The following is a 113,606-nucleotide window of genomic DNA, read 5'->3' as shown; positions in this document are numbered from 1 at the left end:
TCTGCCGCCCCTTCGGCGGAAAAGTCGCCGGCTCGGGTCTCGACGCTGAAACCGGCCCCGGCCGGGGCCGTGGGCTCGACCACATCGTAGAGCGTCATGGTCGAAATGGACTGACCGTTCAGTGTTCCGTCGGCAACCAGGCGCTCCACCAGCTTGCGGCCCACCATGCCGGCAGCGCCGATGACCAGGACGTGCATTGGGCTTTCCCTTCCCTTCAGGTGAATTCTTGCTGCGGGATCCGATACCGGAACGCCCTCGGGGTCAAGCTCAAGCCACGCGCAGCACGCCGCTCATGCCGCCCAGCTGATGCTCCAGGATGTGACAGTGCAACATCCAGTCGCCGGGGTTGTCGGCCACGAAGGCGATCTCCACCTCCTCCTGCGGCATCAGCAGCACCGTATCCTGCCACTCTCCATGCGGCGTGGGCCTGCCATTGCGGCTCAGCACCCGGAAGACATGGCCGTGCAGGTGGATGGGGTGTGGCCAGGCGGTGTCATTGCGCAGGGTGAGGACGTAACTGCGGCCCAGATCCAGGGAGAGCATGGGACGGTGATCATGATCGTGCGCGGCCACGCCATTCACGGTCCAGGCCAAGCCATGCTGCATCAACTCGCGCGGCGAGACCTGACGACCGTCCAATTCGGCCCCGGTCATGCCGCCCATCATGCCGCCGGCGAAGATCAGATCGTGCCGCTCCGCGGCTTCCAGATCCGGCTCCGCCACGGGATTGGCCGGCAGGCTTGGCACCGCGCCCAGGGACTCCTCGCGTACCACCTCCGCCTCATAGGCGATGTCCACCAGCCGGTAGGTCTGGTTCGGGTAGAAGGAATCGGTGACCGCAAAGGTCTCGTTCGGACCGCCGGTCATGTCGATGATCAGGTCGGCGCGCATGCCGGGGCCCAGCATCAGCCGACCGTCCGGCAGACCGTGCGGCGCCACCGGCTGTCCGTCCCAGGCAATGATGCTTGGCGCATGGCCCTCGAAGTTGAGGCCGAAAACACGGGCATTGGCTACATTGACGAGCCGCAGGCGCAGCCGCTCGCCGGGGCGAACCGCCAGGGGCTCCGGGCTGCGGCCATTGATGGTCGCGCTGTTGCCGAGCCGGCCGGCATGGCTGATGTCGTGGAAGGCACCGAAATCCTCGGCGATGGCGGCCTCCTCGGTCAGGCGCCAGTCGTCGAGCACCCAGAGCAGATCCCGGTCCACTTGCGGCGGCTCCGCCTCCTCGACGATCAGCGCTCCGGCCAGTCCGCGCTCCACCTGCTCGAAGCTGCGAAAGTGCGGGTGGTACCAGAAGGTGCCGGCATCGGGGCAGTCGAAGCTGTAATGAAAGCTCTCGCCCGGCTGGATCGGCGCCTGGGTCAGATGCGCGACGCCGTCCATTTCATTGGGCAAGCGGATGCCGTGCCAATGGATGGTGGTGGGCTCCTCCAGGCGGTTTTCCACCACCAGGTCGAGGCGTTCGCCCTGCCGCAGCCGCAGGGTCGGGCCCGGCACCACGCCGTCGTAGGCCCAGACTTCCGTTTGCGGATAGCCGGCCGGCGCCACTTGCGCCCGGCCTGGACTGGCGATCAGGCGCTGCGCTTCGGCCTGCGCCCGCGCGGTGCGCGGCAGCACCCCCGCCACCACGAGGCCGACACCGGTCAACAGCAGGCGACGGCGGGAAAGGCCAGCGCCAAAGGTCGTGTGCTTCGAATGGTCTGCCCGCATGGTCGCCTTGCTTCCTGTCTTGCCGACCGCCCCCACTCACAGATGCCGCAAGCGGCCATCCGGCGCCACCCAAAGATGATGGGACGGGTCACCGGGTCAGGGCGGCCGGCCCTGTTACACGTTTTCAGAGGGGGCTTGCGGGCGCGGTTCGTGATGCTTCACGTCGCCGCGCACCTTGCGGGCATGGTCTTCCAGTTGGCGCTCGGCCGCATCGAAGGAATCGCGCAGTGCCACCTTGATGTCTTCGTGGGCGTGGTCCTTGGGTCCGGCACGATTGACCACAAGCTGCTGCCCGGGCACCCCGATCACGATGTTCACGGCAAACAGGTCGCCCTTGCGGTGGCGGTGCTGGCTGCGCTCGATCACCACGCGGCAGGACACGATGCCATCGAAGAGTCGGTCCAGCTTCTCCAGGCGTTCCCGCACCAGGGTCTCGACGGCCGGCGAGTGGTCCAGGTTGTGGAAGACGATTTCAGGTTCGGTCTGCATCTTGTTTCCTGTGCATTGAGGGGAACACGAGAGATAGCGGCCGGGGCAGGTTGCCCCGACCGGTCAGGCAGTTTCTGCCTAGCGCGTCGCTCAGTAGCGGTGATGGCGTCCGCGATACTGCCAGGGTGATACCGAGCCTTCGCTCGCCATGCTTTCGAAGCGCTCCTGGTGGAAGGTCATGAACTCTTCCTTCGAGATCTCACCGTCGCCATCGGCATCCATCTCGCCGAAACGTTCCTCCAGGCGCTGCTGGCGCCGTTCCGCCCGGGGGCCGTCCGCGTCACCGCGCGACCGCTGACGGGCCTGCAGTTCTTCGAGCACCAGCGCACCGTCGCCGTCCTGGTCCAGGAACTCGAAAATGCCTTCGGCGTGGGCGGCGGCCTCGTCGGCAGAAATGCTGCCGTCATTGTCGCGGTCGATCATGCCACGCTGCGGATCGCGCGCCTCGCGCCGGTCGCGGCGATCGCCCCGCTTCCCGTCGCCTGCACCCTCCTGCCAGCCAGCCCCGGGGCCGCCGCCCCACTGCTGGCCGTACTGCGGCCCATGGCCCGGCCACGGACAGGGGTGTGCGGCACCATAGCCTTGGCCCCACCCCATCATGCCTGGGCCCATCATACCCTGGCCCATCATTCCGGGGCCCATCATTCCGGGGCCCATCATTCCGGGGCCCATGCCCGGCTGACCGCCACCAGGGTAGCCGGGTCCATAGCCGCCCATGCCGTGACCACCCATGCCGTAGCCACCCATGCCTGGGGCATGCCCGTAGCCCGGACCCATCTGCGGACCCATCTGATAACCATAGCCGGGGCCCATTTGATAGCCATAGCCCTGACCCTGACTTTGGCCCGCTCCCCGGCTCTCGCCACGCTCGCGACGATCACGCGACCGGGGCGACCAGTCGCCATCCTCGTCCTGCTGCGCGCCGCGCTGGCTGCCGGGACCGCTGCCGTGCATGCCCATGGGACTGCCATCGTGATACTGCCCCTGGCCGCGGGTTTCCTCCTGCAGTCCGGAGGATTGCGCCATAGCCGTGCCTGCCGTCAGGACACCGCCCAGTGCGGCGAACATCAGTAGACGTAGCTTCCGTGTCATGATCGGACTCCTTCCAAAGGTGAGAAACCGATGCGACTGGATGTGCTCTCAGTGCGGCCCGCCGCTGCCGCCCGGGTTGAAGCCCGGCGGGTCGCTGGCGGGAAAGGAATCCCGCCCGGCCTCGTCGACCAGATCGGACATACGCGCGCGCATCTGCAACGTCTCCCCCTCACCGGCCGGCAGGTCGTGCACATGCACATCTTCGCCGCCGTTTCGTGTCAGTATGTCCGCCGCCCGGCGCTCGTGCGCTTCATCGCGGGTGTGCACCCAGAGCAGCAAGCCGCCACGGGCAATCTGGTCGGCGATGGGGTTCAGATAGCGCTTCTCCACAGTGCGATCGAGGAGGTAGCCGAGCAGCCCGCCTCCGCCACCAGCCGCTGCAGCCGCGGCAATGGCGGCAGCAAATGCGCCGCCAGAAGCGACCACGGCACCTGCGGCCGCCACCGCTCCGACATAGATCAGCGTCCCCGCGATGGCGCCCTCGATCTCACCCACCGATTCGCGCGCCATGTAGGCCACGGTCGGCACATCGGGGTCGTCTTCCAACTCCCGCACCGTGCGGTAACTGTGCCCGAGCTTCTCTTCCACGGCCTCCCGGCTTGCCAGCAGGCTCAGATCGGCACGGTCGAAACCGGAACTCAGCAACTCGTCGATCGCCGCTTCCAGGTCGGGACGATCGTGAAACACACCCACCGCCTCGCGCACCGCGCCACCTTCGGTCATGGCCGTCTCCTCGCATGGGACAGGAACTGGCGATTACCGGCAGGCTGCCACCGCCCCGGCGCACCCGCCTTGATCTGGCGCAACCTTTGCAGACCATTGCGGAGACACGAAGCACACGAAGGGCTTCACAAAGTTCATCAAGAGCGATTCAAGCCGCCGCTCACCCTTTTCGAATGAAATCCCTTGTGCACTTCGTGCGATTCTTCGTGCACTTCGTGTCAACCAACACCACCCCCCCTCAAAGCCGGGTCATGCGCAGCCGCAGGGCGTTGCCAATGACGCTGACCGAAGACAGCGACATGGCGGCGGCGGCCACGATGGGGGAGAGCAGGAGGCCGAAGACCGGGTAGAGGATGCCGGCAGCGATCGGCACGCCCGCCGAGTTATAGGCGAAGGCGAAGAAGAGGTTCTGACGGATGTTGCGCATGGTGGCCTGGGACAGGCTCCGGGCCTGCACCAGCCCGGTGAGGTCGCCGCGCAGCAGCGTCACGCCAGCGCTTTCAATGGCGACATCGGTGCCACCGCCCATGGCAACGCCCACGTCCGCCGCGGCCAGGGCCGGCGCATCGTTCACGCCATCTCCGACCATGGCCACCACCCGGCCTTCCTCGCGCAGTCGTGCCACCACCCGGCCCTTATCCTCGGGCAGCACCTCGGCCTCGACCTCGTCGATGTCGAGCTGGCGGGCAACGGCCTCCGCAGTGGTGCGGTTGTCGCCGGTCAGCATCACCAGGCGCAGCCCCTGTTCATGCAGGGCACGGATGGCCTCGGGCGTGGTTTCTTTGATCGGATCGGCAACGGCCAACGCTCCGGCCGCCACACCCTCCACGGCGGCGAAGATGGCGGTGGCACCCTCGCGGCGCCAGGCCTCCGCCTGGCCCTCCAGGCCGCTCACGTCCACACCGAGATCCATCAGGAAACCGCGGTTGCCCAGGGCAACGCGCCGGCCTTCCACCAGCCCGGTGACGCCCTTGCCGCCGGGTGCGTCGAAGTCCTCGACGCTGGCCAGCGGCAGGTCGCGTGCTTCGGCCGCCTGCACCACCGCCGCGCCCAGGGGATGCTCGCTGGCCCGTTCAAGACTCGCGGCCAGTCGCAGCAGCTCATCCTCCGACAGTCCGGCCGCCGCATGCAGCCCGGTGAGCTTCGGCTTGCCTTCGGTCAGTGTCCCGGTCTTGTCCACCACGATGGTGTCGACCTTCTCGAAGCGCTCCAGGGCCTCGGCATCGCGAATGAGTATTCCCATGCCCGCACCGCGCCCGACGCCGACCATGATCGACATGGGCGTCGCCAGTCCCAAGGCGCAGGGGCAGGCGATGATCAGCACCGCCACGGCATTGACCAGCGCGTAGGCCAAGGAGGGCGAAGGGCCCCAAATTGCCCAGATCACGAAAGCAAGTACGGCGGTACCCACTACAGCCGGCACGAACCAGGAAGCCACAACGTCGGCCAGGCGCTGGATCGGCGCGCGGCTGCGCTGGGCGCTGGCCACCAGCTGGACGATCTGTGCCAGCATGGTCTCCTTGCCCACCTTCTGGGCCCGCATCACGAAGCCGCCCTGACCGTTCAGGGTGCCGCCGATAACCGTGGCGCCCGCTTCCTTGCGCTGGGGCATGGGCTCGCCGGTGACCATGGATTCATCAACGTTTGAGGCGCCCTCGATTACCTCGCCATCCAGCGGCACCTTCTCTCCCGGGCGCACGCGCAGCCGATCGCCGACCTGGATCTCCTCCAGGGAGACATCCTCTTCGCGATCGTCGGTGCCCAGGCGCCGCGCGGTCTTGGGCGCCAGGTCCAGCAGGGCACGGATGGCGCCGGAGGTGCGCTCGCGCGCCCGCAGTTCCAGCACCTGGCCCAGCAGCACCAGCACGACGATCACCGCCGCCGCCTCGAAATAGACCGGCACGGCGCCTTCGGCATCGCGGAACGCGTCAGGGAAGATGCCGGGCAGGAAGGTCGCGACGATGCCGTGCAGCCAGGCCACGCCGACGCCCATGGCAATCAGGGTGAACATGTTGAGGCTGCGGGTCACCAGCGACTGCCAGCCGCGCTCGAAGAAGGGCCAGCCGGCCCAGAGCACCACCGGCGTTGCGAAGAGAAACTGAAGCCAATTGGAGGTCTGCTGACCGATGGCGTGGGTGATGCCGAAGAGGTGGCCACCCATCTCCAGGATGAAGACCGGCAGCGCCAGCGCAGCACCGATCCAGAATCGCCGTGTCATGTCCTGCAGTTCCGGGTTCGGGCCCTGCTCGAGGGTCACATCCTCCGGCTCCAGCGCCATGCCGCACTTTGGACAGCTTCCGGGACCGACCTGGCGCACCTCCGGGTGCATGGGGCAGGTGTAGATGGCATCCGGCGGGCCCTCGGCCGCAGGCTTCTTGCCTGACAGGTAGCCCTCGGGGGCGCCCAGGAACTTGCGGCGGCAGCCGGCCGAGCAGAAGTAATAGTCCTTGCCGGCGTGCTGCGTGTGATGCTGGGCCGTCGCCGGATCGACGCTCATGCCGCAGACGGGATCGACGACCTGCCCGTCCTGCGCCGCAGCCTCACCGCTGTGCTGATGCTTCGCGTCGGCGCTGTGTCCGCAGCAGCCGTGGTGCTGTTCCTGGGCCATGCCCCTTCTCCTTCTGGTACAGAAGTAGGTTATGGGGCTTCCCACCATGGGAAGGTCAAGAGGAGAAGAGATCCGGCTGCTCGTCCGGCAACGCGCCCTCGATCTCCAGCAGACGCCACTTGGTGATGATGCCGCCGGGCGCGGAAAAGCCACCGGGGCGGCCGCCGGCTGCCAGCACGCGGTGGCAGGGCACGACGATGGGCAGGGGATTGCGGCCCAGGGCCTGGCCAACCGCCCGGGAGGCACCGGGCTGACCCAGGGCACGGGCGATCTCGCCGTAGCTCTTGGTCTGCCCCGGCGGAATCCGGCGCGCCTCGTCATAGACCCGCCGATAGAAGGGCCCGATGCCCTCAAGGTCCAGGGGGAACTGCAGCAGCGAGGGCTTCTCACCGTCAAGCAGCGCCGTGATCTGCGCCACGGCTACGCCCACCCAGGTGTCCGATGCCAGTTCCTCGGGCAAAGCAGCCTCTGCCCCTGGACAGGCGCGCAGGAGCACCCTCAGGGTTTCGCCGGCGCTGGCCTCCGGCAGTGCGAGCGCACGCAGGCCCGCATCGCTCCAGGCCAAGCCGCAGCGACCGATGGCCGTATCGAAAAGGCAATAGCGCGGTTCGGGCATGATGGGGTCAGGATAGCACGTCTTACACGCGGGCGCCGCCTCTGCTTTTCGCTGCCTTGCCCTTTCGCCGGGCGGAAGGGGCGATGTAAGCTTGGATGAATGTGATTTACAGGGAGACGAAGACTTGTCGGAAGTGAAGAAAGCGGCGCCGCAGACGCGTCTGGCCCACGCGGGCCGCAGACTGGCATGCAAGGGCGGACGCCCGGTCAATCCGCCGGTGGTGCGCGCCTCAACCATCCTCTTCGACAGCGTCGAGGACCTGCTGGCGGTACACAGCCATCGCCTCGACCCGGAATTCGTCTCCTACGGCCGCAACGGCACGGAAACCAGCTTCTCCCTGGAGCACGCCGTGGCCGAACTGGAGGGCGGCGCCGGCTGCGTGGCCGTGGGCTCCGGTCTGGCGGCGATCACGGTTGCCGTGCTCTCGCAGATCAAGCAGGGCGATCATCTGCTGGTGGCTGACAGCGTCTATGCACCCACCCGCAAGCTCTGTGACGGCCTGCTGACGCGCTTCGGTGTCGAAACCACCTACTACGATCCCCTGATCGGCGCCGGTATCGCCGACCTCGTCCGAGCGAACACCCGGGTGATCTTCCTCGAGGCGCCAGGCTCGCTCACTTTCGAGATCCAGGACGTGCCGGCCATCACCAAGGTCGCCCGCGAGGCCGGCGTGACCACGATCATGGACAACACCTGGGCCACGCCGCTCTTCTTCCAGCCGCTGGCCCATGGCGTCGACATCTCGGTGCACGCCGGTACCAAGTATGTCGTCGGCCATTCCGACGCCATGCTGGGCCTGGTCATCGCCAACGAGGCACAGCATGACGCGGTGCGCCAACAGGCCCAGGATCTGGGTCACGGCGCCAGCCCCGACGATGCCTGGCTCGGCCTGCGCGGCCTGCGCACCATGGCTGTGCGCCTGGCACAGCATCAGACCAATGCGCTCCAGGTCGCGCAATGGCTGCAGGGGCGCCCGGAAGTGGCCCGCGTGCTCTACCCGGCACTGCCGAGCGATCCCGGGCACGCCATCTGGAAGCGCGACTTCCACGGCGCCAGCGGGCTTATGGGCGTGGAGTTGCATCCGGTGGGCATGGAAAGCGTGGCTGACCTCCTGGAAGGCCTGGACTACTTCGGCATGGGCTACTCCTGGGGTGGCTACGAGAGCCTTGCTATTCCGACCTTCCCGGCAAAGCTACGCTCGGCCGTCCCCTGGGACGCCGCAGGCCCGCTGCTGCGACTGCACATCGGCCTGGAGGATCCGGCCGACCTGATCGCCGACCTGGAGGCCGGCTTCCACCGCTTGCGCCAGCGCGCCGCGGCGGAGTGATCCCATGCCGCCCCGCCCTCGCCTGCGGGTGCTTCTCGGCGAGGCAACCGCCATGGGACCGGGCAAGGCGGCGCTGCTGGAAGCCATCGACGCCAGCGGCTCCATCAGCCGGGCCGCCCGCTCCATGGGCATGTCCTACCGCCGCGCCTGGCTGTTGGTGGAGACCATGAACTCTGCCTTTCGCGGCCCACTGGTGGAGGCCGCGCGCGGCGGCAGCGGCGGCGGCGGCGCACACGTCACCGCCCTGGGCCATGAAGTGCTGGCGCAGTACCGCGAGATGGAAAAGCATGCCGCCGAGACGCTGGCCGGAGACATGGAGCGCTTCGCCCGCCTGCTCGGCGAGCCCGACTCACAAGAAGACAGATAAGGAAATCCCATGCCCTTCGGTCGCTTCGGTTCCGAAGACAGCGAACTGTTGGAAAAGGAAGAGCTGCACCGCGGCTTCCTCACGGTGGAACGTCACAGCGCGCGCTATCGCCGCTTCGCCGGCGGCTGGATCGAACAGCTGCGCGAGATCATCGACCAGCACCAGTCCGCCGCTGTCCTGCCCTACGATCCCGAGCGGGACTGCGTTGTCCTGATCGAGCAATTTCGCTTGCCGGCGCTGCTGGCCGGAAAGCCGCCCTGGCAGATCGAAGTGGTCGCCGGCCTGCTCGACCAGGAAGGCGAGGCCGCTGAAGCGGTGATCCGGCGTGAGGCGGAGGAAGAGGCCGGCGTGACCATCACCGACCTGGAGCCCGTGGCAGCGCTCATGTCCTCTCCCGGGTCGAGCACCGAAGTGATCCACCACTTCATCGGCCGCACCGACGCCAGCGATGTCGGAGGACTTCACGGCCTGGAGATCGAACAAGAAGATATACGCGCTGAAGCCCTGCCCTTCGAAGAGGCCTGGGCGCTGCTGGAAGCCGGCCGGATCACCAACGCGCCGGCCTGGACCTGCCTGACCGGCCTAAAGCTCAAACGCGACGGCCTGCGCGAGCGTTGGCGCCGCGACTGAGCACTGCAAACTTGTGGGCTTCAGCCGCCGGCCGGCTCCAACTCGTCGAGCATGGGCAGGCGGGAGAGATGCAGTTCCAACAACAGCCGAATGGTCGGCCGGATCGCGAAAAAGATCGAGCCGATCAGGAACAGCCAGGTCCCGGTATAGACCATGTCAGGATAGAAGAAGAGCAGGCTGCCAATGATGAAGGCCAGCGCGGCCAGGACCTCGATCGCGGTGCGGGCGATCTCGTAGCGTCGCGTCAGCGCCTCGTGTCGAGGCGTACACACCCGCAGCCCCTGTTCAAACGGTTTCATCGTCGTGCGCCCCCAAGCTTCAGCCCCTTGATGGGCCTGAAGCAGGCTCCCCCCCCCCGTTATCGAAAGTGTCAAGTTGCGCCGGCTTGCCCGGGACGGGGCGGCGGCGCTACTCTCCACGTTCCGCTCATCAAAGACTTTCGGCAAGGCTGGCCCTATGGACGTGCGCGACGGATTCATCGGTACCATCGGCAACACTCCGCTGATCCGGCTGCGCCGGGCATCGGAAGAGACCGGCTGCGAGATCCTGGGCAAGGCGGAATTCCTCAATCCCGGCGGCTCGGTGAAGGACCGCGCCGCCTGGGCCATCGTGAAGGATGCGGAGGAGCGCGGGCTGCTGCGTCCCGGCGGCGTGATCGTCGAGGGAACGGCAGGCAACACCGGGATCGGCCTGGCACTGGTGGGGGGCGCCCGCGGCTATCGCACCGTGATCGTCATTCCGGAAACTCAGAGCCAGGAAAAGAAGGACATGTTGCGCCTGTGCGGCGCAGACCTGCGCGAAGTGCCGGCGGTGCCCTACAAGAACCCCGGCAACTACGTGCATGTCTCGGCGCGCCTGGCGGAAGAGCTGGCCGCCAGCGAGCCCAACGGCGCGATCTGGGCCAACCAGTTCGACAATGTCGCCAACCGCCGCGGCCACTATGAGACCACCGGTCCGGAGATCTGGGAGCAGACCGAGGGCAAGGTAGACGGCTTCGTCTGCGCGGTCGGCACCGGCGGCACCTTGGCCGGCATCGGCCAGGCGCTGAAGGAGCGCAGCTCCAAGGTGACCATCGCGCTCTCCGATCCCAGCGGCTCGGCACTTTGGCACTACTACGCCCACGGCAGTCTCAAGGCGGAAGGCACCTCCATCACCGAAGGCATCGGCCAGGGGCGGATCACCGCCAACCTGGAGGATGCACCGGTCGACCGCGCCTACAGCATTCCCGATAGCGAATCCCTGCCGGTCGCCTTTTCCTTGCTTGAGGAGGAAGGCCTGTGCCTGGGCGGCTCCAGCGGCGTCAATGTGGCCGGAGCGATCCGGCTGGCGCGCGAGCTCGGGCCGGGCCACACCATCGTCACCGTGCTCTGCGATTCAGGCGCGCGCTACCAGAGCAAGATGTTCAATCCCGCCTTCCTGCGGGACAAGGGCCTGCCGGTTCCGGGCTGGCTGTAAGCAAAAAGAGGGGGAAGCGCTTCATGGAGCTGCTGTTCCGCGAAGATGCCTATTTAAGAGAGGGCGAGGCCCAGGCCGTGAGCGTGGGGCCCGAAGGCATCCGCCTGGACCGCACCATTTTCTATCCCGAAGGCGGCGGACAGCCAGGGGACAGCGGCCGTCTGCTGCTGGCCGACGGCACTACGATCAACATCGTCGACACCCGCAAGGGCGAGGCGAGCGATGAGGTGCTGCACATTCCGGCCGAGGAGGCTCCGACGCTCGCCCCCGGCACGCCGGTGACCATGGAACTGGACTGGGAACGGCGCCACCGCCACATGCGCGTGCACACCAGCCTACACCTGCTCTGCTCGCTCATCGAGGGCGAGGTGACCGGCGGCCAGGTGGGCGACGGCAAGGGACGCCTGGATTTCAATCTGGAAAGCGCCCCCGACAAGGTCTGGCTGCAGGAGGCACTCAACCGCCTGGTCGAGGAGGACCGCCCGGTGCGCCCGCGCTGGATCGACGATGCGGAGCTCGCTGCGCAGCCGGAGCTCGTGCGCACCATGTCGGTGAAGCCGCCCAGCGGCAGCGGCAAGGTGCGCCTGCTCGAGATCGAAGGCGTGGACCTGCAGCCCTGCGGCGGCACCCACGTGCGTTCCACCGGCGAGATCGGCCGGCTCGAGGTCGGCAAGATCGAGAACAAGGGCCGGCAGAACCGGCGCATCAACCTGCGGCTCGCCTGACCGGCAGAAGGACGCCCCATGACCCAGCACCCGGACCACTGCCTGGTCACCACCGACTGGCTGGCAGCCCACCTTGAAGATCCAGACCTGCGGGTGGTGGATGCCACCTACTACCTGCCGAACGAGGAAGGCAACGCCCGGGCCGAGTACGAGGCCGAGCACATTCCCGGCGCCGTCTTCTTCGACATCGATGCGATCAAGGACCCCAAGAGTCCCCTGCCCCACATGCTGCCACCGCCGGAGATCTTCTCCAGCAAGGTGCGTCACCTCGGCCTGGGGGACGGCAACCGCATCGTAGTGTACGACCGCAAGGGGCTGTTTTCCGCCGCGCGGGTCTGGTGGAGCTTCCGGGTTTTCGGCCACAAGGAGATCGCGGTGCTCGACGGCGGCCTGCCGAAGTGGAAAGCTGAGGGCCGCCCGCTGGACGACCGGCCGGTCGCGCCCATGGAGCGCCACTTCACCGCCCGCTTGGACAGCACACAGGTGCGCGACCGCAGCCAAATGCAACGCAATCTGGAAAGCGGCAAGGAGCAGGTGCTCGACGCCCGCGCCCGGGCCCGCTTCGAGGGCGAGGCGCCGGAGCCGCGGCCGGAACTGCGCTCCGGGCACATTCCGGGCAGCCTCAACCTGCCCTTCACCGAACTGCTCGACCCCGCTGATGGCACGCTGCTGCCGCCCGAAGCGCTGCGCGCACGCCTGGAGGCCGCCGGTGTCAACAATGACCGCCCCGTGGTCACCACCTGCGGCTCAGGGGTTACCGCCGCCGTGCTCAGCCTGGCGCTCACCTGCCTCGGACGGCGCGACCACGCGCTCTACGACGGCTCCTGGGCCGATTGGGGCCAGGCGGGCGAGACACCGGTTGAGAGCGGGCCGGCCACAGTCGGATAGAATCAAGGGGCGTAGAACAAAGGAGCGGAGCGAGATCCATGAGCAACAAAAAAATCGCCCCGCTCTATCGCCTGCGCCCGGCCCAAGGGAATGACACGCCAGCGCTCTCTGCGCTCTGGCAACGCTGCGGCCTCACCGTGCCGCACAACGATCCCGAGGCGGACATCGCCCTCTTTCAGGCCAGCGCCGACGCGGAAATCCTGCTGGCCGAGCGCGAGGGCGAGATCGTCGGTTCCCTGTGTGTCGGACACGACGGCCATCGCGGCTGGTACTACTATCTCGCCGTCGACCCGGCCCTGCAGCGGCGGGGCCTGGGGCGGCATCTGGTCCAGGAGGGTGAGCGGTGGCTGAAGCAGCGCGGACTGCGCAAGGTGCAGCTCATGATCCGCCCGACCAACGCGCGGGTTCGCGCCTTCTACAAAAGCTGCGGCTACGATCTTACGCCGCGGCTGGTGATGGCCCGCTGGCTGGACGGCGAGGAAACGCCGGCCCCGGAAAGCGGCGCCGACGTCGAAGTCGTCGTCACCCACCTGGAAATGGACGGCAAACCTGCGCTGCAGCGTCCTCACCCCTCCGGCGGGCACAAGCTCGCCTTGCTGCGGGCCGAACAGCCGCCGCTGGACTTCTATCGCTTTCTCTACCGCAGCGTTGGCAGCGACTGTCTCTGGTGGGAGCGACTGGCGCTGGATGACGCCGCGCTGGCTGCGACGATCCACGACCACGACGTGGCGATCTACGTGCTCTATGTGGACGGCGTACCGGCCGGCTTCTCCGAACTCGACTCCCGCCCCCAGGCCGAAACGCCCCGCACCGGCGAGCGCGGCACGCGGGCGTGCCGCCTCACCCACCTGGGTCTCGCGCCCGCCTTTCGCGGCCGCGGTCTGGGGGCTTTTCTGCTGCACGAGACCCTGGAACTGGCCTGGGACCAGCCCTGCAGCCGCCTGCTGCTTTCGGTCACCACGCTGGATTCGCCGAGTGCGCTGACATTGTGCCAGCGCATGGGCTTCGCGCTGACCGGTCGAGAGCAACACCGCTTCCCCGACCCGCGTGGCAGCGGATTGTTGCCCCCCAACGCTGGCATTTGACGCAGATTCTGCCCCAATCAGCCGCATTCCCGACCTGGTTACTCGCAAAACGCGAAGGCCTTATCACGCAGGGCTTCATTTTATCACCCGTTTGCTGCTACAAAGCGGTTTCGGGATTCCCAATCCGGGATCTTCGAGGGATTCACTAAAGAGAACAGGTGAGGGACAAATGAAGCTGAAATCAATTCTTGCTGCCGGAGCCGTGGTCGCCGTTGCCGGCGCCGCCCTTCCGGCTGCCGCACAGAGCATGGTGGAAACCATCACCGATCGCGGCGAACTGAACTGCGGCGTCAGCACCGGCCTCGCCGGCTTCAGCAACCCCGACAGCGAAGGCAACTGGACCGGCCTGGACGTCGACGTCTGTAAGGCGATTGCCGCGGCGATCCTGGGCGATGCCGATGCTGTCTCCTACACGCCGGCCACCGCCCAGCAGCGCTTCACCATCCTGCAGTCCGGTGAGGTCGACCTGCTGTCGCGCAACACCACCTGGACGCTGACCCGCGACACCTCGCTGGGCCTCCACTTTGCGCCGATCACGTTCTATGACGGCCAGGGCTTCATGGTGCCGCGCGAGCTGGGTGTGACCAGCGCCCTCGAGCTGGATGGTGCGGCCGTCTGCGTGCAGCCGGGCACCACCACGGAGCTGAATCTGGCCGACTACTTCCGTGCCAATGGCATGGAGTTCGAGCCGGTGGTCATCGAGCAGCTTGACGAGGTCAATGCGGCCTACTTCTCCGGCCGTTGCGACGTCTACACCACGGACGCCTCGGGCTTGGCCTCGATCCGCTCCACGGTGGCCGAGAACCCGGAGGATCACATGATCCTGCCGGAGCTCATCTCCAAGGAGCCGCTCGGCCCGGCCGTGCGCCAGGGTGACGACGAATTCTTCAACATCGTGAAGTGGGTGGTCTACGCCCTGATCGAGGCTGAAGAGTACGGCATCACCTCCGAGAACGTCGACGACATGCGTGAGAACAGCGACAACCCGGGCGTTCAGCGCCTGCTCGGCGCTTCCGCCGGCATGGGTGAGAACCTGGGTCTCTCCGAAGACTGGGCCTACAATGCGATCAAGCAGGTGGGCAACTACGGCGAGATCTTCGAGCGCAATGTGGGTGTCGACACCCCGCTTGGCCTCGAGCGCGGCTACAACGACCTCTGGACCCGCGGCGGCCTGATGTACGCCATGCCGGTCCGGTAAGGACGGATTATCCGCATGAACCGGCCGTCGTCGCCTTCGGGTGGCGGCGGCCGCTGCGGCCTCCGGGAGGGGTCGCAGATCTGGTGACGAGCTGACGCGCGACCGGAGCGGACAGACCCTCAAAGGGCAAAAGTCCGGCGCGCGGCCAAGCAGGGAGGCCGGCTCGTGGCAGTAGACAGCGATCGAGGCGCAAGCGCTTCATCGAAAACGCCATTCTGGTATGATCCGCGCTTTCGCGCGATCTTCTTTCAAATTCTCACAGTCGTTCTGGTGGTGGCCGGCATCGGCTACCTCGTCTCCAACGTGATGACGAACCTGGAACGGCAGAACATCGCCAGCGGCTTCGGCTTCCTGCAACGGGAAGCGGGCTTCGCCATCGCGGAATCGATGGTCAGCTACAGCGCGGCGGACACCTATGGCCGCGCCTTCATTGTTGGCATTCTCAACACCTTCCGGGTGGCCCTGCTGGGAATTGTGCTGGCGACGATCATCGGCGTGCTGGTGGGTGTCGCGCGGCTCTCCACGAACTGGCTGATCGCCAAGCTGGCCTCGGTCTACATCGAGGTGCTGCGCAACATACCGCTGCTGCTGCAGCTTTTCATCTGGTATGGCGTGATCACGGTGAGCCTGCCCGGTCCCCGTCAGGCCATGAGCCCGGTCGAGGGCATTTACCTCAGCAACCGCGGCTTCATGATCCCAGCCCCGGTGGCCGACCCGATCCACGCCTACATGGGCATCGCCGCCCTTTTGGCGCTGGCGGCGGGCTATCTCATCCGTCGCTGGGCCAAGCAGCGCCAGATCGACACGGGTAAGCAGTTCCCGGTCTACAAGACCAGCCTGGGTCTGCTGATCCTCTTCCCGGCCATTGCCTGGGTGCTCGGCGGCGCGCCGACGGTCATGGAATTGCCGACGCTGCAGGGCTTCAACTTCCGCGGTGGTCTGACGCTCACGCCCGAGTTCGCAGCACTGCTCTTCGGTCTGACTTTCTACACCGCCGCCTTCATCGCCGAGATCGTGCGCGGCGGCATCCTCGCGGTCAGCCACGGGCAGAGCGAAGCGGCCTTCGCGCTCGGCCTGCGCAAGGGCATGGTGCTGCGCTTCATCGTGCTGCCCCAGGCGCTGCGCATCATCATTCCGCCGACCACCAGTCAGTACCTGAACCTGACCAAGAACTCGTCGCTGGCAGTGGCCATCGGCTATCCCGATCTCGTCTCGGTGGGCAACACCACCTTGAACCAGACCGGACAGGCCATCGAGGCGATCACCATCTTCATGGCGGTCTACCTGACGCTCAGCCTGACGATCTCCCTGATCATGAACTGGTATAACAGGGCAATCGCCCTGGTGGAGCGCTGAGCCATGACAGATCAGACGCTTCACCGCACCGTACAGCACGCCGCCCGCACCGGCGGCGATTCCCCGGTGGTGCAGCCGCCGTCCACCAAGACCGGTGTCATCGGCTGGCTGCGCGCCAATCTCTTCAGCACCTGGTACAACTCGCTGGCCACGCTGATCCTGCTCTACATCCTGGCGAAGCTCGTTCCCGGGATCATCGACTGGCTGTTCATCAGTGCCGTCTGGTCCCATACGGAACCGGAGGTCTGTCGCGCCGCGGATGGTGCCTGCTGGGCTTTCATCCACGAGAAGTATCGCCTGATCCTTTTCGGCACCTACCCCTTCGACGAGCAGTGGCGTCCCACCCTGGCCGTGCTGCTCTACCTGGTCCTGCTTCTTGCCAGCTGTAATCGCGCTTTCTGGAAGCCCTGGCTGGGCGTCGCCTGGGTCGTCTTGCTGGCTGTTATCGGGACCTTGATGTATGGCGGCATCTTCGGTCTGACCCAAGTGCCGACCACCCGCTGGGGCGGCCTGCCGCTGACCTTGATGCTGGCGTCCTTCGCGCTGGCCATCGGCTTTCCGCTGGGCATCCTCATGGCGCTCGGGCGGCGATCCGATCTGCCGATCGTCCGAATGCTGTCCGTGGCCTACATCGAGCTGATCCGCGGCGTGCCGCTGATCACCGTGCTCTTCATGGCCTCGGTGATGCTGCCGCTCTTCCTGCCGCAGGGGGTATCGATCAACAACCTGCTGCGCGCCCAGATCGGCATCATCCTCTTTGCCTCGGCCTATCTGGCGGAAGTGGTGCGTGGCGGATTGCAGGCCATTCCCAAGGGCCAGTACGAGGCCGCCGACAGCATCGGCCTCGGTTATTGGCAGAAGACGCGCCTCATCATCCTGCCCCAGGCCTTGCGGATCTCGATCCCGCCGCTGGTGAACACCTTCATCGGCCTGTTCAAGGATACCTCACTGGTGATCATCGTCGGGCTGTTCGATCTGGTGGGTGCCGCCAAGGCGGCGCTGACCGATCCCTCCTGGCGCGGCTTCTACCGTGAATCCTACTTTTTCATCGCCATGATCTATTTCGTCTTCTGCTTCTCCATGTCGAAGTACTCGCAGCACCTCGAAAAGAAGCTGAATGTCGGAACCCGTCGCTGAGGATGACCCTGTCATGAGCCTAGCAAGCGAACGCCAGTCCCCCACCGCCCACGCCGCCAGCGGCAGCCCGATCATCGAGATGACCGGGGTCAACAAGTGGTTCGGTGAATTTCACGTCCTGAAAGAAATCCATCTCGCCGTGGAGCGGAAGGAGCGCATCGTGATCTGCGGTCCCTCCGGCTCGGGAAAATCAACCATGATCCGCTGCATCAACGCCCTGGAGGAACACCAGCGCGGCAAGATCGTGGTGGACGGCATCGAACTGACCTCGAACCTGAAGAACATCGATGCCATCCGGCGCGAGGTCGGCATGGTGTTCCAGCAGTTCAATCTCTTCCCGCATCTCACGGTGATGGAGAACCTGACCCTGGCGCCGATCTGGGTGCGCAAGGTGCCCAAGAAGGAGGCCGAGGAAACGGCCATGTACTACCTGGAGCGGGTGCGCATCCCGGAGCAGGCCCAGAAGTACCCGGGTCAGCTTTCCGGCGGCCAGCAGCAGCGCGTGGCCATCGCGCGCTCGCTTTGCATGAAGCCCAAGATCATGCTGTTCGACGAACCCACATCCGCCCTCGACCCCGAAATGGTCAAGGAGGTGCTGGACACCATGGTCTCGCTTGCCGAGGAAGGCATGACCATGCTCTGCGTCACCCACGAAATGGGCTTTGCGCGCACGGTTGCCGACCGGGTGATCTTCATGGACTTCGGCGAGATCGTCGAACAGAACCGCCCGGACGACTTCTTCGGCAACCCGCAGTCCGACCGCCTCAAGCTCTTCCTCAGCCAGATCCTGCATTAGAGACAGAACCGCAAGGCAGCTCGCTACTTAGAGCCGGGGGCTCGCAACCTTCGGCCGGCGGCGGTACTCTGCGCCCCTGTCGCAGGAGGAGACTTGCATGTTCTTCGAGCCCGGCCAGCACAAGCAGCACGGCCTGCCCTACAACCCCTTCAAGGCGTTGGTGGTGCCGCGTCCCATCGGCTGGATCACGACGATCGGGTCGGACGGCGTGGTCAACCTGGCGCCCTACAGCTTCTTCAACGGGCTCTCCGACGCGCCGCCCATGGTCTTCTTCGCCAGCAACGGCAAGCCACGCAGCCAGGACGGCGGCAAGGACAGCCTGCGCAACGCCGAGGAGAGCGGCGAGTTCGTCGTCAATCTCGTGACCTGGGATCTGCGCGAGGCGATGAACGCGACCGCCGCGCCCCTGCCTCCGGGTGAAAGCGAGCTGGAGCGCACCAAGCTCACGCTGGCGTCCTCGGAGAAGGTGAGCGTGCCGCGGATTGCGGACTCACCAGCGCACCTGGAATGCCGCTGGATCAAAACGGTGGACCTGCCCTGCACCCTGCCCGACACCGGCAACCACATGGTGATCGGTGAGGTGGTGGGCATCCACATCGAGGAGTCGCTGCTGACCGACAAGGGTTTGGTCGACCTGGCCCGCGCGCGGCCCGTCGGCCGCCTGGGCTATATGGACTACACCGTGGTCGACACCATTTTCGCCATGGAGCGCCCGAAGCGCTGAGCCTGCCGCCCTTTGGAGCGAATCACGCGTCGCGATCCAAGGCCTTTACTTTCAGGCAAAGGGTCAACCGCGCGCCGCGCAGGGCAAGCCGGCGCCAGGGCGCGTCGAACTCCAGCACCGCGAGGGCGGCGGTGGGAAACTTGGCCTGGATCTGCGCCACTGCCTGCACGTCGGAGCCGCGGCCGGCGAGACTGAGCGCCAGGCTCTCGAGCTGCGGGTTGTGCCCGATCAGCAGCACGCTGGAGTGATCCTCCGGCAGGTGGCGCAGCGTTCGCAAGACGGCGTCCTGGCTGGCACCATAGAGCTGCGGCGTCTCCTCCACCTCGGGCCGGTCCGGCAGTTCCGGCGCGACGAGGTTCCAGGTCTCCTGCGCCCGCCGGGCCGGGGAGACCAATACGCGTTGCGGCCGCCAGCCGCGCTGGGCGATTTCCCGGCCCATGCGCGGCGCAGCCTGCCGCCCCCGAGGTGCCAAGGGGCGCTGCCAATCCTCCAGGGTGAGGTCGTCCCAACCCGACTTGGCGTGGCGGAGCAACAGCAGCCGTTTCATGGTCTTTGAATGTCCCCTCCTGCCGCGAGGAGCACCCCTTGCCTTTTTGGGTAGCGCGGCAAATCTGGTGTAGACTATAGCAGCTCGTAATCGATTGGCTTTGCGGCCGATCCTGTCAGAAAGGATTCACTTGAGTAAGGCGGCACGCCAGACGGAAGCCCGGGAGCGCACCGGGGCGGTGATCCAGGCGCCGATGAGCCCCTGGCCCACCGCCGACTCGCCCGAGCGCTTCATCAACCGCGAGCTGTCCTGGCTGACATTCAATGAGCGGGTGCTGGACGAAGCCTTCAACACCCGGCATCCGCTGCTGGAACGGGTGCGCTTCCTTTCGATCTCGGCCAGCAATCTCGACGAGTTCTACATGGTGCGCGTGGCCGGCCTGCGCGGGCAGGTGGGCGCCGGTGTGAAGGACATCAGCCAGGAGGGCATGACGCCGGCCGAACAGCTGAGGGCGATCCATTCCCGCGCCCAGCGGCTGATGCAGCGCCAGCAGCTCTGCTGGACCACCCTGCGCGAACAGTTGGCCGACAACGGCATCGACGTGCTGGCCCGCGAGGAGTTGAGCGAAGCCGACCGGCGCTGGCTGGCCGACTACTTCGAAGAGCAGCTCTTTCCCATGCTCACGCCAATTGCCATCGACCCGGCGCACCCCTTCCCCTTCGTGCCGAACCTGGGCTTTGCGCTGGTGATGCGGCTGGTGCGCGCGGCGGACGAGGAGCCGCTCAACGGCCTGGTCCTGCTGCCGCAGCAATCCGAGCGCTTCGTGCGCCTGCCGGGCGAGCGGCCGCGCTTCGTGCGCAGCGAGCAGATCATCCGCCTGAACCTGAACCGTCTTTTCCCCGGCATGGAGGTCTCGGAGTTTGGCGTCTTCCGGGTCATCCGAGACAGCGATGTCGAGGTGGAGGAAGAGGCCGAGGATCTGGTGCGCGTCTTCGAAAGCGCGCTCAAGCGCCGGCGGCGCGGTTCGGTGATCCGTCTGGCGGTCAATGCCGACATGTCCGCCGATATGCACGATTTCATCCTTGCCGAACTGGGCGCCTCACCCGACGATGCCTTCCGGCTTGGGGGCATGATCGGCTTGGTCGACGTGCAGCAACTCATCATCGACAATCGCCGCGATCTGCTCTTCCCGCCCTATGTACCGCGCTTTCCCGAGCGCATACGCGATTATGACGGAGATTGCTTCAAGGCCATCCACGCCAAGGACATCATCGTTCACCACCCCTATGAATCCTTCGACGTGGTGGTGCAGTTCGTGCGCCAGGCCGCCGCCGACCCGCAGGTGGTGGCGATCAAGCAGACGCTCTACCGTACGAGTGAGGATTCCCCTATTCTGCGCGCGCTGACCGAGGCGGCGGAGGCCGGCAAGTCGGTGACCGCACTGGTGGAGCTCAAGGCCCGCTTCGACGAGGAACGCAACATCCGCTGGGCGCGCAATCTGGAGCGCGCCGGGGTGCAGGTGGTCTACGGCTTCATCCGCCTGAAGACCCACGCCAAGGTGGCTTTGGTGGTGCGGCGCGAGGGCGGCGCCCTGCGCTCCTACGTGCACTACGGCACCGGCAACTATCACCCGATCACCGCCAAGATCTACACCGACCTCAGCTTCTTCACCACGGACCGCGTGCTCTGCCGTGACGCGGCGCGGCTGTTCAACTACATGACCGGCTATGCCAATCCCGGCAAGCTGGAGAAGCTGGCCATTGCCCCGATTAACCTCCGCGAAACCCTGATGGAGAACATCGAGGCGGAGATCGCCCACGCCCGCACCGGCCGACCGGGCGCAATCTGGGCCAAGCTAAACGCCCTGGTGGACGGCGACATCATCGACGCGCTCTATCGCGCCTCCCAGGCCGGCGTCGAGATCGACCTGATCGTGCGCGGCATCTGCTGCCTGCGCCCCGGGGTGCCGGGCTTGAGCGAGAACATCCGGGTGAAGTCCATTGTCGGTCGCTTCCTGGAGCACGGACGCATCGTCTGCTTCGGCAATGGTCAGCCCCTGCCCTCGCCCGACGCCAAGGTCTTCATCTCCTCGGCCGACTGGATGCCACGCAACCTGAACCGCCGCGTAGAGATTCTGGTGCCGATCGAGAACCCCACCGTGCACGAGCAGGTGCTGGAGCAGGTCATGGTCGCCAATCTGCGGGACGAGGCCCAATCCTGGATCATGCAGCCCGACGGCGACTTCGAGCGGGTCGACGGCGGCGAGAGCCCCTTCAGCGCCCAGTCCTTCTTCATGACAAATCCCAGCCTCTCCGGCCGCGGCTCGGCGCTGAAACGCGAACCCAGAGGCGAATGGGCCGGCCCTGGCGCCAAACAATCGAGGACAGCGGACGCGTGAGCGCAGCGGACGTGACCTGTACCCCCATCCGTCCCGTCGCACCGGTGGGAGTGGTCGATATCGGCTCCAACTCCGTGCGCCTGGTGGTCTTCGACGGCCTGCGCCGGGTGGCGGTACCGCTGTTCAACGAGAAGGTGCTCTGCGGCCTGGGTGCCGGGCTGCACCACAGCGGAAAACTCAACCCGGAAGGCCGCGCCCTGGCCCTGGAGACCCTGGTTCGCTTTGCCGGCCTGGCCCGGGCCATGAAGGTAAGCGAATTGGACCTGCTGGCCACCGCGGCGGTGCGCGATGCAGCCGACGGCCCGGACTTCGTACGACAGGTAGAAGAGCGCACCGGCCACCCCGTGCGCGTTCTTTCCGGGCAGGATGAGGCACAGCTCTCTGCGCTCGGCCTGCTGTCCGGCCAGCCGGACAGCGCCGGTGTCATGGGCGATCTCGGTGGCGGCAGCCTCGAACTGGTGGCCGTGGAGCAGGGGCGCACCAATGGCTGGGTTTCACTCAAGCTCGGGCCGCTGCGGCTGCAGGACGAGGTGGGCAGTGACCTGCGCGCAGCCCGGCGCCTGATCGATGCCGAACTGGCGAAGCTTGATTGGCTGGACGGCCTGGAGGGCCGTGACTTCTATGCCGTGGGCGGCGCCTGGCGCGCACTGGCACGCCTGCACATGGAGCAGAGCCGCTACCCGCTGCACATGGTACAGGGCTACGCCATCGACCGCAGCGAAGCCGAGGAGGTGGCCAAACTGGTCGCCAGCATGGGCCGGCGCTCGCTCGATCGCCTGGTGGACCTGCCGGCGCGCCGCCTGGAAACCCTGCCCTATGCGGGAATGCTGCTGTACCGCATCCTGCGGAAGGGGCGCCCCCGGCGGCTGGTCTTCTCCTCGCGCGGCCTGCGCGAAGGCTGGATCCTGGACCGGCTCAGCGAGGAGGAGCGCAGCCGCGACCCCCTGCTCGTGGCCGTGCGCGACTGGGCCACCTCCGACGGGCGCTTTGGCGACCTGGGGCAGGAGATCACGGCTTGGGCCGCGCCGCTCTTTCCCGAGGAAAGCGAGGCGCAAGCCCGGCTGCGGCTGGCCACCAGCCACCTCTCCGACATCGGCTGGCGCTACCACCCGGACTACCGGGCGGAACAGACACTGCTGCGCATCCTGCGCGCCCAGGAGTTCTGCGTGGAACATGATGAGCGCGCCTTCATCGGCCTGGCGCTCTATCACCGCTACGGCGGAGAGAAGAGCAAGCGAGTCCTCAAGGGGCCGCAATCGCTGCTGGGCTCGGCGCGCAGCAAGGAAGCCGAGATCCTTGGTCGGACCCTGCGCATCGCTTACCTGCTGTGCGGCGGCGCGGCGGAAATGCTGCTTCGCTGCCGACTTGAGCGCTCTGCCGAACACCTCATCCTGCGGGTGCCCGAAGACGCGCCGGTGCCCCCCGGCGCCACCATCGAAAAGCGGCTTTCCTCCCTCGCCTCCAGTCTGAAACTCTCCGAAGCGCGGGTGGTGAGCGACCCCGTTGCTTGACATAATGACTGGCGGGCGGCGGAACAGTGGGAACGAAGCGCCGGGCTGACGTGTCTTACTCCTGTCCGGGACCGTACATCTGTGTGCGGCCTCCAGCCCGGTGATCCAATCAAGGAGTGGCCATGCAGCCCAGAAAACCCGCCGCCATCGCCATTGCACTTCTCCTGAGCCTCGCGGTGCCGCAAGGTGCGCTGGCGCAGTTGGAGGAACCGGAAGGCTCCTGCTTCGAACCGGTGAAGCCGGCCTGCGCCGAGGTCACGGTCGAGTCCGAGGACGAGGGCTGGGCCCTGCGCTGCCAGGAGGAACTGACCCAGTTCCTGGAAGAGGTGGACGGCTATCGCCAGTGCGTGGTCAATCGCATCGACCGCATGCGCGAACAGGCAAGCGAAGAGCGCGAGCACATGAATTGCCTGGTGGAAAGCGAAGGGAGCGGCGACTGTTGAGCGAAGAGAACAAGGACGAGATCCGCTGGTTCGGCCACACACCGAGCCTGGACCGGGACAGCCGCAGCCTGCGCTTTCACGGCGAGGTCGGCCGCGGCGAGGAGGCACGCACCATCAACGTGGCCGTGCGCTGGGAAGCACTTGAAGCACTGGAAGGCCAACAAAGCGAGGTGCGCGACCGGGCGCGCTACAGCGCGATCTTCGAGGAGCACCGCGACCGCTTCGAAGCCATTGCCGCGAAGCTCCATCGGCACGACACTCCCCTGCAGGACGGTTATCTCGTGATCGGGCCAGAGCACCTGGGCAGCGGCGCCTGAGCGCGTCTCAACCTGTTGAAGAGACCGGAATGCGTTCGGTGAGTTCCAGATAGCGCACCGTCGCCTCGGTCCGGTTGCGCACCTTCAGCTTTTTGAAGATCGACCGGCAGTGCAGCTTGACCGTGACCGGATTGAGCTCGAGCCGCGCCGCAATCTCCTTGTTCGAGCAGCCCTGTAAGAGATGCTGCATCACGTCCTTTTCCCGGCGGGTGAGGGCGAGATTTTCGACGGCGGGCCTATCCCTGGCATCGCCTGTGCGCGCAAAGGTTTGTGATCCCGGGTAATGGGTGCTGCGCCCGCGGGAGGACACAAAGATTTCTCCCGCCAGCATGAGGTCCACGGCGGGAGGAATGGCGGTGATCGCCAGGGCCTTGGAGATAAAGCCGACCCCGCCTTGGTCCAGCACCCGGTCCGGCAGGCTTTCGTCTTCCAGGCCACTCCAGATCGCAACCGACACCTCCGGCCGGCGCTCCTTCACGCGCTGCACGATGGCGTCGCCCGGGATATCGGGCAGTGTGTAGTCTATGATGCAGAGATCCAGCGCTTCCTCCTGGTCGAGCCATTGGAGGAAGTCCGTAAAGCGCGTGAACTCGAGGGTTCTGTGGCCACGCGCGGCAATGAGTTCGCGCAAGGCTTTAGCAATCAGCGGGTGATCATCCACTATGGCAATCACCCTATCTGGCAAGGCCATCCCGTTCTCTCCGTCCGGCGGGGCAGACAGAAAACCCACCCTTTCCATAACCGGAACCTATCGTCTGGATTTGCTTTTGGGAAGTCAGTAATCTCCTCACAGTAGAATATAACGAGGCAACAGACCGACCTCAGGTCTTCCCCAGAAAGTCTCGGCTTGCCGCCAAGCGAGGTACCATAGCAACCGGGAGCCCTGGTTCAGAGCGGATCGCGTTCAGCGCAGACTGTCCAACTGGCCGATCCAGCCATCGATGGGCGTCGCCCCCGCCGCACCGCGTGCGCCGCTGCCATCACGTGCCGTGAGCAGCGGCCACCATCCGTTGAACGCCCCGGTGGCGCTGCTGCGCAGGGCGTAGACCCAGAAGCCAGCCGTCGGCCGCGTCATCGCACCGCCGATGCCATAGCCCAAACCACCGCCGCCATAGCCGAATCCGCTGAGATTGGAGACCCGCCCAGTGCGCACGCTCGGCAGTCCGTCGGCGCCGATGATGAAGGCCTGATCACGATCCTGCGCCACATCGGCCAGCGCACCGCTCGGCAGGCGATAAAGGTTGTTGCGAGACATCCTGTCCGACAGGCGGTCCTGGATGATCACCTGACGATAGCCCGGGCTCATTCCCACGCCGCCGGCCGCGCCACGAAAGGCGGGCTGATAGGGTCTGTTATTCCACTGTGCCGTTGCTTCGGCCAGGGGCAGGACAAGGACAAGTGCCAGTCCGGCCGCCAGGGAAAGGATCTGCTGTTTCATACCGACCTCCTTCCGTTCTGAAATGGAGCCCCGGACGTCCCCTCCCCGTCGTCTCGTCGCTTCGTCACGTTTCGCTTGGCCCCTCCTCGGAGTCCTCGCCTGAGCCTTCTTCCTCGCCACCCTCCGGGCCAAGATAGCGGTAGGCGAGGATCGCAGCCGCGGTTCGGCTGCGACAGCCCAGCTTCGCCAACAGGCTGCGCACCATGTTGCGGATCCGACCGAGCGGCATACCAAGCCTGTCGGCAATTTCAGCATTGCTTGCCCCGGTCATGAGGAGGGCAAGCAACCGGCGCTCCTCCTCCTCCAGTTCCGCCAGGGCCGCCCCGTGACGCTGGCGGTCGATGAGCAGCTGCACTCCCGGTGGCGGCAGGCTGGTTACACCCTGCACCGCGTCGAGCAGGACATCCGCGCCCACCTCACGCAGCCGGGCCGGCTCGATCCAGCCGGCCAGGGATTGCAGCAATTGTTCGCGCTCCAGACGGTACAGGACCGTGGAGAGCTCTTCCAAGGGGGATATCACTATTATGCGAAGCGCTGGGGGAAAGGTGCGCCGCCGCTGACGAAGCAGGCGCAAGAGACCCCGGCCGCTGGTGATGAGCACGCCGATCTGCCGCCCCACCGGGACCGGTAAGGGCGTGGCGATCACCGCAGGGAAGTCGTAGCGCCCCAGCACCGCCATGCGTGTTGGCTGCACCATGGCTTCCAGCACCTCGCGCTGGAAGCTGTCGCTGCCGACAAGGATGACGCCCCCTGCCGCGCCGAACGGGCCGGTGGCTGGCTCAGGCATTCTGCGTCCCTTTCTGTTTTTTATTCTTCACGGCCTGCCTCGCTGAACAGAGGTCACAGGATACAATGCCCAGTGACAGTGCGTTGTGCGGCCGCTCGGAGTGTCCAGCAGCAATTGTGAGGCGAATACCCCTTTCGCTTTACCGGAATAGGCGCAAAACGGTCCGCCCTACTCCTCCCGCCACAACGCCCTCAACCCGTATTGATCGAACCAGATCTTAACTGAGACTTTACCAAACCCCCTTTTCTCTCACTTTATACTTTTGCTCCTCTGCCTCTGTACGCTTGTTGCGGGTAGGCTTGTGTCAAATGGCGGGCGTTACTGAGACGCGAACAGGGCACCCCCGCCGGGGCAAGCAGCAAGGAACGGGAGTTGAGAAGAATGGGCCTGAACCGGATCGTGATCGGACTGGGATTATCGCTCGCCCTGGCGGGCTGCCAGACCGCAGCCGTGGTCGCCGAAGGCAAGGCGCCGGCGGTGCGGCCGGCCTACAGCTTCCCGGTCACCACCAACACCACGCCCTATACACGCTGCCTGCAGACGCTCGCGAGCTATCCCGGCAGCCACCTCCCCTCCTTCGCCGTCGGCGAGGTCTCTGACAAGACCGGCCAGATGGACACCCTGACCGAGAGCACCGTGCTCACCCAGGGCCTGTCGGAAATGGTGATGAGCGCACTTTGGCGCAGCGGCAAGGTGCGCATGGTGGAGCGCTATGACCTGCGCATCCCCCTGGCCGAACTGAAGATGATCGAGCAGGGGCTGACCAGCCGCTCGGCCAACGAACTACAGCAGTCGGTGCCGGCCAGCGACTTCGTCGTCCTCGGGGCGCTCACCGAGCTCAACTACAACATCGTCAGCGAGGGCGCCGGCCTGTGGGTCGGCGGCATCGGCGCCGGCGGGCGCACCGTCATCATCAACGTGGGCCTCGATCTGCGCCTGGTCAACGGCCGCACCTTCGAGGTGGTCCACGTTAGCACGCTGCAAAAACAGGTTTTTGGCTACGAAGTCGAAGCGAACGTCTTTCGTTTCTTCGGCTCCCAGCTCGTCGAGTTCGACGCGGGTCGCATTCAGAACGAACCGCTTCAACTCGGCGTGAGGTCCGTCATCGAGATGGCTGTCTACCAGATCATGACGGACTACTTCCGCCTCCCGAGTGAAGAACACTGTCAGGTCCGGGAGACGAACTTCTTCGAAGAAACCCTGACAGGCAAAACCAAAGAAATGGAGAGCTAGTGATGAGTACAGTAAAGCGCACTCTTATGTTGGCCGGCGCCTCGGCCGTCGCTATGGGCCTGCTTGCACCGTCCGGCGCAGAGGCTTTCGACAAGATCCACTGGCACTGGAACAATCACGTCAATGGCTTCGTGAGCAAGTATATCAATATCCACGCCAACTTCGATCCGAAGGGTCTGGTGATGGTTGAAGGCTTGCAGACGCAGCTCGGCGATGTGACCTCCAAGTCGGTCGTCTTCAATGTCGACAACAATTCTCCGAACGGCGAGTCCGTGACCCAAGAAGTCGACCTCGGGAAGGTAAACCTGGAAGCCGCCGGATACGGCAAGGTCACATGGAACAACGAAGGTGAACTTGTCGCCGAGAATGGCGACGTTCTTCAGAATCAGAACTGCTCGGTTACCGGGTTGGGAGGTTGTTACCTTGATCTCGGCACCGCCACCATCACCCTCGAAGGCATGGGCGGTCCGCTCAATGCAGTTACGGAGCTCCCCGAGGTCGTGAGCACGGCGGCGGCGATCGGCAACAGCTTCTCGATCGAGAGCCCGACCATGACCGAGTTCCACGTCGAGCAGACCCTGAAGGGCGATCAGCTCTTCCAGCCGGCGAGCATCGACGCGGATTCCTTTGTCTGGGACATCAAGAACGCGACGGTCGACAGCTCGGCCACCGCGGTGGGCAACAGCTTCAGCCTCGACCTGGAGACGGTGAAGGAGAGCGGCGGCTTCGGCTTCCCATACGGCGGCTTTGGCGGTGGATCGGATGACCTGATCGTCATCGGCGACGTCACGCAGTTCAGCCACGCCAACATGAATGCCACCTCCTTCGTCGCGGATGTGAGCATCTCCAACTACAACAAGCTGGGCAAGATCGACCGTCCGATCGTGAGCTCGGTGGCCACGGCCGTGGGTAACGCTGCCAACGTGTCCGTCAACGTCGGCGGTGCCGGCGGCCTCTGATCCAGGACGCGCGAATGGGCTGAACAACAGCCCTAGAGCGTAACTCTCTCTGACTTGCGGGGTGGGCCCGCGGCTCACCCCGCCCCTTTTCCGGCTCACAGACAACAAGGAGCCTCGCCATGAAAGCACACAGCCTCATTCTCGCCACCGCCCTGGGCGGCCTCGTGGCCCTGATGGGAGAGAACCTGCCGTCGCTCTCAGGAGAGACCGTCGTGCAACAGGCTGCTGCCCAACAGATGGGACGCCAGGGCTGGGGCTACTCCCGCAACAAGTCCATGGCCGCACAGTTCCAGCACGTCGAGCGGGAAAACAAGAAGAACCGCGCAGCCGGCGGCGGAGGCGGCGGTGGTGGTGGCTCGGTCACCCAGTACGTGACGAACTACAACACCAGTTCGACCGCCATCGGCAACTACACCCAGATCGAGCAGATCCTCAGCGACGGCGCTCAAGGCTCGCTGGACTACCTGGCCGATCAGGACAGCAGCGGCAATCAGGGTGCCGATTCCTTGACCGATCTGAATATCGACAACTCGGTGGGCAAAAACAGCCGCGGCAAACGCAAGAAAAACAAGTCCGAGGCAAAAAATTGATCAAGACAGAGTACTAAACACCACCGGGGTCCACTTGCCGCAGCCGGCCTGGCCGGCTGCCAGGGATGGGGTATCGTCCAATGCAGACTTTCAGCCATAAGGCCCGCGCCCTCAGCGGCCGGGCCGCCCTTGTCATAGCCGCACTCGCGCTCCCGCTTGCAGCAGCGCAAATGGTTTCCGCCGAGACATTCAAGGTTCCAGCGACAGCCGAAGAGCGCGACGCGCTCGCACGCTCGGCGGAGGCGGGGGATCCGGATGCACTCTACCTGGTGGGCGCCCTCGGTATCGAAGGCCGCGTGCGCGACCTTTCACGCGAAGATGCCTTGTCCGCCCTGTTCCAGGCCGCCGAGGCGGGACAGGTCGAGGCGAATCACCTCCTGGGGGTGATGTTCGCCACCGGCCAACTGGTGCGCCAGGATCGCGCCCGCGCGGCAAGCCACCTGGAAGTCGCTGCCACAGCCGGTCATGCAGAGGCTCAGGAAGCCCTTGCCCAGGCCTATCTGGCCGGTGCCGGTGTACCGCAGGACAGCGCACAAGCGCTCCACTGGCTGGAGCAGGCCGCTGCGCAGCACAGCACCGCGGCTCGGGTCAATCTCGCCGTGCTCCTCCTCAACGGCGACGCAAGCGTCCGCGCCCCCGAACGTGGCCTGGCGATGTTGAGCAAAGCGGCGGAGGAAGGCTTGCCCGCCGCACAGCACAATCTCGCCTGGGCCTATCAACAAGGCGAGAGTGTCGTGCCGGACGCCGCCCTGGCGCTCGCTTGGTACCGGCGCGCCGCGGAGCGCGGCTATCAACGCTCGCAGTACAATCTTGGCGGCATGCTGCTGGACCCGGAGTTTGCCGGTTTTGACCCGGTGGAGGGCCTGTCCTGGCTCATGCTTGCAGCCGCCGGCGGCAATTCAGAGCTCAAGGCGCAGGCCACAAATCTGCTGCACGAGCTGGCGGCGGAAACGCCCCCGAACCTGCTCAACGAGGCGGGAGAAAGAGCCCGGATCACAGCCATGCGCGCCGGCATGAGCAGCGGGCAGTGACGAGGCGCTTCCTGCCGGCCCCGGTCAGACGTCTGGCCGGGGCCGGTGGCCTGATTCTGGTGGCCTGCGCGTTGAGCGGCTGCCTCTACGCTGGCGGCATGGCCGCAGCCGCGCTTGTCAGCGGCGTGAGCGGCTCCGATACGGCAGCAACCCCGGCCCCTGGCACCGGCGTGCAGAACGGTCGCAATTTCGATCCCTCCATCGGCCAGGCCCTGGCCGCCTCGCAAAGCTCGCCCCTGAATGCCTGCCGCGCCCGTCTGCCGGAAAGTGAGCCTCTGGCGGCCGGACAATGCGCCGTCCGGCCCGTCTGCCTGCCGGGCGCAGTACAGCCCAGCGAACTCCTCGTCTGCCACGCCCCGCAGTAGCCGGGCCGCCACACCCGATTTTGAGCACCTGACCCTAAACAGGTGCAAGCAAGCCTCCCGTGGGCCAGCGGCCCGTATCGCACCGTGCCATCAGCCATGCGCGGGCGTTCATTTGGCTGTGGGCGGGAAAGTGGAGCCCCGGCGTTGGGGCTTCGGGAGTGGGGCACGCCGGGGCTCCTGCAAGGCCGAATAACCGTTCGGCCTGACAATACTAGGAGAAACGCGAGCGAGACGGGAGTGCTATATCGGAAATCTCTCTACCCAAATGGTTGATTTTATTTATCCGCTATTACCCGCGCACAAGATATTGGCGCTGATCAATCAAGTTGGCGGCGATCGGCAACAGAAGCTGTTCCAGTTGCCCCGAAAATGTTCCTATCCCGCGACACGAAGGCGGCGCTTTACTGCTCGCAGTATTATTTCCGATCTACGCCCTTTGGGTAGGTATGGCATGCACCCCATACCCTTGCGCAACGACCCTAGCCTTCTGCCACTCACCATAGTTCGCATTACCGGGGTAGTTTTGCCCTGTGGGCGGCCTACCCAAATCCGAAGAAGCGGGATCAGGCCGAAAGGACGCTGATTACAGCCAGTAAGCGGAAATGCTTTCGAGACCGCCTGCGACCAATAAGAGCCCGCAAGCCAATGATGGATGGGGCAAAACGGAGTGCTGTCATGGAACATTCTGTAGAACTGTTGCTCATCGACAGGAATCGTCTCTTGCGGGAGGGGCTAAAGCGGATGCTCTCCGGCTCGAACGTCGCCGTGACCGAGGAATGTGCCGACGTCGCCGAGGCGGTGCAGCGCGATTTCAGCGGCTGGATGCCGGCGATCGTGCTCATGGAATGGGTGGGTCCTGAAGCCGAACGTGCCAATCCTGTGGGCGAGATCCTCACCCGTTGGCCCGGGGCAAGGGTCATTGTTTTCGGCGACAGCCTGAACAAGTCCGAAATGGTCATGGCGCTGCGTGCTGGCGCCTCCGGCTATCTGCTGAAAAGCATGTCACTGGATGCCCTGATCCATTCCCTGCGGCTGGTCCTGGTGGGCGAGGTGGTCTTCCCCACCGAGCTGGCCGGCCAGTTGGTCAAGGAACCCCTGCAAAGCAGCAGTGCCAGCTTCTCGCTCAACCACCTGGACATCGACCTGTCGCCGCGCGAGATCCAGATCCTGCGTTGTCTGGTGGCAGGCCAGGCCAACAAGCTGATCGCACGCGAGCTCAGCATCACCGAAGGCACGGTGAAGGTGCACATCAAGCGCCTGCTGAAGAAGATCAATGCCCGCAATCGCACCCAGGCAGCGATCTGGGCGCTGAACTCCGGTCTGCAGCACCAGCAGCCGAACGTCTCCTGACCCGAAGCGGCTGCCGCCCGAACAAGGGACGGCAGCCGGGACGGCAAAGAACCCCGGAGAGGATAAACTCTTTCCGGGGTCTTGCTTTGCGATCCCTTCCCAGGTGGCGGACAAACCAACGGCCGCCGAAGCGGCCGCTGGGAACCTTGCCGCGTTCGATCCGGGTTACGGCGGCGGCACCGCTTCCTCCCGCCGGGCGCGCAGAATGATCTGCTTGAAGCTGCGCCCGCTGCCGATGTGCCGGCTGCTGGGCTGCTGTGTCGCGCCGGCCGGCTTGTCCTTCTGACGGACGAGGGACAGGCGCGGCGGCGGAGGAGCCAGTTCCAGGCTGCCGGGCGGTGCCTCCTCCTGCGCCTCCAGCAGACAGGCCTCGGGCATGATCTCGCAAAGCGCCGCACGCAGTTCGGATGCGTCACCCGCCTGGCAGAGCGCATGGAGCCGCTCCAACTGCTGCTGCAGGCTGTCCCAGGCCGCATCGCGCGCCCGGGCACGCATGATCTTGGGGTGCGCGGTGGGCGCAAGCGCCTCCTGGGGGTGGAAGAGCTCCTCGGTGAGCTTCTCGCCGGGCCGCAGGCCGGTGTAGGCAATCCCGATGTCCTCCCCCGGAAGCAGGCCGGAAAGCTGGATCATCTGGCGCGCCAAGTCAGCGATGCGCACCGGCTCACCCATGTCGAGGACGAAGATCTCCCCGCCCTCGCCCATGGCCGCTGCCTGCAGGATCAGACTGACGGCCTCCGGGATGGTCATGAAGTAGCGGGTGATGTCGGGATGCGTGACGGTCACCGGCCCGCCGCTTTCGATCTGGCGCCGAAACAGCGGCACCACGGAGCCGGCGGAGCCCAGCACATTGCCGAAACGGGTGGTGATGAAGGCGGTCTGGCTGCGCCCGTCCAGGGCCTGACAATAGATCTCCGCCAGGCGCTTACTGGCGCCCATGACGTTGCGGGGATTGACCGCCTTGTCGGTGGAGACCTCGACAAAGGTTGCGGCTTCGAACTCCACAGCCAGGTCGGCCACGTTGCGGGTGCCGAAGACATTGGCCTCGACCCCGGCCACGGGATTGCTCTCCACCAGCGGCACATGCTTGTAGGCCGCGGCATGGACCACGATCTCCGGGCGATAGCGCTCGAAAACCGTGCGCAAGCGCGCCCGGTCGCGAATGTCGGTCAGGCTGGCGCTGAAGGCGAGGCCGGGAAAGCGCTCCGCCACCTCGCGCTCGATGGCGTAGAGGTTGTACTCGCCGCTGTCGAGCAGGATCAGGTGCCGGGGGTCTTGTGCCGCGATCTGGCGCACCAGTTCCGAGCCGATCGATCCGCCGGCGCCGGTAACCAGAATGGTCTTGCCGGCAATAAAGCGCCGCACCGCCGCCGCATCGATCTCCACCACTTCGCGGCCCAGCAGATCCTCGAGCTGCACGGCGCGCAGCCGGGCGATGCCGACCCGCCCGCTGGCCAGTTCCGACAGGCGCGGCAGGGTGATGCAGGGCACCTTGGCCCGGGCGCAGGTGTCGTAGAGGCCTCGGATCACCCGTCCCGGCGCCGACGGCATGGCTATCAGCACCACATCGATTCCCGGCCCGCGCAGCCGCGAGGCGAGTTGCCCGAGATGGCCCAGCACCGGCACGCCATGCAGGGTGCTGCCCTGCTTTTCCCGGGCGTCGTCCAGGATGCCGACCGGGCGATAATCCTCCTGCTTCAGCAGATCGCGAATCAAGAGGTCCGCTGCCGAGCCGGCCCCCAGCACCAGCGCCCGCTTGCTCTGTTCCGGGCGGTGGCGCCCCTCGACCGACCAGCGCAGCACGATGCGCGAAGCGGCAAGTCCGCCGCCGAGCAGGGCGGGATAGAGCACGATCGCCGACCGCGGCACGCTGGGCAGTGCGCCCAGGAAATAGAGCACCAACACGCCTGCGACACTGCCCAGCGCCACGGCCTTGAGAATGCACAAGAGATCGGACAGTGAGACGAAGCGCCAAATACCCCGATCCAGGCGCAACAACAGGAAGGCCGCCCCCTGCAGGGGCAGCATCACCAGCAGGAAGGTGCCCAGCGCCGGGGTCAGGACATGCTCGAAAGTGCCCAGATTGGCCGTCAGCCAGAAGGCGAAGAAGGCAGAAGCCAGGACCCAGAGCATGTCATGGGCAAAAGCCAAGGCGTTGCGTCCGCTCACGCCGGCGAGGCTGCCGGGAAGCAGGTCGGCCCCGCCACGACCGGGCAGCTGCACCACTCTCTCTGTCATGGCAATCATCCCTTCTCGCAAGGCATAGGGGTGGGCGCCGGGAGCAGGCAGCCCCAGCGCCAACGGCGATACTCGGATTGACGATGGACGTCAGTCAGGGAGCCGGCGGGCGCGGCCGCCTCAGCAGGTCACGTCCGACTGCGGGTCCAGGCGCGGCGGCGCCCTGGTTTCGATGCGCGCATGGGCCGCGGCGGTTCCCTTGGGAATCTCGACCCGCACGCAGGCGAAGGGACCGCGGTTGCCGTGTATCAGCACCAGATCGTCGGCAATCCCCCGCCCCTCGAAACGCAGGCGATTGCGGCCCTCGAAAAAGTTGTTGGTGATGACGCTGCGCAGGGGCGCCTTCGGCAACAACAGGGGCTCGGGCCCGTTCGGCTGGCCGTAGTCGTAGCGCTGCCAGTAGGGCCAGTTCTGGATCGAACGGCCCGTCACGTCGCGGAAGAGGTTGCCCTCCACCAGCAGGGTGCTGTTGGAGCGCTGGGTGATGGCGTGCAGCAGCGGGTCGTGGAAGCGGTTGCCGCGAATGAACATCACGCCCGACTGCTGCGGCCGCGAGACCACATTGCCGTTCTGGCCCACCTCGACGCAGTGCCGCGCGCAGCGCACGAAGAGATTGTCGAAAACCTCGGTCAGCCCGACATTCTCCTTGGTGGAGATGTCGTGGTTGTACATGCCGTTGAAGACATTGTCGGAAATCCGCACCGTCTCCACGATGTGGATCTCCAGGCCGTAGTCCTCGGTGCCGCCGTAGTTGGTGGCGATGCCATTGAAGATCATGTTCTCAACGATCAGCGCCCCGATCCGCACCGGAACGATGGTGCGCACGCTGCAGCCGTAGGGATTGGGGTGCCCGCGCCTGAGCGCCGTCACCGCGCAGCGCAGGGTCAGTCCGTCGAGTTCCACCGGCATGATCTCGCCGTAGTGGCCGGGCTCCAGGATGACGACGGAACAGGCCGGCAGCTTGGGCAGCAGCGGCGGCAGGCTCTGGGAGTCGACGTGGTAGACCTCGGGGTCGCCGCAGGGCGACACCTGGGAGGGGCGCTGCGCCAGGTTCTGCCAGACGGCCGGGTCGCTGGCCTCCAGCGAGCGGGGCGTGACCTGCAACGCGGCGCGGCGATGCTCACCGCAGGCCGAGAGCGGCAGCGAAACGAGCAGCAAGGCGGCCAGCACCAGCAGGCTGCGCAGGCTCCGGCCCCTCATCCTGTTGGCCCACTCCGACGGCACCGACAGCAGGGCCATGGCTATCCCGCCCTCCGGGTGACGCTCTGCCCTGCCTGCTCCTCCCGCAGCAGGCAATAGCGCGCTTCCGCGGCCACCCGCTCGACGGTCTCGTCGCTCATGGCGCTGCCGGACGGCAGGCAGAGGCCGTTGGCGAAGAGCCGCTCGGCCACCGCGCCGCCATGGCAGCGCGCGCCGGCGAAGACCGGCTGCAGGTGCATGGGCTTCCAGACCGGCCGGGCCTCGATGCCCGCCGCCTCCAGCGCCAGGCGAACCGTCTCCCGATCGCAGCCGGCGCGCTCGGGATCGATCAGCAGGACCGTGAGCCAGCGCGAGGCGCGGCTGCCGCCGTGGTCCAGTTCCGGCATGAAGGTGACGCCCGGCAGATCGCCGAGCGCGGCGCGATAGCGCTCGAAGATCGCCCGCCGCAGGGCCACGCGCGCTTCGATCACGGCAAGCTGGGCGCAGCCGATGGCGGCGGATATGTTGCTGAGGCGGTAGTTGTAACCGACGCTGCGGTGTTCATAGTGCGGCACCGGCTCGCGCGCCTGGGTCGCGAGTTTGCGCGCCGCAGCGATCAACGCGGGATCCTCGCTGGCCAGCGCGCCGCCGCCCGACGTGGTGATGATCTTGTTGCCGTTGAAGGAGTAGGCCGCCGCCCAGGCGCCCTTGCCCGCCGCACGCCCCTTGTAGCGGCTGCCCACGGCCTCGGCGGAATCGCAGAGCACCGGCACCTCATAGGCATCGCACAGGCGGCGGATGGCATCGAGATCACAGCTCTGGCCATAGATGTCCGTGGGGATCACGGCCTTCGGCAGCTGCCCACGCCGCGCTGCGTCGCGCAGGGCCTCCTCCAGCAGGCCGGGATCCAGCGTCCAGGAAGCCGGGTCGCTGTCGAGAAAAACCGGCCGCGCCCCCTGATAGATCACCGGCGCCACGCTGCCGATGAAGGTCAGGCTGGCGGCCCAGACCTCGTCGCCCGGACCGACCTCCAGGTGGCGCAGGGCCAGGTGCAGGGCCGCGGTGCCGCTGCTGACCGCAACGCAGGGCATCCCGACATAGTCGGAGAACTCCCGCTCGAAACGATCAAGCATGGGGCCCGCCGGGGCGACATAATTGCTGGTCAGCGCCGCCTCGATCAGCGCGCCTTCATTGCCGGCGAGGTGAGGCGGGGAAAGGAAGACCTCGAACTGCGTCATGGGCGGGACCCTTGCTGCGGGGCGATGCAACCCGGCGCGCGGTAGGCGGGAAAGAAGCCCTCCCCGCTCGGCAGGGCGCCGGCTTCACTGACAGCGAGACCGGAGAGGCGGGCGTAACGGCCGGGATCGACGATCATGCGCAGGCTGTGGAAGGTGGCGCTCTGCTTGGAGAAGCCGGCCTTGAAGCGAAAGAGACTGTCTTCCCGCCCGCCCAGTCCGCCGCCGAGGTGCAGCACCCGCGCCCCTTGTGCCCGAAAGTGCAGCGCCGCTTCGTGAAACAGCAGCTTCGCGGGCGCTTCGGCCAGGGCGGTCGAGGCGGTGCCGCCAAGGTGGTATTGGACGATGCCTTGATGGCGCAGGAAGAGCGCCGCACTCGCCGGCCGGCCCTCGGGATCGAAGATGGCGTGGAGCGATGCGCCCTCGCCCAAACCGTCGCGCAAGGCTTCAAAGTAGGCCGCCGGGAAGTGGTAGAAGGCACCCGCTCCGGTCCGCGTCATGGTCTCGGCATAGATCGCGCGAAAGACCGGCAGCAGCGACCAGTCATCGGCCTGATAGCGCCAGCCCGCACGCTTCAGCGCGTTGATGTTGGAGCGAAAACGCGATCGGATGCCCGACCAAAGTGTGTCCTCGCTGACCTCCAGCGGCATGAACACCGTCGGGCCGTGCGCCACCAGCCGCCCCACACCTACTGCGGCCTCCAGACAAGCCGGGGTGCTGAGCAGTGGATGCAGGCGAAAGAAGGCGGCAATCACGCCATACTCGGCCAAGACGCCCCGCAGACCTTCCCAAAGCGCCCGCCAGGAGGTGGGATCGTCGGTGCTGGCCAGCGGCGACGGATAACCGTAGGGACTGCAGGCATCCCAGCCGACCTGGCCATCGGGCAGCGACCGCAGCAGCAGAGGAACGCCCATGCGCTGCCCCGCCGCCTCGGCCAGTGCGATGCACAGTTCCCCCTCCTCGGCCTGGCTGCAGGCGTGCAGGTAGCCGGGCTGGTGATAGCTGTCCGAGGGACACTGCCGGAGCAGCGCCTGCCAGGCGGGATGCTCGGGAGCCACCAGGCTGCCAGCGCCGCGCTCGACCGGGTGCAGGTCCATGGACTGCGCCCTCACCCGTGCGAGCCGGTGAACCAGGGCATTGTCGCCTCCTCGCCATGGCCGATGCCGTCGCGGGCGAAGACCCGCACCAGGGTGCGCAGCAGGATCTTCACGTCGACGAGGAAGGAGCAGTTGTCCACGTACCAGAGATCGAGCGCGAACTTCTCCTCCCAGGTCAGGGCGTTGCGGCCGTTGACCTGAGCCCAGCCGGTGATGCCGGGCCTCACGTCATGGCGACGCATCTGTTCGGGGCTATAAAGCGGCAGGTACTCCACCAGCAGCGGCCGGGGACCGACGAGGCTCATGTCGCCCCGCAGCACGTTCCAGAGTTCAGGCAGCTCGTCGAGCGAGCTGGCGCGCAGGAAGCGGCCCAGGCGGGTGAGCCGACGCGCATCGGGCAGCAGCCGGCCCAGGGCATCGCGCTCGCCGGTCATGCTGCGGAACTTGATCAGCAGAAACGGCAGCCCCAGGAAGCCGGGCCGCCACTGCCGAAACAGCACCGGCCCCCCGATGCCGATGCGCACCGCCAGCGCCACCCCCAGAAGCAACGGGCCCAGCAGGATCAAGCCCAGGCCGGCACCGGTGATATCCAGCAGACGCTTGCCGTGGCGACGATAGAAGCCGCGTCCCTCTGTGGTGGACATGGCGGAACCTCCATTAATGAGAACTGCAAGGGACGACGCGAGGCCACACGCCGCCGAAGGAGATCACTCCGGGCCCGGTGCTGTGGCCTTGCCGTTGGTCCAGCGATGGCCCAGGGAGCGCAGCAGCCCGGGCGCACTGGCGTGGGCACGCAGCAACAGGGGATGCAGGGAGCGCAGATAGACCGCTCCGTAGCAGCGCCCCAGGGGCGTCAGGCCGAGGCAGTAATCGCTTACCGTTTCCACATCCGTGGCCCAGGAGCGCTTGTAGGGGCTGTCGGGCGGCAGGAAGTCGAAGCGGTCCACCCCCTGCTCGAAGCACCAGCGTAGCGTCTCCAGCAACTGGAGATGCCCCGGACTGTGTTCGGCGAAGGCGAGATCGATGGCGCCGATATGGGAGAAATAGCGCGCACCCTGGCGATAGCCGATCTCCAGCGCCAATGGCCGCTCGTCGAGCAGTAGACCCGAGACCAGCGCGCCGCTGTCCGGCCTTCCCAGCAAATCAACCAAAGCATCCAGGCGCTCCGGCTTTGCGAAGCTGCGGCTGATCCGCCCATGCGCCTTCATCCACGCCAGCTTCAGCGCCAGGGCCTGTCGCCCGAGAGCCTGGGCCCGCGACCCCGCCTCCTGCGCTTCGAAGCGCAAGGCGCCCCGCTCCTCCAGGCGACGACGCTTGCGGCGATAACCCTTGAGGCTGCGGCTGTTGCGCGTGGCGAGATAGGCCGGGAAGCTGGCAAACTCATCCAGTGCCGCATAGGGCGCCCAGCCATAGGTCAGGGGCGCCGCACCGCGGGCGGCGAAGAAGCCGGCCATGGCCGCGTCCGCGCGCACGGCCCGGCAGTGCAGCACGTCCGCCCCCTCCCCCACGCGCTGCAGCAGGGCAAGCGCCGCTTCCATGCCGGCAATCGGATCGAAGCCGGGGCGCAGCAGCAGGTCGCCAAAGGCCAGCAGCGGCTCGCCCAGCCATTCCAGCACCCGCACGCCGGCGCGGGTCACCCGGCTGAAGGGCGCGATCATGGCCAGCCCCTGCGCGTCCTCGACCAGCACCACCAGCGGCCGGCGCGGTTCGGGGATCTGCAGCAACGGCAGCAGCCAGGCCGGCGACTGGAAGACGCTGTCCCCGGCACCCCACTGTTCCTGGAAATCGCGCCAGATTGGCACAAAGGCGGAGATCGCCTGTGCACAGTCCAAGAGGTGGCACTCCAGCGACGCCGGGCGCGACAGCGGCTTCACCTTCATGACAGCGCCTCCGCACCCCGGCGACTCCGGCCGTGCACCCTGCACAGCAGATCGGAAAGCTGCCCGGCGAGGAGATCGCGATCGAAGCGCTCGCGCGCCAGGGTGAGCGCGGCCGCTTCCGCCGCCGCCAGCCGTCCCGGCGCGCCCAGCAGTTCTTCCGCCTGCCAGAGTGCAAAGTGCGGCTTGGACGGCGGCGCCACCAGCCCGGCGCCGCTTTCCTCGAGCAGTTCCGCCTGCCAGCCACCATAGTTGATCAACACCGGTCGGCCGGCGGCCAGGGCATCGAAGAACTTGTTGGCCGAGTTGTGCCGCATCTCCGGCAGGTTCTTGAACAGCGAGGTCGCCAGGTCGAGCGCACCCATGACATAGGGCATGTCGCGCTTGGGCAGCGGCGGGTAGAGCCAGAGATTGCGGCCCAGGACGCCCTTTTCCTGGGCCAGCGCCTTGATCATGTCCTGCTCCGCGCCCTCGCCGAAGACGGCAAAGCGCAGCCGGCTGCCCTGGCTCTGCCCCAGCGCCGCCATCTCCACCAGATAGGCAACGGCGTTGATGTGGCCGAGGGTGCCGGTGTAGCCGACCAGCGGCCCGCCCTGCAGTTCGGGATGCCGGGCGAAGAGCCAGGCCCGCGCCTCCTCGCGCGACACCTGGGAGAAGAAATCGTTGTCGCAACTGTTGGGAATGACCGCGATGCGCTCGGCCGGATAGCCGGTCGAAACGATGCCGGCACGCATGCCGGGCGAGAGCGCCACCACGGCCTCGGCATTGCGATAGGCGAAGCGTTCCAGCCAGCGCGCTGCGGAAATGGCCGCTGGGTTGCGCAGCGCGCCGATGGCAATGGGCAGTTCCGGCCAGAGATCGCGCACCTCGAAGACCATGGGGATGCCCTGACGCCGGGCGGCATAGACTGCCGGCAGGGCGATGGTAAGCGGCGTGCTGGTCGCGAAGATCAGATCGGCCGGCAGCGCCGCCGCCTTGCGCGCCGCCTGCCAAGCGAAGCTGAAGAACGCGCGCATGCGCTCCTGATAGGACAAGAGATTCGAGTAGGGGATCGGCACCCAGTGCACCCGCATGCCGGCTTCCCAGGTCTCGAACCAGCCGCGGCGACCATCCTCCTCCGACCAGGAGGTGACCACCTGCACGTCATGCCCCTGCGCCGCCAGGCGCCGCCCCATCTCATAGGCCCGCGTACCGCCGTAGGTCTCCGGCGTGGTGAAGTACTGGTAGAGATAAAGGATGCGCAGCGGACGCTGCGGCAGGCGGCGCGACAGGGGCAGGTCGCGGACGACCCCACCGGTTGCGGCAAGGCTCATGGCGGGCCTCTCAGGGTGTGATGCGAAGGGAACTGAATTTCAGCGCGATCCGCACTGGGCGATCCGCACCGGTCGGCCGCGACTGGGTCAGCGCGGCGGGCGTTCCGCGCGCGCCGCAAGGGGTGCGACCACGGTGGTCGGCTGGGGCTGATCCAGGAGACGCCGGTAGAGCCCGATCAGCTTTTCCTCTTCTGGCTGCCAGTTGAAGCGCGCTTCCACCGCCGCCCGGCCGCGACGACCCATGGCCACTGCCTCGTCAGGGTTCTCCAGGATCCAGCGCATGGCACCGGCAATGGCCACGGCGTCCTGCGGGTCGACCAGCAGGCCCGCCCCGCTTTCCTCAACCAGTTCGCGCCAGAGCGGAAAGTCGGAGGCGATCACCGGCAGGCCCGCGGCCATGTACTCGAACATCTTGTTCGGATAGGCCTCGACGTAGTTCGGCTCAGGGTGGAGCAGCACCAGTCCGGCCCGCGCCCGGCCGAGGATGGCGGCCACCTGGGGCCGGGTCGCCCAGCCATGGAAACGCACGCGCGACCAGCCCGGCAAGGCGCGGACACGCTGCTCCAGTGCGGGAGAGGCGAAGCCGCCTGCCAGCTCGAGCCGGCAGGCCAGCGTCCGGGGAAGCAACCCCAGCGCCTGCACCATCTCGTCCGCGGCCCGTACCTCGGAGATATCGCCGACGTAGGCCAGGGCCGGCGGTCGCGCGGCATAGGCGAGCGCATCGACGCACCGCAGCTCATCCAGAAGGGGAAAATTCTGCACCACCACGGTCCGGGGGCCGGGGAAGCGCCGGGCAATGGGAGGGGTTGCCGGCACCACGCCATCGAAGACCTTTACCGCCAGCCCCTCCAGAATTCCCACCACCGCGGCCAGCGGACGACGCAGCAGCGCCGGTATCCAGTCCTTGGTGAGAATCTGCCGCGGCACATCTTCGTGTACGTCGTAGACCACCCGCGCGCCGGTCAGCTTCATCGCCAGCCCCAGGAAGAGGAGCTCGGGGTCATGGAAATGCACCACGCGTGGCTTGACACGGCGCAGCGCACGCCACATGCGCCAGTTGCCCCGGATCATCCGCATGATGCGACCACGCGGGCGCAGGCCGCTGTCGATCACCCGATAGCGGCCGCAGGCGCTCACCTCCGGCCCCTTGCCATCCTGAACCAGCAGGAAAACCGGCTCGTCCAGGCGGCGGGCCAGAGAGGCCACCTCCTTCACGCGGATGCGGGTGTCAGCGCGATGGTGAACGGTTGTAATCTGAGCGATGGACATGAATCAGCCTAAAGGTCGGGCCGGGGGCCATTACCGCGCGCGGATGGGCCTGTAGCGATCGCTGCATCGCGCCCAAAGCGTTGCCATGAAGCCCCCAGCCGAAGGCAACCAGCGGCCAGAAAACCGGCTTGGAGGCGAAGATCAGGATCAGACAGACGGCGTTGACCACGAAGGACATCAGCCAACGCTGGGAAAAGCGGCTGGTCTCGATGAAGCACCAGTAGGCACCGACAACACAGGGTACGATGGTCAGCATGAGGTAGCTGGTCACCCCGATCAGGCCGTAGTTCTCCCAGGCCGAGAGATAGTTGTGGGCATAGAAGCCGATGCCGCCGCGTGTGGTGTGGGCGGCGAACTGCCCCCAGATCGGGTTCTCCTTGATCACCTCCCAGGCCTGGTCTTCTAGCACCTGCCGGGCGTTCCAGGACGTGGAGGAGCGCAAGTCCAGGATCTGCAGCTGCCGACTTTCTGTCAGCGTCTCCATGTTCACCATCACCACCGCCACCAGCGCCGCGCAGGCAACCGTGGCAAAGAACACCGTCTTGAGGCTGCGCATTCCAAGCACGACGAGCAGCATGATCGACAGCGCCATGAAGGCGAAGAGCTCGGAGCGGGCGCCCAGCACGAAGAGCACGAAGACGCCCGAGACGACCATCAGCCAACGAAAGAACTCACTGCGGGCCGTGACCACCAGCAGGATCCAGAGACCCAACGAGGAGCGAGCGAAACCCTGATAGGTGGCGACCCCTTCGTCCGCATCGTAGAGTTCGCGCGCGTAGAAGAAGACGGAACCGGTGGTGGCGACGTAGTGCAGGATGAACCCAGTGATGGCCAGGGCGCAGAAAAGACTGGCCCTTCTCAGCACCCGGCTTTCCAGCGGCAAGAAGAAGCCCAGGAAGAAGAGCGCCACCCAGAAGACCAGCACGCCATAGGATTGCTCCCCGGCTGCCTGAATGAAATCCCAACTAAAGGAACTGGTGTGGGCCAGGGTGACCAGCAGGACATAGAAGATGAAACCGAAGACCCCCACGGTGTAGAGCGATCCGGCCTGGAGCAGGCTGCCCAGGTTCATGGGCAACAGGGCGAGATAGCTGAGGAAGAGCACCAGGCTAACCGGCCCGAAGAGACCCCCCAGCACGGCGGGCGCCAGGCCGGCGGAAATCAAGTAGTGGTAGAAGACAAAGCCCGGGAAGAGCAGCAGGAAGCCGATCACCGATACGCCGCGCGCGATTGAGTTGGCGTTCATTGCGCCGCCTCCGCGGGATAGCGCTCACACGCGACCTGCTCGAGATCGGGAGACCCGGCATCCTCGTCGAGCAGGGCTGTGAGGGCCTGGCGGTCCCAATCGCTGCGGATCTCGCTGTTGTGCCAAAGCAGCGTGAAGTCGCCGCCGAAGCGCAGGCAGGTCTCCTTCAGGCGCTGCAGGCGCTGCAGCGCCGCTACGCTGCGGCCCAGGTTCATGTACTGCGGTCCGATGGCGCTCCACTCCATGGCGATCAACGGCTGCTCCCGGAGCGCCAGCGGTCGCCCGCTGCCCCAGTCCCAGAGCCGGAAGCCCCGCCCGGTGCCGTAGCGAAAACCGATGTGGTCGGCATAGCCGCCCGTGCTGTCGCAGGCGAAACCGCTCTGTTCCATCAGCGCCGGTGTGCGCGCGCTGTCCCAGCGCAGGTAATGTTGACGCACCGCCCGCACCTCGGCCCGAAAGCCGGCCGTGCGGCAGGCCGCTTCCAAAGCCTGGCGCTCCTGCCGTAGCACCGCAGCGTCACGGAAGCTGTTGTAGCTGCCGTGCAGACCGATGGCGTGTCCCCGCTGGTGAATGCGCCGCAGCAGGTCCTGCAGGAAGGGTTCGTCGAGACTGTAGCAGCCGTCAATGGCCCCGCCGGAGTGGCCGGCGATGATGTAGAAGGTGGCTTGCGCCCCTTGCGCCTCGCAGCACTGCATCAGCCAGTCGAAAGTGTTGTTGGGATCGCGGGTGTAGTCGCCACGCCGGGCGCGCCAGACCCGCCCCAGGCGTGCCAGCATGCCCTGCGGCCGGCGCCTGAGCAGAAGGTCGCCGACGAGCGCACGTACAAGCAGGGACAGACGCTTGCTGCCCCCCTCGTAGGGGTGGTCAATGTCGCAGGTAAACCGAAGTTGTCCGCGCGTCCACGGCAGGGACAGGCCCGGCCAAAGCCGCAAAAGCGCCGCGCAAAGCACTGCCAGATACTCGTCGAGCAGCGGCCGCTCCAGCAAGCCGGCGCGCAAGGCCAGAGAGGCGGAAGCGGGGAAACGCTCGTGTCCGTCGCGCTCCTCCAGCGCCTGTTCCTCGTAGCGGGAGAGGCAGAAAAAGGCGCTGCCGAAGAGGTCGAGGCCGAGATAGGCGCTGCGCCCCTCCTGCAGCCACCAGCAACCGGCGGCATTGGGCGTGCCGGCCAAGACTGGCAAACCGCCGTCCAGGTGGCGCGCCTCCGGCAACTCCGCTTCGCTGTACCAGCGCGCGAGCGGGAGCTGCGGAAGCGATGCCGGCTCCAGCCAGCGACCACGCGTGCCGGCGAAAAAGCAGTCTGGCAGGATCAGTTCCGCGTTTGCGGCGGAATCGCACAGCCGCCAGCGATCGGCCGAGCCGACACGGATCTCTAAAGGCAGACCCAGAAACTCGCCCAGCAGCGTTTCCGCCGCATGGCGTCGCGCGGCCAGATGGTCTCCCGGCATTTCCAGCAGGAACTTCATGGCGCGAAGGCCTGTGAACTTGTGGCTTTTAGAGCCATGGCGTCCTGCCAGCGCGCCGGTCGCGCGCAGGGCGCTAGAGGATCCCGAGCAGCAGCAGCGCTACTTTCAAGAGTGGAGAGCGCGTCTTCCAGACCCGGGTATAGGCACGCTGCTCGGCACCGAAGGCACGCAACTGCCGCTCCACCGGTTCCAGCATCGAGCCCTCGAAGTCGTAGCTGCGCGTCACGCTGGCCGCAAAGCGAATCGACTCCCACTTGCAGAGGCTGGTGGCGCCGCTCTGGCGCAGTGCTGGATCCGAGCCCGACAGCAGGTCGTAAGCCGTCATCTCGTCCCAGACCAGATACTCGCCGGCGTGCAGACACCCTTGTGGATCGCTTGCGATGAAAATCCGCCGGCAATCGTGTTCCGCACAGGCGACATCCAGACGGTGCAGCAAATCTTCCGGGTAGGGCAGGTGTCTGCCCTGGCGCGCGAAGGTCATACGCAGCAGCGGCAGGAGGCTCTCCAGCCCCAGATCGCTGCGAACAGTCAGCTTGTAGCGCTGCTGCGCCTTGCGGATGTCGCCGCGCACGCTGCCGCGCAGGCCCTCCCACAAGCGCCCTTCCTCGCTGAGGTCGTCGAGCACATAGGTGTAGCGCACCGTCTGATGGAAGCCCTGCCAATAGAAGGGCAGCCAGTTGCCGCGACTGTGATGCCAGTTCTGTATGAAGTGGCCGAAGCGGGGCAGCTGGGCGATGAGATCGGTCATGATCCGCACCTCCCACTCCAGCCGCTCGCTCTCGCGCCCCGCAAGGGGCCGGATCCAGGGACCGAGCGTCTGGCTCAGCGGCGGCTGCGACAGCCACCAGGCCCCGAGATGGCGATTGCGCACGAAGGGCATGGCCCCCAGCACGCGCCCTTCGGCCTCCACAAGGACGACATCCCAGTTCGCCGCTCCGACCAGCGCATCCAGCCACCAGTCGCGCGCAAAAATCGGGATAGTCTTCTCTGTCGCGCAAAGCGCACGGTAAAGCGCCTTTCGGCTTGTCCACGGCATCGAACGCCCCTTCCAGCAAGAAGGATTTCATCCTGCTCTCCCGTCCCACGCGTTCGCTGCTACAGAAACAGCCGCAGAAGCCGGCTGTTGGTTTTCACGACCCGGAAGTAGGGCCGCTGCAGGGCACCGAAGGCCCGGAACTGACGCTCCACCGCTTCGATCATCGAGCCGCTGAAGTCATAACTTTGCGTGACCGTCGCCGCGTGACGTATGGCGTGCCAGAGGCAAAGCGGCGTTGCCCCGCTCTGACGCAAGCCGGGATCGGCGCCGCCCATCAAGGCGTAGGCCGCCTGCTCGTCCCAGACCATGTACTCGCCGGCATGGGGCCGGCCTTCTGGGTCGACAGCAATGAAGACCCTGCGGCACTCGCGCTCTGCGCAGGCCTGGTCCAAGCGCCGGACAAGGGCATCGGAGTAGGGTGGCATGCTGTTCTGCCGCCCATAGGTTTTGCGGTTGAGCGCGAGAAAGGTATCGAGACCCATATCGCTGCGAACACTGAGGCGAAAACGACTCTCCGCTTTGCGGATCGTACCGCGCACACTCTTGTCCATCGCTTGCCAGAGCGAGCGTTCATCCGAGATATCCGGCAGTACATAGGTGTAGCGCGTGGTCTGGGAGAAGCCGCGCCAGTAGAAGGGCAGCCAGTTGTGACGGCTGTGATGCCAGTTCTGGGTGAAGTAATCGAACGGTGGAAGACTGTCGATCAAGGCCTCCATCAGGTCCTTTTCCCGCGCCATGGCATTGGCGGACTTGGCCGCCGATGGCCGGATCCAGGGACCGAGCCAGGGCGTCAACGGGGGATGGGACAGCCAGCGAAAGCCGAAGCGCCGGCGCAGGCGAAAGGGCAGTGCAGCCATCACCTCACCGCCGCGCTCCACCACCGCCACGTCCCAGCCTTGCGGACCGCTCACGGCATCCAGCCACCAGTCGCGCGCAAACAGCGGCAAGCTCGGCTCGCTCTGGGAAAAGTGGCGGTAGATTTCCTTGGCCGCGGTCTCTCCAGAGCGCTTCCGGACAGCGATCGTTCGACCGCCAGGCTTTTGTGCGCGGGACTCTCTGGGCAGCAGAGAATAGGCCGGAGCTGAAGGCTTGCACGGCACGAGTGGCCCGGCACGCACCACGTTCCGATCCACCGCAGTCCCCGGCAGGACACCGCCAAAGCCGGGATCTGCGAGCCCCCTCAAACCTGCTTTCATGCGCCAACCACCTTCACCAAACAGCCCGGATGAGAACAAGATAGCGCGCGGCGATCATCACCGCGGCCAGGCCCACGGCGGACAGCCAGAGCTGCGGCGTGACGTCGAAGAAGGCGACCACCGCCAGCGGACTTGCCAGAAGCAGCGCCCAGGCCGTTGCCTGCACCAGGGGCGCAACCAGCGGTTGCCAATCGCGCAACACCAGATGGAAAATCCAAAACAGCTTGCCGAGATAGCAGAGCGCGCTGACCAGCGAGAAAAGCGCCACTGTGAGTATCAGGCTGCCCATCCAGTAGCCGATGAAGAGCGCCAACACCCGACCGAGCAGCAGGCCGAGCTGAAACAGCATCTCGTCCACCTGCTTCTCCAGCACGTCGAAGAGCAGGGAGAGCGGTGAGGCGACGAACTGGAACAGCAGCCAGGGCGCCATCCACTGGGCGAAGCTGCCCGCCTGGTGCCATTCCGCGCCAAAGACGAGCGCGAAGAGTTGCGGTCCCGCCAGCACCAGAACGAAGGCCGGCGGCATGGCCACCTGCACCAGCTTCTCGTAGATTTTCGTGACCAGCCTGGAGAGGTCGCCGGAGCGGCGCGCCTCGGCAGCATCGGTGAAAAAGGCGTCGCTCACCGCCTGCCCCACCACGCTCATGGGCAGGGCCAGGACCCGCTGGGCCAGGGCGTAAAGTCCGGCCGCGGCGGGGCTGAACAGCGCGGCAAAAAGCAGGGGCGGCACCTGGGTGCTTAGAGTGTTGAAAGCGCCGCTCCAGGTGGAGAAGAGCGGGAAGCGGCGATAGCGCACGACGGCGCGCCAGAGACCTGCTGGCCGCACCCGGCGGAACAGCGACCAGCGTTTGCGCACCGCGACCTCGCCAAGCCCGACCACGCCCGCACCATTGCCGGCAACGTGGCCGAGCAGCAGGGCCAACGGCCCCAGGAGGAATCCCCCCAGCTGAATCGCAACCGTGACCAGGCCCTGGTAGAGCCTCGTGCGCGCGATCACCGGAAAGCCGCGCTCGCGGATCGCCCAGTACATGAAGGCTTCGTAGATGCCAGCCAGCAGCAGACCGAGCGGCAGCAGCCAGAGATAGTCGGCCAACGCCGGCAGATGCAGGAGGGCCGCCACCGGTGCCGCAAAAAGCGCGACGATCACCAGGCTCAGCAGGGCCAGCCCCAGAACCGCGGCCAGACAGAGCCCCAGGACATGGGCGGCTTCCAGATCGTTCGCCGGCAGGGGAATGGCGAACTCGTAGCGCAGGTTGGAGATGACGGCGAGGATCGCCATCAGCGCCGCGAAGGCGGCCAGCAGGCCGAAGTCCTCCGGGCCGTAAAGACGGGTAAGCAGCGGCGCCGCCAGAATGACCAGAAGCTGCGCCGCCGCGGTGCCACCGGCCAGGATGGATACGCTGCGGGCGAAGCGGCTGCGGGGCAACAGCCGGCCGAGCCGATCCTGAAGCAGACTCATGCACAGGCCGCCACCAACAGCGCCTGCCCCAGCGCTTCGGCGACCCGCTCCTGGGCCTCTCGGCTCAAATAAGGGTGCATGGGCAGGCTCATCACCCGCTCGGCTGCGCGTTCGCTGGCCGGCAGGCTGACTGTGTTGTCAGCCACCGCCGGCTGACGATGCAGCGGCAGGGGATAGTGCACCATGGTGGGGACACCGGCCTCCCGCAAATGGTTTCGCAGGCTGTCACGTGCCGGAACCTCGGCCGAGACCTCAATGGTGTACTGGGCATGGGCGCTGCGGCAATCGGCAGGCAGCGGATGCCGTATGACCGGCAGTTCGCCGAGCAAGGCGTCGTAGCGCTGCGCCACCTGCTCGCGCCATTCCAGCTCCGCCTCGAAGATCTCGAGCTTGGCCAGCAGGATCGCCGCCTGCAGCGTGTCCAGGCGTGAGTTCACCCCGACGCGCACGTGGAGATAGCGCGACTGTTCGCCATGGCGAGCGATCTGGCGCACCCGGCGGGCCAGTTCCGGATCGTCGGTGAAAACCGCACCGCCGTCGCCGTAGCAACCCAGCGGCTTGCTGGGAAAGAAGGAGGTGCAGGCCAGGGTGCTGAGCGCGCAGGAGCGTTCGCCGCGATAGACCGCCCCGAAACTCTGGGCCGCATCCTCGATCACCGGCAGGTCATAGCGCGCCGCCACGGCGTTGATCTCATCCATGTCGGCCGGCAGGCCGTAGAGCGAGACCGGCAGAATGGCGCGGCAGCGCGGCGTGATGGCCGCTTCCAGGACGGCCGGATCCAGGGTGTAGCGGGCCGGATCGATGTCCACGTAAACCGGCGTGGCGCCCAGGAGCGCGGCGGCTTCGGCCGTTGCGATGTAGGAGAAAGCCGGCACGATCACCTCGTCGCCCGGCCCGACCCCCAGCGCCATCAAGGCAATCTGCAAAGCATCGGTGCCGTTGGCCACAGTGACGCAGTGCTCCACCCCCGCGTAGTCGGCCAGGCGCTGCTCCAGCGCCGCCACCTCCGGCCCGAGGATGTAGCGGCCGTGCGCCAGAACAGCCGCGATGCGCTGATTGAGGCTGTCCTTTATCCGGGCCTGCTGGGCGGCAAGATCGACGAACTGCATGTTTCGGCTGTCCCCCGTCAAAGGCGTTGACTCACAGTCGCTGGGCCAGGCCGGGCCGATCCGCTTCTCGCGGCAGCGGAGGCTGCTGGCGGAGAAGGCTGGGCGGCGGGGCATAAAGGCCGTTGCGCCGCACGCCGGGCATGGTTGCGGTGAGAATGGCATCGAAGACCGCGCGCTCGCGCCGGCTCATATGCCTGGTCGACTGGCGAAAGAAGAGCTGCAGCCGGTCGGCCGGCGCCAAGTGCTCGCGACCCCACCAGATGGGATGAGTGAGCAGTTGCAGCGTGCCGTGGCGCGCTTGGGTGAGCTCGTCCAGCGGCTCGCCGCAGCGCCAGGAACCGCGGGAATCGGAGATGTACCAAGTCATCAGTTCCGCGGCGTAGGCATTCACGCGCCCGGCGATGAAGAGCGGTCCGCGCAGGAAGCTCTCCACCGGCCGGTGGAAGGAAATCGAGGTCACAGCCTCGCCCAGCACCGCCTGCAGCCGATGGCAGTCCATGCGCACCCGCGCTTCCAGGCCGGCGCGGTCGTCGCCGCGCTGCTCGGGCGGGCAGTCGAAGTGGATGCCCACCTCGTGGCCCAGGTCGCGCAGTTCGCGCAGCGCATCGCCCTGCTCGGGGTCGTAGAGCAGCGACTGCATCATCACGAAGTAGGTGGCGCGCACCCCCATGTCGTGCTCAAGCCGGCCCAGCGCCAAGGCAGCCTCCAGGCTGCAGTCGATGTCGTGGCGCAACAGCAGGTGGCCGCCGTCGGCCCGAAGCGAGGGCACCTCACGGAAGAGCCGCGGGGTGAGAAAGCGGCTGGCCGCTTCCACCAGGCGAGCGTAGTAGTCGTAGCTGAAGTTGTCCGCCCAGCCCGCCATGGCGTCTTGCTCCCTATTCACGTGAGGTTTCCGCCGCGCAGAGCAGCGTTTCGCCCGGTGGATGGGCGAGGCGCTCGCCCGTCCGGCTCATCCAACCGATCTGCCGCGCCGGTGTGCCGACCACCAGCGCATGGGCCGGCACGTCGCGCGTCACCACCGCGCCGGCGCCGACGAAGGCGTAGGCGCCGACGGTCACGCCGCAGACCAGCGTGCTGTTCGCCCCCAGCGTCGCGCCGCGGCAGACCCGGGTCGGACGGTATTCATGCTTGCGCGAGACGGCCGAGCGCGGGTTGATGACGTTGGTGAAGACCACGCCGGGGCCGCAGAAGACCTCGTCCTCCAGCGTCACGCCCTCATAGACGGAGACATTGTTCTGGATCTTCACGCCGTCGCCGATCGTCACCCCCGGCGCCACATAGACCCCCTGTCCCAGCACGCAGGCGCGGCCGATGCGCGCGCCGGCGCTGACGTGGCTGAAGTGCCAGACCCGGGTGCCCTCCCCCAGATCCGCGCCGGGGTCGACGCACGCCGTGGGATGAACGGAAAGCGCGCTCGTCATGCCGGCACCGCTTCACGCGCTTCGCTGCGCAGCCAGGGATGCGCTTCGCCGGCCTCGGGCGCGCGCGGCCGAGCGTTGCGAATGGCCTCGACCGTTTCGATCGAGGGCCGCACCTCCGCCAAGCCGAAGCCGCGCCCGGCCAGCACCTCCGCATAGCTGCGGCTGTGCAGGTCGGCGAAACCGTCCGAAAACTCAACGTCCCGGCCATCCAGAGTGATTGCGCGAAAAGTGGTCTGGCCCGGCGCGCGTTGCCGGGGCAGGTCGGCGGCATCGGTGGAGAGAAACCAGCGCACCTGCGCACGATCGAAGCGCAGGTAACCGGCGGCCCGATGCTCCTCGGCCAGATGCAGCACGCTGCGCTGCCGCTCGCCAAAGAGATAGTGCAGCATGTCGAAGAAATGGATGCCGATGTTCATGGCCAGGCCGCCGGAGCGGCGCGGATCGGCCTTCCAGCTCGTGTCGTACCAGGCCCCACGCGAGGTGATGTAGGTCAGCTCCACCTCGTGCAGCGTCCCGGGCGGCGCCTGTCCCACCAGGCTGCGCAAGGCGCGGATCACCGGGTGCAGGCGGAGCTGCAAGATGGTGCTGACCCGCGCTCCACTGTCCTGCTCCAACTGCGCCAGATCGTCGAGCAGGGCCGTTGTCAGCACCAGGGGCTTTTCGCAGATCACGTCGCAGCCCAGCCGCAGTCCGGCCGCCACATGGGCGTGGTGGAGATGGTTGGGGGTGCAGACACTCAGGAAGTCGAGCCCCGTGCCACGCGGACGGCGCAGGCGGTAGCAATAGTCCTCGAAGCGTTCGAACTCGGTGAAAAAGGCGGCTTCCGGAGCCAGGCCGTCGATCACGCCGACGGAATCGCTGACGTCGCAGGCGACGGCCAGTTGGCCGCCGCAGTCCCGGATCGCCCGCATGTGGCGCGGCGCGATGTAGCCGGCGGCACCGATCAACGCGAAGGCAACCATCCCTCACTCCTTCTCGAACTGGCTCGAACTGGCTCAAACAGGTCTGAAAACTTGCGCGCTCAGGCGCTGACCACGCAGGCGTCGAGGCGGCGGAAGCGCCCGCGGGTGTCGACAATCAGCGCCGCATGGCGGCGGATCAGCTCATAGTCGAAACGGTCATGATCGGTGAGCAGCAGCACCGCGTCGTAGCGGGCCAGGCTGCCGGCGGTCAGCGGAACGCTGGTCATCTCCAGTCGATGCTGGCGCAGCTTGGGAAAGCGCGGGACGTGGGGATCGCTGTAGTCCGCCAGCACCCCCTTGGCCACCAGCCGCTCGAGAATTTCCACCGAGGGAGACTCGCGCATATCATCGACGTTCTTCTTGTAGGCAACACCCAGCACCAGAACCCGGCTGCCCTTCAGGGACTTGCCGCGCTCGTTCAAGGCCTCGGACAGTTTGACCACGACCCATTCGCGCATGAACTGGTTGATCTCGCCGGCCAGCTCGATGAAGCGGGTGTTGATGCCGTACTCGCGCGCCTTCCAGGTCAGGTAGAAGGGGTCGATGGGAATGCAGTGCCCGCCAAGGCCGGGGCCGGGATAGTAGGGCGTGAAGCCGAAGGGCTTGGTGGCGGCCGCGTCGATCACCTCGAAGATGTCGATGCCCATGCGATCGGCCACCAGCTTCATTTCGTTGACCAGGCCGATGTTGACCGCGCGGTGAATGTTCTCCAGCAGCTTGGTCATCTCCGCCGCCTGGGTGGAGCTGACCGGCACAACGGTCTCCACAAGCTGCTCATAGAGCGCGACCCCGGCCTGTCGGCAGGCGAGGCTGTGGCCGCCCACCACTTTGGGAATTGAGGCGGTCTCGAAGTGCCCGTTGCCCGGATCCTCGCGCTCGGGCGAGTAGACCAGGAAGATCTCCACTCCCAGCACCAAGCCCGCGCCGGCGATGCGCGGCGCCAGTTCTTCGGCAGTAGTCCCGGGATAGGTCGTGCTTTCCAGCGAGATGAGCTGTCCCGGGCGTAGGTGTGGCAGCAGGGCCTCCATCGTGCGCAACACGAAGCTCAGGTCAGGTTCGCGGTGGCGGGTCAGCGGTGTGGGCACGCAGAGGATCAGCGCATCGGCCTCACCGACCCGGGCAAAATCTGCCGTGGCCTCGAAGCCATCGGCACGCATTGCCGCCACGCGCTCGGAGGGAATGTGCTCGATGTCACTGCGCCCGTCGTTGAGGCGCGCCACCTTCTCTTCGTCGATGTCGAAGCCCAGCACTGGAAAGCCGACAGCCGCGCTGCGCAGCGCCAGAGGCAGCCCGACATAACCCAACCCGACGATGCCGATGCGCGCAGTGCGTGCCTGAAAGGCGCCGAGCAGGTCGGACAGCCAGTCCTGAACCGGAGGGGGCTGCAGCAGGATCGACATTCCCTCGTCTCCACATCGCGGTTGAAGGTGTGCTTCTGGGTGGAACGCGCGCTGCCCGCGAGGGGCGGCCACGCTACCGCAGTCCGGGTGAAAGCTTCGCGCTTTCAGCCGGGGACCGCGGCCGCTCCGCAAAGGGGCGACCGGTTAAAGGACCAACAAAGGACCGAAGCGCCGTCAGGCGCTCTTGCGCACCGCGTTCAGCGGCAAAGTGACCGGCACCCGGCCACCCAGAAACTCGAGAAGGACCCTAACCCGTCCCGCCGGCTCAAGCCGGACGACCCGGGCCAGATGGTCCGCGAAGGGCCCCACCAGGATGCGAACATCGTCATCGACCTGCAGACGCTCCAGACGTTCGGCCTGCAGCAGCCCGCGTCGGTCGCTTGCGGCCAGCAAAGCCTCGACCACGCCCGGCGGCACCCGCAGGGGCCGCTCGCCGGAGCTGAGCAGGCGCACCACACCGATCGTCCCATTGACCGAGCGCCAAGCCTGGCGCTGTGGATCGAGGTGGACAAAGAGGTAGGAGGGAAAGAGTGGCGCCAGGACGGTATCGGTCCGACGGGCATGGCGGCGCGTGCGGGCCAGAAGCGGCAGGAAGGCTTCGAAAGTCTGTTGCTGCAGATGCCGCAGCGCGAGGGCTTCCTTTCCCACCTGACTGTGAACGCAGTACCAACCGCCCCGTCCCTCGACCTGCTCCCGCTTCACCAAGGTGCCCCTCCCTCTGATTTACCCACTCACACAAAAACAAAATCGCTTCACTACAAATAACAAACTTGTGGGCTATTCGCCAAAAATCAAAAGAGCTATTTCCTGTTCGTCGGTATTAGCAAGTTTTCTCCTCCGCAACAATCTGTGCGGTTTACTTAAATTTTTTCTGTTCTTTTGTTTTTAAGGAGTATGTCGTTTCTTCGCAGGTGATATTACGGATATTATTGTCTGGCGGTTCCCTGCCTTCTTATTACTCGGCGTAGTAGCCCTTGTAGCGGTCGTAGTGGTAGCCGTAGTCGCCGTAGCCATAAGTGGCCTGCTTGCGCAGATCCACTTGCGACAGCACGATCCCGGTGACCGCAATATCGACCACCGCCAGCTTGCGCAGCGCCGCCTTGACCGTGTCACGCGGGGTGTGGCCCCAGCGCACGACGAAGACCACGGCGTCCGAGATTTTCGCCAAGGGCCCGGCATCGGCCACCGCCATGATCGGCGGGGTATCCAACAGCACCAGGTCGTAGCGATGGCGCACGCTCTCGATGAAGGCCGCCATGCGCCGCGATGCCACCCGCTCCAGCGGACTGGAAACGCCATGGCGCGAAGCCAGGATGTGCATGCCGCTGAACTTGTCCTCGACCACCGCCTCGTCGAGGCGATGCGTTCCGTCCAGCACGTCGGCCAGGAAGGCCCGCGGCCGCAACTTCAGACGATAGGCCATGCGGGGGCGGCGCAGATCGGCCTCCACCAGCAGGGTGCGCGCGCCGGAACGCGCCGCCATCCGCCCGAGCGTCAGGCAAAGCGAGGTCTTGCCCTCCGAGGGCACGGAGGAGGTGACCATGATGACCCGATGCGGCCCCTCCTCCGGCGTCAACTGCAGACTCATACGCAAACCCTGCACACCCTCGCTGAAGGCGGAGTAGGGCTTGGCCAGGGCGTAGGTGGAGGGCTCGAGGCGGCTGCGCAGGAGCGGTTCGACCCCCAGCACCGGCAGGCCCGTGTCGCGCTCGAGCTGGTTCGAAAGCCGATAGCCACGATCGATCAGCTCCAGCACCGCAGCGATCATCAGGCCCAGCAACAAGCCCAGCATGCCGCCGGCGCCCATCATCAAGGCCGGACGCGGGAAGGAGGGAACCGACGGGGTTTCGGCGCTGGACACCACCCGGGCGTCGGGACGCTGCAGCCCCTCCTGTTCCGAGGTCTCGCGATAGCGGCGCAGGAAGTTGGCATAGATGGCGCTGATCGATTCCGCCTGGCGTATCAGTTCGTTCAGCTCGACCTCGGCCCGCTGGGTCCCGCTGCTGTCTTGGCGCAGGCCGGCCAGGGCGGTGGCCAGCGCCTCCTCCTTGGCAATGGCCTCCTGCACGGCGATGCCCAGCGACTGCACCACTCGGCCGGTTTCCTCGCGCAGCTTCGCCTGCACGTCGGCGCGCTCAGCCTGCATTTTCTGCATCTCGGGATGCAGCGGCCCATAGCGCGAGGCCTGTTCCGCCTCGCGCCGGCGCAGGGCCGCTTCCTCGGAGCGCAGGTGCCAGAGGATCGTCGCCCCTTCGACATCGCGCAGCCCTTCGGGGTTGCCTGAACGCGCCGCGCGCAGGCGTGCCTCGGCCTGGGAGCGCTCCACCTGAGCCATCACGAGTTGGGCGTTGATCTCCGCCAGTTGCTGCTCGCCGACCGTCTCGCCGCGGCTCTCGATAAGGCCGTGCGTCTCGCGATACTCTCGCACCGCCAGCTCGGCCTCGCGCACCTCGGCGCCGAGCTCATTGAGCCGCTGCACCAACCACTCATTGGCCGAGCGCGTGGCATCCAACTTGGCTTCGAGCTGATCCTCCAGGTACTGCTCGACAATGGCGTTCACCACCTCGGCCGACTTCTCCGGGTCCGGGGAGGTGAAGCTGAGCTTGATGGTGTAGGATCGCCCGTCGTTATCGGTCTTCAGCTTGGCAAGCAGACGATCTATGACCCAGCGTTGCTCGGCTTCCTCATCGAGATTGCTTGCCGGCGGCCCTTCCAGTTCCAGTGCCCAGGCCGGCACCAGGTTGGTTGGCAGGACCGACGCCAGGAACTTGCGCCCCTCGTCGCGCCACTCGGCCCAACGACTGGGCTCTTCCGGCGGGTTGAAGTAGGGATCGTTGTAGAGGTCGAGCCGCTCCGCCACACGCCGCATCAAGGGCACGGAATTCAGCACGTCCAGTTCCGAACGGAGCACCGCATTCTCGGCCGAAAGGCCCGACAGCACCGACTGCACGTCGGTCACATGCACCTGGCGCGCATCGATCATCAGCTGCGCCTGCGCCGTATACTGCGGGGTGAAGCTGTAGGCGAGCAGCGCGCTCAACCCGGTCACCAGGAGAAAGCCACCCAGAATGATCCCCACGCGCCGGCGCAGGAACTGCAGGGTGGAGGCCAACTGGGCGCCGTCGCCCCGAGGCTCCTCGGCCACGGCATCGCGATAGTGTCCGTCACTCGGTGTTCTCATCTGCACCCTCCAGGCGACACCCGATGCGGCGGATGCGCGTCAGTCCCCACGGTGAGCTACGGCTGCACCAACGTGCAGCCGTAGGCCTCGATACTCAGAAGAAGCGTTCGGGAATGGTGATCACATCCCCCGGCATGACCGTGGCGTTGGGGCTCGCATCGCGATCCACCTCGTCCTTGCCCTGGCGCTTGATCTCCGCCCGGCTTTCGCGGGCCCGGTAGGTGTAGCCGCCGGCCATGGCCACGGCGTTCATCACCGTCATGCCGTCGACATAGGGGTAGCGGCCGGGCTCGCGCACCTCGCCGATGATGTAGAAGGGTCGGTAGTTGATCACCTCGATCGCGACTTTCGGCGAAACGAGATAGCCACTGGCCAGCACCTCGGTCAGCTGCCCCTCCAGTTCGCGCACCGTGATGCCGCGCGCCGGCATCTCGCCCACCAGCGGCAGAGCCACGTGACCCGAGCCATCCACCTCGAACACGCCCGAAAGCGAGGGCTCGTTGAAGACGCTGACGCGCACCTTGTCCCCCGGCCCCAGGCGATAGACCTCCGCGTCCTGGGCCTTGGCCGGCCCGGAGGAGAGCGTGAGGACGGCTAGCACGAAGAGGACAGAGAAAGCCCGTGCCAGGCTCCGAGACAGACCCCGTGCCAAGCAATGCCGCCGTCTGTTTGCGCTGACTGTGTGCCGCATTGTTCGCTGCCTCACCGAAGTTGGACGATGGCAGCAAGCCTAGGCGCAGGCGCGAAAATTGCAGAGAGGGGCAGTGGAGTCAGCCGCCTTCGAGTATGAGGTAGCCGCCCGCCGGAATCGCTGCAGGCTACCCCTCTTCCCGGGGGAATGTATCGCAAAGAAAAGGGCGGCCCTCCCTGCCGCAGCAGAAGAAGAGCCGCCCCCTCTCGAAAGCGCCGGTAACTACCCCGTCACGGCGTTAGCGCGGGGTGCAGGAAACTCTTCAGGCGTCCGCGAGATTGGCCGCGGAGAGGACCGCCTTGACCGAAGCGGTCGAGACATCCTCGTCGATGCCCACGCCCCAGACGGTCCGGCCGTCCTCGGTCTGGCATTCCAGGTAGCAGGCCGCCTGGGCGCCGGACCCGCGACCCAAGGCGTGCTCGTGATAGTCGACCACTTCCAGGCTGAGGCCGCAGTCGTCGCGCAGGGCGGCGAGCAGGCTGGAGATCAGGCCGTTGCCGCGCCCGCTGATCGAGCGTTCCTTCCCGTCGACGCGAATGCGGCCGACGAAGGCGCGCTCCTGTCCCGGGCGGCGCGGCGCCGTGCTGTCATAGTCCTCCAGCACGAAGCGACCCTGCTCCTGCAGGAAGGTCTCCTGGAAGGTCTTCCAGATGTCGGCGGTGGTCAGTTCGCGGCTGGTGGAGTCGGCCACCTCCTGCACCACATGACTGAAGGCGATCTGCAGGCGCCGCGGCAACTGCAAGCCCTTTTCCTGCTGCAGCACCCAGGCCACACCGCCCTTGCCCGACTGGCTGTTGACGCGGATCACCGCCTCGTAGGAGCAGCCCAAATCGGCCGGATCGATCGGCAGATAGGGCACGTCCCAGATATCGTCGTTGCGCTGCTCGCGCGCCGCGAAGCCCTTTTTGATGGCATCCTGGTGCGAACCGGAAAAGGCCGTGAAGACCAGTTCACCCGCGTAGGGGTGGCGCGGGTGTACCGGCAGTTGGTTGCAGTGCTCCACTACCTCGACCACGGACTGGATATCCGAGAAATCCAGTCCCGGGTTCACACCCTGGGTGTAGAGGTTCAGCGCCAGGGTCACGAGATCGACGTTGCCGGTGCGCTCGCCATTGCCGAAGAGGCAGCCCTCGACGCGGTCGGCGCCAGCCATCACCGCCAGTTCCGCCGCTGCGACGCCGGTGCCGCGATCGTTATGCGGATGCACGCTGATCACCACCGAGTCCCGGCGGGAAATGTTGCGGCAAAACCACTCGATCTGATCGGCGTAGATGTTGGGGGTGGAGGCTTCCACGGTCGCCGGCAGGTTCAAGATCACCGGCTTGTCCGGGGTCGGCTGCCAGACGTCGAGTACCGCTTCGCAGACCTCCAGGCTGAAGTCCAACTCGGCGGTGCTGAAGGTCTCGGGCGAATACTGGAAGTGCCAATCGGTGTTCGGCTGCTTCTCCGCCTCGGCCTGGAACATCTCGGCGCCCTTGATCGCGATGTCCTTCACCTCTTCCCGGCTCATCTTGAAGACCACACGCCGGAAGGCCGGAGAGACGGCATTGTAGAGGTGCACGATGGCCTCGCGGCTGCCACGCAAGGACTCGAAGCTGCGCTCAATCAGTTCGCGGCGCGACTGGGTCAGCACCTGGATCAGCACACCCTCCGGCACCTGCTCCTTCTCCACGAGGCTGCGGGTGAAGTTGAAGTCGGTGGCCGAGGCCGAGGGGAAACCGACCTCGATCTCCTTGAAGCCTGACTTGATCAGCAGATCGAAGAAGCGCTGCTTCTTCGTACCGTCCATGGGATCGATCAGCGCCTGGTTGCCGTCGCGCAGATCAGTCGACAGCCAGCGTGGCGGCTGGGTGATGACCTGCGAGGGCCACTGTCGGTTCGGCAAATCGATGGGCGTGAAGGCGCGGTACTTACTTTCGGGTTGGCTCAACATGGCCTGCGGGCTCCGTTCGGTACTGGATGTCTGTCTCGGTTCTGACTGCGCTCAGAGGCGGACGGCGCACAAGCGCTGCGGTCGCGGGCGGCCGTCAGGCCCAGCGACCGCCGATAAGTCGCAGAGCGGCACCGAGGATTGCGCAGGCAAACGTGGCAGAAAAGGTTTTGAAAAAGCTGTTCATTTTTGGACCGGCGGAAAGGTGGCGGTTCGACGCGGGCTGTCCCGGCTCCCTCAGGAAGCCGGGCGGAGAAGTCGAAGGGCCTGGGTCATCGCTCTGTCCATGGCCCACGACTTTAGGGGCCTGGCCCGAAAGTGCAAGAGCTTTGCGCCAGGCGGGCGTGTCACGGACCGTTCGGAATGCACGCGAGCACAATGATGCATGAGGAAGCGCTCTTCCTTGTGCCCGCTGGGGCACGCGGGTAAGAGGTGCCACCAGCCCACCTTTCCCCGCACATCGTCTCGCCCCTTCGCCTTTGGAACCCCTTTTCATCTCCACGCTGCTGGTCGCGGTCGCCGAGATCGGTGACAAGACACAGTTGCTCGCCCTGGTGCTGGCGACGCGCTTTCGTGCGCCCTGGCAGATCCTGGCCGGCATCACGCTTGCCACCCTGGCCAATCATGCCCTGGCCGCGCTGGTGGGACAGATGGCGGCGGAGCTGGTTTCCGAGCAGATGCTGCGCTGGATGCTGGTCGCTTCCTTCCTGGGGATGGCTGCCTGGGTGCTGGTGCCGGACCGGCTCGACGACGGGGAGAAGGTCAAGAAGTCGCGAGCTGGCCCTTTTTTGGCCGCCACGCTTACCTTCTTTCTAGTGGAGATGGGCGACAAGACGCAGATCGCCACCGTAGCCTTGGGCGCGCGCTTCGAAGCCCTGGAACTGGTCATCCTCGGCACCACCCTCGGCATGCTGGCGGCCAATGCGCCGGTGGTGATGATGGGGCATCTGCTCGCCGACCGGCTGCCGCTGAAGACGATCCGCGCGATCGCCGCCCTGCTCTTCCTGCTGCTGGGCCTCTGGGTCGCTCTCTTCGGCCTCTGAGTCTCTTCGCCGCTACCCGAAGAGGCCATGCAGGAACCAGCGTTCGGCCTGGCAGTAGAGCCAGAAGCGCCGCCCGTCCTGATCCTCGATGCGGAAATAGTCGCGCGAGTCTATCGGGCCATCACGCCACCACTCCGCAGAAAGCCGCTCAGGACCTTCGGCGTGGGTCACCCGATGCAAACGCCGGCGCCAGCGGAAACGGGTCGGCGCACCCTCTGCCATCGGCGCCAGCACCTCCACCGGCTCCGGCCGAGCCAAAAGGCGCAGAGGCCGCGGCGGCGCTGGGCACCACTGACCTGCACGCCGCGTTGGCAGGGCCGGCAGGCGGGTCACTGCGCGCTCCGGCAAATGGCTTTGTCGCGGCGCCTGACAGCCCACCGCCCCCGCCCCGAGTCGCAAGGTCAAGCGGTCGATCAGCAATGCCAGCGCCGCTGCATCTGGCTCCGATGCAGCAGCGGCAGGGTCGGCCGGACGTCCCGCTTGCCCGGACGGCTCTGCAACGAGGCTCATCTGCAAGGCGCTGAGCGACTCGACCACGCAGGCCGCCAGCGCCAAAGCATCGAGGCCGAAGCCGGGTTGCAGCCGTTCGCGCTGCTGGGCGAAGAGACGGGCGAGATGGGCCGGCTCGCGGGTGGCGCGGCTGGTGGCCAGTTCAAGTTCCTGGCGGCTGCCCTCGGCCCGGAAGAGCGTAAGGCGCAGGTGCCGCACGCCCTGCCCGGCCGTTTCCAGCCGGCAGCACAGCCGCCCGATCAGGCAATCCACCGCACGGGCGAGATCCTCCGCCGCGGCCAGCGGCTCGCCGAAGGCCAGACGCACCTCCTGCGGCGGCGCGGGACGGCGCGGAGACAGCGGCTCGCCCTTTTCACCCAACGCCTGGCGCAGTCGCGCCGCCACCTCCGGACCAAGCCGGGTCGTGAGGCTCGCCGGCGGCAGCGCCAGCAGATCTCCGATGCGCAGCAGCCCGAGGCGGGCCAGCAGTTCCACCTTGCCCGCCGGCAAGCGCAGAGCCGCCAGCGGCAGCGGAGCCAGAGCCTCTCGCTGCGCACCGGCCTCGATCCGCCGCCGGTTGCTTCCCGGCTCACAGCCATGTCGGGCCAGCGCCCAGGCGGCCCCCGGCGTATCGGCCAGCCCGGCCCGCCCGGCGTAGCCCTGCTGCCGGCAGCCGGCCAGCAGCGCGCGCAGAAGCGCCTCCTCACCGCCGAAGAGATGGGCACAGCCGGTGATGTCGAGCCAGAGCCCGGCCCCTCCGCCAGGCTCTGGCAGGCCGTCCAGAGCGACCCAGGGGGTAAAGCGCTCCGCCCAATCTGCCAGGCGGGCCAGGGCGGCCTTGTCCTGCTGTGGCGCCGCTTCCTCGCTGCCCAAAGTGGGGCAGAGCGCCCGCGCCTGTGACAGGGTCATCCCCGGCAGAAGGCCACCCGCTTCGGCCGCCGCATTGACGGCAAAGAGCAGTTCGCGCCCGCCCTCACGCTGGAACAGCGCAAAGGGGGCGCTTTCAGGCGACGCCCGCCGCCGCTCGATCGCGAAGCGGGGCAGCCAGAGCGAGATCACCCGTCGCATCGTCCCATTCCACCTCGAAACTGGCCGGCCGGCCGCCGCGACAGCGCAGCAGGTCAAGCTGCCAGCAAGCCCGTCCCACCAGATCAGGCAGGCCGGGATCGCTCGGCAGGGCAGCCACCTGCCAGCGGGTCAGAGCCGGGCTGCCGGCAAGCCGGCCTTGCGTGCCTGCAGCGGAGCGCTGCAGCAGGAAGCAGGGGCGCCCCGCCTTCTCGGCCGCGAGCTGCAGCCGACGGGCCGCCACCGCATCCACGGCATCGACCTCGCCCACCACGCCGGCAAGAGCCGGGCAATCCAACCCCTGCTCCAGTGCCCAGAGCAGATCCTCCCGCCGAGCGGCACAGGCGCGCAGCAGGCGCGCAGTAGACAGGCCAACCACCGCCGCAGCCGGTGCATGGAGGTCGTCGGCGCGGCTGACCCAGAGCAGCCGGCCGGCGCGCGCCGCGAGCAGGCGAGCGGCGAGCAGCAGGAGAAAGCCCGTTGCCGGGCCATCATCCAATTCCGGATGTGCCGGGCGCACCTCATGCAAACCGGCCAGAGGCAGGCCACCGCCGGGCAACCGCCGGTCCAGCGCCGCTGCCCCCAGGGACAGGGTTGCTCCATCCCTTCTTGCCCCGCCGCTCTGCTCAAGCCGGCGGATATGCGCGCGCAAGACCTCGAGGTTCTCCGGCTCGCTTCCTGTCATTATAGAGTCTGCGCCATTCATGTTCTTGTTATGTTCTAATCCCGTTTTTTCCAGCGATCAAGCCCCAGGCCTTGCGTCTTCGTCGTTCCCGTCGCGCTTGTCCGCGGTTAAACTGGGAACATGCGGCTTACCCCCGACCTGCTTTTGCGCGCCTATGCGCTTGGCGTCTTCCCCATGGCGGAAAATCGCCAAGCGGAAGAGCTGCACTGGGTCGACCCCGACCTGCGCGGCGTGCTGCCGCTCGAAAGTGTGCACCTGCCGCGCCGCCTCCATCGCCGGCTGCGAGGCAATGGCTTCCTGGTCACCTGCAACCAGGACTTTCCCGCTGTCATCCAGGCCTGTGCCGCACCCATGGAGAACCGGCCGGAGACCTGGATCAACAGCACCATCGAGCAGCTCTACAGCGAACTGCATCGCATGGGCTTTGCCCATTCCATCGAGGTCTGGCTGCCTGAAACACCGACAGATCCGTCAGACGCCGCCCTCACGAAGGAGAGCAACGACGCTCCAGCAGCACACGGCCGGCGGCTGGTCGGCGGCCTCTACGGTGTCGGGCTGGGCGCGGCCTTTTTCGGGGAATCGATGTTCACCCGCGTCACCGACGCCAGCAAGGTGGCGCTGATGCACCTGATCATGCGGCTGCGCCAAGGGGGATTTCAGCTTCTCGACACGCAGTTCACCACGCCGCACCTGCGCCAGTTCGGCGCGATCGACCTACCCCGCGCCCACTACAAGGCGCTGCTCGGCCGTGCCCTGCGCGAGACGGCGGTCTTTCCCGTGGAACTGAGCGAGGAGGCCTTTGCCGAGCAGCTGGCAGCTCTGCGCAGGCCAAGCGCTAAACCGAAGTGCGAATAGAACCGCGAACTCTTGGCGCATGACGCAAGCAAAGCGGCCACAGAACACCATAAAATGATACCAAGTAGCGCCGAATCCACTTGACCCCAAAAGCAGGAGTGACGCCATCTAGGCAAGAGAGAATTTTGGCGCAATCTACCTCGGGTCATAGCGGCATGCCGGACCTTCCCAGGAAACCGTACGACAGCGTTCTCCAGCGCCGCAGAAGCATTGGAGAGACCGAGCACGATCAGCCGCAGACTTTCGACACCCCAGCCGCTTCGCCGTCAGGAAACCCAACCATGCGCCCGCGCGCTCCGCTCGACCCGGACAGCTATCAACAGGTCTTCGACCGTGCGCCCAATGCCGCGGTCATCCTCAGTCCTGATCTGACCATTCTCGACTGCAATCAGGCCTACGAGGCCGCCGGCGGCATCACGCGTGACCAACTGATTTCCCGACCCCTCTTCTCCACTTTCCCCGGCCACGGATCGCCGGACGAGAAGATCCTGCGCGACTCCTTCGCCTACGTCATCGCCCAGCGCCGGCCGCACCACATACCGCTGCTGCACTATCCGGTGATGATGGCAAACCCGCCGGACCAGGCTCACATCCAGGATCGTTACTGGATGATTTCCAACCTGCCGCTGCTGAACGACGAGGGCGAACTTTGGGCCATCCTGCATCAACCGACCGACATAACCGAACTCGCCCAGCAGCAGGAAATCCAGCCGCCGATTGAAGCCAAAGAACAGACCTCGGGTGTGGGCGGGGACGAAATCGAGCAGATGGAGTCATCGAGCGCGGCGGGAACCTCCTTGGAGCATTGGGCCCGCAATGTGCAGCGAATTCTGTCGGCGGAGCGACAACGCCTGCAACAGCTCTTCCAGCAGGCGCCGGGCTTCGTCTGCGTGCTGCGCGGCCCGGAGCACATCTACGAACTGGCCAATGACGCCTACTACCAGCTGATCGGCCACCGCCGGATCATCGGCCATCCTCTGGCGCAGGTGCTGCCCGAAGTGGTCGGCCAGGGCTTCCTGGCCAAGCTCGACCGCGTCTTCACAACCGGCGAGCCCTTCATCGGCCGCGCCGTCCCGATCAAGCTGCAGCGGGTGGCCGGCGGCGGCCTGGAACAGCGCTACACCGATCTGATCTACCAGCCGATCCGCGAGCTCGAGGGCGCGATCAGCGGCATCTTCGTGCAGGGACACGACGTCACCGAAGCCCACGAACTGGCGCAGGAGGTATCCTATCAGGCCGCCCACGACTCCCTGACCGGCCTCAGCAACCGGCGCGGCCTGGCGCAGGCCATCATCAACATCGAGCAGCATCCGGGCCCGCACGCGCTGCTCTACATGGATCTGGATCACTTCAAGATCGTCAACGACCGCTGCGGCCACGCCGCCGGCGACGCGCTCCTGCAGCAGGTGGCCACCCTGCTGCGCCGGTCCGTTGGCGAGAAAGTCCTGCTCGCCCGCCTGGGCGGAGACGAGTTCGCCCTGGTCCTGCGGCTGAGCGACGAGGCTGGTGCGCTCAACCTCGCCCAGCGTCTCTGTCGCGAGGTCAGGGAACTCGACTTCTTCTGGGAGGGCCAGCGCTACGGGGTGACCATCAGCATCGGCCTGGTTCTCTTCGGCCGGGACCATGGGCTGACCTACGCCGAAGCGCTCAGTCTTGCCGACGCCGCCTGCTTCCTTGCGAAGGAGAAGGGGCGCAACAGAATCCAATTCAGCAAGCCCAGCGACATCGACATCAGCAGGCAGCAGCGGGACATGGACTGGAACAAGAGGCTGCAGGACGCGCTGCGCGAGGACAGAATTGTTCTCTTTGCCCAGTCGATCGTGCAGTTGCAGACGGATCAGACCGATGGCATCAGGCGCTGGGAAGTACTCGTCCGCCTCCTGGACGCCGAGGGACACTTGGTACCGCCGGGCAGCTTCGTCCCCGCCGCCGAGCGCTTTGGCCTGATCACGCAGCTCGACGCCTATGTTCTGCGCCGGATCTTCGCGCTGATCGCGCAGATGCAGCCGCAAGCCCGCAGCCGGGTGCGCTATTCGGTCAACCTTTCCGGCCTTACGCTGGGCTCCGCCGACTTTCTCACCCTGATCGACGATTTGCTTGCGGCTTTCCCTCAGGTCCAGCCGGAACAAATCTGCTTCGAGGTGACGGAAACGGCTGCGATCTACAACCTGCAGCAGACCGCCACTGTCATGCAGAGCCTGGTGGACCGGGGCTTCCGCTTCGCGCTGGACGATTTCGGCAGCGGCATGGCTTCCTTCTCCTACCTGAAGCAGCTGCCGGTGCATGCGGTGAAGATGGACGGCGCCTTGATCGAACGCAGCCTGACGAGCTCCACCGATGCGCTGATCGTCGAATCCATCACCCGCATCGCCCACAACATGGGGATCAGTGTGGTGGCCGAGTCCGTCGCCTCTACGGAAGCGCTCAACCATCTGCGCGCCCTGGGCGTCGACTTCGGCCAGGGCTTCCATCTGCACCCGCCGGAGCGGCTGGGCAGCACCGCGAGCATGAACCAAGCCTCCGAAGATGACAGCAGGCAGGTTTCCTGACACGCCGGGCGCCACCGCGGGGAATGCTGCGCGCGACTGTGAAGCACTGGTTGCGCGGTTTCAGACTGCTGGATAGGTTAGACCCGATCGCAGTTGAGCGGGAACAAACACCCCCCGCTCAATCGCGTGGATCGGGTCTACTTTCAAAGAGGTTTGCTGCCGCGCAGGGGCTGCAGTCAGCACAAGATCGATAAACTTACACTCGGAGGAGAGCATGTCCTGGATGGTTGGTTCCCGTTTTTCGCGACGCGCAGCGCTTGGATTCGGCGTTGCCATGGCCGCTGCAGTCGCGGTCATGCAGCCCGGCACCTCCTCGGCGCAGGAGACGGTCAAGCTGGGGGCGTTGATCCCCCTCACCGGTGGCCTGCAGTCCTACGGTGAGGGCTCCATGCGCGGCGTGCGCATGGCGGTGCAGCAGGTGAATGCCGCTGGTGGTCTGCTCGACGGCCGTGAGGTGGAGCTGGTGGTCGGCGACACCCAGACCAGCCCGCAGCCGGCCGTGGACGCGGCGCAGCGTCTGGTCTCGGTCGAAGGCGTGGCGGGCATCGTTGGCGCACTCGGCTCCGGCAACACCATTCCGGTGGCCCAGACCGTTTCCTCGACCAACAGCATCCCGCAGATCTCCAACGCCTCGACGGCGCCGGCGCTCACCACGCTGGACGACGACGACTTCCTGTTCCGCACCGTGCCCTCAGATGCCTATCAGGGCGTGGCCCTGGCACAGATCGCGGCCGATGCCGGCGACACCAACGTCGCCGTGCTCTACGTCAACAACGACTATGGCGAAGGCCTGGCCGAGGCTTTCGAAGAGTCACTGACTGAGGCCGGCGGCACCGTCACCCGTTCCGAGGCTTTCGAACCGAACCAGGCCTCCTATCGCAGCGAGCTGTCCGGCCTGGCCGGCACCGGAGCCGAGGCCCTGGTGCTGATTGCCTATCCGGATGACGGCGGCTTGACCATCGTGCGCCAGTCGCTCGAGGAGGGTCTCTTCGACCGCTTCATCCTGACCGACGGGATGAAGGCCGAGGGCCTGCTGACCGAGATCGGCGCCGAGTATCTGGAAGGGGCCTACGGCACCGCCGCCCAGGCCATGGAGAGCGAGGCCGGCGAACTCTGGCGCGCGGCCTACGAGGCGGAGTATGGCGAACTGCCACCGCTGCCCTACATCGACTCCGCCTATGACGCCGCCATGATCCTGCTCCTGGCCATCGAGAAAGCCGGCAGCACTGATGGCACCGCCATTCGCGACGCCATCCGCGAGGTCTCCAACGCTCCGGGCGAAGTCATCCTTCCGGGCGAAATGGAAAAGGCACGCGAGCTGATCGCCGCCGGAACCGACATCGACTACCTCGGCGCCGCCGGCGACCAGGAGTTCGACGAGAACGGTGACGTCTCCGGCACCTTCGAGCACTGGGCGATCCAGGACGGCGAGATCGCCACGGTGCGGGTCTTCGACCCCAGCGCCGAGTAAGGTCGGCCGCACAGCCTGCGGTCTGACGAGGAACCCAAGCCGGAGGCGGCGACAAGAGTTGCGGCCTCCGACAGGGCCCGTACCGAACATCGGTGCGGGCCCTTGTTTTAGAGCAGATACTTTTCGTCATCTGGATTGCACTGCTGGTTTGCACTGCGGGCGCTGGGCGGCCGGCAGGTCCAAGGATAGAGTGATGGCATGAGCCTCCTACGCCGCCTTCGCCCGCCGTCACAGCGCGCTTCGCTGCCTGTTGCCCGCTCCGCGGCGGCGGAGGCTTGGCTCGTTGAACTGCGCGCCACACTGCGGCTCGCCGGGCCGCTGGTGTTGATGCAGCTGGGCCAGGTCGGCATCCACACCACCGACGTCGTGATGATGGGGCGGCTGGGCCCGGAAGCGCTGGCAGCCGGCAGCTTGGCGATGCACTGGTTCATCCTGCCCTGGCTCTTCTGCCTTGGCGTGCTCAGCGGCGTTCCGGCCCTGGCCGCACAGGCGCTGGGCGCGCGCGACAGCCGCGGCGTCCGGCGCACCGTGCGCCAGGGACTGTGGCTTGCCATCGGCCTCTCGCTGCCGGCCATGCTGCTGCTCTGGCAAACACCGGCGCTGCTGCGCCTGGTGGGACAGGACCCGGGCCTGGCGGACACGGCCGGCGACTACGCCCGTATGGCGCTCTGGGGCTTCTTGCCCTCCATGGGCTTCGTCGTGCTGCGCGGCTTCGTCTCCGCCCTCTCGCGGCCGGTTTCGGCCATGGTGGCCATGCTGGGCGCCGTGCTGCTCAACGCCCTGGTGAACTACGGCCTGATCTTCGGCAATTTCGGCCTGCCCCGGATGGAGGTGGCCGGCGCCGGCCTGGGTTCGGCCATCGTGCAGACCGCCATGTTCCTTGGCATGCTGGCCTATGTGCAGCGCGAGCGGCGCCTGCGACGCTACTACCTGCTGGCCCGCTTCGGGCGCAGTGACTGGCCGCGCATGCGCGCACTGCTGCGGGTGGGCTGGCCGGTGGGCTTCATCCTGCTGTTCGAGGTGGGCCTGTTTACCTCCGGCACCTTCATGATGGGCTGGGTCGGCACTGCCGCATTGGCCGCCAGCGCCGTGGCGGCCCAGTGCACCCACGTCACCTTCATGGTGCCGCTGGGCGTGGGCCAGGCGGCGTCGGTGCGCGTGGGCCTGGCGGCCGGCGGGCGCGACCCCGAGGGCGTACGCCGAGCCGGCTGGAGCGCGCTTGCCCTGGGGACGGCCTTCATGTGTCTGGCAGCGCTTGCCTTCTGGCTGCTGCCCGAAACCCTGATCGGCCTCTTCCTCGACCTCTCCGACAGCGAGAACGCCGCCGTGATCGCGCTGGGCATCCGCTTCCTGGCCGTGGCAGCGCTCTTCCAGGTGGCCGATGGCGCCCAGGTGATCGGCACGTCGGTGCTGCGGGGCCTCTCCGATACGCGCGTGCCCATGGTCTACAGCGCTGTTGGCTATTGGGTGATCGGCTTCACCTCGGCCTGGCTGCTGACCTTTCCACTCGGCGTGGGCGGTGTCGGCATCTGGATCGGCTGGGCGCTGGGCCTGTCCGCCACCGCCATTCTGCTGGTGCACCGCTTCGCCCGGCGTGAGCGCCTGGCTCTGCTGGACCGGGTGTAGTCGGCGTGAGCGCCCACATTCGCGTCGACCGCCTGCTGCTGGACCGCGGGCTGGCGGAAAGCCGCAGCCGGGCCCAGGCGCTGGTCGCCGCCGGGAAGGTGGAAAGCGCCGGCCGCGTCATCGCCAAGGCGGGCGAGCAGTTGCCGGTCGACGCACCGCTCGTCATCACCGGGCGCGACCACCCCTGGGTGTCGCGCGGCGGGCTCAAGCTGGCCCATGGTCTGGAACACTTCGGCATCGATCCGCGCGAGGCGGTCTGCCTCGACATCGGTGCCTCCACCGGCGGCTTCACCGATGTGCTGCTGCACCAGGGTGCGCGGCGGGTCTATGCCGTTGACGTGGGTCGTGATCAACTGGCGGCGAAACTGCGCTCCGACCCGCGGGTGATCTCACTGGAGGGCGTCAATGCGCGCTATCTGAATGCAGGTCAGATCGGCGAAGCGGTGGACCTGCTGGTCTGCGACGCCAGCTTCATCTCGCTTACCCTGCTGCTGCCCGCCGGCTTGGAGCTGGTCGCACACGGCGGCCAGCTCCTGGTGCTGGTGAAGCCGCAGTTCGAGCTGGAGCGCGAGGCACTGGGCAAGGGCGGGGTGGTGCGTGACCCGGCACTGCACCAGCGTGCCTGCGCCCGGGTGCGCGACTGGCTGTCGGGGCGCCCGGGCTGGGAGATCCTGGGACTGACCGACAGCCCGATCACCGGCCCCAATGGCAACCGCGAGTTCCTGCTGGCCGCACGGAAGCTCGGGCCGTGAGGAGAACGAGCAGGCAGTGCGACGCCGACAGGGCACACCCCGCCGTCACTGCGAGCGACCGCAGGGAGCGCGGCAGTCCAGGGCCACAGGCAGCCGCCCTAGATTGCCGCGTCGGCTTCGCCTCCTCGCAATGACAGTTGTGATAAAGGGCCCCTCCCAGACCAACCACCGTCCAGCGGAGTTAGGGGTTCGCAGTGACGGCGCTTTGGGCTTTGCCGGCGACCCATTGGAGCGAGAGTGGGACCCGATCACTCGCCTGAGCCGAGCGCCGGGGCCTGCAGCAGGGTCTCGCGCGGGTTGGCGGAGAAGGGGGCCAGGGCTTGGCGCAGCGGACGCAGCAGCGCCTGCACCTCGCTCAACAGGCGCAATGCCTCGAGGTCACCTGCCGCACTTCCCGAAAGTTCACCGCGCAGCAGGTCGGTGAGCAGAGCCTCAAAACCGCGCCCCCGCTCGGCGTAGTCCAGCAACACCAGCGGCCTGTCCGGCTCCAGCCCGGCCTCGCGCGCGGCCGCGGCGGCAGCTTCGCGCAGGCCGCCCAGTTCGTCCACAAGGCCAAGCGCCAAAGCCTGCTGCCCGGTGAAGACCCGGCCGCCCACGACTGCCTCGAGCGCCGCGCCCTCCAGACCGCGGCCCTCGGCCACCTTGGCGATGAAATCGGCGTAGGTGCGGTCGAGACTGGCTTGGAAGTGCTCCCACTGTTCTGGCGTGAAGTCGCGATTGGTGGACCAGATGCCGGCGTTGCGACCCGCCTGCACACCGTCCCAGCTCAGGCCCAGGTGCGGCCAGAAGTCGGCCAGCACCGGTTTGCCGCCGGCGACTCCGATGGAGCCGGTGAGACTTCCGCCCTGGGCCAAGAGCGGCTGGCCTGCCACGGCGACGTAGTAGCCGCCACTGGCCGCGACGCTGCCCAGGGAGACCGCAACGGGCTTGCCGGCCTCGCGCACCTGCTGCACCGCGCGCCAGAGCATGTCTGAAGCCACCGGCGAGCCCCCAGGACTGTCGATGCGCAGCACCACGGCAGCGATCTCTTCATCCGCGGCAACTGCCCGCAGCTGACCGACGAGCGCTTCGGCGCCAGTCACCCCCGGCGCCAGCCCTTCGGTTTCGCCACCCAGGCGCAGCGGTCCCTCTAGATAGAGCAGCGCAATGGTCGCGGCATCGGCGGCCGGTTCCGGTGCGCCGTCCAGGTAGTCCTGCACCCCGACCAGGCCTGCCGCCTCCCCGACTGCATCCAGGGCCGCCGCCTCGAAGCGGTCGCGATAGTCGAGACGATCCACCAGGCCAGCCTGCAGCGCCGCTTCGGCGGTATAGGGTCCCTCGTCGATTCGGTCCGCGGCTTCGGCGGGGCTCAGGCCGCGCGCCTCAGCCACAGCGGCGGCAAGCTGCGCGTAGTGCGAGTCGACCACCGCCTGCAGATTTTCGCGCACCGGCTCAGCGAGCTCGCGCCGATTCGCCAGATCGACCAGCCCCTTCCAGTCCTCGCGCTGGTCGGCCTGCACCCGCAGGTCCCAGTCGTCGAGCAGATCGCGCAGGAAGGGCTGTTCCAGGTGATAGCCCAGCAGATCGAGATCACCGGAAGGCTGCAGCCAGATCTCTTCCAGGCCCGTGGCGAGGTGATAGTGCTCATTGCCGTCGCCGGCCTCACCGAAACTCTCGGCAAAGCCCATGGCAAAGCGCCCTGATTCCCGGAAGCGAAGGAGCGCGACGCGCAGCTCCTGCGCCTGTGCCGGCGACAGCGCACCATAGCCCAGTCGCAAAGCCACCCCCTCGACCCGCGGATCCTCGGCGCCGCGCTCCAGCGCCTCCAGGACCTGGTTCAGGCTGGGGGTGCCGTCGAGCCCGGGCAGTCCAAAGGGACCCTGGCTCGGCCCTTCGCGCAGGCCCTCGGCGGTGTCGAGGGTGAGCACCATGCGCTCGGGCAGGCCATTGTCATCGGCCAGGCGCCAATCGCGCACCTCCTGCCAGAAGAACCAGAGACCGATGGCGACCACGACCAGCAGCAGTCCCAGCGCTGCCAGCAGCGCCACCAGGGATTTCAGCAGGAAGAGCAGGATCCGGACCACATCAGTCCTTCCACAGCGAGGCAGAGCAGCAGACAGCGGTCATTCAGGTACCGCTCGTTTCCGCCAGATGCCCCAGGGCGGCTTGAACGCCGCCGCGCTGATGCGGCACGCCGGCTAGGCCCAGGCCCATCTCCACCCCCGACAGGGTGCCGGCAAGGGTCAGATCGTTGAAGTCGCCAAGATGACCGATGCGGAAAACCTTGTCGGCCAGACGTCCCAGGCCGGCGCCTAGCGACATGTCGAAGCGCTCCAGGATCGTCTGCCGCAGGGCATCCGCGGACTGCCCCTCGGGCATGAGCACGGCGGTCAGGCTGTTCGAATGCTCCGCCGGGTTGCGGCAGAGCACTTCCAAGCCCCAGGCCTGCACCGCGCGGCGGGTCGCTTCGCCGTGGCGGGCGTGGCGGGCGAAGACTTGCTCCAGCCCCTCCTCCTGCAGCATGGCAAGCGCCTCGCGCAGGCCGTAGAGCAGGTTGGTGGCCGGGGTGTAGGGGAAGAAGCCGCGCGCGTTCGGCCCCAGCATCTCATCCCAGCGCCAGTAGGACCGGGGCAGCCCGGCCTGCTTGGAGGCGGCCAGCGCCTTTTCGCTCACGGCATTGAAGGAGAGGCCCGGCGGCAGCATCAGCCCCTTCTGAGAGCCGGCCACGGTGACGTCCACGCCCCAGTCGTCATGGCGATACTCGATCGAGCCCAGCGAGGAGATGGTGTCCACCAGCAGCAATGCTCCATGGTCGGCACGGTCCATGGCCCGGCGCAGGCCGGGAATGTCGCTGGTGACGCCGGTGGAGGTCTCGTTGTGCACGGCGCAGACCGCCTTGATCGCGCCCTCTCGGTCTTCCGCCAGGCGCGCTTCCACCTGTGCCACGTCGACGCCACTGCGCCAGTCGCCGGGCAGCAGTTCCACCTCCAGCCCCAGGCGCTCGGCCAGTTGCTTCCAGAGCGTTGCGAACTGTCCGGTTTCGAACATCAGCACCCGGTCGCCGGCCGACAGTGTGTTGACCAGCGCCGCCTCCCAGGCCCCAGTGCCGGACGCAGGATAGATGACGACGGGGCCTCGCGTGCCGAACACCGGCTTCAGCCCCTCCAGCACCTCGGCGCCCAGGCGGGCGAAGTCCGGCCCGCGGTGATCGATGGTGGGCGCGTCGATGGCGCGCAGCACCCGGTCCGGCACGTTGGTGGGACCGGGAATCTGCAGGAAATGGCGACCGCTGTGATAGGTCATGGGGGCTGGTCCTCGAACTGTCTCTCACCCTTTGCGTGCGGACATTCAATGCATGTCCGCCCGGCCACGGCAAGCCAGACCCCGACGGCCGCGCGCCAGGTCAGAGTTCGAGGCTGTTGCCCTCGTTCAGCCCCACGACCAGCCAGTCGCAGCGCCCGCCCTCGGCACAAAAGGCCAGGATACCCTCGGGCGTGGCCACGAAGGAGCCGCAGCGTTCGTCATTGTTGTCGCCCAACTGGTGGCAGAAACGCTCCTCCTCGATATGCCAGGAGCCGGCCATCACCTCCGTGGCGCGGCGTTCACGCTGTCGCTGGCTGCCCGAGGGATCGTAGTAGGAGGCAAAAAGCTGCGGCGTGCCCCCCACCGGCTCCCAGAATGCGGTGTTGCCGGCAAAGTGGCTGCGCACCTCTTCGCTGCTCACCGCTTCCATACCTTCGGTCGCCAGCAGCTCCTCTTTGGTCATGGTGCCGGCGCCCTGGGGCGAGGGTTCGGTAGAGGCAGAACTCCCCTCCCCTGTGGTCTCGCAAGCCCCCAGCAGCAGCGCCGCGCCAAGGGCGAGAATCGTGAAACCGAGCTTCATGCAATCCTTCCTCAATCCATGCTTTTCTCGCGCCGCCGCCGATCGTTTCCCGCGACCGGCGGATGCCGCCGAACCGGGCGCGACGCGGGTCTTGCCAAAGGCCAAACCCGATGCTACTCACCTGCCGCGCCGCCGGGAAGCCCGCAGTCCCGAAATTCGGCGCAGGTAAGGGCGCGTAGCTCAGCGGGAGAGCACTACGTTGACATCGTAGGGGTCGCTGGTTCAATCCCAGCCGCGCCCACCATCCAACTTCCAGCTCTTCCCCATTATCGTGGGTGCCGTGATGGCAGAGCCGATGGCTGCCACGCAAGGCCTGCCGCCACGGCGACACCGCCGATCCACCGCACAGGCAACAATGGGGGTCCCAAGAGGTCCCTTCTTGACCCAGAGCACCCCTACGTTTCATATTCCCAAATTGGGAATGGGAGGCGCTGAATGCGGGTTATCGCAAGAAACACGATCACCGAATTCATCGCCCAGCACCCTGAGACTCGCGCGCCTTTGGAACATTGGTTCCGGGTAACGAGGGCTGCATCGTGGCAGACAACGCAAGATGTTCAGACGGCCTTTTCGAAGGCGAAGGTATTGAACGCCGAACGCGTACGATTTGAGATCCAAGGCGGAAACTATCGCCTGGTAGCAGCGTTCGACTTCCTTCGTGGTATTGCCTTCATCGAGTTCATCGGCACCCATGCCGAGTATGATCGCATCGATGCTCTGACAGTATCTATGTACTAAGGACAGGACCATGAACGTTCATCCGATCCGCACTGCGGAAGATCACCGCGCAGCCCTCGCTCGCATCGAAGAGCTATGGCGCGCGGAACCTGGCACGGATGCCGGTGATGAGCTCGACCTCCTTGTTGACCTTGTTGAGCACTATGAGGAGCGCAACTTCCCATTTCCTGAATTGGAGCCTATTGAGCTATTGCGCTCGCACATGGAAGCAACAGGCCGCACTCAAGCTGACCTGGCCCTATTGTTTGGCTCGACCTCACGCGCATCCGAAATTCTGAACCGCCGCCGGGCGCTTACAGTCGATATGATCTACCGGCTGCACGCAGAGTGGGGTCTGCCAGCAGATTGTCTCGTTCGACCCTATCACTTGGAGTCGGCCTGAAGACGGATGAGCGCAAGGCCCACGACATTCACCCGAGTGGTCACTACATTCCGCGCGACGAATAGCGGCGTCACACGGGACGTGCCTTGCGGTTTTTGAATAGCGCCCTCGAACCGTATCGCCGCCAAGGGAAGGGTTCGTAGACATGCCAGACAGATCCGGCGGGAAGATTTTGCAAAAGAGGTGAATTGGCTCGCAGTAAGAACCGGACAGGAACACGGCCCGTTCAATCCCAGCCGCGCCCACCATCTAACTTCGTGAAATACCTTGAAAACCCGACATCCCGACAAAATCAATCCGACACCCCGACAAACACCGAGTTGGGCGTCATTGCGTGTGTTGCGGGATGTGCTACTCTTGCGCGTAGCAAAGGGGGCGTTTGCCATGCGTGTATTTCTGACCGCCGCGACGGTAGCTTTCGCACTCTCCGGTTGCGAGACCAGCGCAAGGAGTGACGCCGAGCACCAAGTATATCTGCAAGAGTTGGCCCGGTCTTACCAGGGCCAGACGCTCTATGCCTTCCTGAACGAGAACCCGGGCTTCCGGGCGGTGGGCGGTTACGACGTTGGTGGAGAAAGGGAATTTGTCTATGAAAGCACGTGGGTCGTAACTGATCACGCACCGACCTACCAGCCTGGCGGAATGCACTACAACGACCCCGGGATGGGACGAGCTGCCGCCAATCTCGCCGCAAGCATAGCCGGGGGCGGCCGATCACGCTCACAAACATTGGTATGCCGGGCTACCATCCGCGCGGAGCAGATTCGCAACAAGCCAACCCCGGCCAGTTGGCGGATCAATGCGCTTCGGTTCAGCGGAGCATGCTAGCGCAAGACCGACCACTCAGATCAATGTCCAACGTCACTGTGAACGGTGGTAGAATCGGGGTCTATTCTCGCTCAAACACGGCTCCAGCACTGATTGAATCACTACAGGCGTCTTGATGCCCCAACGCTGAATGGCGACAACAGCCATCTGATTTAAGCGTGTCGCTTATTGTCGGCCTACGTTGGGCTATATTATTTGACACACGCCAGACAAGACGTTAGGTTGAGATTCTAGTTCCGCACGAAATGGATGGACAAACCCAATGCCTCGCCACTCACACGATTCGGGCAAGGAAGCCTTCAGCATCCAGTTACGCAATCTAATGTTGGAGAAGGGATGGAACCAGAGTGAACTGGCTCGCCAAGCTGGTCTGAACCGCGATAACGTCAGCACCTACATCAATGGCAAGTCGATGCCGTCGCCGGAGCGTCTCAAGAAGCTGGCGACAGCACTAGGCGTTGCACCCGACGAACTGCGGCCCAATACCGCCAACGTTGCCATAAGCCGAGGTGCGCCCACCTTTGAACTTACGGTGCAAGCCCACGCTCCTGACAAGGCCCAGGTAAGACTCGAACGCATTATGTCGATGCGCACTGCCCTGAAAATCGCGGAATTACTGAGCGATGAGGATGAACCTTCTGGTCAGATCCGCAGCAACTAAGAAACAGCGATTGAAGCTAGAGAAGATTAAACGCCTTCGCTGTCATCGGGCTGCGACGCCTGCTTCAGAACCAAGAGCTACACACCATGGGAAGTGGACAATATCTTCGTAACTCAACGGTCGTTTATGCGGCGCTTGCATCTAACTCAATTGTTCCGCAATACAATCGGCAGCGAGCATCAAACCAAAGGCAAAGTCCGGGCGCGCACCACCTAGCCCCAATGATGCGCATGGCGAACTTGCGCGTCGCGTTGCCTATGAGAAAGTCATGCGCTGGCTTCATTGGCATGCCAGCTTGTGCAAGTCTCTTCTCCGGAAGACCTTCGGCTAATTGTGCCCTTGATGGATTCGAGTTACTCGACCCTATCCTACCGTAAAGGCAATAGCGTTTAGCGCCTGACTGCAGCAGCGCCAGGCCCGCTTAACATAGCTATAGTTCGGGATGCCTTCCACTCGGCGCTGAAGCCGGCCGAGCAGATCTTGGTGCCCCTGGAGGGACTCGAACCCCCACTCCTCTCGGAACGCGATTTTGAGTCGCGCGCGTCTACCGGTTCCGCCACAGGGGCCGAACACCAAGCGGGCCGCAGTCTAATCGAGGCGCGGGTCAATGCAAGCAAGAGGTGGCGGATCCAGGGGGCCGAGAGCGCTCGCGCCGATCGAGGTATACGCGGTGCTACTGAACGACCTTTTACTGTCATAACAATGACTTCGGGCGGACCTCCGCAGTCATTGAAGCGCGCTTTTCCCTTGAAACATTTCTGCCGCTGCCTACTTCTTCACCCATCGCTTGCTTGAGAAACAGAAAATCTCGGGGCCGCGGCGGAACATCGGCCGGGCAAGAGGGAGACTTTTGCGCGCCCGCCTTCATTTCGGTGGCGCCCCGCACGAAAGGAGCAGACCGCCGAACCCATGTGCGGAATTGTCGGTGAGATTCGTTTCGACGGCGCCGAGGCCGACCTCGCGCGCGTCCATGCCATGTCCGAACACATCGCCCGGCGCGGGCCCGACGCCCTGGGCGTCTATTCCCAGCGCGGGCTGGCGGTCGCCCATCGGCGGCTGAAAATCATCGACCACGCGGAACGCTCCCAGCAGCCGATGCTCGACCCGCAACTGGGGCTGGGCGTCGTCTACAATGGCGCGATCTACAACTTCGCCGAGCTCAAACGGGAGCTCGAAGACATCGGCTACCACTTCTTCACCAACGGCGACACCGAGGTCATCCTCAAGGCCTATCACGCCTGGGGCCGCGACTGCGTCACCCGTTTTGCCGGCATGTTCGCCTTCTGCCTCTGGGAGCGGGACACGGGTCGCGTGCTGCTGGCGCGCGACCGCCTGGGCATCAAGCCGCTCTACCTCTCGGAGGTGCCGGGCGGCCTGCGTTTCGCCTCCAACCTGCCGGCCCTGGCCAAGAGCGGCGGCGTCGACACCAGCGTCGACCCGGAAGCACTGAACTATTACATGAGTTTCCATGCCGTGGTGCCGGCGCCCTGGACCATCCTCAAGGGCGTGCGCAAGTTGCCCCCGGCCACCACCCTGCAGATCGAGCCCGACGGCACACGCGACCAGCGCTGCTACTGGGAGCTCTCCTTCGGCCCGCAGCCGGGCGACGAGTCCCTCAGCGATCGCGACTGGCAGGATCTGGTGCTGGAAAAGATGCGCGCGGCGGTCAAACGCCGCCTCGTCGCCGACACACCCGTCGGCGTGCTGCTCTCCGGCGGTGTGGACTCCTCGTTGGTGGTCGGCCTGCTGGCCGAGGCTGGCCAGAGCGGCCTGCAGACCTTTTCCGTCGGCTTCGAGACCGTCGGCAAAGAGGCCGGCGACGAGTTCATCTACTCCGACATCATCGCCGAGCGCTACGAAACCGACCACCACAAGATCTTCGTCGACAGCCGCGAGCGGCTGCTCCCCAGCCTGCCCGACTGCATCGCCTCCATGTCGGAGCCTATGGTCAGCCACGACGCCATCGGCTTCTTTCTGCTCTCGCAGGAGGTCTCCAAGCACGTGCGGGTGGTTCAGTCCGGCCAGGGCGCCGATGAAATCTTCGGCGGCTATCACTGGTATCCGCCGATGCTGGAGAGCAGCGACCCGGTGGCCGACTATGCCCGCGTCTTTTTCGACCGCGACCATCGCGGTTTCGCCGAAGTGGTGAACCCGGAACTGGTTGGCGAGGACCATGCCCGGCGCTTCGTGGAGGAGCACTTCGCCCGCGCCCGGGCCAGCCGACCGGTGGACAAGGCGCTGCACATCGACACCACGGTGATGCTGGTGGACGATCCGGTGAAGCGGGTCGACAATATGACCATGGCCTGGGGCCTGGAGGCGCGCGTGCCCTTCCTGGACCATGAGCTGGTGGAACTGGCCGCGCGCATCCCGGCGGAGCAGAAGATCCGCGAGGGCGGCAAGTACGTGCTCAAGGAGGCCTCGCGCCAGGTCATCCCCGCAGCCGTGATCGACCGTCCCAAGGGCTACTTCCCGGTCCCGGCGCTGAAGTACCTCGAGGGCGAGGCGCTGAACTTTGTGCGCGGCGTGCTCGACGCCCCGCAGGCCCGCAGCCGCGGCCTGTTCCGGGAGGACTACGTGCAGCAGCTGCTCCAGGCCCCCAGCGAACACATCACGCCGCTTGGCGGCTCGAAGCTGTGGCAGATCGCCCTGCTCGAGTCGTGGATGCAAACACACGAACTGTGAGCCCCTCCGCCATGCAGGATGAGGAAGACGAGGTCATGCTTCCGCGCAGTGAAATAGTCGCCCGCCATCAGCCGCCCCCGACACAGAGCGACATCATTCTCGACTGTGGCTGGGGCCGGCTGCTCTTTGCCCAGACCTTCGCCGATGGGGAAGCGCTGCTGGACGCGCTGCTGAGCGAGGAGGAAGGTCGCCGCGACATCGCCTTCTATGTGGACGATCCGCATGTGCTGCTGTCGCGCCGACCGCAGCAGATCTTCCTCGACCCCTCCCACACCTACCGCCTCGACCTGCACCGGGAACTGCCGGAGGAGCGCGATCCCCCCTTCGTCATCCGGCCGCTGGAAAGCCTCGCCGACGCCGAGGCGCTCAACCACTGCTATGCCCGGCGCGGCATGGTGGAAGTCGACCGGGACTTCCTGCTCGCCTGCCGCGGTGATGAGCGCTATCTGCACCTGGTGGCCTGCGACGCAGCTTCCGGCGAGGTTGTGGGCACGGTCACCGGCATCGACCATGAGGCCGCCTTCGGCGATCCGGAGCGCGGCTCCAGTCTCTGGTGCCTGGCCGTGGACAGCCAGGCGCCCTATCCGGGCATCGGTGTTTCGCTTGTGCTGGATCTCGCCCGGCGTCTGAAGGCGCGCGGACGGGCCTTCGTCGACCTCTCGGTGCTCTACGACAACAAGGAAGCCATCGCGCTTTACGAGAAGCTGGGCTTCTATCCGGTGCAGCGCTTTGCGCTCAAGACCCGCAACTCCATCAACGAGAAGCTCTACATCGGCCCGCCGCCGGAAGAGACTCTCAATCCCTATGCCCGCATCATCGTCGACGAGGCGCGCCGCCGCGGCATCGCGGTGGAGATCCTGGATGCCGAGGGCGGCTTCTTCCGCCTGACCCACGGCGGCCGCTCCATCGTATGCCGGGAATCGCTGTCGGAACTGACCACCGCCGTGGCCATGAGCCGCTGCGACGACAAGGCGGTCACGCACCGCATCCTGGCGGGTGAAGGCCTGAAGGTGCCGGCGCAGCAGAAGGCGGGCACCCCGGAGGAGAACGCGACTTTCCTGCAGAAGCACGGCCGGGTGGTGGTCAAGCCCCTGCGCGGCGAGCAGGGCCAGGGGGTGGCCGTCGACCTGCAGCGGGCGACGGATGTAGAAGCCGCCGTCGCCACCGCGCGTCAGCACTGCGACACCGTGCTGCTCGAGCAATTCGTCGAGGGCCAGGACCTGCGCATCATCGTCATCAACTTCCAGGTCGTCGCTGCGGCGGTGCGCCGACCGGCGGAGGTCATCGGCACCGGGCGGCACAGCGTGGCGCAGTTGATCGAAAAGCAGAGCCGACGCCGCGAGGCCGCCACCCAAGGCGAAAGCCATATCCCCTTGGACGAAGAGACCGAGCGCTGCGTCAAGGCGGCCGGCCACAGCATGGAGTCCGTGCTGCCCGAGGGGGAAACCCTGGTGGTGCGCAAGGCTGCGAACCTGCACACCGGCGGCACGATCCACGACGTCACCGAGCAGCTGCATCCCGAACTGGAGGAGGCAGCGGTCCAGGCGGCGCGGGCGCTGGACATCCCCGTGGTGGGCCTCGACTTCCTGGTGCCCAGCCCTGAAGGCAGCGACTATGTGATCATCGAGGCCAACGAGCGTCCCGGGCTGGCCAACCACGAGCCGGCACCCACCGCACAACGCTTCATGGACTTACTGTTCCCTCATCTGGCAAGCTAGGGAACATGGACCTACACCAGATACCCACCGGCTTCAGCCGAGACCTGCCGCAAGCCCTTCCCATCGACATGGACTACCTCCAGCAGGTGATGCTCACCCTGCTGGAGCTGCCCAGCCCCACCGGCTACACGGATCAGGTGGTGCACTGGACCTGCGAGGAGCTCGAGCGCCTGGCGGTCGAGTACGAACTGACCCGCCGCGGTGCCATCCGTGCCAACATCCAGGGCAGCCGCCGCGCCCCGGACCGGGCCATCGTGGCGCACCTGGACACCATCGGTGCCATGGTCTCCGGCCTGAAGGACAATGGTCGGCTGGTCATCACGCCCATCGGCACCTGGTCGAGCCGCTTTGCCGAGGGCGCGCGGGTCACTGTCTATACCGATCAGGGCTCGCGCAGCGGCACCATCGTCCCGCTCCTGGCGTCCGGCCATGCCTTCGACACCGCCGTCGACACCCAGCCGGTCACCTGGGACCAGGTGGAACTGCGCCTCGATGAGCAGGTCTACTCCCGCACCGACCTGGAGATGCTGGGCCTGGCGGTGGGCGACTTTGTCGCCGTGGACGCCAACCCACGCGTCACGCCGGCCGGCTTCATCGATTCCCGCCACCTGGACGACAAGGCCGGCGTCGCCTGCCTGCTGGCAGCGGTCAAGGCGGTGATGGACTCCGGTGTGGTGCTGCCGGTGGACTGCCATCCGCTCTTCACCATCTCCGAGGAGGTTGGGGTCGGCGCCTCTGCGGTGCTGCACCAGGACGTGGCCGAGATGGTCGCCATCGACACCGCGCCCCAGGCGCCGGGGCAGGAGTCGATCGAAACGCGCGTGACCATCGGCATGCGCGATTCCTCCGGCCCCTTCGACTGGCACCTGACGCGCAAGCTGATCGCGCTGTCCCAGGTCAACTCCATCGCCCATGTGCGCGACGTCTTCCGCTTCTACCGCTGCGACGCCGCAGCGGCCCTGGAGGCGGGCAACGACATCCGCACTGCCATCGTCTGCTTCGGCACCGACGCCACCCACGGCTATGAGCGCACGCACCTGCACGCCCTGGAAGGCGTGGCGCGCCTGCTCTCCGCCTACATGCAGGCCCCGCCGGTTTCCTCCAGCGATCAGCGCAAGCTGGCCCAGCGCGAGGACTTCAACCAGCAGCCAATGGAAGAGGCCGGGGAACACCCGGACCCCGGCCCGGAAGCCGCCACCGCCCAGACCGAACCCTACCCCGAGGCCTGGCGCAACAACTGAGGCCATCACCCCGGGGCCGACACCCGCTACCCTCACAGCAGCAGCAATCCCTCCCGGTCGGTGTCCTCGGCAGGCGTGAGCAGGGATGAAAGCGTCACCCCCAGCAGGCGCACGCCCTTGGGCACCGGCAGCAAGGCGGAAAGCAGGGCGAAACTGACCGCTTCCAGTTCCGCGCGGCTCGCCACCGGCTGCAGCAACGTGCGACTGCGGGTGATCTGACGGAAATCGGCGTACTTCACCTTCAAGGTCACGGTGCGCCCACGCAGGCCCGCCTGGTCACAGTGCTTCCAGACCTTGTCCAGGATCGGCTGCAGAGCCGCCCGCAGGTCCTGCGGGGTGTAGAGGTCCTCGAAGAAGGTGTTCTCGGCGCCCAGGGACTTGCGCACCCGATCCGGTTTCACTGGCCGACGGTCGATGCCGCGGGAAATCCAGTAGTAGTGCGGCCCGGCCTTGCCGAAGTGTGCCTGCAGGAAGGCGAGGCTGCAGCCGCGCAGGTCCCGGCCGCTGTGGAGCCCCAGCCCCTGCATCTTCGCGGTGGTGGCCGGGCCGACGCCATGAAAGCGCCCGACCGGGAGGTCCTCGACGAAAGCCGGTCCCTGGGCCGGCGTGATCACGAACAGCCCGTCGGGCTTGCGCTGGTCGGAGGCAAGTTTGGCCAGAAACTTGTTGTAGGAGACCCCGGCCGAGGCGGTCAGTCCGGTCTCCGCGCGAATGGCTGCGCGGATCTCCTGGGCGATGTGGGTCGCGGAAGGCAGGCCTTTCAGGTTCTCGGTCACGTCGAGATAGGCCTCGTCCAGGGACAAGGGCTCGATCAGCGGCGTGTAGCGGGCGAAGACCTCACGTATCTGCCGGGAGATCGCGCGGTACACCTCGAAACGCGGCTTAACAAAAATGAGCTCCGGGCATTTGCGCCGCGCCGTGACCGAGGGCATGGCCGAGCGCACGCCATAGCGGCGCGCCTCATAGCTCGCAGCGGCCACCACCCCGCGCTCGCGCGCGCCACCCACCGCCACGGGCAGACCGCGCAGGCCCGGATCGTCGCGCTGCTCCACCGAAGCGTAGAAGGCGTCCATGTCGATGTGGATGATCTTGCGCAGGGGCTCCCTCTGTTCTGGAGCCGCGTCACCCTGCTCTGCTGCCGCTGGCTGCCGCGTCACCGTCGTTGCGCCCGTCACGCACACTGCCTACCTTTATACCTAGAGCCGGTCTAGGCAGCAGAGAACTCTTTTCCCCTTTTGTTCGCAAGTCCTTCCCGTGCGAAAGAAGGCCGCAACTGCCTCTCCTGTGCGGAACTGCGACTCGCACAGGCGATTTATACCGGAGCGAGGGTCAGGCAAGGGCGAGAGGTGCGCTGAGCATGGTGATCAACAGTCCGCAAGCATTGCTGCTGCACGAGCTGCGCCTGGCCGAGAATGCCGAGGAACAGCTGCGCGACATCATGCCGAGTCTGCTGTCCGCCACGCCCAACTCCCGGCTGCAGCATTTGCTGGATCAGCGCCTCTGCGAAGGTGAACGGGTGCTGAGCGACATCCGCGGCTGCCTGGAACTCCACAGCGAGGAGGAGGGCGAGGTCCACAACGAACCGATCGCAGCTCTGGTGCAGGACACGCGACGGATGATCGCGGCAGCCGGAACGTCCGAGTTGAAGCAACTCGCAGCCGCGGCGGCCGCCCGCCGCCTGCAGCACCTTTGCCTCGCCGGCTGGGCCAACTTGCAACTGCTCACCACCCGTCTTGGCGATGAACCCGCAGCAGAACATCTCGCCAGCGCTTTAGAAGAAGGCCAGCGCTGGGACCGGCAGTTCGGCGATCTCGCGTTGAAGGCAAAGGACCCCGCGGCCGAAGGGAAATAGCGCGGGGGAGGTAGCGCGGCGCGCTGTTCTTACTTCAGGCGCAGGTCGTTCATCCGGCTCTGCGCGAATATCCGCGACACCTCCGATGCGTGCTGCACGGCCTTGGCTTGTCTGTCCACTTTGACACGCCACATATTGAAACCGCATATATGGGTTGTTAGCGGCTCTCCTCAGGCCATCCGCGTTAAGACCCCGCCAGGGGCCACTGGCCAGATACAGGGAGATTTCAATCCTCAGGCCAGTGCTATCAGGCTCCGCTCCGGCGGGGCCTTTGCTATGTAGGCACAAGCCTGGCTGGTGCCGCGCCTTTGCGCCTCCCTTGACCCCCACTGGAGGGCAGGCGACAAGACCGGTCCGTTCTTGTTGACACTCTCCAACGGCAGGCGCCCATGTCCGGACCCCTTTCTGGCCTTCGCATTCTCGATCTCACACGCATCCTCGCCGGCCCGACCTCGACCCAACTTCTGGGCGATCTCGGCGCCGACGTGATCAAGATCGAGCGGCCGGGCGAAGGGGACGACACCCGGCGTTGGGGGCCGCCCTACGTCAAGAACGCCGATGGCAGCGACAGCGATGCCAGCGCCTACTACCTCTCCTCCAATCGCAACAAGCGCTCGCTCACCGTCGACATCGCCGCGCCCGAGGGCCAGGCGCTGATCCGGCGGCTGGCCGCCTCCTGCGATGTGGTGGCGGAGAACTTCAAGGTGGGCGGCCTGGCAAAGTTCGGGCTCGACTACCTCTCCATGAAGGAGGTCAAGCCGGACATCGTCTACTGCTCCATCACCGGCTTCGGCCAGACCGGCCCCTATGCGCCGCGCGCGGGCTACGACTACCTGGCCCAGGGCATGGGCGGGATGATGTCGATCACCGGCGAACCCGACGGCCAGCCCATGAAGGTGGGTGTGGGCATCGCCGACGTCATGTGCGGCATGTATGCCAGTGTGGCGATCCTGGCCGCGCTGCGCCACCGCGACCGGACCGGCCAGGGGCAGTACATCGACCTCGCGTTGCTGGACACCCAGGTGGCCTGGCTGGTGAACGAAGGGCTGAACTACCTGACCTCCGGCAAGGTGCCGCATCGCCGCGGCACCGAGCACGCCAACATCGTCCCCTACAACGTGCTGCCCTGCGCCGACGGCCACTTCATCATCGCCGTGGGCAACGACCGGCAGTTCCAGCGCTTCTGCGCCTTTGCCGGTGCGCCGGAACTGGGCGAGGACCCGCGCTTTCTCACCAATTCGCTGCGCGTGGCCAATCGCGACGCGCTCTACGACCTGTTGCCGGAACTGACCCGCCGCAAGACCCTGGACGAGTGGGTAAACGGGCTGGCGGAACTGGGTGTGCCCTCCGGCCCCGTCAACACCATCGACCGCGTCTTTGCCGACCCGCAGATCCTGCACCGCGGCATGAAGGTCTCCCTGCCCTTCCCCGGCAGCGAGACCGGCACCGTCGACCTGATCGGCAACCCCATCAAGTTCTCCGAGACCCCCGTGGCCTATCGCCGGCCGCCCCCGCGTGTGGGCGAGCACAGCGAAGAGGTGCTGCGCGAGTTCGGCTTGTCCGAGGACGAGATCGCCAAGCTGCGCGACAAAGGCATCGTCTGAAAGCCACGCCACGCTGCGCGCTTGCGGTGATTGTTGCGGTCAAGCTGTACTCAATGCACCGGGTTGCAGCTACAGGCTGCCGAGTAGGAGCGAGATGGCAGCGATGGAACCGTGAGAACAGCCGCCCCCGTCTGCTTGGCGCATAGCATAGCACGACCATTGGTTGGCGCGCTTCAGTAAAGTAAACACAGAAGTTGGCGGTGGGCTATTGGTTGGCCAAGACCAGCCAACTGGACTCTTGCGCTCGATTGCTAGTGCTTATAAGACTCACACTCGGATAAAACGAAATACTAAGGGACGGGGATGGGCTTATCACGCCGCGGACTATTGACCGCCGGGCTGTTGTTGCCCGTCGGCGGACTTGCCTACTATCCCTTGAGAGGCCTGTCGGCCGCGGACGGTAGCGACGCAGTGGAGGCGGCAAGTCCGCTCGGCCTGGCCGACGATCTGGCCAATCCTCCGGAAATCCACGCCAGCGACGGCGTTCTGCGCGCCACCCTGCGCATGGCCTTGCAGGACGTCACCCTGCCGGGCGGCGCCACGGAGTTGCGCAACTACGGCGCCCTGCCGGGCCCGACCCTGCGCGTTCACCCGGGCGACACTCTGGAGATCCGGCTCGAGAACCGCCTGCCGCCCAATCCGGACCGCGGCACGCCGGTGATGAACACCCCCAACCGCTTCAACAGCACCAACCTGCATTTCCACGGCTTCCACGTCAGCCCGCGCGGCAACAGCGACAACGTCTATCTCGAGATCGAACCCGGGCAGACCTTCAACTACGTGGTGCAGCTTCCCGACGACCACCCCGCGGGCACCTACTGGTACCACCCGCATCGCCACGGCTCGGTCGCCGCGCAGGTCGCCTCGGGGGCGGCGGGCATGATGATCGTCAACGGCACCCTGGACGAGGTGCCGGAGGTCCGCGATGCGGTGGAGCGCATCCTGGTGGTCCAGGCGCCCATCGCTGTGGAAGGCGGACTGATCGAATCCATGGATTCCATCTGGGAGCTCACCGCCGAGCGCGATTTCCTCATCAACGGCCAGTACCGTCCGCGCATCTACCTGCGCGAGGGCGAGGTACAGCACTGGCGCGTGCTGCACGCCGGCGACGCCCAGTTCCTGCCCTTCACGCTCGACGGCCTGACGATCCTGGAGATCGGCCGCGACGGCAATCCCCTGGACGAGCCGGAGGAGATGACCGAGGTCGACCTGGCGCCGGGCAACCGGGTGAACCTCATGGTCCGCGCCGAGAAGGAGGGCTATTACGAGCTCCGCCGCCCGGCCTTCAATCAGGGCATCCAGGCGCTGCCCGAGGTGCATTTGGCCGATGTGATCGTGCTGCCGGCCGATTCCGACCGGGTCGACTCTTCCATTCCCATGGCCACGGCCCTTCCTTCAGGCCCCCTGCCAGAGAACCGCATCCTCACGGACATCACCGAAGATGAGATCGTCGCGCAGCGGCAGTTCGTGCTCGGCACGCGCACGGTCGAGGGCATGTACAAGAACATGACTTTCACCATCAATGGCGAGGCCTTCGACCCGCGGCGCGACGACGTGGTCGCGAAGCTGAATACGGCGGAGGAATGGGTCTTCATCAATGAAACACCCTTCCCGCACCCCCTCCACATCCACGTCAATCCCTTCCAGGTGGTGGCGATCAACGGCGAGCCGGAAGAGTACAAGCACTGGCAGGACACCATTGCCGTTCCGGCTGCCGGGACCGTGACGATCCGCACGCGCTTCACCGACTTCACAGGCCGCTTCGTCATGCACTGCCACATCCTGCCGCACGAGGACCTGGGGATGATGCTCAACATCAACATCGAGGAGTGACTGGGGCCATGGCGCGACACGGCATCCTGCTGGCCGGCCTGCTGCTGGCCCTGACACCAGCGACAGCGCTGGCGGACGACGACAAGAGCGCGACCGCCATGCCGGAGGCGGCGGCTTCCTGCCTTTCTTGCCACGGCGCTTCGGGCCGTCCGGTGCTGCCGGAAGTACCGATTATCGCCGGGCAGCAGCCGGCCTATCTGGAACGCGCGCTGAAAAGCTACCGCGAGGGGCTGCGCAACGGCGGCCCTGCCTTGGTCATGTCCGGCATCGCCGCCGACCTTAGCGACGAGGACATCAAGGCGCTGGCCCAATGGTTTGGAGAACAACGATGAAACTGAGCGTTCTTGCAGCCCTCAAGGGCGCGGCGCTGGGCGCCCTGCTCGTCCTGGCAGCGCCCGCGGCGGCGGAGCCGGTCTATCTCACCACTCCGGAGGGCGACGAGCGGCTGCTCGCCAGCAAACCGCTCAGCGACTACATCGCGCTCGCCACCTACCTCGAGTACGAGCACATCCAGACCTTCTGCGCCCCGGCCACCATGGCCGGCGTGCTCAACAGCCTGGACGTCGAGCGGCCGCAGCCGCTGCGCATCTATCCCTTCGAGCTCTTCACCCAGGACTCGATCTTCACCGAGGAAAACCAGGCGGTGAAGGCCTATGCCAAGGTCGAACACGAGGGCATGACCCTCGAGGAGATCGGAACCTTCCTCACCAACCTGGGTGTCGAGGCCGAGGTGCACTATGCCGATGCGCTCGACACGGACGCGCTGCGCCAGATCGCCCAGGACACCCTGGCCGACCCCGATGCCCGCCTGGTGGTCAACTACACCCGCGAGGTGATCGGCCAGATCGGCGCCGGCCATGTCTCGCCCATCGGCGCTTACCATCCCGACAGCGACAGCCTGCTGGTGCTCGACGTCGCCAAGTACAAGTATCCCCCCTCCTGGCTGACGCTGGACGAAATGCTGGCCGCCATGCAGGCAGTGGACAGTGGCTCGGGGCTCTCCCGCGGCCTCGTGGTGGTGCGCAGGCCATGAATGTCACCCGCCGCAGCCTGCTGGCCGCGCTCGCCGCCCTGCCGGCAAGCCGGGCGCTGGCCGGACCGCTGGGCAGCGGGCGCGAGGATGCGGCCTTTGCCGAAGTGATCCGGGCGGTCGGCGGTCTGAGCGCGATTCCCGACATCCTGGTCGAGGGCTGCGCCGCGGCATTTCGCAAGCACTACGGCGACGAGGCCATGCCGGCGCTGCTGCAGGCCGTGGCGGGGCAGCCGCTGGACGCCCTGGGGCCGCCGTCTACCGCCCAGAACGGGCTCAGCGACGACGACCTGGAAGATCAGCTGCGCTGGATCGCGGCCTTCCTCTACACCGGCGAGATCACGACCGCGGCCGGGGCCACCCGCGTTGCCTGGTATCCCTGGGCCCTGGCCTGGTCGGGCCTCGGCTTCGCCACGGCGCCAGGCTTGTGCGGCATGCCCTTCGGGCACTGGCAGGACGCTCCCGCCAACACCCAAGCCAACAAGGGGCCCGTCTGATGCGCACCGACGTCGTCATCATCGGGGCCGGGATGGCCGGGGCGCACCTGGCCTATTCCCTGGTGCAGCAGGGCATGGACGTGCTGGTCCTGGAGGCCGGACCGCGGCGCCCGCGCTCGGCCTATGTGAAGCACTTCTACGAAAATCCGGTAAAGGGACCGCAGGCCGCCTATCCCAGCGCGCCCTCGGCCCCGCACCCGGAGGATGGCGGCTACGACGATTTCTACGTCCAGAAGGGTTCGATCTCTTTCATCGGCGCCTATCTGCGGCTCTTCGGGGGCACCACCTGGCACTGGACCGGCTTCGCCGACCGCCTGCGCCCCAACGACTTCCGCATGCGCAGCCGCTTCGGCGTGGCCGATGACTGGCCGCTCGGCTACGAGGACCTGCTGCCCTACTATGTCGAAGCGGAGCGGCGCTGGGGCGTGGCCGGCGACCCCGATCACGTCTGGGGCGCGCCGCGCGAGGAGCCCTATCCCCTACCGCCGGTGCCCATGAGCTACATGGATCAGCAGGTGATCAAGGCGCTGGACCAGCTCGGCCTGCACGCCGGCCCCTTCTCCCACGCGCGCAACTCCGTGGAGTTCGACGGCCGGCCGCCCTGCTGCGGCAACAACACCTGCGTGCCCATCTGCCCGATCGGCGCCAAGTATGATGCCTCGATGCATGCCGAGAAGGCCGAGGCCCTGGGCGCGCGGGTCGAGTGCGATGCGCTGGTCACCTTCATGGAACTGGACGAGGCACAGCAGGTCCGCCGCGTGAAGGTGCGCCGCCCCGACGGGGAGACCTTCTGGGTCGAGGGCCGCATCTTCGCGCTCTGCGGCCATGCCATCGAGAACCCGCGCCTGTTGCTCAACTCCGCCCAGGAGGCCGCGCCCCAGGGCGTGGCCAACTCCTCCGGGGTGGTGGGCCGCTATCTCCTGACCCAGGCCAATCAGGACACCTGGGGCCTGACGAAAGAGCCGGTCTTCCCCTACCGCGGGCCGCAGCAGACCGCCGGCCTGATCGAGCTGCGCGATGGCGATTTCCGCGGGGAAAAAGCCGCCATCGGCACCTCCTTCATGAACAGCGGCTGGTCAGGCAACAGCGACGCCACGGAGTTGGCGAAGAAGCTCATTGGCGAGGGCAAGCGCGGGCCCGAGCTGGCGCGGGCGGTGGCCGAGCAGGTATCCCGCCATCTGCGCCTCAACTCCTCGGCGGAAATCCTGCCCGACCCCGACAACCGGGTCGAGCTGGCCGAGGAGCGCGACAGCGCCGGGGTGCCGAAGCCGCAGGTGACGGTCCACATGGACGAATACACCCGCCGCGGCCTGCAGGAAGCGGAAGAGCTGAACCGTCGCATCTTCGAGGCGCTGGGCGCCACCGAGGTGCAGTCGAACGAGCCCTATCTCTCCAACGCCATCATCGGCGGCACGACGCGCATGGGCGAGGATCCAACGCGCTCGGTGGTGGACACGCAGATGGTGACGCACGACCACGCCAACCTCTTCATCCTGGGCACCAGCACGCACATCACCGCGCCGGTCAACGCGCCAACGCTCACCGTCGCTGCCTTGGCCATCCGAGCCGCTGAAGAGGTGCAACGCCGGCTGTGACACAACGGGCAACAGGCTTCGGAGTGCTGGCCTTCGGCGGGCTCGGCATGGCCGCCCTGCTGGGCAATGGCCTCAAGTCGGTCATCACCTCGACGCTCTTCATCTCCGAGGGGGAGTTCGCCAGCTTCCTCACCATCTCGGTCGAGCGCACCAACTTCATCGTCGAGCTGATCGTCGGGAGCATGGTGATCGCGCTCGCCCTGGCACCGCTGTTGATCACTCGGCGCCGGGCGCCCTATCTGGCCGCCCTGGCCTCGGTCCTGGCCGCGGCCGCCTTTGCCGGGCTCGGGATGCTGTTCAACACCCAGCCCAGCCTGCCGGTGCGCGAACTGGGGGTCGCTCTATCCTTCGTTGCCGGCGGCCTCTCGCTGGGCCTGCTGGCGCCGCTCGCCCAGTTCCATATCAGCTCCTTGGAGGACGACAAGGCCCAGGGCATGCTGACCACTCTCTGGTCCTTTGCCACGCCCTTCGCCTTTCTGGTGACGCCGCAGCTGGTCAAGTTCACGGCCCACGACATCGGCATCGGCAACTTCTTCCTGATCTTCGCCCTGCTGCCCTTGGTCTATCTCGCCGTGGCGCTGCCGTCGCTACGGCGCATTGCCGGCGGCGACAGCAACGCCCAGGCGGAACAGCTCGCCCTGGACCGGCGCAGCATCCTGCTTTTCGTGGGCAGCGTGCTGGCCTTCCAGATCGCAACCGCCCTGGGCACGCTGGTGGGCTGGAGCAGCGTGGCGACAGTGGTCGCGCTCGTGGTTTTCGCCGGAGCGCTTCTCGTCACCGCCAGCCACATGCGCCGGGTCAAGCCGCTGACCGGCATCCCCAACACCCCGCTGCTGCTCCTGCTCGGCCTCTTCCTGCTGCAGATCCCCACCACGGGTTTCTTCGACACGGTCTATCTGGTGCGCCATCTCTGCAGCGCCAGCCTGATTGCCGACCGAGCCAGCATCGGTGCCCTGGGCCAGGCGGTGGCGGTGCTGTTGGCCGGCGCGCTGGTCGCGCGCAACGCCGCACTGGCAGTGCCGCTGATCGCCGCCAGCCTGCCGCTCGTGTTTCTGGGCATCGTGGGCTACGCCTTCTACCCGACGGTGCCGGAGGACTGGCTCTTCATCGGTGCGCGCCTGTCCACCAGTCTGGGCATGGGTCTCGTGACCGCGACCGTGGTGGTCACGGCGACCCGACAGGCCGACCGTTACGCCCTGCTGGCGCTGCTGCCGGCCGGGGCCATCATGATCGGCACCGAAGCAGGGCTCGAACTGCTGGAGATTGCCTTCGCCGTGGCCAAGGCATTCGGGGCCAATGATTTCGGGGCCTACCGAGTGGTCTTCCTGCTGCAGATCGGCGCCGTCGCCGTAGCGGCCCTGCCGCTGCTGGCCGGCCTGCGGGGGCTGGCCGCCGGTTTCAGCGCCCGGCAGCAGACCGCCTGAGCGGAGATTAGGCCGGATTCACGCTACTCGGCCCCGCCCTGAGCCTTGCTGATCATCTCGAGAATCTCATGGGCCGCTTGGGGAATGTTGGTCCCGGGGCCGTAGACCGCCGCCACGCCCTGCTCCTGCAGGAAGGCATAGTCCTGGGGCGGGATGACGCCGCCGCAGACCACCAGGATCTCGCCCGCCCCCTCTGCCCGCAGCGCCTCGACCAGGGCCGGCACCAAGGTCTTGTGCCCGGCCGCCTGGCTGGAAACGCCGATCAGGTGGACGTCGTTCTCGAGCGCCTGGCGCGCCGCCTCTTCCGGCGTCTGGAAGAGCGGGCCCACGTCCACGTCGAAGCCGATGTCGGCAAAGGCGGTGGCGATCACCTTGGCGCCGCGGTCATGGCCGTCCTGTCCGAGCTTGACCACGAGCATGCGCGGGCGCCGCCCCTCTTCCTTGGCGAAGGCCTCGACCTCGTCCTGAATGCGCTTGAAGCCCTCGTCGCCTTCCCAGGCCGCACCGTAGACGCCGGAGATCGAGCGGATCACGGCGCGGTGCCGGGTGAAGACCCGTTCCAGAGCATCGGAAATCTCCCCGACTGTTGCGCGGTGGCGGGTCGCCTCCACCGCCAGTTCCAGCAGGTTGCCGCTCTTGTTCTCGGCCGCCTCCGACAGGCGGTCGAGCGCAATGCGCACCGCCTCCCCGTCGCGCTCGGCACGGAGCTTGTTGAGGCGCTCCATCTGCTGCGACAGGACCTTGCGGTTGTCGATGTCGAGAATCTCGACCTCGTCCCGGGATTCCGGGCGGTACCTGTTGACGCCGACGATGGTCTCCTCGCCCCGGTCGATGCGAGCCTGGCGGCGGGCGGCGGACTCCTCGATGCGCATTTTCGGCATGCCGCTCTCGACCGCCTTGGTCATGCCGCCAAGCTCCTCCACCTCCTTGATGAGCTTGCAGGCTTCCTGAGCCAGCGAAGAGGTCAGGCTCTCGACGTAATAGCTGCCGCCGAGCGGGTCGACCACATTGGTAATGCCGGTTTCCTCGGCGAGAATCAGCTGGGTGTTGCGGGCGATGCGCGCCGAGAAGGGCGTGGGCAGGGCAACCGCTTCGTCGAGCGCATTGGTGTGCAGCGACTGGGTGCCGCCCAGCACCGCGGCCAGCGCCTCGACCGTGGTGCGGATCACGTTGTTGTAGGGATCCTGCTCCGCCAGGCTGACGCCCGACGTCTGGCAGTGGGTGCGCAGCATCAGCGAGCGCGGGTTCTCGGCGCCGAAGAGGTCCTTCATATAGTGGGCCCAGAGCAGGCGCGCGGCGCGCAGCTTTGCCACCTCCATGAAGAAGTTCATGCCGATGGCGAAGAAGAAGGACAGCCGCGGCGCGAAGGCATCCACCTTCAGGCCCTTGGAGGTCGCCGCGCGCACGTACTCCAGCCCGTCGGCCAGGGTGAAGGCCAGCTCCTGCACCGCGGTCGCGCCGGCCTCCTGCATGTGATAGCCGCTGATCGAGATCGAGTTGAAACGCGGCATCTTCTGCGCCGTGTACTCGATGATGTCGGCGACGATCCGCATCGAAGGCTCGGGCGGGTAGATATAGGTGTTGCGGACCATGAACTCCTTGAGGATGTCGTTCTGGATCGTGCCGCTCAGTTTCTCCGGCGGCACGCCCTGCTCCTCGGCGGCGACGATGTAGCCGGCCAGCACCGGCAGCACCGCCCCGTTCATGGTCATGGAGACCGACATCTCGTCGAGCGGGATGCCGTCGAAGAGCACCTTCATGTCCTCGACGGAATCGATGGCCACGCCGGCCTTGCCCACGTCGCCGACGACGCGGGGATGGTCGCTGTCATAGCCACGGTGGGTGGCGAGATCGAAGGCAACCGACAGTCCCTTCTGCCCCGCCTTCAGATTGGCGCGGTAGAAGGCGTTGGACTCTTCAGCGGTGGAAAAGCCGGCATACTGCCTGAGCGTCCAGGGCCGCACGCTGTACATCGTGGCTCGCGGCCCGCGCATGAAGGGCTCGAAGCCGGGAAGCCCCGGCTCGAACTGCATGGCTTCCAGGTCGGCCGCCGTATAGAGCGGCTTGACCGCGATGCCCTCGGGCGTGTGCCAGACGAGGCTGTCCGGGTCGCCGCCCTTTAGCTCCTTGCCTGCCAGTTCCTTCCAGTCGTCGAGGCTCCGCTTTGGAAAATCGGCCATGGTCCTACCCGTCTTGAGGAATCTGCAGTCTTGCAGGCATTTAAATCCTTGTGGCCCCGCCTGTCCAACGCGCGGCCGCCCGGGATCGCTCCCCGGCCTCCGGCTGGAAGCCCTGAGCCTCCCCTACCAGCGAAAGACCGGCAGAGTGGCCACGGGCTGCTGCTCGTCCGCGGCGAAGAGGCGCGCGAGCTTCTCCGCATCGGGCATGTCGCCTTCGCGGATGCCCAGGCTTTCGGCGTGAATGCCACCGGCAACCAGCACCCCGTCGATGCCGGCCCCTTGCGCGCCGGCGATGTCCGTGCGCAGGGAATCCCCCACCGCCGCGATGCGCTCGCGCGGCACGTCCGGCAGCGCGGCGAAGCAGGTCTCGTAGATCGAGCGGTGCGGTTTGCCGTGATAGCGCACGGGCGCACCCAGCGCCTCGTAGTGCGCCGCCAGGGCCCCAGCGCAGATCTCGCGGTTGCCGCCGCGGATCACTTCCAGATCGGGGTTGGCGCAGATCATCGGCAGACCGAGCGCCGCCGCGGCTTCCAGTTCCTTGCCGTAGGTGTCGATGGTGTCCTCGGCCATGTGCGCGCCGGTGTTCAGCACGAAATCGGCCGCTTCCAGCTCCTCGACGAAATCCAGGTCCAGACCCTCGCGCATGCCCCGGTCGCGGTCGGGACCGAAGTGGAAACAGCGGCGCCCCAGGTCCCGATAGAAGGCGTCGGGGCGTTTGGCCAGATGCTGCCAGGTGTCCTCGCCCGAGGACTGCACCTTGTCATAGAAGCGCGGTGCGATGCCCAGTTCGTTCATGCGCGCCTCGACTTCGGCGGCACGGCGCGGGGCGTTGGAGAGGATGACGATGCGCGTGCCCCGGCTGTGCAACTGCTCCAGGCAGTCCAGCGCGTGGGGAAAGGCGACGACGCCGTCGTGCAGCACGCCCCAGAGGTCACAGATCAGCGCGTCATAGCGCTCGGCGAGGGAGGCAAAGCCGTCAAGAACGACCGGCCGGCCCGCAGTGGTTTCGGTCTGGCTCATGGGCCGCTCTTCTGCCACAGCCTGCCCCATCCGAAAAGCCGCTTTGCCGGCACCGGGAGGCAGGTCGCCCTTGCGCCAGACGCGCAAAGCGGGCTAGCTAACCGCCCGAAGGGGGAGTCCGGACCATGCCTGTCACGATCTACCACAATCCACGCTGCAGCAAATCGCGGCAGACCCTCAAGCTGCTGGAAGAGCAAGGGGTGGAACCGCGTGTGGTAGAGTACCTGCGCACGCCGCCGGATGCGGAAACGCTGACGCACCTGCTCTCGCTGCTGGGCATGCAAGCCCGCGACCTGCTGCGGCGCAAGGAAGCGCCCTACAAGGAGCTCGGCCTCGACGATCCGGGCAAGGGCGAAGCGGAGATCATCGCCGCTATGGTCGCGCACCCCATCCTGATCGAACGGCCCATCGTCGTCGGCCCCAAGGGCGCCGCCATCGGCCGGCCGCCGGAACAGGTTCTCTCGGTCCTGTAACCCGCAGGCCCTCCCCGCTTGCTTTGGCGCCGCCCGCGCACGGTAAGTGGCTCTGTTGCCTGGGTGATCGGAAGGTTAAGGGTGGGGAAGCCTCTTCCACCCGACCGGACCCGCCATGCCCTCCCCGCGCCTCAACGCCCTCGACCAGCCCATTGGCGAACCCCTGCCCGACTGGGCGCCCCGCCCGCTGCCGCCGCGCAGCCCCATGGTCGGGCGCTACGGACGGGTCGAGCCGCTCGAGCCCGCACGCCACGCTGCCGAGCTCTTCGCCGCCAATGCCGCCGACCGCGAGGGGCGCAACTGGACCTACCTGCCCATCGGCCCTTTTGCCGAGGAACGCGCCTATCGCGCCTGGCTGGAGACGGCCGCCGGGGGCAGCGACCCCTTCTTCCACGCCATCCTGGACGGCGAGAGCGGACGGGCGGTCGGCGTGGCCAGCTATCTCAGGCTGCAGCCGGAGGTGGGGGTGATCGAGGTGGGCCACATCAACTTCGCTCCGGCGCTGCAGCGCAGCCGCCTGGCGAGCGAGGCCATGTACCTGATGATGCGCCGGGTCTTCGAGGAACTGGGCTATCGCCGCTACGAGTGGAAGTGCGATGCGCTGAACGCCCCCTCCCGCCGCGCGGCGGAGCGGCTCGGTTTCGTCTACGAGGGCACCTTCCGGCAGGCCACGGTCTACAAGCAGCGCAACCGCGACACTGCCTGGTTCGCCATCATCGACCGGGACTGGCCCGCCGTTAAAGCCGGCTTCGAAGCCTGGCTCGATCCCGCCAACTTCGACGCGGAGGGGCGGCAGCGGCGCAGTCTTGCGGACTGCCGCGCCGCCCCGTGATCGGGCCGCACGGCCCGTCGATCCGCCTTACATGATGCCGGTGCGCCGGAAGACCTCCTGGGTGCTCACACCTTCTTCCAGCATACGCTGCACGTCCTGCTCCCCGGCAACCTTGGCCAGGGCGAGTTCCACGATCTCCGCTTCCACGGCACTGGGAATGATCACCACGCCGTCGCGGTCGCCCACGACGATGTCGCCCGGCTCGACCCGGGTGCGGTTGGGAAACTCGATGGGGCAGCGGTAGTCGATCACCCGGCCGCGCATGCGCTGGTCCTGGGCGAAGGCGCCGACGGAGAAGACCGGCAGGCCCTGCTCCAGCACGCCGGCGGTGTCACGGTGGGGCCCGTTCAGCACCGCACCGGCGGCCCCCAGCACCCGGGCGCGGGTGCTCATCATCTCGCCCCAGAAGGCATAGTCGGGCGAGCCACCGGTGGCGAGATAGACCTCGTCGGCCTGCAGCTCGTCCAGCGCCTTGAACATCAGGCCGAAGGCCGCCGCCTCGCCGCTATGGCCCATCCGGTCCCCGGTGCAGTCGGCCTCCAGCACGGTCATGGCCCGACCCACCACCACCATCTCGGGGGTGAGCGGCCGGATCTCCGGCGGCAGGAACTGATGGTGGTATCCGCGGCTGTCCAGCACATCGCCGATCACCGCACTGAACAGCTTGCTGCGAATGGTCTCCAAAAGCGCCTGTGACGCCGGCATCGCCTATCCTCCCCTGGTTGCTCGCTTCGCTGGGCCGAGTATGGGAGGGGCGCGCCGCGCCTGCAACGGGCAGCAGGTCTTAACCGATGGCTGGTTGCTCGGTCCGCGCAGGTTCCGGCAGCGGCACGGCGCCGCCCTCGTTCTCCCAGTTCGCCAGGCTGAAGCAGTTCACGGGCTCCAGGCGGCCGGATTCCAGGCGATCCTGCCGGTCGGTCTGGTAAACGGGGCGCGCTGCTGCAGAATCAGTCCAGATACTCATTGTTCTTCTCCTATCCATCCAGATCCGCCTGGTTCCGGCGCGGCAGCGCGGCCACCACACCGGCAAGCGGCGGGTCCGGGGCCTCACCGCGGCAAGCCGCCGCCTCGACGGCGCCCAGGGGACGCACCCAATAGAGCTTCTCGTCCTCGAAGGCGCTGTGGAAGCGCAGAGACTCGTTGCCGAGGCGAACCTCATTGGCCGGGCGCTCCAGGGCGGCGGCACGCAGGCGAGCCAAGGCCGGCGTCTCGGCCTCGACCACGACACGCTCCCACACCGGGCGGCCCTGCCACCGGGCATCATCGGGGCCGGCGACGGGATAGATCATCCACATGGTCTCGGTCTCCTTCTAACGAGGGGCCGCCAACGCGGCCTTAACCGATCATATGGTGAGTCAGGAGGCATGTTGCGAGTCCCTCGCAACTACGGGCGACAAAGAGTCGCGGCGTGCATTCCCTGCCGAAGGAACCGAGCTACTCGCCGCGCATCGGCAGGGTCACTCGCGTCGCGGCCTCACCGTCAGGTCCGATCAGATGCCCCAGCTCCAGTGCCAGTTCCAAGGTCAGAGGCCCGGCCACCGCCTGCACGGCCGGCAGAAAGAGACTGGCCCGTTGCGCGGCGGGGTTGGCGTAGAAGCGTGCAGCCACCGGCTTCCCTTCCGCATCGACCAGCCGCAATCCGCTCTCGAGTTCCTGGAGGCTGAGCGGCGCGGTGTAGGCCAGAGTGAGCGGCACTCCTTCGGCCACGGCCTCACCGTCCGGCAGCGACTCCAGGTGGATCTCGGGCACCAGGCTCTCGACAAGTGACAGCTTGGCGCGCTCAAAACGCAGGCCGTCATGCACCGTGACCCGAAGCGTCGGCGCCGACCCTGGTTCCAGCAGGGCACGCGGCAGCAAGGCAGCATTGCCCTGCTGCCGGACGGCAATCCCGTGCCAGGGCGCTGTGCCGTTGGGGCTGTAGGCGAGGTCGTAGGTCAGGTCGGGGTCCTGCATGCGCCAGCCAACGAACAGCGCATCGGAGTCCTCAGCCAGAACCTGCGGGGGCACGACGAAACGCGGTGCCTCAATCGGCGCTTCGAGGTGGAGCAGCTCGCGCTCGCCGGTGCTTACCACCAACTCCGCAGCAGCGCTGCGCCAGGGCAGGCTCACGCTGAACCGGCGTGTCAATGTTTCCGGTAGCCGATCTTCATCCCAGCCCTCGGCGTCGAGCAGGTCGTAGAGCTCGAAGGAAGCCTCCGCCAAGGTCGCGCCCCGCGCATTTAGCAGCTGCGCGCGATAGGGGCCCTCTGCGTTGGCCGGCTGCGGCGCCGCGCTCAGTTCCAGGGAGGTGATCTCGGCCGTCTCCCCATCAGCAGCAATGCGCCCGCGCAGCACGAGGCGCTCGGCCGGCGCCGGCGCCAGGTCCACCAGGCTGCTCTCGGGGGCAGCCGCCACACGATAGGGCTCGAGCGGCGCCGACCCGAAACGCACGGCATCGGTGCCCCCCTCGATCGAGCGGAGCAGAGTGCGGTACTCGGCGTCGGTCATGGACATTTCGCGCGTCGGGATTATGTAGGGCCACATCATTGGCACCAGGACCTGCGGGTGCTCGCCATTGCCCTCGTCGGAAGACTTGTTGAAGCCCGAAAGCCCGCCCGGGTCCATGCGCCAGGCCTCGATTTCGATCGGTGAGACGTACTTCATGCCTGGGGGGATGCGATCGGCATCGCCGGGATTGTGGGCCAAGCCGTGCTCATGGCCCAGTTCGTGCAGAAGGGCCTGGGCCATCTCATCCACCCCGAGCCAGTACTCGTCCCCGATGGCGACCAGGGCGGCGCGCATGCCGGGGACCACGAAGATTCCGGGATCGTTCTTCTGTCGCACCATGGACCCCACGCCGACACCCAGGGCATCCATGAAATCGGTCGGCACGAAGACGAGGAAAGTGTCGTTGGGCGACATGGTCCGGGACAGGCGGTCGAGCTGCACCAGGAAGGCCACCATCAGGTTGCGGATCTGCTCGGCGAAGTCGGCGGCGTGTTCCTCATTCGCTGTGCCGCGACGGCGCTCATGGTCGGGGATCACCTCGTCCCAGCCCAGCAGACGCATGACCGCATCGTTCTCCAGCGCGTCGTGCAAAAGGCTGCCCGACGCCTCTCCCTCGACCGGCTGGGTGCCAAAGACCAGGTCTTTCACCTCAAAGCTGCGCAGGTCGTCCGCTTCCATCCGCGCCACGTCCTCCAGCAGGATGAAACTGGCCGAGCGCGCGTGCACCGAGCGATAGGGGAAGAACTGCGGCGCCATGACCCGCGCCGCATCCAGCGTCGCCAGCATGCGCCGCCACTGTCCCTGGGGGATGCCCTCGCGCCAGCTTCCGACCATCGCCGCGGTGAAATGCAGGGTGTGCGGTGCCGGATCATGGCGCCAGACCTCGACCGAGGTGTCGACCCGCCCCTCTTCGGCAGTGCTGGCAGACGGAAAGGGCTCGTGGGCGCGCGCGCTGACCACGATCTCGCGCGTGCCGCGCTCGGGCTTCCAGCCGAAGAAGTTGACCGTGTTCTCGGCAAGCCGCCGCCGCTCCTCGCCGAACTCCTCATCTCGCCAGATCCGCACCATATCCGGCGACTCGCGCGGCAGGATGCCGTACTGCCCCACCAGACGGGGGTGGTCCGGCGTGATCTTCAGGCGCGTGGGATAGCTGCGCGGCTGCCAGTTCTCGTCGATATCGTCGTGGAGTTGCCAATCGAGATAAAGCCGGGTCAGGCTGGGCTTGTCCCGGGTCAGCGGCGCGTCGCGCACCACCTGAAAGCTGTGGAGCCGCCCGGAGAAATCCTGCGGATTGTCTTCCTTCGCCATGTTGAGCAGGGTGGAGAAGCGCCAGGGCTCATCCTGCTGCAGCCAGCGCTCCCCATCGACGGTCGTCACCCCCTCCTCGCCCCCGGCAATGCGCGCCGCCATGACGATCCCCGAGCGCATCTCGAAGCCCCCCGTGGCCTCGAAACGATAGTTGGTCGGCCCATCGCCCTGCTCCCAGCGACCCTCCACTTCCAGTTCTTCGCCGTCAGCTGCCCGGGTGTAGAGCCTAAAGCCCTTCTCCAGCGACTCCGGGTCGACGGGCTCGCTGAAGGTCACCGCGATGCTCGGGTCATGGTAGTTGACGTTCTCGCGCCCCGGCGGCGGCTGTACCGCATCCACCTTCAAGCCCGGCTGGCAGAAGTCCGGCACCGCTTCCCAGACTTCGATGGGACAGATGTAGCCGCTGATCTCGGCCCTCCGGCCGGTGGGCTGCGGGGTGACGCCCGGCCCGTCCTCATACTCCGAGACGTAGGCCGTAAACTGGATGGCCGGACCGGCGGCGTGCCTCTGATCGACCCGCACGCGCCCGCTGTCCACCCGCGTTTCCGGCCCCTCGAAGATCGTCTCACCGGTCAGGGACTCGAAGGTGCCGGCATGCAGCCGCTCGCGCGGGATGTTCTGGAAGCGCTCGCTGGCAAAGAGGTTGTCGCTGATCGCCTCCAGCCCGGTGCCGCCCCGACCTTCAGAGTGATAGAAGGGCGCGTGGAAGATGTCGGGGCTCTTGTGCGAAACGGTCGACCAGAAGAGGTGCGGGAAGTCGAAGCCCTCGGCCCGCAGGGGCGCGATCAGCTGCACCCGATCACGGAAGACGATGCCGGTGAGCTGGGCCTGCCCGCTGTGCTCGGAGGACCAGTCGCCGTGCGCCCGCCACCCCCAGACCACGGGAATGGTGATCAGGGGCGGCAGGACGGCACCTTCCGCCTGCTCGTTGATGAACAGGCGCCAATCGTCGTACTCGGGCGTCTCGATCCACTCGCCACCGGCCCACTCACCACCGGCCCACTCACCACCGGCAATGTCCTCGATTGCTTGGAATATGCCGCCGAGGGACTCGAGGTCCATCTCTGGCAGGCCCATAGCCGGCGGTTTCGGGGCGTCCTCCAGGGCTTCCGGCGAGAGCGGCAGGGTTGCGCGCTGTGCCTGTACAGCGGTGGCCGCCAGCAGCAGCGCGCCGAGCAACCCTGCCGCCAGGCCGGGACGCATCAGTAGCGTTCCGCGAAGAGCTCCGTCTCAAAGCTGCCGTCGACCTCGAGACAGTCATCCGGAAAGGAGTTGACCTCCATCATGCTCGGCATCTCCACACGACAGAGGCGCGCGTTGAAGCTTCCGACCGCAGTCCCGAAAGGCTCCTCAAAGCTCAGGTCCGTGAAGGTGATCTCGCCAAGGGCATTCATGTCGGTATCCGTGGTGTAGAAGACCGCCGGCATGCCGCGATTGCTCTCGATCACATAGAGTATCTCGGCCGACATCGGAGTACCGAGATTGGCCTGCCACTCCTCCGGGCCCCCGACGAGTTGGGGCTGCAAGGAGAGCACGCCTTCGGTCAGCAGCTTGTCGCTGGCCGGGTCGTGGCCGGCGATGGAGACGTCGATCGTTTGCAGCAGGGCCGCGCGCTGGTGCGCCAGGCGTTCCTGCATCATCTCCAGCATGGCCTGCTGCTCCGGCGACAGGCCCCCCCCTTCCTGCATCTGGGCAAAGGCATCGTCCTGCGAGCCGCCGGGCAGTCCCCCCGGCAGGCCGCTGCTCCAGGTAGCGCTGCCCCCCGCCTCACCGCCGGCGATGCCGTAGATGGTCACCCACTCCCGATCCTCGCCGTCCAGCGTGGCCCTGACATGGCCGAGGATCTCCACCTCGTCAGGCGCCTCGAAGTCGGGGATATTCATGTCCTGAGCCGGGGCCGGACCGACCAACAGTGCAGCGGCGAAAACGCAGGACGAGGAGAGTAGCGGGCGTCGCATCATTGGGACCATGGCCTCCTTGATCGTTTGCTCAGAACTCGAACACGCAGGCCTCGGCCGAAAGCAAATGCATCCGGGAGGGCAAGCGATTTTCAAGCAGGCTAGCAAAGGCCTACCCCCGTCGCCCCCTGCGTTCGAAGGGGCAGGGGCGATCACACAAGGCATCGGATGCTAAGTCATTGCCTCGCAAGCCGGATATGTCATGATCGTGCTGGTCACGAGACACCGGCACCCGAGCGCTATTCCAACAAGAAGAAGGTTAAAGGAGGTAACATGAGCGGCATCGGTCAGTCCGAGGAGGATCGACGCTCAGAGCGCCGCCAAACTCTGCTCTCGGCGCAGCTCACTCTTCGCCCTGACGAACCGCCGCTGAGTGCGATCATCCGCAACATATCGCAACACGGAGCGCTGATTCAGTTAGAGATGATCGAGACTCTGCCTGAACAGTTTCAGCTTTCCATTCCCAAGCTCCAGGTCACACGCCGTGTGCGCGTCGTCTGGAAACGCGGATACAACGTGGGAGTTGAATTCGGGAAGACTCTCGCCGAGGCCACAAGGGCGCCTGGCGAAATCGACCTACTCCACGCCCGGGTCGCCGCACTGGAAGCGACCGTAAAGTCGCTGGAAGCGCGCATCCGCCAGCTCACCGGGGAAGACTGACCCACCCTTCCCAGTGAGCACGACGCACCGGAGCGCAGCTACCTAGGGATCAGTTCGGCGAGCGCGCGATCGGCGGGATCCTCGCTCTCGGCCAAACCGGCCGCCACGCCCGCACGATCCGCGGCGCTGCGGTTCTGGCTCAGCTTGCGCTTGCCCTCCAGGCGGGTGATCGGCATGCGCAGGCCGACGATGCCACGCAGCTGTGCCTTGATGAAGTCTTCGGGCGCGTCGGACACGGCCCAAGGATCCCGACGCGTGCCTTCCTGCAGATCGGTCAGGCGCGTGACCACCTCTTGCAGGCGTTCGGGATCATCGAAGAACTCCACCGGGCCATAGGCGTGGACCGCCACGTAGTTCCAGGTCGGTACCACCTTGCCGGTCTCGCGCTTCGTCGCGTACCAGGAGGGCGTCACATAGGCATCCGGCCCCATGAACATCGCCAAGGCCTCGCCCTGCGGCGGCTGCCGCCACTGCGGGTTTGCCTTCGAGAGGTGGCCGTAGATCACGCCCCGCTCCCCTTCGCGCGCATCGAGAAACAGCGGCAGGGGCGTGGCAAGCGGTCCCTCGGTGGTGGCCGTGACGAAGTGGGCCAGGCGCGACGCGCGGATGGTGGCCCGGAGACTCTCGACATCCTCGTCGCGGAAAGCCGGTGGCGTGTACATGTTCTACCTCTTGGAATCCGATCCTGCTCGCCGGGACTTTGGCAGCGAAAGCGGTCCAAGGAAAACGTCCGGTTTCGGCAATGTGCAGGAACCAATCGAGACGCCACACAAGATGGAGACTGCCGCCAGAATGTCGCTGCTGCTGATCGCGCCAGTGCCGTCTCCAGCGGGCAGGCACGGCTTCGTGTCTATTCCATCCGCTTGCAGATCGCGAGCCTGCCGTTTCCGCCTCCGGAGATACAGTCCTCTATGGCGAAGCCCTGGTTCGTGATCAGCCTCATCGCGCCGTCGAACAGCGGGCGGGGGCAGCGAATGGCGAACCATTCGGACGCCATCGACAGGGCGAGGGACAGAGATCGCTCGCGGACATGCTTATCAAGGTGCTGATAGATGCCAAGGAAGAGGACGATGTTGTAGCTTTCGCGGAAGATCCTTCGGTCTCGAATGTTCGCCGGGAAGTTCAAGTCGACCACGTCGAAACGGCTATTCCCGGAGCCCACCCGCCTTCGGGCCGACTGAATGCGCCGCGCGCTCTCGTCCACCCCGTGGACAAAGCGCGCTCCGTTGGCAAGAAAAGGCTGCAGCATCAGGCCTTCGGCGCATCCCAGATCCAGGACGGAGCGGCCGGCCGCCCGCTGCACGAGAGGCAGAATCGCTTCCAAACGCTCGCGCGGATCCTTCTTGCCCGTGAGCCCCAGTTTCAGATCCTTGTAATAATCCCTCTCCAGGCGGCGGGCAATAAACTCAGGCAAAACAACCCGACTGCGCTTGATTAGCGAGTGTGGCACACATCTATTCCCAATATAATATAAAGTAATTCAACCTTGGAGACCTCAGAAGCAGAGATCTACGCCAAAAGCGGGACAACAAGACACCTGCAACTGTATCGAAGACTATTGAGTCCGATCATGATGTTCGCTGCAAGAGAAGGAACAGTCAGGCGTGGAGATGACGCGCGGATGACGCGACGAAGACTCCAGCCAAGTTCCAGAGAGAATCAGGTCGCGGTGGCGAAGCCACAGGCAAGCCACGAGATCAGCCGGAGATGCGTTTTCAAGATTAGACCAAGGGCCTCTGCGCCATAGCCATGCCGCGCAGGAATACACTGAAGTGTACACAATCACGCGAGGACGAGTTCTCGCGGAAAGGCTAAAAGCGCCAGCTTGTAGAATGGCGTCCCCTAGGGGATTTGAACCCCTGTTACCGGCGTGAGAGGCCGGCGTCCTAGGCCACTAGACGAAGGGGACGCAAGCGCTTGGCGTGGCCAGGGCCGGGATATAACCAATGGCGGGCCGCTGCACAAGGGGTAGCGGCCCGCTTTTCTGCTGTCGGTGCGTTTTTCCCTGGCCCAAATGAGGCGGCCAAGAAGACGAGCCTCAGAGGCTCCCGGCACCCGGCGGCAGCGCGAAGGGCGCAGCCTGTTCGAAGGCGTGGGCGGCGCGCAGGACCAGAGCATCGGCGTGGCGTGGCCCGACGATCTGCAAGGCAGCTGGCAAGCCGGCGGCCGTGAGGCCACAGGGCACGCTGGCCGCGGGCTGGCCGGTCAGATTGAACGGCCAAGTGAAGGGCGACCAGTCGCACCAGCGCTCGACGTCTGCGCCCTCGGGCCACTCGCGGCCGGCCTCGAAAGCCGGGATCGGCAGGCCTGGGGTCAGCAGCAGGTCATAGTCCTGATGGAACCTCGCCATGGCGATGGAGTAGGCCTCGCGCTGGGAGACCGATTCCTGGAACCCGCGCAGGGAGTAGCTGTCGCCCTCGGCGGCGATCTCGCGCAGGCCAGGGTCCATGAGCTCCTGCTTTTCCGACGGGATCTTCGAGAGCAGACGTCCCGCGCCCGAGTACCAGGTCACCCGGAAGGCCCAGGTCGGATCCGGCAGGTAGGAGAGGTCTACCTCCTCCACCTGCGCCCCCAGGTCACTGAAGCGCTGCACCGCCGCCGCCACCAAGGTGGCGATCTCCGGATCGACCTTCACCTTGGTGTTCATGCCAAGATCGGGGCTGTAGGCGATACGCAGGCCCTTCACCCCACCATCGAGCCCCAGCGTAAAGTCCTCGTCGCTTGCCGGCAGGCTGTAGGGGTCGCGCGGGTCCGGACCGGCCATGACGGTGAGCATCAGCGCACTGTCCGCCACCGTGCGGGTCATGGGCCCCACGTGCGACACCGAGGCAAAAGGACTGAGCGGATGGGCCGAGACCCGCCCGAAGCTCTGCTTGATACCAGGGATGCCGCAGAAGCCGCAGGGCATGCGGATCGAGCCGCCCCCATCGGTGCCGAAGTGCAGCGCGCCCATGCCCATCGCAGCGGCCGCCCCAGCGCCGCCGCTGGAGCCGCCCGGCGTCATGGCCGGGTTCCAGGGGTTGCGGGTGATGCCGGTCAGCGGATTGTCGGTAACGCCCTTCCAGCCGAACTCCGGCGTGGTGGTCTTGCCGATCAGCACGGCGCCGTGGCGGCGCAGGTTGCCGACGCTGGGCGCGTCCTCTTGCGACGGCGTATCGTCGGTGGTGCGCGAGCCGCGCCGGGTCGGCCAGCCCTTGGTCACCAGCAGATCCTTCACCGAGGTCGGCACACCGTCCAGACGCCCTTGCGGCCTGCCGGCCTGCCAGCGCGCCTCGCTCTCGCGCGCGGCGGCCAGCGCGCCTTCGCGATCGAGCAGGCAGAAGGCATTGAGCGTAGAGTCGTGGCGTTCGATGGCTTTGAACGCGGCCTCGGTGGCCTCGACCGGCGAGAGCGTGCCGGCAGCGTAGTGGGAGAGCAGTTCCGTGGCCGAGAGAAGGGCGGGATCCTGGCTGCGGGCGGCATCCGACATAAGGCGATTTTCCCTGCTTGGTCTTGTTTGCCGGCCAGACTATAGCGGATGGCGGCGGTGCAAAAGCCATGGATTGCGCGCAAGCCGATGGAGGACGCCCGCCCGGCCGACACCCTGGCATGCCGGGCGCAAGGGGGGCAGAATGCGCGAGAGCAGGAGGAACCCGGGATGAAACGGCACCACGGCACAACCCGACGCACAGCACCGCTGTCAGTCGTCTCGCGGCTGATGCCGCCTATTGCGATGGCGCTGCTTGCGAGCAGCCTTGCCACTGCGCCGGTCCTGGCGCAGGAGGAAGAGCCGCCAGGAGCGATCGAACCCGAGAGCGGCACATCCGAAAACGCCCCGGAAGAAATGGCACGCGAAGGGGTGGAACTGCTGCTGCGTGCCTTGCGCGGTTTTCTGAGTTCCGTGCCGCAGTACGGCCTGCCGCGGATCGAGGAGAATGGTGATATCGTCATTCCTCGCCTAAATCGCGAGGAGGAGAACGAGCAAGACGGGGACGACACCGACGGTTCAGACGACAGCCCCGAGGAGATTCGCACCTGATGTCCGAAACACCCTCCCAGACACCGCCCCGATCGACTCGTACGAACGGCGACGGTTTCGACCAGGCCCGCGACCCGTTGGGCGCCTTCCTGCCCGGCCCGCGGCTGCAGCTGCCGCCCCTGGGCATCGGCCCGCTCAACGGCCTCACCGTCGCGGTGAAGGACATCTTCGACACCGAGGGATTGGTGACCGGCAGCGGCAACCCCGACTGGGCCCGCAGCCATCCGCCGGCCGAGGCCCATGCCGAAGCGGTGATCCGCCTGCTGCGCGCCGGGGCCGCGGTGGTGGGCAAGACGATCACCGACGAAATGGCCTACAGCCTCAGCGGCCGGAACAAGCACTACGGCGCTCCCGCGAACCCCGAAGCGCCGGGGCGCACCTGCGGCGGCTCCTCCTGCGGCTCAGCTTCGGCGGTGGCCGGCGGGCTCTGCGATGCGGCGCTGGGCAGCGACACGGGCGGCTCGATCCGCGTGCCGGCCTCCTATTGTGGCCTCTTCGGTCTGCGTCCGACCCACGACCGCATCCCGCTCACCGGCGTAACACCGCTGGCGACCAGCTTCGACACGGTGGGCTGGTTCGCACGCGACGCCGAGACCCTGGAGCAGGTCGGCGGCGTGCTGCTGGGCGAGGACAGCCAGTCCTTCACCTTCCGCCGCCTGCTGCTGGCCCAGGATGCGGTGGAGCGGGCTGTGCCCGCGGGCCAGGCCTGCCTGCGCGAGGCCGAGACCCGCCTGGCGCGCCTGCTGTCGCCGCCGGAGAGCCTGCGCCCTGGTGATCCGGAGGGATTGACCTTCTGGGGAGACTGCTTCCGCGTGCTGCAGGGTCGCGAAATCCACAAGCACCACGGCGCATGGCTGGCGGCGGAGCAACCGGACTTCGAGACCGAGATCGCCGAGCGCCTGGCCTGGACTGCCACCCTGACCGCCGACGAGGAGGTCGAGGCGCAGGCCGCGCGCAGCCGACTGACGGAGCGCCTGACGAACCTGCTGGGCGACGATGGCCTGCTGCTCTTGCCCAGCGCTCCCGACGCCGCGCCCTTCCTGAACGCCGACCTTCCGGCTCTGCGTGCCCATCGCGCCACGGTCTTGGCTATTACCAGCCTTGCCGGCCACGCCGGCCTACCGCAGATCAGCCTGCCACTGGGCCGTGTCGACGGCTGCCCGCTCGGGATCGGGCTGATTGCCCCGGCCGGCGCTGACCGGGCGCTGCTTGCTTTCGCCCGCAAGGTGGTGGCAACGCCGGAGTAGCGCGACGCCCCCTCTACACCGTCATTGCGAGCGACCAGCAGGAGCGCGGCAATCCAGGGCTGCAGCCTGTGGCCCTAGATTGCCGCGTCGGCCTGACGGCCTCCTCGCAATGACGAGGTAGGGGCGTGCCCGCTGACGGCCTCCTCGCAGTTACGGGTGCTCCCTCACTCCGCTTCGGTTTGCGCTTCCGGCTCCGCGGCCTGTGCCCGGTGGTTCACCCGGTCCGGAGGCAGCCACACACGGGCCAGGGTGCCCTGCCCGCGCTCGCTTTGCAGAGTCAGGCGGCCACCATGCAGTTCCACCAGGGTGCTGGTGAGCGGCAGGCCGAGGCCGGTGCCCTGCTGACCAAAACCGAAGCCGGGATGCAGTTGGATAAAGGGCTGCAACGCTTGCTGAAGCTCGCCGGCATCCATTCCTATACCGGTGTCGCGGATTTCCAGGATCGCCCCGGTTTTGGGCCCGACACTGATGCTCAAGGTAACCCGTCCGCTGCGCGGCGTGAACTTGACCGCGTTGCTCAAAAGGTTGAGCAGGACCTGCTGCAGGCGCAGGGGATCGACCAGCACTGGCGGCACGCTGGTCGGCAGGTCCGCGAGCAGCTCCACGCCAGACGCCTCGGCGCGTGGGCGCACCAATCGCAGCGAGGCCTCGACAATCGGGAGCAGCGAGACGGACTTCACGTCAAGGGTGAGCTTGCCCGCTTCGGCCTTGGAGACATCGAGGATGTCGTTGATGATGCCCAGCAAATGTACGCCGCTCTGGCGGATGTCCTCCACGTACTCCTGATAGCGCGCCGCGCCCAGGGGGCCGGCAATCTCGGCCGCCATGAGTTCGGCAAAGCCGATGATGGCGTTGAGGGGTGTGCGCAGCTCGTGGCTCATGTTGGCCAAGAATTCGCTCTTGGTGCGATTGGCCAGTTCGGTCGCGTGCATGGCCTGGAGCAGTTCCACCTCCGCGAGCTTGCGCTCGGTGATGTCCTGCAGGGCTCCGTAAACGCGCTCCGTCTCCCCGGTGAGGGGGTCCACCTGCGGACGGACGATGAGCCGCGCCCACATCACCGCAGTGCCCTTGGCCACACGCAGGCGCAGTTCCTCGGTGCTGCCTTGGCCGGCCAGCAGGCGCCGGCGAACCCCGTACAGCAGGGGCAAGTCGTCGTCATGCACCAGCTCTTCGAGGTTGAGCCGAGGGCCTCCCCCCAACCGGCGCGCCAGCAGCGAGCCTACCATCCACTCCGGGTCCAGCCGGCCATCCCTGAGGACGTAGGAAAAGACCAGATCCGAGGTCATCTCGGTGATCAGGCGGTAGCGGTGCTCGCTCTCGCGCAAGGCCGCCTCCACCCGGCGGCGGTCACTCACCTCGGCGATGCTGCCGACAAAACCGCCTTCGGGCAGGGGATTGATGCGAACCTCTAAGAGGCGGCCATTTGGCAGTGACCGCTCGTAGACGAGCGGAGCGCCACCCATCAGCAGATTGTAGCGCTTGCGCACCTCCACCTCGGGATCGCCCGGCCCGTAATCGCCGCGGCGGGCGCGGAACTCCAGCAGCGCCGGAAGATCACCGCCGTCGAGCAGGCTGGCCGGCAACTCGAAGAGTTCTTGCAGACGCCGGTTGTAGGCCATGATGCGAGCCGCACCGTTCACCACCAGCACCGCTTCGGCCATGTGATCGAAGAAGACCTGCAACAGCCGATCGGAGGAGTCGCGTGCCTCCACCGCCTCGCGGCGCTGGATCTCCGTGCTCAACCACTTCGCCATCAACTCCAGCAGGTCGCGATGGCGCAGGTGTGGGCTGTCGGGCCGATCATCGACCGCAAAGATATGTCCGATGCGCCGGCCATCATGGCGGCGCAAGGCGTGGGCCACGAAGGCTTCCGCTCCGCACTTCGTCAACTGCGAACATTCCGGAAAGGCGGCTGCCACGCCTTCAGGCCAGTAGCAGTGGCTCGTGCCGCCATAGACCTCCGAACAGGGGTTGCCCTCCAGGCAAACATCGAAGGGCGAGACTTGCACGCCATCCGATCGAAGGGCGACCACTTGAACCGCCTGGCTCGACGACTTGAGCCGCGCCACGCCGATCCAGCGATAGCCGAGCAACTGGCTCAGAGCCTCGCAGACGATTTCGTAGGGCGAACGCCCCTTGGTGGCGTCGCACAATAGCAGTGCCAGGGCGCGTTCCCTGCGCTCGGCTTCTTCCGGTGTATGCGGCAAGGTCCTCTACCCTCATCTGCCGGCTCGCGGCACAGTCGAAACTGCGGCCGACAGCATGCGCACAGCCCAATGTTCGACTCACCCCCAATGGGGTGCATTCTAGCCTTTGCACGGACCGATGCGCCAGAGGATTATGGATATACTTTAGTGGTATTCTAACGAGCCCAAACGGGGACCAGGGGGAGTCAGGCGTCGTAGGTCAGGAGGGAATGGGCCGGCACCGGCAGCTTGTCGCGGCCGCCGAGAAAGTTCAACTCTACGATGCAGGCCGCAGCGCAGACCTCCGCGCCGGCACGCTGCAGCAGGTGGACGGCGGCCGCCATGGTCCCACCCGTGGCGAGCAAATCATCCAGCACCACCACCCGCTGTCCAGGCTGCACCGCATCGGCCTGGATCTCGATGGTGTCGCTGCCATACTCAAGGCCGTAGGAGTAGCTCAGCGTATCGCCCGGCAGCTTGCCGCGCTTGCGCACCATGAAGAAGCCTAGGTCCAGATGCAGCGCCAGGGGCGCAGCAGTGAGAAAGCCACGGGATTCGATGCCCACCAGCAGATCAGGCTTGTAGGGCGCGATCACCTCTCCAAGCCGCTCGACGGTGGTGCGCCAGGCCTGGGGATGCATCAACAGTGTCGAGATGTCGTAGAAAAGGATCCCCGGTTTCGGGAAGTCCGGTATCGTGCGAATGTGGTCCTTCAGATCCATGGGGTTGCCCTTTCCTCTGGGAGCAGCTGCTGCACCGGGCGCTTTCTATAGCGACAGCCACAGGCAGGGACAACGTGGCACGAGAAGAATGCGTAGGATCTGAGGAAAGCTTGCATGGAATCAGCAATGCGCTACCTTGCTACATGTGCTTCGATCCATAAATGCAAGTAATTTGTGGGCATTACTCCCCGCGGTCCGCTCCTAGAGGAACAACATTTGCCGCGATGCCTGGCTCGAAGCCGCAACTCTTCACAGCAGTAAGGTGAGTGTCCCATGACCGACGCACCGAAACGACCAAACGCGGACGCGAACGCGAAGACAGGTGAGACTCCCGAAGAAACCGGTCGCATCTCCCGCCGTGGTTTGCTGGCTGGCTCCGCCGGCCTGACGCTCGGCTCACTTGCCCTGGCGGGCAAGGTCCGGGCCGATCACGAGCATGGCACCGGCGCAGCGGGATCAACGTCGACGCCGGGTCCGAGCGGCAGCCTCAGCCAGCGGGCCTATTCCATGCCGGAGCGCGTCGCCGACGATGTCGCCCACGACCCCGCAAGCCTGCCGTCTCCGCTGGACCGGCGCGAACCCCAGACGGTGCGCGTGGAACTGGAGACCATCGAAAAGGAAGCCAATCTCGACGGACGCGCCACCTTCCGCTACTGGACCTTCAACGGCACGGTGCCAGGGCCCTTCGTGCGGGTGCGGGTCGGCGACACGGTCGAGGTGACGCTGCGCAACGCCGAGGACAGTTGGATGCCACACAACGTGGACTTCCACGCCTGCACCGGCCCCGGCGGCGGCGCAGAGGCGACGACATGCTTTCCGGGTGAGGAAAAATCCTTCCGCTTCAAGGCGCTGAAGCCCGGGCTCTATGTTTATCACTGCGCGGTGCCACCGGTGGCCCTGCACATCGCCAACGGCATGTACGGGCTCATTCTGGTGGAACCGGAGGAGGGCCTGCCGCCGGTGGATCGCGAATTCTACGTCATGCAAGGAGAGCTCTACACCCACGAGCGCTTCGGCTCTAGCGGCCTGCTCACCGAAGATTATGACAAGATGCTTGAGGAACGCCCCGAATACTTTTTCCTCAATGGTCACGTCGGCGCGCTGACCGAGCACTTCCCGATGAAGGCCAATGTGGGAGAGACGGTGCGCATCTACTTCGGCGTGGGCGGACCGAACTTCGTCTCCTCCTTCCACGTGATCGGCGAAATCTTCGACCGGGTCTACGTGAACGGATCGGTCACCTCGCCGCCGCAGGAGGACGTGCAGACCGTGCTGGTGCCAGCCGGCGGCGCCACCATCGTCGAAATGGATCTGGAAGTGCCCGGGCGCTACGTCCTGGTGGACCATTCCCTCTCCCGCGTCGAGCGCGGCCTGGCCGGCTGGCTGGATGTGGAAGGCGAGGAGAATCCCGAAATCTTCGCCGAGCTGGAGTAGCGATTTCAGGGGATAAGGGGGGCGTGAGGGGGCGCCGACGCGGCGTCCCCTCTGGCTACTGCTCTTCTACTGGGTCAGAGGCCCCAGCGAGATGCCCCAGTCAGAAAGATGGGGCAGCGCCAACATCAGCGCGATCACCAATACGGTCAGAACGATCACCAGCGCCATGGGCAGCCGATTGACGATCCGGCGCGTCAGGTGAAACAGGAAGATCTGGAGGATGCGGTTCAGCTGCTGCATGGCAGGTTCATGGACAAGGTCACCGGCGTGAGACTCGATTCGACCGGACCCTACCACGTTTGCATTCCGGCTCCCCCCGGTTATGCGGCGATTCACGGCCAGAGCACGAAGATATAGAGGCCATAACCGGCGAGCAGCAGCGCCCCTTCCCAGCGCGCGATCCGCCGCCCGCTCCAGGCAAAGAGCACGAGCACCAGGGTGACGCCCACCATCACCAAATTGTCGAACGCGACGATTTCGGCCGGCACCCGGCTGCGCGCGATAAGCGCTGTCGCCCCACCGATTCCCAGCAGGTTGTAGATGTTCGAGCCAACGATATTGCCGAAGACCACGTCCCCCTGGCGCTTCAGGCCCGCCACCACGGAAGTGACAAGCTCTGGCATGGAAGTGCCGACAGCAACGATGGTCAGGCCGATCACGGCTTCGGAGATGGCAAATCCCCGCGCCAGCGAGATCGCGCCCTCGACGAGAAAGGTGCCGCCCAGCACGACCAGTGCCAGCCCCGCCAGAGCGATAACCACGGAGAGCGCCAAGGAGCCATGGGCACGTGCAGGCGGCGTCAGGGCGCTATCCGCTCCCTGCAAAGCCTGGCTCTTATCAAACACCGCCGTGTGACCCGCGGTTGCCAGCATTCGCTCCTGCCGGAAGGCGAGATAGACATAGGCGATCAACGCGGCCACCAGCCCGGCGCCGATCACCCGGCCCATCGGCAGGACCGCCGCCAGCCCGGCAAAGACCAGGGCGACCAGGACCATGAAGAGCGCATCGCGCTTGAGCGCCCTGGAGGCGACGGCAATCGGGCTGAGCAGGGAGGCCAGGCCGACGATCAGCAGGATGTTGGCGATGTTCGAGCCGACGATGTTGCCATAGGCGATGCCGGGGGCGGCAATGAGCGCCGCCTGCACCGAGGTGACGAGTTCCGGTGTCGAGGTGCCGAAGCCGACCAGGGTCAGGCCGATCACCAGCGGTGATACGCCCAGAGCGGCTGCGACCTGCACCGAGCCGCGGACCAGCAGCTCGCCACCGGCAATGAGGAGGATCAGGCCTCCGAGCAGCGGCAACCAGATCTCGAGCATGGCGACCCCCAGTTGCATGAGACAGCTGAGGACCTCTAACAACCGGGTTTGATGTTCTGAAGCAGCCAAGCCGCGCCGTGCTTCATTACTGCGCTCGCCTTACCCTGCAGCCTCGGCGGGGCTATGGAGGTCGGCGGTCCTCTCTG

Annotated in this window: 103 protein-coding genes and 3 tRNA genes (1 of these 106 running past the window's edge); 50 read left to right on the top strand and 56 right to left on the bottom strand. The window is 66.3% G+C overall.

What is annotated here, in order from left to right; genetic code table 11:
- The 7 genes from denD to P2G67_RS07680 form a co-directional block, all read right to left on the bottom strand.
- Nucleotides 1-197 carry the 5' end (the start) of a D-erythronate dehydrogenase gene (denD, locus tag P2G67_RS07710; RefSeq protein ID WP_275821678.1) on the bottom strand. 781 nt of this gene lie to the left of the window's left edge, so 197 of the gene's 978 nt are visible here — the first part of the coding sequence; it begins with the start codon at nt 195-197; its stop codon lies beyond the left edge, outside the window.
- A gap of 70 nt (nt 198-267) precedes the next feature.
- Entirely contained in the window at nt 268-1,710 is a 1,443-nt protein-coding gene (locus P2G67_RS07705) for a multicopper oxidase family protein (RefSeq protein WP_275821676.1), read from the bottom strand.
- A 114-nt stretch (nt 1,711-1,824) separates the two neighbouring features.
- Nucleotides 1,825-2,199, bottom strand: coding sequence for an HPF/RaiA family ribosome-associated protein (locus P2G67_RS07700; protein ID WP_275821674.1), 375 nt, complete (start codon nt 2,197-2,199; stop codon nt 1,825-1,827).
- Between the two features lie 90 nt (nt 2,200-2,289).
- Entirely contained in the window at nt 2,290-3,291 is a 1,002-nt protein-coding gene (locus tag P2G67_RS07695; protein WP_275821672.1) for an EF-hand domain-containing protein, read from the bottom strand.
- A gap of 48 nt (nt 3,292-3,339) precedes the next feature.
- A complete protein-coding gene (locus P2G67_RS07690; RefSeq protein WP_322099663.1) occupies nt 3,340-4,014 on the bottom strand; it encodes a hypothetical protein in 675 nt (224 codons plus the stop codon).
- A gap of 238 nt (nt 4,015-4,252) precedes the next feature.
- Complete coding sequence (locus P2G67_RS07685) at nt 4,253-6,622, bottom strand: heavy metal translocating P-type ATPase (protein WP_275821670.1); 2,370 nt, start codon at nt 6,620-6,622, stop codon at nt 4,253-4,255.
- A gap of 55 nt (nt 6,623-6,677) precedes the next feature.
- A complete protein-coding gene (locus P2G67_RS07680) occupies nt 6,678-7,238 on the bottom strand; it encodes a methylated-DNA--[protein]-cysteine S-methyltransferase (RefSeq protein WP_275821668.1) in 561 nt (186 codons plus the stop codon).
- Between the two features lie 133 nt (nt 7,239-7,371).
- On the opposite strand from P2G67_RS07680, the gene metC reads away from it, so the two are divergent.
- The 3 genes from metC to P2G67_RS07665 are packed head-to-tail and all read left to right on the top strand — an operon-like array spanning nt 7,372 to nt 9,562.
- Nucleotides 7,372-8,565, top strand: a complete 1,194-nt coding sequence (metC, locus tag P2G67_RS07675) for a cystathionine beta-lyase (RefSeq protein WP_275822192.1) — start codon at nt 7,372-7,374, stop codon at nt 8,563-8,565.
- A 4-nt stretch (nt 8,566-8,569) separates the two neighbouring features.
- Nucleotides 8,570-8,932, top strand: a complete 363-nt coding sequence (locus P2G67_RS07670; protein ID WP_275821666.1) for a winged helix-turn-helix domain-containing protein — start codon at nt 8,570-8,572, stop codon at nt 8,930-8,932.
- Nucleotides 8,933-8,941: 9 nt separating this feature from the next.
- Entirely contained in the window at nt 8,942-9,562 is a 621-nt protein-coding gene (locus P2G67_RS07665; RefSeq protein ID WP_275821664.1) for an NUDIX domain-containing protein, read from the top strand.
- 20 nt (nt 9,563-9,582) lie between these two features.
- Here P2G67_RS07665 and P2G67_RS07660 read toward each other — a convergent pair whose 3' ends face one another.
- On the bottom strand, nt 9,583-9,861 hold the full coding sequence (locus P2G67_RS07660; protein ID WP_275821662.1) for a YrhK family protein: 279 nt from the start codon (nt 9,859-9,861) through the stop codon (nt 9,583-9,585).
- 157 nt (nt 9,862-10,018) lie between these two features.
- Here P2G67_RS07660 and P2G67_RS07655 point away from each other — a divergent pair, with 157 nt between their 5' ends.
- From P2G67_RS07655 to P2G67_RS07615, 9 genes are all read left to right on the top strand, one after another.
- Nucleotides 10,019-11,017: a cysteine synthase A gene (locus P2G67_RS07655; RefSeq protein ID WP_275821660.1), complete on the top strand. Its 999-nt coding sequence runs from the start codon at nt 10,019-10,021 to the stop codon at nt 11,015-11,017.
- A gap of 23 nt (nt 11,018-11,040) precedes the next feature.
- Complete coding sequence (locus tag P2G67_RS07650) at nt 11,041-11,742, top strand: alanyl-tRNA editing protein (protein ID WP_275821658.1); 702 nt, start codon at nt 11,041-11,043, stop codon at nt 11,740-11,742.
- Nucleotides 11,743-11,760: 18 nt separating this feature from the next.
- Complete coding sequence (gene sseA / locus P2G67_RS07645) at nt 11,761-12,630, top strand: 3-mercaptopyruvate sulfurtransferase (RefSeq protein ID WP_275821656.1); 870 nt, start codon at nt 11,761-11,763, stop codon at nt 12,628-12,630.
- A gap of 38 nt (nt 12,631-12,668) precedes the next feature.
- Entirely contained in the window at nt 12,669-13,715 is a 1,047-nt protein-coding gene (locus P2G67_RS07640; RefSeq protein ID WP_275821654.1) for a GNAT family acetyltransferase, read from the top strand.
- 169 nt (nt 13,716-13,884) lie between these two features.
- Nucleotides 13,885-14,913: an amino acid ABC transporter substrate-binding protein gene (locus P2G67_RS07635; protein ID WP_275821652.1), complete on the top strand. Its 1,029-nt coding sequence runs from the start codon at nt 13,885-13,887 to the stop codon at nt 14,911-14,913.
- Between the two features lie 165 nt (nt 14,914-15,078).
- Nucleotides 15,079-16,269, top strand: a complete 1,191-nt coding sequence (locus P2G67_RS07630; protein ID WP_275821650.1) for an amino acid ABC transporter permease — start codon at nt 15,079-15,081, stop codon at nt 16,267-16,269.
- 3 nt (nt 16,270-16,272) lie between these two features.
- Nucleotides 16,273-17,406 carry an amino acid ABC transporter permease gene (locus P2G67_RS07625; RefSeq protein ID WP_275821648.1) on the top strand — a complete coding sequence of 378 codons (1,134 nt, stop codon included), beginning with the start codon at nt 16,273-16,275 and terminating at the stop codon, nt 17,404-17,406.
- Between the two features lie 13 nt (nt 17,407-17,419).
- A complete protein-coding gene (locus P2G67_RS07620; RefSeq protein ID WP_275821646.1) occupies nt 17,420-18,202 on the top strand; it encodes an amino acid ABC transporter ATP-binding protein in 783 nt (260 codons plus the stop codon).
- A 97-nt stretch (nt 18,203-18,299) separates the two neighbouring features.
- A complete protein-coding gene (locus tag P2G67_RS07615; RefSeq protein ID WP_275821644.1) occupies nt 18,300-18,926 on the top strand; it encodes a flavin reductase family protein in 627 nt (208 codons plus the stop codon).
- A 22-nt stretch (nt 18,927-18,948) separates the two neighbouring features.
- Here the strand turns inward: P2G67_RS07615 and P2G67_RS07610 are convergent, their stop codons facing one another.
- Nucleotides 18,949-19,473 (bottom strand): SixA phosphatase family protein, encoded by a 525-nt coding sequence (locus P2G67_RS07610; RefSeq protein ID WP_275821642.1) that lies wholly within the window; start codon nt 19,471-19,473, stop codon nt 18,949-18,951.
- Nucleotides 19,474-19,666: 193 nt separating this feature from the next.
- Here P2G67_RS07610 and P2G67_RS07605 point away from each other — a divergent pair, with 193 nt between their 5' ends.
- From P2G67_RS07605 to P2G67_RS07590, 4 genes are all read left to right on the top strand, one after another.
- On the top strand, nt 19,667-21,811 hold the full coding sequence (locus P2G67_RS07605) for an RNA degradosome polyphosphate kinase (RefSeq protein WP_275822190.1): 2,145 nt from the start codon (nt 19,667-19,669) through the stop codon (nt 21,809-21,811).
- Nucleotides 21,808-23,322 (top strand): Ppx/GppA family phosphatase, encoded by a 1,515-nt coding sequence (locus tag P2G67_RS07600; RefSeq protein ID WP_275821640.1) that lies wholly within the window; start codon nt 21,808-21,810, stop codon nt 23,320-23,322. Before P2G67_RS07605 ends, P2G67_RS07600 begins: the two co-directional genes overlap by 4 nt.
- Nucleotides 23,323-23,444: 122 nt before the next feature.
- The gene (locus P2G67_RS07595; protein ID WP_275821638.1) at nt 23,445-23,765 is read left to right on the top strand and encodes a hypothetical protein; all 321 of its coding nucleotides are present in this window, start codon (nt 23,445-23,447) and stop codon (nt 23,763-23,765) included.
- Entirely contained in the window at nt 23,762-24,082 is a 321-nt protein-coding gene (locus P2G67_RS07590) for a DUF1488 family protein (RefSeq protein WP_275821636.1), read from the top strand. The genes P2G67_RS07595 and P2G67_RS07590 overlap by 4 nt, the downstream gene beginning before the upstream one ends.
- 7 nt (nt 24,083-24,089) lie before the next feature.
- Here P2G67_RS07590 and P2G67_RS07585 read toward each other — a convergent pair whose 3' ends face one another.
- The 3 genes from P2G67_RS07585 to P2G67_RS07575 all read right to left on the bottom strand — a co-directional run bounded on the left by P2G67_RS07585 (nt 24,090) and on the right by P2G67_RS07575 (nt 26,307).
- Complete coding sequence (locus P2G67_RS07585) at nt 24,090-24,773, bottom strand: response regulator transcription factor (RefSeq protein WP_275821634.1); 684 nt, start codon at nt 24,771-24,773, stop codon at nt 24,090-24,092.
- A gap of 213 nt (nt 24,774-24,986) precedes the next feature.
- Nucleotides 24,987-25,520 carry a hypothetical protein gene (locus tag P2G67_RS07580; protein WP_275821632.1) on the bottom strand — a complete coding sequence of 178 codons (534 nt, stop codon included), beginning with the start codon at nt 25,518-25,520 and terminating at the stop codon, nt 24,987-24,989.
- Between the two features lie 64 nt (nt 25,521-25,584).
- Complete coding sequence (locus P2G67_RS07575; RefSeq protein ID WP_275821629.1) at nt 25,585-26,307, bottom strand: LuxR C-terminal-related transcriptional regulator; 723 nt, start codon at nt 26,305-26,307, stop codon at nt 25,585-25,587.
- 381 nt (nt 26,308-26,688) lie between these two features.
- Here P2G67_RS07575 and P2G67_RS07570 point away from each other — a divergent pair, with 381 nt between their 5' ends.
- From P2G67_RS07570 to P2G67_RS07545, 6 genes are all read left to right on the top strand, one after another.
- Nucleotides 26,689-27,540, top strand: a complete 852-nt coding sequence (locus P2G67_RS07570) for a CsgG/HfaB family protein (protein WP_275821628.1) — start codon at nt 26,689-26,691, stop codon at nt 27,538-27,540.
- A 26-nt stretch (nt 27,541-27,566) separates the two neighbouring features.
- Nucleotides 27,567-28,499 carry a hypothetical protein gene (locus P2G67_RS07565; RefSeq protein ID WP_275821626.1) on the top strand — a complete coding sequence of 311 codons (933 nt, stop codon included), beginning with the start codon at nt 27,567-27,569 and terminating at the stop codon, nt 28,497-28,499.
- A 119-nt stretch (nt 28,500-28,618) separates the two neighbouring features.
- Nucleotides 28,619-29,089, top strand: coding sequence for a hypothetical protein (locus P2G67_RS07560; protein WP_275821624.1), 471 nt, complete (start codon nt 28,619-28,621; stop codon nt 29,087-29,089).
- A 170-nt stretch (nt 29,090-29,259) separates the two neighbouring features.
- A complete protein-coding gene (locus P2G67_RS07555; RefSeq protein WP_275821622.1) occupies nt 29,260-30,120 on the top strand; it encodes a tetratricopeptide repeat protein in 861 nt (286 codons plus the stop codon).
- Complete coding sequence (locus P2G67_RS07550) at nt 30,117-30,485, top strand: hypothetical protein (protein WP_275821620.1); 369 nt, start codon at nt 30,117-30,119, stop codon at nt 30,483-30,485. The genes P2G67_RS07555 and P2G67_RS07550 overlap by 4 nt, the downstream gene beginning before the upstream one ends.
- Before the next feature lie 675 nt (nt 30,486-31,160).
- Nucleotides 31,161-31,835, top strand: coding sequence for a LuxR C-terminal-related transcriptional regulator (locus P2G67_RS07545; protein ID WP_275821618.1), 675 nt, complete (start codon nt 31,161-31,163; stop codon nt 31,833-31,835).
- 165 nt (nt 31,836-32,000) lie between these two features.
- On the opposite strand, the gene P2G67_RS07540 is transcribed toward P2G67_RS07545, so the two are convergent.
- From P2G67_RS07540 to leuA, 22 genes are all read right to left on the bottom strand, one after another.
- Nucleotides 32,001-34,070 carry a polysaccharide biosynthesis protein gene (locus P2G67_RS07540; protein WP_275821616.1) on the bottom strand — a complete coding sequence of 690 codons (2,070 nt, stop codon included), beginning with the start codon at nt 34,068-34,070 and terminating at the stop codon, nt 32,001-32,003.
- Nucleotides 34,071-34,190: 120 nt separating this feature from the next.
- On the bottom strand, nt 34,191-35,309 hold the full coding sequence (locus P2G67_RS07535) for a hypothetical protein (RefSeq protein ID WP_275821614.1): 1,119 nt from the start codon (nt 35,307-35,309) through the stop codon (nt 34,191-34,193).
- Between the two features lie 2 nt (nt 35,310-35,311).
- Nucleotides 35,312-36,487, bottom strand: coding sequence for a DegT/DnrJ/EryC1/StrS family aminotransferase (locus P2G67_RS07530; RefSeq protein ID WP_275821612.1), 1,176 nt, complete (start codon nt 36,485-36,487; stop codon nt 35,312-35,314).
- Entirely contained in the window at nt 36,484-37,581 is a 1,098-nt protein-coding gene (locus P2G67_RS07525) for a GNAT family N-acetyltransferase (RefSeq protein WP_275821610.1), read from the bottom strand. Before P2G67_RS07525 ends, P2G67_RS07530 begins: the two co-directional genes overlap by 4 nt.
- 11 nt (nt 37,582-37,592) lie before the next feature.
- Nucleotides 37,593-38,225 carry a sugar transferase gene (locus P2G67_RS07520; protein WP_275821608.1) on the bottom strand — a complete coding sequence of 211 codons (633 nt, stop codon included), beginning with the start codon at nt 38,223-38,225 and terminating at the stop codon, nt 37,593-37,595.
- Nucleotides 38,226-38,288: 63 nt separating this feature from the next.
- Nucleotides 38,289-39,461: a GNAT family N-acetyltransferase gene (locus P2G67_RS07515; RefSeq protein WP_275821606.1), complete on the bottom strand. Its 1,173-nt coding sequence runs from the start codon at nt 39,459-39,461 to the stop codon at nt 38,289-38,291.
- Entirely contained in the window at nt 39,458-40,771 is a 1,314-nt protein-coding gene (locus tag P2G67_RS07510) for a glycosyltransferase family 4 protein (RefSeq protein WP_275821604.1), read from the bottom strand. The genes P2G67_RS07515 and P2G67_RS07510 overlap by 4 nt, the downstream gene beginning before the upstream one ends.
- An 87-nt stretch (nt 40,772-40,858) precedes the next feature.
- A complete protein-coding gene (locus P2G67_RS07505) occupies nt 40,859-42,040 on the bottom strand; it encodes a glycosyltransferase family 4 protein (protein ID WP_275821602.1) in 1,182 nt (393 codons plus the stop codon).
- Complete coding sequence (locus P2G67_RS07500; RefSeq protein ID WP_275821600.1) at nt 42,000-43,286, bottom strand: O-antigen ligase family protein; 1,287 nt, start codon at nt 43,284-43,286, stop codon at nt 42,000-42,002. The genes P2G67_RS07505 and P2G67_RS07500 overlap by 41 nt, the downstream gene beginning before the upstream one ends.
- Complete coding sequence (locus P2G67_RS07495) at nt 43,283-44,749, bottom strand: polysaccharide deacetylase family protein (RefSeq protein WP_275821598.1); 1,467 nt, start codon at nt 44,747-44,749, stop codon at nt 43,283-43,285. The genes P2G67_RS07500 and P2G67_RS07495 overlap by 4 nt, the downstream gene beginning before the upstream one ends.
- A gap of 73 nt (nt 44,750-44,822) precedes the next feature.
- Nucleotides 44,823-45,785 carry a GNAT family N-acetyltransferase gene (locus P2G67_RS07490; protein ID WP_275821596.1) on the bottom strand — a complete coding sequence of 321 codons (963 nt, stop codon included), beginning with the start codon at nt 45,783-45,785 and terminating at the stop codon, nt 44,823-44,825.
- A gap of 59 nt (nt 45,786-45,844) precedes the next feature.
- Complete coding sequence (locus tag P2G67_RS07485) at nt 45,845-46,732, bottom strand: GNAT family N-acetyltransferase (RefSeq protein WP_275821594.1); 888 nt, start codon at nt 46,730-46,732, stop codon at nt 45,845-45,847.
- Nucleotides 46,733-46,994: 262 nt separating this feature from the next.
- Complete coding sequence (locus P2G67_RS07480) at nt 46,995-48,440, bottom strand: lipopolysaccharide biosynthesis protein (protein WP_275821592.1); 1,446 nt, start codon at nt 48,438-48,440, stop codon at nt 46,995-46,997.
- Complete coding sequence (locus tag P2G67_RS07475) at nt 48,437-49,549, bottom strand: DegT/DnrJ/EryC1/StrS family aminotransferase (RefSeq protein ID WP_275821590.1); 1,113 nt, start codon at nt 49,547-49,549, stop codon at nt 48,437-48,439. The genes P2G67_RS07480 and P2G67_RS07475 overlap by 4 nt, the downstream gene beginning before the upstream one ends.
- Before the next feature lie 31 nt (nt 49,550-49,580).
- Nucleotides 49,581-50,411 (bottom strand): polysaccharide deacetylase family protein, encoded by an 831-nt coding sequence (locus P2G67_RS07470; protein WP_275821588.1) that lies wholly within the window; start codon nt 50,409-50,411, stop codon nt 49,581-49,583.
- Between the two features lie 13 nt (nt 50,412-50,424).
- Nucleotides 50,425-50,970 carry an acyltransferase gene (locus P2G67_RS07465; protein ID WP_275821586.1) on the bottom strand — a complete coding sequence of 182 codons (546 nt, stop codon included), beginning with the start codon at nt 50,968-50,970 and terminating at the stop codon, nt 50,425-50,427.
- Nucleotides 50,967-51,932 (bottom strand): Gfo/Idh/MocA family oxidoreductase, encoded by a 966-nt coding sequence (locus P2G67_RS07460; RefSeq protein ID WP_275821584.1) that lies wholly within the window; start codon nt 51,930-51,932, stop codon nt 50,967-50,969. The genes P2G67_RS07465 and P2G67_RS07460 overlap by 4 nt, the downstream gene beginning before the upstream one ends.
- A 59-nt stretch (nt 51,933-51,991) precedes the next feature.
- Nucleotides 51,992-53,332, bottom strand: a complete 1,341-nt coding sequence (locus P2G67_RS07455) for a nucleotide sugar dehydrogenase (protein WP_275821582.1) — start codon at nt 53,330-53,332, stop codon at nt 51,992-51,994.
- 174 nt (nt 53,333-53,506) lie between these two features.
- Nucleotides 53,507-54,034, bottom strand: coding sequence for a transcription termination/antitermination protein NusG (gene nusG, locus P2G67_RS07450; RefSeq protein ID WP_275821580.1), 528 nt, complete (start codon nt 54,032-54,034; stop codon nt 53,507-53,509).
- Between the two features lie 253 nt (nt 54,035-54,287).
- Nucleotides 54,288-56,513: a GumC family protein gene (locus tag P2G67_RS07445; protein ID WP_275821578.1), complete on the bottom strand. Its 2,226-nt coding sequence runs from the start codon at nt 56,511-56,513 to the stop codon at nt 54,288-54,290.
- Between the two features lie 94 nt (nt 56,514-56,607).
- Nucleotides 56,608-57,165, bottom strand: a complete 558-nt coding sequence (locus P2G67_RS07440) for a polysaccharide biosynthesis/export family protein (protein WP_275821576.1) — start codon at nt 57,163-57,165, stop codon at nt 56,608-56,610.
- A gap of 301 nt (nt 57,166-57,466) precedes the next feature.
- Nucleotides 57,467-59,137 (bottom strand): 2-isopropylmalate synthase, encoded by a 1,671-nt coding sequence (gene leuA / locus P2G67_RS07435; RefSeq protein WP_275821574.1) that lies wholly within the window; start codon nt 59,135-59,137, stop codon nt 57,467-57,469.
- Nucleotides 59,138-59,613: 476 nt separating this feature from the next.
- On the opposite strand from leuA, the gene P2G67_RS07430 reads away from it, so the two are divergent.
- Nucleotides 59,614-60,177, top strand: coding sequence for a TMEM165/GDT1 family protein (locus tag P2G67_RS07430; protein WP_275821572.1), 564 nt, complete (start codon nt 59,614-59,616; stop codon nt 60,175-60,177).
- Nucleotides 60,178-60,189: 12 nt separating this feature from the next.
- Here P2G67_RS07430 and P2G67_RS07425 read toward each other — a convergent pair whose 3' ends face one another.
- Together P2G67_RS07425 and P2G67_RS07420 are read right to left on the bottom strand one after the other, a co-directional pair.
- A complete protein-coding gene (locus P2G67_RS07425) occupies nt 60,190-61,734 on the bottom strand; it encodes a Y-family DNA polymerase (RefSeq protein ID WP_275821571.1) in 1,545 nt (514 codons plus the stop codon).
- Nucleotides 61,670-62,416 carry an ImuA family protein gene (locus P2G67_RS07420; RefSeq protein ID WP_275821569.1) on the bottom strand — a complete coding sequence of 249 codons (747 nt, stop codon included), beginning with the start codon at nt 62,414-62,416 and terminating at the stop codon, nt 61,670-61,672. Before P2G67_RS07420 ends, P2G67_RS07425 begins: the two co-directional genes overlap by 65 nt.
- 120 nt (nt 62,417-62,536) lie before the next feature.
- Between P2G67_RS07420 and P2G67_RS07415 the strand changes: the two genes are divergently transcribed.
- The 5 genes from P2G67_RS07415 (at nt 62,537) to P2G67_RS07395 (ending at nt 69,669) form a co-directional block, all read left to right on the top strand.
- On the top strand, nt 62,537-63,271 hold the full coding sequence (locus P2G67_RS07415; RefSeq protein ID WP_275821566.1) for a leucyl/phenylalanyl-tRNA--protein transferase: 735 nt from the start codon (nt 62,537-62,539) through the stop codon (nt 63,269-63,271).
- A 281-nt stretch (nt 63,272-63,552) separates the two neighbouring features.
- Entirely contained in the window at nt 63,553-65,820 is a 2,268-nt protein-coding gene (locus P2G67_RS07410; RefSeq protein ID WP_275821564.1) for a sensor domain-containing protein, read from the top strand.
- A gap of 214 nt (nt 65,821-66,034) precedes the next feature.
- Nucleotides 66,035-67,291, top strand: a complete 1,257-nt coding sequence (locus P2G67_RS07405) for an ABC transporter substrate-binding protein (RefSeq protein ID WP_275821562.1) — start codon at nt 66,035-66,037, stop codon at nt 67,289-67,291.
- A 198-nt stretch (nt 67,292-67,489) separates the two neighbouring features.
- A complete protein-coding gene (locus P2G67_RS07400) occupies nt 67,490-68,917 on the top strand; it encodes an MATE family efflux transporter (protein WP_275821560.1) in 1,428 nt (475 codons plus the stop codon).
- 5 nt (nt 68,918-68,922) lie between these two features.
- Nucleotides 68,923-69,669, top strand: coding sequence for a TlyA family RNA methyltransferase (locus P2G67_RS07395; RefSeq protein WP_275821558.1), 747 nt, complete (start codon nt 68,923-68,925; stop codon nt 69,667-69,669).
- A 248-nt stretch (nt 69,670-69,917) separates the two neighbouring features.
- Here the strand turns inward: P2G67_RS07395 and P2G67_RS07390 are convergent, their stop codons facing one another.
- The 3 genes from P2G67_RS07390 to P2G67_RS07380 all read right to left on the bottom strand — a co-directional run bounded on the left by P2G67_RS07390 (nt 69,918) and on the right by P2G67_RS07380 (nt 73,531).
- Nucleotides 69,918-71,732, bottom strand: coding sequence for a S49 family peptidase (locus tag P2G67_RS07390; RefSeq protein ID WP_275821556.1), 1,815 nt, complete (start codon nt 71,730-71,732; stop codon nt 69,918-69,920).
- A gap of 43 nt (nt 71,733-71,775) precedes the next feature.
- Entirely contained in the window at nt 71,776-72,951 is a 1,176-nt protein-coding gene (locus P2G67_RS07385) for a pyridoxal-phosphate-dependent aminotransferase family protein (RefSeq protein WP_275821554.1), read from the bottom strand.
- 100 nt (nt 72,952-73,051) lie between these two features.
- Nucleotides 73,052-73,531: a hypothetical protein gene (locus tag P2G67_RS07380; RefSeq protein ID WP_275821552.1), complete on the bottom strand. Its 480-nt coding sequence runs from the start codon at nt 73,529-73,531 to the stop codon at nt 73,052-73,054.
- 169 nt (nt 73,532-73,700) lie between these two features.
- Here P2G67_RS07380 and P2G67_RS07375 point away from each other — a divergent pair.
- From P2G67_RS07375 to P2G67_RS07355, 5 genes are all read left to right on the top strand, one after another.
- A tRNA-Val gene (locus P2G67_RS07375) sits at nt 73,701-73,775 on the top strand.
- A gap of 191 nt (nt 73,776-73,966) precedes the next feature.
- The gene (locus P2G67_RS07370; RefSeq protein ID WP_275821550.1) at nt 73,967-74,269 is read left to right on the top strand and encodes a type II toxin-antitoxin system HigB family toxin; all 303 of its coding nucleotides are present in this window, start codon (nt 73,967-73,969) and stop codon (nt 74,267-74,269) included.
- Between the two features lie 10 nt (nt 74,270-74,279).
- Nucleotides 74,280-74,651, top strand: a complete 372-nt coding sequence (locus P2G67_RS07365) for a helix-turn-helix domain-containing protein (protein ID WP_275821548.1) — start codon at nt 74,280-74,282, stop codon at nt 74,649-74,651.
- Nucleotides 74,652-75,035: 384 nt separating this feature from the next.
- Nucleotides 75,036-75,479 (top strand): hypothetical protein, encoded by a 444-nt coding sequence (locus P2G67_RS07360; RefSeq protein WP_275821546.1) that lies wholly within the window; start codon nt 75,036-75,038, stop codon nt 75,477-75,479.
- Between the two features lie 262 nt (nt 75,480-75,741).
- Nucleotides 75,742-76,140 carry a helix-turn-helix domain-containing protein gene (locus P2G67_RS07355; RefSeq protein WP_275821544.1) on the top strand — a complete coding sequence of 133 codons (399 nt, stop codon included), beginning with the start codon at nt 75,742-75,744 and terminating at the stop codon, nt 76,138-76,140.
- 481 nt (nt 76,141-76,621) lie between these two features.
- Here P2G67_RS07355 and P2G67_RS07350 read toward each other — a convergent pair.
- A tRNA-Leu gene (locus P2G67_RS07350) sits at nt 76,622-76,706 on the bottom strand.
- 343 nt (nt 76,707-77,049) lie between these two features.
- Between P2G67_RS07350 and P2G67_RS07345 the strand changes: the two genes are divergently transcribed.
- The 3 genes from P2G67_RS07345 to P2G67_RS07335 are packed head-to-tail and all read left to right on the top strand — an operon-like array spanning nt 77,050 to nt 81,784.
- Nucleotides 77,050-78,825 carry an N-acetylglutaminylglutamine amidotransferase gene (locus P2G67_RS07345; protein WP_275821542.1) on the top strand — a complete coding sequence of 592 codons (1,776 nt, stop codon included), beginning with the start codon at nt 77,050-77,052 and terminating at the stop codon, nt 78,823-78,825.
- A gap of 11 nt (nt 78,826-78,836) precedes the next feature.
- Nucleotides 78,837-80,543, top strand: a complete 1,707-nt coding sequence (gene ngg / locus P2G67_RS07340) for an N-acetylglutaminylglutamine synthetase (RefSeq protein WP_322099662.1) — start codon at nt 78,837-78,839, stop codon at nt 80,541-80,543.
- Between the two features lie 5 nt (nt 80,544-80,548).
- Entirely contained in the window at nt 80,549-81,784 is a 1,236-nt protein-coding gene (locus tag P2G67_RS07335) for an osmoprotectant NAGGN system M42 family peptidase (RefSeq protein ID WP_275821540.1), read from the top strand.
- Nucleotides 81,785-81,816: 32 nt separating this feature from the next.
- Here the strand turns inward: P2G67_RS07335 and dinB are convergent, their stop codons facing one another.
- The gene (dinB, locus tag P2G67_RS07330) at nt 81,817-82,959 is read right to left on the bottom strand and encodes a DNA polymerase IV (RefSeq protein ID WP_437124248.1); all 1,143 of its coding nucleotides are present in this window, start codon (nt 82,957-82,959) and stop codon (nt 81,817-81,819) included.
- A 182-nt stretch (nt 82,960-83,141) separates the two neighbouring features.
- Between dinB and P2G67_RS07325 the strand changes: the two genes are divergently transcribed.
- The 8 genes from P2G67_RS07325 to P2G67_RS07290 all read left to right on the top strand — a co-directional run bounded on the left by P2G67_RS07325 (nt 83,142) and on the right by P2G67_RS07290 (nt 91,619).
- Entirely contained in the window at nt 83,142-83,636 is a 495-nt protein-coding gene (locus P2G67_RS07325) for a DUF892 family protein (RefSeq protein ID WP_275821538.1), read from the top strand.
- 389 nt (nt 83,637-84,025) lie between these two features.
- Complete coding sequence (locus P2G67_RS07320) at nt 84,026-85,240, top strand: CaiB/BaiF CoA transferase family protein (RefSeq protein ID WP_275821536.1); 1,215 nt, start codon at nt 84,026-84,028, stop codon at nt 85,238-85,240.
- A gap of 303 nt (nt 85,241-85,543) precedes the next feature.
- Complete coding sequence (locus P2G67_RS07315; RefSeq protein WP_275821534.1) at nt 85,544-87,073, top strand: multicopper oxidase family protein; 1,530 nt, start codon at nt 85,544-85,546, stop codon at nt 87,071-87,073.
- 8 nt (nt 87,074-87,081) lie between these two features.
- The gene (locus P2G67_RS07310) at nt 87,082-87,405 is read left to right on the top strand and encodes a c-type cytochrome (RefSeq protein ID WP_275821532.1); all 324 of its coding nucleotides are present in this window, start codon (nt 87,082-87,084) and stop codon (nt 87,403-87,405) included.
- Nucleotides 87,402-88,106, top strand: coding sequence for a phytochelatin synthase family protein (locus P2G67_RS07305; RefSeq protein ID WP_275821530.1), 705 nt, complete (start codon nt 87,402-87,404; stop codon nt 88,104-88,106). The genes P2G67_RS07310 and P2G67_RS07305 overlap by 4 nt, the downstream gene beginning before the upstream one ends.
- Complete coding sequence (locus P2G67_RS07300; protein WP_275821528.1) at nt 88,103-88,600, top strand: hypothetical protein; 498 nt, start codon at nt 88,103-88,105, stop codon at nt 88,598-88,600. Before P2G67_RS07305 ends, P2G67_RS07300 begins: the two co-directional genes overlap by 4 nt.
- Complete coding sequence (locus P2G67_RS07295) at nt 88,600-90,195, top strand: GMC family oxidoreductase (protein WP_275821526.1); 1,596 nt, start codon at nt 88,600-88,602, stop codon at nt 90,193-90,195. The genes P2G67_RS07300 and P2G67_RS07295 overlap by 1 nt, the downstream gene beginning before the upstream one ends.
- On the top strand, nt 90,192-91,619 hold the full coding sequence (locus P2G67_RS07290) for a hypothetical protein (RefSeq protein ID WP_275821524.1): 1,428 nt from the start codon (nt 90,192-90,194) through the stop codon (nt 91,617-91,619). Before P2G67_RS07295 ends, P2G67_RS07290 begins: the two co-directional genes overlap by 4 nt.
- A 23-nt stretch (nt 91,620-91,642) precedes the next feature.
- Here the strand turns inward: P2G67_RS07290 and scpA are convergent, their stop codons facing one another.
- Nucleotides 91,643-93,799 carry a methylmalonyl-CoA mutase gene (scpA, locus tag P2G67_RS07285; RefSeq protein WP_275821522.1) on the bottom strand — a complete coding sequence of 719 codons (2,157 nt, stop codon included), beginning with the start codon at nt 93,797-93,799 and terminating at the stop codon, nt 91,643-91,645.
- Between the two features lie 123 nt (nt 93,800-93,922).
- On the bottom strand, nt 93,923-94,819 hold the full coding sequence (locus tag P2G67_RS07280; RefSeq protein ID WP_275821520.1) for a TIGR01459 family HAD-type hydrolase: 897 nt from the start codon (nt 94,817-94,819) through the stop codon (nt 93,923-93,925).
- 125 nt (nt 94,820-94,944) lie between these two features.
- Here P2G67_RS07280 and arsC point away from each other — a divergent pair, with 125 nt between their 5' ends.
- Both arsC and P2G67_RS07270 read left to right on the top strand, forming a co-directional pair.
- Nucleotides 94,945-95,292, top strand: coding sequence for an arsenate reductase (glutaredoxin) (arsC, locus tag P2G67_RS07275; protein ID WP_275821518.1), 348 nt, complete (start codon nt 94,945-94,947; stop codon nt 95,290-95,292).
- Nucleotides 95,293-95,407: 115 nt separating this feature from the next.
- Nucleotides 95,408-96,124: a GNAT family N-acetyltransferase gene (locus tag P2G67_RS07270; RefSeq protein WP_275821516.1), complete on the top strand. Its 717-nt coding sequence runs from the start codon at nt 95,408-95,410 to the stop codon at nt 96,122-96,124.
- 27 nt (nt 96,125-96,151) lie between these two features.
- On the opposite strand, the gene P2G67_RS07265 is transcribed toward P2G67_RS07270, so the two are convergent.
- The 5 genes from P2G67_RS07265 to P2G67_RS07245 all read right to left on the bottom strand — a co-directional run bounded on the left by P2G67_RS07265 (nt 96,152) and on the right by P2G67_RS07245 (nt 101,880).
- The gene (locus tag P2G67_RS07265) at nt 96,152-96,829 is read right to left on the bottom strand and encodes an RraA family protein (RefSeq protein ID WP_275821514.1); all 678 of its coding nucleotides are present in this window, start codon (nt 96,827-96,829) and stop codon (nt 96,152-96,154) included.
- A gap of 79 nt (nt 96,830-96,908) precedes the next feature.
- The gene (locus P2G67_RS07260; RefSeq protein WP_275821512.1) at nt 96,909-97,088 is read right to left on the bottom strand and encodes a hypothetical protein; all 180 of its coding nucleotides are present in this window, start codon (nt 97,086-97,088) and stop codon (nt 96,909-96,911) included.
- Nucleotides 97,089-97,098: 10 nt separating this feature from the next.
- Nucleotides 97,099-97,419: a hypothetical protein gene (locus P2G67_RS07255; protein ID WP_275821510.1), complete on the bottom strand. Its 321-nt coding sequence runs from the start codon at nt 97,417-97,419 to the stop codon at nt 97,099-97,101.
- A gap of 139 nt (nt 97,420-97,558) precedes the next feature.
- Entirely contained in the window at nt 97,559-101,122 is a 3,564-nt protein-coding gene (locus P2G67_RS07250) for a hypothetical protein (protein WP_275821508.1), read from the bottom strand.
- On the bottom strand, nt 101,122-101,880 hold the full coding sequence (locus P2G67_RS07245; protein WP_275821507.1) for a hypothetical protein: 759 nt from the start codon (nt 101,878-101,880) through the stop codon (nt 101,122-101,124). Before P2G67_RS07245 ends, P2G67_RS07250 begins: the two co-directional genes overlap by 1 nt.
- Nucleotides 101,881-102,150: 270 nt before the next feature.
- Between P2G67_RS07245 and P2G67_RS07240 the strand changes: the two genes are divergently transcribed.
- Entirely contained in the window at nt 102,151-102,537 is a 387-nt protein-coding gene (locus P2G67_RS07240; protein ID WP_275821505.1) for a PilZ domain-containing protein, read from the top strand.
- 38 nt (nt 102,538-102,575) lie between these two features.
- On the opposite strand, the gene P2G67_RS07235 is transcribed toward P2G67_RS07240, so the two are convergent.
- The 4 genes from P2G67_RS07235 to P2G67_RS07220 form a co-directional block, all read right to left on the bottom strand.
- Entirely contained in the window at nt 102,576-103,199 is a 624-nt protein-coding gene (locus tag P2G67_RS07235; RefSeq protein ID WP_275821503.1) for an FMN-binding negative transcriptional regulator, read from the bottom strand.
- A gap of 188 nt (nt 103,200-103,387) precedes the next feature.
- Nucleotides 103,388-103,987, bottom strand: coding sequence for a class I SAM-dependent methyltransferase (locus P2G67_RS07230; RefSeq protein ID WP_275821501.1), 600 nt, complete (start codon nt 103,985-103,987; stop codon nt 103,388-103,390).
- A gap of 383 nt (nt 103,988-104,370) precedes the next feature.
- Nucleotides 104,371-104,446 (bottom strand) — tRNA-Glu (locus P2G67_RS07225).
- Between the two features lie 129 nt (nt 104,447-104,575).
- Nucleotides 104,576-106,006, bottom strand: a complete 1,431-nt coding sequence (locus P2G67_RS07220; protein ID WP_275821499.1) for an amidase — start codon at nt 106,004-106,006, stop codon at nt 104,576-104,578.
- A gap of 168 nt (nt 106,007-106,174) precedes the next feature.
- Between P2G67_RS07220 and P2G67_RS07215 the strand changes: the two genes are divergently transcribed.
- Together P2G67_RS07215 and P2G67_RS07210 are read left to right on the top strand one after the other, a co-directional pair.
- Nucleotides 106,175-106,555 carry a hypothetical protein gene (locus P2G67_RS07215; RefSeq protein WP_275821497.1) on the top strand — a complete coding sequence of 127 codons (381 nt, stop codon included), beginning with the start codon at nt 106,175-106,177 and terminating at the stop codon, nt 106,553-106,555.
- Complete coding sequence (locus P2G67_RS07210; protein ID WP_275821495.1) at nt 106,555-107,802, top strand: amidase; 1,248 nt, start codon at nt 106,555-106,557, stop codon at nt 107,800-107,802. Before P2G67_RS07215 ends, P2G67_RS07210 begins: the two co-directional genes overlap by 1 nt.
- 164 nt (nt 107,803-107,966) lie before the next feature.
- On the opposite strand, the gene P2G67_RS07205 is transcribed toward P2G67_RS07210, so the two are convergent.
- Both P2G67_RS07205 and P2G67_RS07200 read right to left on the bottom strand, forming a co-directional pair.
- Nucleotides 107,967-110,009 carry a sensor histidine kinase gene (locus P2G67_RS07205; RefSeq protein ID WP_275821493.1) on the bottom strand — a complete coding sequence of 681 codons (2,043 nt, stop codon included), beginning with the start codon at nt 110,007-110,009 and terminating at the stop codon, nt 107,967-107,969.
- A 185-nt stretch (nt 110,010-110,194) separates the two neighbouring features.
- Nucleotides 110,195-110,710, bottom strand: a complete 516-nt coding sequence (locus P2G67_RS07200) for an adenine phosphoribosyltransferase (protein WP_275821490.1) — start codon at nt 110,708-110,710, stop codon at nt 110,195-110,197.
- A 273-nt stretch (nt 110,711-110,983) separates the two neighbouring features.
- Between P2G67_RS07200 and nirK the strand changes: the two genes are divergently transcribed.
- On the top strand, nt 110,984-112,144 hold the full coding sequence (gene nirK / locus P2G67_RS07195) for a copper-containing nitrite reductase (RefSeq protein ID WP_275821488.1): 1,161 nt from the start codon (nt 110,984-110,986) through the stop codon (nt 112,142-112,144).
- 66 nt (nt 112,145-112,210) lie between these two features.
- On the opposite strand, the gene P2G67_RS07190 is transcribed toward nirK, so the two are convergent.
- Together P2G67_RS07190 and P2G67_RS07185 are read right to left on the bottom strand one after the other, a co-directional pair.
- Nucleotides 112,211-112,384 carry a hypothetical protein gene (locus P2G67_RS07190; protein WP_275821486.1) on the bottom strand — a complete coding sequence of 58 codons (174 nt, stop codon included), beginning with the start codon at nt 112,382-112,384 and terminating at the stop codon, nt 112,211-112,213.
- Nucleotides 112,385-112,476: 92 nt separating this feature from the next.
- Nucleotides 112,477-113,460: a calcium/sodium antiporter gene (locus tag P2G67_RS07185; RefSeq protein WP_275821484.1), complete on the bottom strand. Its 984-nt coding sequence runs from the start codon at nt 113,458-113,460 to the stop codon at nt 112,477-112,479.
- Nucleotides 113,461-113,606: the final 146 nt, after the last annotated feature.

The organism is Aquibaculum arenosum (assembly GCF_029222965.1).
Lineage (GTDB): Bacteria > Pseudomonadota > Alphaproteobacteria > Kiloniellales > DSM-21159 > Aquibaculum > Aquibaculum arenosum.
This window is presented reverse-complemented; position numbering and strand designations above follow the sequence as displayed.

Bases quoted from the DNA above. Each gene is read 5' to 3' on its own strand.
- P2G67_RS07705 (WP_275821676.1), bottom strand. From the start codon at position 1,710: ATGCGGGCAGACCATTCGAAGCACACGACCTTTGGCGCTGGCCTTTCC.
- P2G67_RS07700 (WP_275821674.1), bottom strand. From the start codon at position 2,199: ATGCAGACCGAACCTGAAATCGTCTTCCACAACCTGGACCACTCGCCG.
- P2G67_RS07695 (WP_275821672.1), bottom strand. From the start codon at position 3,291: ATGACACGGAAGCTACGTCTACTGATGTTCGCCGCACTGGGCGGTGTC.
- P2G67_RS07690 (WP_322099663.1), bottom strand. From the start codon at position 4,014: ATGACCGAAGGTGGCGCGGTGCGCGAGGCGGTGGGTGTGTTTCACGAT.
- P2G67_RS07685 (WP_275821670.1), bottom strand. From the start codon at position 6,622: ATGGCCCAGGAACAGCACCACGGCTGCTGCGGACACAGCGCCGACGCG.
- P2G67_RS07680 (WP_275821668.1), bottom strand. From the start codon at position 7,238: ATGCCCGAACCGCGCTATTGCCTTTTCGATACGGCCATCGGTCGCTGC.
- P2G67_RS07670 (WP_275821666.1), top strand. From the start codon at position 8,570: ATGCCGCCCCGCCCTCGCCTGCGGGTGCTTCTCGGCGAGGCAACCGCC.
- P2G67_RS07665 (WP_275821664.1), top strand. From the start codon at position 8,942: ATGCCCTTCGGTCGCTTCGGTTCCGAAGACAGCGAACTGTTGGAAAAG.
- P2G67_RS07660 (WP_275821662.1), bottom strand. From the start codon at position 9,861: ATGAAACCGTTTGAACAGGGGCTGCGGGTGTGTACGCCTCGACACGAG.
- P2G67_RS07655 (WP_275821660.1), top strand. From the start codon at position 10,019: ATGGACGTGCGCGACGGATTCATCGGTACCATCGGCAACACTCCGCTG.
- P2G67_RS07650 (WP_275821658.1), top strand. From the start codon at position 11,041: ATGGAGCTGCTGTTCCGCGAAGATGCCTATTTAAGAGAGGGCGAGGCC.
- sseA (WP_275821656.1), top strand. From the start codon at position 11,761: ATGACCCAGCACCCGGACCACTGCCTGGTCACCACCGACTGGCTGGCA.
- P2G67_RS07640 (WP_275821654.1), top strand. From the start codon at position 12,669: ATGAGCAACAAAAAAATCGCCCCGCTCTATCGCCTGCGCCCGGCCCAA.
- P2G67_RS07635 (WP_275821652.1), top strand. From the start codon at position 13,885: ATGAAGCTGAAATCAATTCTTGCTGCCGGAGCCGTGGTCGCCGTTGCC.
- P2G67_RS07625 (WP_275821648.1), top strand. From the start codon at position 16,273: ATGACAGATCAGACGCTTCACCGCACCGTACAGCACGCCGCCCGCACC.
- P2G67_RS07620 (WP_275821646.1), top strand. From the start codon at position 17,420: ATGAGCCTAGCAAGCGAACGCCAGTCCCCCACCGCCCACGCCGCCAGC.
- P2G67_RS07615 (WP_275821644.1), top strand. From the start codon at position 18,300: ATGTTCTTCGAGCCCGGCCAGCACAAGCAGCACGGCCTGCCCTACAAC.
- P2G67_RS07610 (WP_275821642.1), bottom strand. From the start codon at position 19,473: ATGAAACGGCTGCTGTTGCTCCGCCACGCCAAGTCGGGTTGGGACGAC.
- P2G67_RS07605 (WP_275822190.1), top strand. From the start codon at position 19,667: ATGAGCCCCTGGCCCACCGCCGACTCGCCCGAGCGCTTCATCAACCGC.
- P2G67_RS07595 (WP_275821638.1), top strand. From the start codon at position 23,445: ATGCAGCCCAGAAAACCCGCCGCCATCGCCATTGCACTTCTCCTGAGC.
- P2G67_RS07585 (WP_275821634.1), bottom strand. From the start codon at position 24,773: ATGGCCTTGCCAGATAGGGTGATTGCCATAGTGGATGATCACCCGCTG.
- P2G67_RS07580 (WP_275821632.1), bottom strand. From the start codon at position 25,520: ATGAAACAGCAGATCCTTTCCCTGGCGGCCGGACTGGCACTTGTCCTT.
- P2G67_RS07575 (WP_275821629.1), bottom strand. From the start codon at position 26,307: ATGCCTGAGCCAGCCACCGGCCCGTTCGGCGCGGCAGGGGGCGTCATC.
- P2G67_RS07570 (WP_275821628.1), top strand. From the start codon at position 26,689: ATGGGCCTGAACCGGATCGTGATCGGACTGGGATTATCGCTCGCCCTG.
- P2G67_RS07565 (WP_275821626.1), top strand. From the start codon at position 27,567: ATGTTGGCCGGCGCCTCGGCCGTCGCTATGGGCCTGCTTGCACCGTCC.
- P2G67_RS07560 (WP_275821624.1), top strand. From the start codon at position 28,619: ATGAAAGCACACAGCCTCATTCTCGCCACCGCCCTGGGCGGCCTCGTG.
- P2G67_RS07555 (WP_275821622.1), top strand. From the start codon at position 29,260: ATGGTTTCCGCCGAGACATTCAAGGTTCCAGCGACAGCCGAAGAGCGC.
- P2G67_RS07545 (WP_275821618.1), top strand. From the start codon at position 31,161: ATGGAACATTCTGTAGAACTGTTGCTCATCGACAGGAATCGTCTCTTG.
- P2G67_RS07540 (WP_275821616.1), bottom strand. From the start codon at position 34,070: ATGACAGAGAGAGTGGTGCAGCTGCCCGGTCGTGGCGGGGCCGACCTG.
- P2G67_RS07535 (WP_275821614.1), bottom strand. From the start codon at position 35,309: ATGGCCCTGCTGTCGGTGCCGTCGGAGTGGGCCAACAGGATGAGGGGC.
- P2G67_RS07530 (WP_275821612.1), bottom strand. From the start codon at position 36,487: ATGACGCAGTTCGAGGTCTTCCTTTCCCCGCCTCACCTCGCCGGCAAT.
- P2G67_RS07525 (WP_275821610.1), bottom strand. From the start codon at position 37,581: ATGGACCTGCACCCGGTCGAGCGCGGCGCTGGCAGCCTGGTGGCTCCC.
- P2G67_RS07520 (WP_275821608.1), bottom strand. From the start codon at position 38,225: ATGTCCACCACAGAGGGACGCGGCTTCTATCGTCGCCACGGCAAGCGT.
- P2G67_RS07515 (WP_275821606.1), bottom strand. From the start codon at position 39,461: ATGAAGGTGAAGCCGCTGTCGCGCCCGGCGTCGCTGGAGTGCCACCTC.
- P2G67_RS07510 (WP_275821604.1), bottom strand. From the start codon at position 40,771: ATGAGCCTTGCCGCAACCGGTGGGGTCGTCCGCGACCTGCCCCTGTCG.
- P2G67_RS07505 (WP_275821602.1), bottom strand. From the start codon at position 42,040: ATGTCCATCGCTCAGATTACAACCGTTCACCATCGCGCTGACACCCGC.
- P2G67_RS07500 (WP_275821600.1), bottom strand. From the start codon at position 43,286: ATGAACGCCAACTCAATCGCGCGCGGCGTATCGGTGATCGGCTTCCTG.
- P2G67_RS07495 (WP_275821598.1), bottom strand. From the start codon at position 44,749: ATGAAGTTCCTGCTGGAAATGCCGGGAGACCATCTGGCCGCGCGACGC.
- P2G67_RS07490 (WP_275821596.1), bottom strand. From the start codon at position 45,785: ATGCCGTGGACAAGCCGAAAGGCGCTTTACCGTGCGCTTTGCGCGACA.
- P2G67_RS07480 (WP_275821592.1), bottom strand. From the start codon at position 48,440: ATGAGTCTGCTTCAGGATCGGCTCGGCCGGCTGTTGCCCCGCAGCCGC.
- P2G67_RS07475 (WP_275821590.1), bottom strand. From the start codon at position 49,549: ATGCAGTTCGTCGATCTTGCCGCCCAGCAGGCCCGGATAAAGGACAGC.
- P2G67_RS07470 (WP_275821588.1), bottom strand. From the start codon at position 50,411: ATGGCGGGCTGGGCGGACAACTTCAGCTACGACTACTACGCTCGCCTG.
- P2G67_RS07465 (WP_275821586.1), bottom strand. From the start codon at position 50,970: ATGACGAGCGCGCTTTCCGTTCATCCCACGGCGTGCGTCGACCCCGGC.
- P2G67_RS07460 (WP_275821584.1), bottom strand. From the start codon at position 51,932: ATGGTTGCCTTCGCGTTGATCGGTGCCGCCGGCTACATCGCGCCGCGC.
- P2G67_RS07455 (WP_275821582.1), bottom strand. From the start codon at position 53,332: ATGTCGATCCTGCTGCAGCCCCCTCCGGTTCAGGACTGGCTGTCCGAC.
- P2G67_RS07445 (WP_275821578.1), bottom strand. From the start codon at position 56,513: ATGAGAACACCGAGTGACGGACACTATCGCGATGCCGTGGCCGAGGAG.
- leuA (WP_275821574.1), bottom strand. From the start codon at position 59,137: ATGTTGAGCCAACCCGAAAGTAAGTACCGCGCCTTCACGCCCATCGAT.
- P2G67_RS07425 (WP_275821571.1), bottom strand. From the start codon at position 61,734: ATGCGACGGGTGATCTCGCTCTGGCTGCCCCGCTTCGCGATCGAGCGG.
- P2G67_RS07420 (WP_275821569.1), bottom strand. From the start codon at position 62,416: ATGACAGGAAGCGAGCCGGAGAACCTCGAGGTCTTGCGCGCGCATATC.
- P2G67_RS07415 (WP_275821566.1), top strand. From the start codon at position 62,537: ATGCGGCTTACCCCCGACCTGCTTTTGCGCGCCTATGCGCTTGGCGTC.
- P2G67_RS07410 (WP_275821564.1), top strand. From the start codon at position 63,553: ATGCGCCCGCGCGCTCCGCTCGACCCGGACAGCTATCAACAGGTCTTC.
- P2G67_RS07405 (WP_275821562.1), top strand. From the start codon at position 66,035: ATGTCCTGGATGGTTGGTTCCCGTTTTTCGCGACGCGCAGCGCTTGGA.
- P2G67_RS07400 (WP_275821560.1), top strand. From the start codon at position 67,490: ATGAGCCTCCTACGCCGCCTTCGCCCGCCGTCACAGCGCGCTTCGCTG.
- P2G67_RS07385 (WP_275821554.1), bottom strand. From the start codon at position 72,951: ATGACCTATCACAGCGGTCGCCATTTCCTGCAGATTCCCGGTCCCACC.
- P2G67_RS07380 (WP_275821552.1), bottom strand. From the start codon at position 73,531: ATGAAGCTCGGTTTCACGATTCTCGCCCTTGGCGCGGCGCTGCTGCTG.
- P2G67_RS07370 (WP_275821550.1), top strand. From the start codon at position 73,967: ATGCGGGTTATCGCAAGAAACACGATCACCGAATTCATCGCCCAGCAC.
- P2G67_RS07365 (WP_275821548.1), top strand. From the start codon at position 74,280: ATGAACGTTCATCCGATCCGCACTGCGGAAGATCACCGCGCAGCCCTC.
- P2G67_RS07360 (WP_275821546.1), top strand. From the start codon at position 75,036: ATGCGTGTATTTCTGACCGCCGCGACGGTAGCTTTCGCACTCTCCGGT.
- P2G67_RS07355 (WP_275821544.1), top strand. From the start codon at position 75,742: ATGCCTCGCCACTCACACGATTCGGGCAAGGAAGCCTTCAGCATCCAG.
- P2G67_RS07345 (WP_275821542.1), top strand. From the start codon at position 77,050: ATGTGCGGAATTGTCGGTGAGATTCGTTTCGACGGCGCCGAGGCCGAC.
- ngg (WP_322099662.1), top strand. From the start codon at position 78,837: ATGCAGGATGAGGAAGACGAGGTCATGCTTCCGCGCAGTGAAATAGTC.
- P2G67_RS07335 (WP_275821540.1), top strand. From the start codon at position 80,549: ATGGACCTACACCAGATACCCACCGGCTTCAGCCGAGACCTGCCGCAA.
- P2G67_RS07325 (WP_275821538.1), top strand. From the start codon at position 83,142: ATGGTGATCAACAGTCCGCAAGCATTGCTGCTGCACGAGCTGCGCCTG.
- P2G67_RS07320 (WP_275821536.1), top strand. From the start codon at position 84,026: ATGTCCGGACCCCTTTCTGGCCTTCGCATTCTCGATCTCACACGCATC.
- P2G67_RS07315 (WP_275821534.1), top strand. From the start codon at position 85,544: ATGGGCTTATCACGCCGCGGACTATTGACCGCCGGGCTGTTGTTGCCC.
- P2G67_RS07310 (WP_275821532.1), top strand. From the start codon at position 87,082: ATGGCGCGACACGGCATCCTGCTGGCCGGCCTGCTGCTGGCCCTGACA.
- P2G67_RS07305 (WP_275821530.1), top strand. From the start codon at position 87,402: ATGAAACTGAGCGTTCTTGCAGCCCTCAAGGGCGCGGCGCTGGGCGCC.
- P2G67_RS07300 (WP_275821528.1), top strand. From the start codon at position 88,103: ATGAATGTCACCCGCCGCAGCCTGCTGGCCGCGCTCGCCGCCCTGCCG.
- P2G67_RS07295 (WP_275821526.1), top strand. From the start codon at position 88,600: ATGCGCACCGACGTCGTCATCATCGGGGCCGGGATGGCCGGGGCGCAC.
- scpA (WP_275821522.1), bottom strand. From the start codon at position 93,799: ATGGCCGATTTTCCAAAGCGGAGCCTCGACGACTGGAAGGAACTGGCA.
- P2G67_RS07280 (WP_275821520.1), bottom strand. From the start codon at position 94,819: ATGAGCCAGACCGAAACCACTGCGGGCCGGCCGGTCGTTCTTGACGGC.
- arsC (WP_275821518.1), top strand. From the start codon at position 94,945: ATGCCTGTCACGATCTACCACAATCCACGCTGCAGCAAATCGCGGCAG.
- P2G67_RS07270 (WP_275821516.1), top strand. From the start codon at position 95,408: ATGCCCTCCCCGCGCCTCAACGCCCTCGACCAGCCCATTGGCGAACCC.
- P2G67_RS07265 (WP_275821514.1), bottom strand. From the start codon at position 96,829: ATGCCGGCGTCACAGGCGCTTTTGGAGACCATTCGCAGCAAGCTGTTC.
- P2G67_RS07260 (WP_275821512.1), bottom strand. From the start codon at position 97,088: ATGAGTATCTGGACTGATTCTGCAGCAGCGCGCCCCGTTTACCAGACC.
- P2G67_RS07255 (WP_275821510.1), bottom strand. From the start codon at position 97,419: ATGTGGATGATCTATCCCGTCGCCGGCCCCGATGATGCCCGGTGGCAG.
- P2G67_RS07250 (WP_275821508.1), bottom strand. From the start codon at position 101,122: ATGCGTCCCGGCCTGGCGGCAGGGTTGCTCGGCGCGCTGCTGCTGGCG.
- P2G67_RS07245 (WP_275821507.1), bottom strand. From the start codon at position 101,880: ATGATGCGACGCCCGCTACTCTCCTCGTCCTGCGTTTTCGCCGCTGCA.
- P2G67_RS07240 (WP_275821505.1), top strand. From the start codon at position 102,151: ATGAGCGGCATCGGTCAGTCCGAGGAGGATCGACGCTCAGAGCGCCGC.
- P2G67_RS07235 (WP_275821503.1), bottom strand. From the start codon at position 103,199: ATGTACACGCCACCGGCTTTCCGCGACGAGGATGTCGAGAGTCTCCGG.
- P2G67_RS07220 (WP_275821499.1), bottom strand. From the start codon at position 106,006: ATGTCGGATGCCGCCCGCAGCCAGGATCCCGCCCTTCTCTCGGCCACG.
- P2G67_RS07215 (WP_275821497.1), top strand. From the start codon at position 106,175: ATGAAACGGCACCACGGCACAACCCGACGCACAGCACCGCTGTCAGTC.
- P2G67_RS07210 (WP_275821495.1), top strand. From the start codon at position 106,555: ATGTCCGAAACACCCTCCCAGACACCGCCCCGATCGACTCGTACGAAC.
- P2G67_RS07200 (WP_275821490.1), bottom strand. From the start codon at position 110,710: ATGGATCTGAAGGACCACATTCGCACGATACCGGACTTCCCGAAACCG.
- nirK (WP_275821488.1), top strand. From the start codon at position 110,984: ATGACCGACGCACCGAAACGACCAAACGCGGACGCGAACGCGAAGACA.
- P2G67_RS07190 (WP_275821486.1), bottom strand. From the start codon at position 112,384: ATGCAGCAGCTGAACCGCATCCTCCAGATCTTCCTGTTTCACCTGACG.
- P2G67_RS07185 (WP_275821484.1), bottom strand. From the start codon at position 113,460: ATGCTCGAGATCTGGTTGCCGCTGCTCGGAGGCCTGATCCTCCTCATT.